Consider the following 110,862-nt stretch of genomic DNA (forward strand, 5'->3'; position numbering starts at 1 on the left):
GCGTCCGGGGCGGGCTCGGCGGGTGCCCGGTCGCGACCGGCCCAGGCGGCGCTGGCGGCGAGGCCGGCGGCGGCCAGCAGCAGCCCGTACGGGAGGACCGCCACGGCGGCGGCCACGGCGGCGGCCAGCAGCAGCGCCGGGCCTCGGCGGTCCCCCGGGGTGCGCTTCCACCAGGCCCGTACCCAGGTCGTGTGGTGGAGCAGCCCACGGCCGAGCACCACCAGCGGGCCGAGCATGTCGGCGGCGTGGTCCCCGGCGGTGCGGGCCAGGTCGCGGCCCCGGACGAGGGTGCGGTTGAGGGACATCGGCTCTCCCCGAGCGGTGGACGTGCGGTCGGAAGGGCGGTCGGAAGGGCGGTCGGGCGGTGGGACGGGGGCAGGCCCGGGGCGGTGGGTCCGCGCCCGGGCCTGAAGGGTGGAGCCGGGGCTCCGCTCAGAATTTGAGCCCGCCGAGCAGTCCGGCCAGGCTCTGGCTTCCGGCGTGGATGCTGGGAGCGATGGCGGTGCTTGCCAGATAGAAGCCGAAGAGGGCGCAGACCATCGCGTGAGCCAGCTTCAGTCCGCATTTGCGGGAGAGGAGGGTGACGATCACGCCGAGGAAGACGACGCCGGAGAAGGAGAGGATCATGGGGGGTGCTCCTCGAGAGGGGGACAGCATTCCGCGAGAGAGCTACGGAATGTTCCCCCATGGTGACAAAAAGTAATAGATGACGAAAGTTGGCAAATGGGTGGTTCTGTCACCGTCGGTGCACGGTGGCAAGCGCGCCCAGCGGCTCCCGGTGCGGGCCCGGCGCCGCCATTGCGATGCTGCCTGACGAACGGTCGAAGCCCTGACCTGCGGCGTCGGTGACCTCCGCGCCCGCCTCCCGGGCGAGCAGCGCTCCCGCGAGCCAGTTGTACTGGTCGGGCCCGTACTGCCAGAAGGCGTCCACCCGGCCCGCCGCCAAGTGGGCCAGTTGCAGTGACACCGGCCCGAGGTTCCGTACCGCCATGACGTGCGGCAGTACGGCCGACAGGGAGGCGCCGGTGCGGCGCACGGCCTTGGCGTCGTCTGGCAGCACCCCATGCGGGCCCGGGTGGAGGTCACCCTGGTCGGACGCACCGTCAAGCGCGCCGGAGGCCCGCCGCAGGATGGCCGTGAAGCTCTGACCGCCCGCTGCGGCACTGTCCGGGCCGCTATTTGCTTGGCCGGCCACCTAATGAGTGCTAGTTTTACGTGGCTAGCCACGCAACCTCCTGGAGGCTTCGATGACCGCAGCGCTGTGGAACCCCGTGACCCTGGGGGACATCCCCCTGGAGCACCGCCTGGCGATGGCCCCGATGACACGGGACCGGTCCACACCCGAGGGCGTGCCGACCGAGCTGAACGCCGAGTACTACGCCCAGCGCGCATCCATGGCGCTGATCATCACCGAGGGCACCCAGCCCTCCGCCGACGGGCAGGGCTATCTGCTGACCCCGGGCATCCACAGCGAGCAGCACATCGCCGGCTGGCGCAAGGTGGCGGACGCGGTCCACGAGGCCGGCGGCCGGATGGTGATCCAGCTGATGCATACGGGACGGATCTCCCACCCCGACAACACCCTGCACGGTCGCCGCCCGGTGGCGCCGTCCGAGGTCAGGCCGGCGGGCGCGATGTTCACCGCGTCGGGCCCGCAGGAGATGCCGGTGCCGAGGGAGCTGTCGACCCAGGAAGTCGCCGCCACGGTGGACGACTACCGCCGCGCCGCCGCCGCGGCGATCGAGGCCGGTGCCGACGGCGTGGAGATCCACGGGGCCAACGGCTACCTGGTGCACCAGTTCCTGTCCAGCAACGCCAACCTCCGCACCGACCGCTACGGCGGCTCCGTCGAGAACCGGATCCGCTTCGCGGTGGAGGTGGCCACAGCGGTGGCGGACGAGATCGGTGCGGGCCGCACCGGGTTCCGGATCTCGCCCGGCAACCCGTTCAACGACATCGTCGAGGCCGACACGGCCGAGCTCTACCCGGCGCTGGTAGGCGCGCTGGCACCGCTGGGCCTCGCCTATCTGCACATCGCCCACGGCGGCGACGAGCAGCTGCTGCGCAGCCTCCGCGACGCCTGGCCGACCGCAGTGGTCCTGAACCGCGGCGGCGCCGACCTCGACGCCCGGGTCGCGGACATCGAGGCCGGTTTGGCGGATGTCATCACCGTCGGCGCGATGGCGCTGGCCAACCCCGACCTGGTCGAGCGGGTGCGCTCCGGTGCGCCTCTCAACACCCCGGACCCGAGCACCTTCTACGGGGGCGGCGAGGCGGGCTACACCGACTACCCGAAGCTCCCCGCGACCATCGGCTGAGGAGGGCGGATGACCACCCCCCCTGTTCGGTATCCGAGCACGGCACGCGGCGGACGCCTCAGCTATGCGGTCTTCCTGCTCGCCCGGGCCCACCGCGCCTACGCGGCCGGGAAGCTGAGAGACCTGGGCCTGCACCCCGGGCAGGAGCTGCTGCTGATGCAGCTGCTCGACAGGGACGGGCAGACCCAGTCCGAGCTTCTGGAGAGCGTCGGCCTGGACCACTCGACCGTCTCCAAGTCCCTGCGCCGCATGCAGCAGGCCGGGCTGCTCACCCGGGAACCGGCCGAGCACGACCGGCGGGTCCTGAACGTCAGGCTCACCGACAGGGGCCGGGAGATGCGCGAGCCGCTGGAGGCCATGTGGTCCGCGCTGGAGCGGATCTCCGTCCAGGGCCTGGACGAGGGTGAGATCGAGTCCTTCATCGCCGTGGCCCGGAGGATCGAGGGGTCGATCGCCGACCGCGACCGCACAGGGGGCCGGCCGGAGTGACCCCCGGCCGAGGCGTCACCGACGGACAGGCCCGGCCCGGCAGTACGCGCCGGCCGGGCCTGCCCGAGACCGCCCATGGCGGGTTCGCGGTGTACCCCGGTGATGCGCCGGATACGGTGCACACCAAGACCCGCCTTCCGGAAGGATTGCCATGACCGAGCCGTCCACCCCGTCCGAGCCGACCCCCGACCCCGAGGTCGTCGAACTCGCCGGGCGGATCTTCACGGCGGCACGGACCGGCGACGCCGCGACGCTCGCCGCCTACCTGGACGCCGGCGTCCCCGCCAACCTCTCCAATGACCGGGGCGACACCCTGGTGATGCTCGCCGCCTACCACGGCCACCCCGACGCCGTCCGCGCCCTGCTGGAGCGCGGCGCCGACCCCGACCGGGCCAACGACCGGGGCCAGACCCCGCTCGCCGGCGCGGTCTTCAAGGGCGAGGACGACGTGGTGCGGGCCCTGGTGGAGGGCGGCGCCGACCCCCGCGCCGGGCAGCCCTCGGCACTGGACGCCGCCCGGATGTTCGGCAAGGACGAGCTGCTGAAGCTGCTCGACCGGCCCGGCGACCGACCCTGAGGGCCACCCGGGGAGCGCTCCTGACCAGCGGGTATCCTGGTCCGCCGTGGAGATACAGGTGGTGGGGTACGCGCACCCGGACGCGGTCCGGCTGATCGCCGAGGTCCAGCAGGAGTATGTGATCCGGTACGGCGGCATGGACGTCACCCCGGTCGACCCGCGCCAGTTCGAGCCACCTCGCGGCCTCTTCGCCGTGGGGTACCTCGGGGGCGAGCCGGTGGCCTGCGGCGGCTGGCGGGCCAGGGAGGCGGACGGACCGGGGCTGGCGGCCGGCGACGCCGAACTCAAGCGGATGTACGTCACCCCCGCCGCCCGTGGCCGGGGCCTCTCCCGCACCCTGCTGCGCCACCTCGAAGCGACAGCCGTCGAGGCCGGACGCTCCCGGATGGTGCTGGAGACCGGTACCGAGCAGCCGGAGGCGGTCGCCCTCTACACATCCGAGGGGTATGCGGCGGTGGTCAAGTTCGGCGTCTACCGCGACACACCGGAGAGCATCTGCCTCGGCAAGGCCCTGACCCCCGCCGTCCCGGTGCAGCGCTCGGCGGACCGCGCCCCCGGCGTGGTCTGACCGCCGCTGTCCGTCACCCCTGCGGGTGGGTCCGGCGGCCATGGTGCCGTCTCCCGGGTCATCCTGAAGGCCGAGGCGCCGACCGGCGGACGCCGTCGGCGAGGAGCCCGCAATGGACAGCAGCGCTCAGGTGCGCGAGGTCGTGGTCGGCGTCGACGCGCTGCCGGAGTGCGGCGCCGCCGTGGAGTGGGCGGCGGCCGAGGCGGAACGCCGGGGCTGCCCGCTGCGGCTGGTGCACGCGGTCTCCACCGGGACCGGCACCCTCTCCAAGCGGGCCTCGGCCGGTGCCACCGAGCTGATCCTCCAGGCCGGCCGCGACCTGCTGGCCGTGGCGGTGGCGCAGGCCGTGGCGGCCCATCCCGGTCTGGAGACGGCCGACACGGTGGTGGCGGCCGACCCTGCGGCGGCGCTGCTGGACGCGGCCGGGCCGCACACCCTGGTCGTGGTGGGCTCCCGTGGGCGGGGCGGGTTCGCCGCGCTGCTGCTGGGCTCGGTGAGCCTGCGGGTGGCCGCCCACGCCAGGTGCCCGGTGGTCGTGGTGCACGCCCCTCCGGCGCCCGCCCAGGGGCTGAGTGTGCTGGTCGGCGTGGGCGGTGAGGAGGACATCCCCGTGGTCAGGTTCGCCTTCGACCTGGCGGCCCATCGGGCGGCGCCGGTCCGGGCCCTGCACGCCTGGTCGGCGGTGTCCGACGCGGGCCAGCTGGTGCCGCTGGTCGACAGTCTGGACGAGGAGGAGCGCGAGCACGCCCGGCTGCTGTCCCGCACGATGGAGGCCGCCCGCTCGGGCTTTCCGCAGAGCCAGGTGGTGACCGACGTGGTGAGCGGCACCCCCGCCGCCGCCCTGGTGGAGGCCTCGGCCCATGCCGCCCTGCTGGTGGTCGGCGCCTCCCGGCGGGGCAGGGCCGGACACCTGGGGCTGCATCCGGGCCGCGTGGTCCATGCCGTACTGCACCATGCGCACTGCCCGGTCGCCGTGGTCCCGGTCCCATGAGCGACGGGCCCCTGAGCAATGGGCCTGTGAGCGACGGGCCCGCGAGCGCCCACGCCGTGGGCTCCGGCGTGGCGACGCCCGTGGTGGTCGGGGTGGACGGCTCCATGGCCGCTCTGCACGCCGTGGACTGGGCGGTGGACGAGGCGGCCGCCCGGGGGCGCCCGCTGCGGGTGGTGCACGCCTCGCCATGGGACCGCTATGAGACCGACGCCACCGACAATCCCGAGCTGGCGCAGGCCCGCACAGCCGCCGCCGAGCTGGTCGGCGAGGCCGTCCGCCGTGCCGTCGCGCGGCGTCCCGGTGTGGAGGTCGGCAGCGAGCCGGTGGCGGCCGACGCCGCGACCGCGCTGGTGGCGGAGGCCCACCGCGCCTGCCTGGTGGTGGTCGGCTCCCGGGGCCACGGCGGCTTCGCCGGGATGCTGCTGGGCTCGATCGGCCTCCAGGTGGCGGCCCGGGCGGTCTGCCCGGTGGTGGTGGTACGCGGCGGTGACGCGGCCGAGCGGCGGCATCGGCGGATCGTGCTGGGCATCGGCGGGCACGGCGAGGCGGACGGTCCCGCCGCCGCCTTCGCCTTTGCGGAGGCGGCCGACTGGCAGGCCAGGCTGGAAGTGGTCCACGCCCGGCACAGCGAACTGGACCGCCTGCTCGGCGCGGTGCACCGGGCGCACCGCGGCGATGCGGCGGCCGAGGCGCGGCGGGTGCTGGAGGAGGCGGTCGCCGACGCGGTGGCGGCCCATCCGGAGGTGCGGGTCGCGCTGCACCCGGTACCCGACCGGGCGGCGCATGCGGCGCTGCTGGCGGCTGCGGTCGACGCCGACCTGCTGGTGGTCGGCTCGCACCGGCGCCGCCGTCCGACGTCGCTGCACCTCGGCCCGGTCGACCATGCGGTGCTCCACCATGCGCACTGCCCGGTGGCCGTGGTCCCCGCGCGCTGAGCCCCAGCACCGCCGAGCCCCGAGCGGGTCGCCGACGGCCGAAGCCCCGGCCGGTGGGGGACCGGCCGGGGCTTCGGTGTCACCGAGGAGCCCGGATCAGGGGTAGCTCACCAGGTTGGCGACATTGCTGCCCGAGTTGGACGGGCCGCCGGTGCTGTTGATGACATGGCTGATGGTGCCGGTCCCGCCGAGCGAGACGGTGACCATGTCATGGAAGCGGACACCGGACCGGTTGGGCACCTCGAAGGCGTGCTCCGCGACCACGGCCGGGTTGCTGCTGAAGTAGCAGTAGCTGCCGAGCCCCCATGCCTCATGGCTGGTCACCGAGTCGGCCACCTTGTAGGCGGCGTATCCCTTGGTGGTGCCGTTCATCCAGGCGGCCTGGTTCGGCGGGTCGTACGGCATCTCGTTCTGGTAGAAGTACGTCCGCCCGCCGTTGCCGTTCCAGATCACCTGGTGCTTCTGGTAGTGCTCCACGAAGAGGCCGTACATGGTGACGTCATTGCCGTTGACGGTCAGTCCGGTGTCGGCGGTGTTGGTGGTCCAGCCGACGCCGCTGCCGTGGTCGGCACGCCAGATCCACATGTGGTCGCCGATCACATTGGAGCTGTTGACCACCAGGGACTGGGTGGCCTTGCCGACTCCGGCGCCGCCGATCCGGAAGAAGACGTCATGCAGCGAGGTGGGGTCGGCGGCGTGGCTCGCGGTGGAGCCCGCAGGCCCGACCTGCATCAGGACCGGCGAGTTGACCGTGCCCGCGTCGATCAGCAGTCCGGCGATCTTCACGCCGTCCACGTCGGCGACGGAGACCGCGGTGATGCCGTTGTCCGGGACCAGCGTGGCCAGGCCCAGGCCGAGCACCACCGTGTCGGCGCGGTTGATCCTCAGCGTGTCGTTGAGGTGGTACACGCCGGGGGTGAAGAGCAGGTTCTTGCCCTGGGCGAGCGCATTGTTGATGTCCGCCGCGACCGCGCCGGGCTTGACGATGAAGAACTGGTCGATCGGCAGCGACGCACCCTGCTGGTTGCCGCCGGTCCAGCCGGCGCCCTGGGTGTTGCTGCGCAGGGCGGGGACGAAGACCTTCCAGGCCCCGGCCGCGTCCACGTAGAGGAAGGGCTTCTCGCGGACCAAGGGGGTCTGCGCGACCGTGGTGTAGGGCGGGTTGGGGAAGGTGTTGGCGGGGGCGTTGACGTCGCCCACGAAGACCATGTTCCAGTTGGAGCCGGTCCAACTGCCCCACTGGGTGTTGCGCGACAGCCACTGCTGCTGCGACCCGGACCGCACCTGACCGTCGATCTTGGAGTCGGCGATGAACCCGCCGCTGGACCAGCCGCCGTCGTCCAGCTGGAGGTTGCCCCGGACGTGCATCCGGCGGTACGGCGCCGCCTGGGAGACCGCCCAGCGGTCGGTGCCGGAGGCGGGGGTGACCGACAGGTTCTCCGCCGACCGCCAGAAGTTCTGGGTGGCGTTGCCCTGGAACCAGTCGGCCTCGGCGTGCACCGCGCCGTTGATCGTCACATCGTCGGGGGAGAGGCCGAGGCCGGCCACCTGCGTGTAGAAGCCGACATTGGCGTCGACGCTGTAGCTGCCGGGCTTGAAGAGCAGTGCGTAGCGCTGGGCGCCGAACTGGTTGCTCTCCTGCTGGTTGAAGACCTGGTTGAGCCTGCTCTGCACGGTGGCGGCGGACATCGACGGGTCGAAGACCGACACATTGGGCCCGAAGTCGGGCGTTCCCGGCGGCACGGCCGGGCCGGAGCCCAGGGTGAAGGACTGGGCGGCGGTGCCGTTGCAGGTCCACTGCTGGAGCTGCACGCTGTCGGCGGTCGAGGCGCTCGCCACGTCCAGGCACTTGCCGCTGCCCCGGTTGACGAAGTGGTACGCGCCGTCGGCCTCCGCCACCGGCTGCCACTGCTGGTTGGTGCCTCCGGTGTAGGTCCAGAGCTGGATCTTGGCGCCGTCCGCCTTGGAGACATCGGTGACGTCCCACGCCTTGCTGGCGTCGCCCTGGTTGTTGATCCGGTAGTAGCCGCCGTCGGTCGCCTGGAGCTGCCACTGCTGGGCGGCGGAGCCATTGCAGCCGTACTGCTGCACGGCGGTGCCGTTGGCGGTGGCGGCGGCGCGGGCGTCCACGCAGCGCCCGCTGTTCTTGTTGACCACGCTGGTCCAGCCGGTGGGCAGCGCGGCGGCGGAGGCGGTGGGGGCCGCCGCGACCGTGAAGGCCGCGCAGGTCGCGGCCACCAGGGCGGGGGCGAGCAGCAGCGGCACCGCACGCCGACGTCGTCCCCGCAGGGGTTTGCGTACCAGGGTCACAGGGTTCCTCCTCAATCGGCGGTCACGCGACTCTGCGCCCACCGAAGGGGAAGCTATGGCCATGACAAATAAGTTGTCAATACACCTAAGACTAAGACGTAAACTATCCTGGGTGCTGCCGCCGCCGCCCGCCCCGCACCCGGTCGAGCAGCGCCCGTGAAGCCTGCCGCTCCCGGCGCTCCCGGTGATGGCGGTCAAGCGCCTCGGCCAGCATCTGGGACCGCCGCTCCACATCCAACTCGTCCAGCAGCCGGTCGATATTGGCCAGCAGCGCCCCCTGCAACTGCCATCGGTCCGGGCGCCGCTCCATCTCCGCCACCAGCAGCCGCGAGATCCGCTCCCGGGCGGCCCGGCCGTCCAGCAGCGCCTGCGCCAGCTCCTCCTCCGCCTGCTCGGCGCTGGCCGAGACCTGGGCCGTGATCAGCCGCCCGAAGCCGTCCACCGCCGTCGCCAGCTGTTCCAGCAGGTCGCAGAGGGGGGCGGCCACCTCGTCTGGGTAGACGCGGTCCTGCCGCCCCTCCCGATCGACCGCCAGATCGGCCAGCGACCGGCACAGCGTGCGCAGCACCACCGCGCAGATCTCCAGCGTGTCCAGCCCGCTGCGCAGCACCAGCCGCGCCAGCTCGCCCTGCCGGACCCGGGGATTGAGCCGCAGGCTCTCCTCGGCCCGGGAGAGCTCCACATCCACCCGCACGATGTCCTGGTCGAGCCGCCGGGCCTCGTGCAGCCAGCCGACCGTCTCCGGCCGCGTCATCCGGTGGGTCCGGCCGCCGATGTCCAGCAGCAGGTCCCGCATCCGCCCGGCCAGCGCCTCGATGGCCTCGCCGGCGGGCTGGACGAAGACGGGCGGTGCCAGGAACAGGTTGAGCAGCATGCCCACCACGGCGCCGATCACGGTCTCGCCGACCCGCCCCCGCGCGGTCTCGGTCACATGGGTGACGCCCAGCACCAGCATGCCGCTGATCGCCACCTCGGGGACGTACTCGTCCACCCGCAGCAGATGGCCCAGCACCAGCGACGCCAGGATCAGCAGCCCCAGGCTCCACCAGCTCAGGCCCACCAGTTCGCTGAAGCCGGCCGCGATCAGCACCCCGGCGATCACGGCGACCATCCGGCGCAGCCCGTTGGTGAGGGTCGCGTACAGGGTGACCTGGACGACCAGCAGGGCGGTCAGCGGCGCCAGCAGCGGCGCCCGGTCGGTGGTCAGGTGCAGCGCCGCCACATAGGCCAGGACGGCGGCGACCGTGGAACGGAGGGTCTGGACGACCACCGGTTCGTTGTGCCGCCGCGCGACATGGATCACGGACTCGGGGACTGCGGGCACCTCGCACCTGTCTCCGTGGGTTCCGGGTTGTCGGCGTCGGCGGTGCTTCTGCCCCTGCGGACCGCCGCTACACGCCCAGCCCGGCAGGCGGCTGCGGATTGACCCCTCCCCGGCGCCGCGCCACCGGCCGGATCACCGTCCACCCGGCGCCTCACCGGGGGTTCGACCAGGGGCCTGCCGCGACTCGGGTATTCGAGGCGGTGTCAGGCTTGGGCGGCGTAGGTCACGGTGACGGGGGCGTGGTCCGACCAGCGGGCGTCGTAGCTGGCTGCGCGTTCGACCCGGGCGCCGACCGCCTGCTCGGCGAGGCCCGGGGTGGCGATCTGGTAGTCGATCCGCCAGCCGGAGTCGTTGTCGAACGCCTTGCCCCGGTAGGACCACCAGGAGTACGGGCCGGGGGTGTCCGGGTGGAGGCGCCGGACGACATCCACATACCCGGCCTCGTCGAAGACCCGGGTGAGCCAGGCCCGCTCCTCGGGCAGGAAGCCGGACAACTTCTGGTTGGCCCGCCAGTTCTTCAGGTCGGCCTCGCGGTGCGCGATGTTCCAGTCGCCGCAGACCAGCACCTCGCGGCCGGTCACCGCTGCCTGCGTCCGCAGATCCAGCAGATGGACCAGGAACTCCTTCATAAAGCGTTCCTTCTCCTCCTGCCGCTCGGTGCCGACCTCGCCCGAGGGCAGGTAGAGGCTGACCACGGTGAGTCCGGGCAGGTCGATCTCGGCGTAGCGCCCCGAGGTGTCGAACTCGGCCGACCCGAAGCCGATCCGCTGCCGCTCCGGCCGCTGCCGGGACAGCAGCGCCACCCCCGCGCGGCCCTTGGCGGCGGCCGGGGCCCAGACGGCGTGCCACCCCTCCGGCTCGCGGATCTCGGCGGGCAGCTGCTCGGGCTCGGCGCGTACCTCCTGGAGGCAGACCACATCGGCCTCGGTGGCGGCCAGCCACGCGCTGAAGCCCTTCTTGGCGGCGGCCCGCAGACCATTGACATTGACCGTGGTGACGACTCTGAGCACCGCAGTATCAAACCACCCCCGACACGCGCCCCGAACACCGAGCCCCGCCGGGCGTCTCGGCCGTCCGGACCCAGGCGGGCGAAAGGGGTACCTGACAGTTCGGGACGCGGCGTCCCCGGTCACCGGGTGCGCTGCGGCGGCCGGCGGTGGCGGAGCCGGGCGGCGGGGTTCAGCTCCAGGGGCGGGCTCGGTGAGCCGGGCCGAGCGCGGTCGGCTGCCCGGCAGGACCCCCGGCGAGGGGGTGCGCCGCCTCAGGCTGCCATGGCGACCTCTGCGGTCGGGCCGGGCGCCAGCAGCGGCCGACCGGTGCGCCGCCGGTGGGCGAGCGCCCCGGCGCCGATCACGGCGGTGATGACCAGGCCGCCCAGGGCCAGTGCGCCGCGCGGACCGGCCGCCTGGAGCAGCAGGCCCAGCAGTGGAGGCCCGGCCAGCCCCCAGGCGGTGCTGATGCTGCGCCAGGTGCCCAGGACCCGGCCGCGCATGGCGGCCGGCGGATCGGTCTGGAGCACGGTGGTGGCGGCGGTGTCGCTGACCGTCTCCACCACGGCCATCGGCACGACCAGCACCGCCAGCAGCAGCAGCGTGGGCGAGAACGCCGCCACGGCCTGGAGTACGGCGCCTGCGGCGGCCAGGGCGGCGATCAGCCGCACCGAGGGCCGCTGGAGCCGACCGGCCAGCACCGCACCCGCGATGCCGCCCACGGCGAGCACGGTGGAGATGGCGCCATACGCCCCGGCGCCGCCGTGCAGCGGGCCGGTGACCAGGGCGGCGAGGGTCAGCGCGTAGTTGCGGCCGAGGACGGCGCTCACTGCGGAGATGACGGCGAGCGCGACCAGCCGGGGCCGTCCGGCGAAGAAGGCCAGACCCTCCCGGGTGGCGCCGCGCCGCGCCGCCCGGCCCTTCCCCGCCGCCATCGGAACCGGCGTCGGCGTCGGCTCGGCGACCCCGGTCGGCTCGGCGGGCAGCAGCCGCAGGAAGGGGATCACCGCCGCGACAAAGAGGAAGGAGAGCCCATTGGCGGCGTACGCGGCCGCCGCGCCCAGGGCGGCGGTGGCCACCCCGGCCAGCGCCACCCCGGCCAGCCTGCCCGCGCTGTGCACCACCGAGCCCAGCGCTATCGCCGACGGCAGGTCGCGGCGCGGCACCAGGTCATTGCCGAGCAGGGCGCAGGCCGGTCCGTCCACGGTGGCGATGAACCCGGTGAGCGCGGCCAGCACCAGCAGCACCGGGACGCCGAGCATCCCGAGGGCCAGCAGCGCCGCCGTGGCCAGCGCCACGGCGGCCAGCAGGGCCTGGCTGACGGCTGCCGTGCGGCGGCGCGGCCAGGCGTCGACCACGGCGCCGCCCGCCGGACCGAGCAGCAGGCCGGGGGCGGCCTGTACGGCCAGGCAGACACCGGTCAGCGCGGCGGAGCCGGTGAGCTGGAGGACCAGCAGGTTCTGCGCGGTGAGCTGCATCCAGGTACCGGCGTTGGAGACCAGGTTGGCCAGCGACCACCAGCGCATCGAGGGGTGGCGCAGACAGCGCCAGGGCGATCGGTCGGGACGGGGCGATCGGTCGGGGCGGGGGGAGCGGTCGGGACGGGGCGATCGGTCGGGACGGGGGGAGCGCTGGTCGGAGGAGACGGCGGGGGAGGGCACAGGCGCGGGTTCCCTCTGCGGTGCGGGGCGGCGCGGAGCGCCGGACGGGCAAACGAGATCCGCGGACGAATCCACGGCAACCCGGACATTCTGACAAGCGGCCCCGCCCGCTCGGGGCGTGATCCTCCGCACCCTCGCCGCCCCGGCCGCCGACCTCCCTGGTCACCGCGATGTCGATCACCCGTGGTGGGCTTGGTCACACCCCGCTGCCGCCGCGCTGCGGCAGCCGGTGCAGCACCACCTCGGCCAGCCGCCCGCCGCGTACCTCCGCCGTGAGGTAGGTGCAGAACGGCTGCCGCCGCCGGTCGGTGGGGGAGCCGGGGTTGAGCAGCCGCAGTCCGCCCTCGGCGGTGCTGTCCCACGGGATGTGGCTGTGCCCGAAGACCAGCAGGTCGGTGCCGGGGAAGCGGGCCGCGCACCGCTCCTCCCGCCCCTTGGCCGGTCCGCTGTCGTGCACCACCGCCGTACGCAGGCCGCCCAGGTCGGCCAGGGCCACCTCGGGCAGCCGGGCGCGCAGCTCAGGGCCGTCGTTGTTGCCGTACACCGCGACCAGCCGCCGGCTGCGCTCCAGCAGCCGGTCCAGCAGCTCCGCGCTCACCCAGTCGCCCGCGTGCACCACCACGTCCGCCTCGGCTGCCCGGCGCCACACCTCCTGCGGGAGGTCCCGGGCGCGGCGGGGCAGATGGGTGTCGGAGATGATCAGCACGCTCAGGGCCATGGCGCCATCGTGCCCCGGCCGCAACGCTGCGGCCGGGGCACGGCGGGGGTGTCAGACCCGGGTGCCGGGCTCTGCGGTGCGGTGCCGCATCGAGCCGAGGCGGCCGGACCGGGCGCCGGTCCGCCGCTCCCTACCCGCCATCGCGGCTGCGGCCAGACCGAGCAGCAGTGCCACCGCTCCGACGATCACATTGCTGATGATCGATCGGGTGGTGTTGACATGTCCGGCCATCACCCAGGGGGCGATGATCGTCCAGAGGCCGATCAGCGCGGCGGCCCACGCCATGCCGTGAGTGCGCTCATAGGCCGATCCGAAACCGGCCATCAGCAGCGCGAAGGCGATGCCGGTGACCAGGTTGCAGATCGCGAGCCCGGTGAGGCCGCTGAACCCGGCGATCCAGGCCGACAGCGCGAGGTACAGACCCGTGATCAGGCCCAGCGCCTGGATCGCCTGCGCTCGCGGCGTGGTCGTCGCCCGTTCGTACCGGGCGCGCATCTCCATGATGTCGGGGTGACGCTCCATGCTCGACGGTGTGGACACCACGACCACCTCCTGAAGGAAGACACAGGGTCGTGCGGGCGCCCCGGGAGGCGGCGCCCCCGTCTTTATCCAGCATATTCCCGCCCGCTTTGCCGGTGTATATGGCTTTGGTATCGGTTCGGCCGCTGATTGGCGACCATTGCCGACCCATGGCCCGCGCGATGCGGTGCCGCCTCGCCCGACGGCCGTGCGGCGGTCATCGGCGGGCCGGGCCGCAGGCGGCGGCGGCCCCGGCGCCACCGTCCGAGGTCGGGACGGCGGCCGGCACCGTGGGCGGGCAGAGGCGCACGGTGCCGCAGTTGCCGCACGCCCAGCCGCCGGCCGGACCCTGGCGCATCATCGAACCGCAGTTGGGACAGGTCATCGGGGTACACGGTGCCGCCCGGGCCCGGGCGGCACCTCCTCCTTCGGTGGGGCGGAGCAGGTGGCCCCACCGGCCCGCCGGGAGCGGCCGACGGGCTGGTGAGGCCGAACTACGATCTGCACCAGTAGACGGTTGGAACGCCGCCGCGGTTCGGGCGGGGGTGCCGATATCCCTGATGTCCTTGATGTCTTGTGGGCTGCCCGGCCTGCGGAGCGGCTGCTCCGGGGCCCGGCTGCGGGGCCGCTCAGCCCAGCCGCTCAGCCCAGCCGCTCAGCCCAGTACGTGGGTCGCGGTGGGGCGGCGCAGCGCCTGCTGGCCGCCGGACGCCAGCATCCGTACCTCGCCGCTGTCGCTGATCTCGGCGCGCACGATGCCCGTGTCGTCGCAGTAGACCGGGTGGCCGCCCGGTCCGGTGGCGCTGGTCCGGTGGACCACGACGATGTCGTCCCCGGACGGGTCCTCGCCCGGCCCCGCCTGCTGGAAGATCAACTCGTATCGCTCGGTGGTCACGGTGTCTCCTCCTTCTGGGGGCCCTCGGCGCAGGATGCGGACGAAGTTCTCATACCCCCATGATGCGACTGGAGCCGAGCTCTCCTCCGGGGGTGTCGCCCCGCCCGCGCGGGGTAGCCGAACCCCTGGTGACCAGGGAGGAAAGGACCGAGACCGTGAGCGAGTACAAGGCGTCCCGGGCCATGGCCGCACCACCCGGGCAGGTCTTCGACGAGGCGTCCGACCCGCGGACCATGGAGCGGTGGCTGCCGCGCGAACTGCATATCGAGGCGCAGCGGCCACCGGCGGTGACCGTGAGCCACGGGCCGGATGCGGAACGGGAACGGGCGCTGCTGCGGGTCGAGCGCGACCGGCTGCGGCTGGAGTGGGGCACCCGCGACAGCGGGCGCTACGCGGGGTGGTTGCAGGTCACCGGAGGTGCGTCCGGCACCAGCGAGGTGACCGTGCACCTGGCGTTCTCCGACCCCGCCACGGCCCCGCCCGCCTGGCAGGTCGAGACCGAGCTCCGGCAGAGCCTGGACCGGCTGGCGGATCAGGTCCGGCTGCGGACGCGGCACCCGGCGTAGCTCACTGCTTGCGCCCCACGCCCGCGTAGACCCAGAACTCGCGGGGGTTGTCGGGGAGTTCGTCCTCCGCGTCCGGGCGCCACAGCGGCACATGCACCAGACCCGGCTCCACCAGGTCGAAACCGTCGAAGAGGCGCGCTATCCCGTCGCGCGACCGGGCGGTGACCGGAGAGGTGGCCTTGGAGCGGTAGAGCTTGCCGACGGCGGCGGCGGTGTCCGGCCGGTCCTCGTCGGTGGCGTGGGTGAGCGCCAGCCAACTGCCCGCCGGGAGCGCGTCGCGGTACGCCGCCACCAGGTCGCCGGGCCGCTCCTCCTCGGTGATGAAGTGCAGGATGGTGATCATCAGCACCGCCACCGGCTGCTCGAAGTCGATCACCTCGCGCACCTTGGGGGAGGCCAGGATGTCGGCCGGCCGCCGGATGTCCCCGTTGACGATGGCCGCCCCGGGGTTGTCCGCCAGCAGGGAGGCGCTGTGCGCCACCGCCACCGGGTCGTTGTCCACGTACACCACCCGGGCGTCCGGCGCGGCGGCCTGGGCCACCTCATGCACATTGCCCTGGGTGGGTATGCCCGACCCGAGGTCCAGGAACTGGCGCACCCCGGCGTCCACCAGGAACCGCACCGCCCGCCCCAGGAACGCCCGGTTGGCCCGGGCCAGCGACCGCACCTGAGGGTCGATGGCGGTGAACGCGGCCAGCGCCTCCCGGTCGATGGCGAAGTTGTGCTCCCCGCCCAGCATCGCGTCATAGATCCGCGCCACGCTGGCCTTGCCGGGGTCCACACCCTCCGGCAGCAGCTCCTGCTTGGTCACCGTATCTCCCATCGTCACCAGTGGATTGACGGTCTATCATAGGATTCCAGACCGATCGGTGCGGGGGGACGGAGCCGGGAGTCCGCGACAGCGCGGGGGCTCCGTGCCGCCCATATACCCGCCGCAGTACGGCCTGTCGAAAGGCACCGCTCTGCTCGCCGAACCGCCCGGCCCCTCGGAGCAGCACCGCACCGCGACCCCGAGCGAACCGCCTCCTCTGGTCCCCCCTGCCCGCGTGCCCCACCACCGCCTGGCACCCACGGCGGCGGCCGTGCTCGGTTCCGTACTCGACCTCCACCTCACCGGCGGCCACCTGGTCGGCGCGGTGGCCCCCGAGTTCTGCGACGCGGCCTCGGTCTACCTGCTGGAACGCTGGCTCGCCGAGGACGCCGCCCCTCCGACCCCCGACGCCCCCGCCATCGAGGCCCGCCGCCTCGCCGTCCGGGTCGGCGCCGACGCCTCCGAGGACTGGGGTGGCATCTTCCCGATAGACGAAGTGGTGGTCTTCCCCCGGGACACCCCGTACGCCCGCGCGCTGGCCGACGGACGCCCCCAACTCCTCGGCGGCGTGGACCCGCACACCGCCGACCGGCTCACCCGGTCCGGCCGTGGCGACACCCGGATCGACGGGCTGCTGCGAACCGCCTCCTTCCTGGTCGTCCCGCTGCTGCTGCGCGGCACGGCGGTGGGGTTCCTGGTCTGCACCCGAGGCCCCGGCGCCCGCTCCTTCGACCGGGTGGACATCGCCGCCGCCGAGACCCTGGCCGCCCGCGCCGCCATATCGCTCGACAACGCCCGCCTGTACGAGCGCGAGCGGCGCACCGCCCTCGCCATCCGCAACAGCCTGCTCCCCGCAGCGGCCACCTCGGCGCCCGGCTGCCGGGTCGCCCACGCCTACCAGCCGGCCGGCTCGGCCGGCGTCGTCGGCGGCGACTGGTTCGACGTCATGATCCGCCCCTCCGGCCGGGTCGGACTGATCGTCGGCGACGCCATGGGCCACGGGCCCGAGGCCGCCGTCGCCATGATCCAGCTCCGCACCGCAGTCCGTACCCTGGCGGCCCTGGACACCGCCCCGCAGGAACTGCTGCGCCACCTGGACGCGCTGGCCGCCGACACCCCCGGCGCCTCCTTCGCCACCTGCCTGTACGCGGAGTGGGACCCCGCCGCCGGCCTCTGCACCCTCATCGGCGCCGGACACCCGCCGCCCTTGGTCCGGGTGGGCGGCGGTCGCACCTCCGTCGTCTCGCTCAGCGCCGGACTGCCGCTCGGGCTGGGCTCCTGGGCGGCCGAGCCCACCGTGCTCCCGATACGGGAACCGACGCTGCTGCTGCTCTACACCGACGGCCTGGTGGAGAGCCGCCACGAGGACATCGACATCGGCATCCTCCGCCTGGCCCACCACCTCAACGCGGCCCGTGGCACCCCGCAGGCGATCTGCGACACCCTGCTGCGCCTCACCGCCGACCGCGCCCCCGCCGACGACCGCACCCTCCTCCTGGCCGAACTCTCCCCGCCCACCTGACCACCGCGCCCCGGGCCGGACAAGCCGACGGACTTCAGAGGCGATGGGGCCGACCGAATGCGCCCGGCCGCGCCCGGCCGCTCGGGTCGGCGGCTTGGAGGGGTGGCCGGGCTGGTCGGGTTGCCAGACCGTGTGCGTGAACCGGTGGGCGGGACCGCCGAATTGGCCCTGCCCCCCGACTGCCCGACTGCCCGACTGCCCGCCCGGGCCGGGGTGGGTCGGCTCGGGTCTGGCGTGTCGGTGTATGGCGGAGCGCCGTCCCCTGCAAGGCCGTGTGCGTGAACCGGTGGGCGGGACCGCCGAGTTGGCCCTGCCTGCCCCGACCGGTGGTTCGGCCGGCCCGGGGCCGGTCGGGTCGGGGCGTGACGGACCGCCGCTCTGGCCGCGCTGGCCCTGGGCGGCGGTCCGGGTGGTGTGGGCGGGTCAGTCCAGGCCGAGTACCGAACGCAGCGCCTCGCCCAGCACCCGCTCCGGATCGGCCGCAGCCGAAGGCGAACGCCAGGCCACAAAGCCGTCGGGCCGCACCAGTACCGCCCCGTCCGCCGCCGTGCCGTGCAGTTCCGCCCAGTCCGCGCCCGGCTCCGGCGCCAGATCGTGGTCGGGGCCGCCGCCCACCAGGTAGCGGTCCAGCGGCACCCCCGCCGCCGAGGCCGCCCGAGCCCCCGCCTCGTGCCACGCCTGCCCGGTCGGCCCGCTCAGCAGCACCATGGACCGCTCGTACAGGTCGAGCGTGGAGAGCCGCGTCCCGTACCGGAAGCACCACTGGTGCGGCGCCCGGGTGCCCGGCTCACCGCTCTGCCGGAACCGCTCGGGCAGCACCGGCTCCGCCGGGTCGGCACCCACCAGCGCGCCCGAGGGGTACCGGTAGCCCAGCACCACCCCCAGCACATTGCCCCGCCGCCCGGTGCCCGGCGTCACGTCGTACCCGGGGTGCTGGTGCTCCGCCGACCGCGCCGACGCCCGCGCACTGGTGGCCACCGCCACCGGACGCCGCTCCGCCTCATAGCTGTCCAGCAGCCCCGGCCCCGCCCAGCCGCCCAGCACGGCGGCCAGCTTCCACGCCAGGTTGTGCGCGTCCTGGATCCCCGTGTTGGAGCCGAAGGCCCCGGTCGGCGACATCTCGTGCGCCGAGTCCCCGGCCAGGAAGACCCGCCCCCAGCCGTACCGCTCGGCGACCCGCTCGGCGGCGTGCCAGGGCGCCCGGCCGGTGATCTCCACCTCCATGTCCGGGATGCCCGCCGCCGCCCTGATGTGGCGGATGCAGCGCTCGTCGGTGAAGTCGTCCAGGGTCTCGCCACGGTCCGGATGCCACGGCATGTGGAAGACCCAGTCCGCCTCGTTGTCCACCGGCAGCAGCGCCCCCTCGCCCTCCGGGTCCGTCAGGTAGCAGACGATGAACCGCCGGTCGCCGACCGCGTCCGCCATCCGCTTGGCCCGGAAGGTGACCGAGACATTGTGGAAGAGGTCGCCCGGCCCCTCCTGCCCGATGCCCAGCCGCTCCCGTACCGGGCTGCGCGGCCCGTCGGCGGCCACCAGGTAGTCGGCGCGCACCGTACGCAGCTCCCCGCTGCGCCGGTCCTGGACCACCGCCGTCACCCCGTCGGCGTCCTGCTCGAAGGAGAGCAGCTCGGTACCGAACCGGACGTCGCCGCCCAGGTCGCGGGCGCATCGCAGCAGCACCGGCTCCAGGTCGTTCTGGCTGCACAGGCACCAGCCGCTGGGGGAGAACCGGGCCAGCGCGCCACCCGGGTCGATCTCCTTGAAGAGCCACTCCTGCGGGCCGCCGGTGAGCGTCCCGACCTGGAGGATGCCGTGGTTCTCGGCCAGCACCGACGCGGCCTCCCGGATCAGCGGCTCGGCGCCCGCCGTACGGAACAGCTCCATGGTGCGCACATTGTTGCCCCGCCCGCGCGGATGCACCGAGGTGCCCGAGTGCCGCTCCACCACCAGGTGCCGCACCCCGAGCCGGCCCAGGAAGAGGGAGGTGGACAGCCCCACCAGGGAACCGCCCACGATCAGGACCGGCACCCGGTCGTCGATCTTCGGATTCATCATCACTCCAGGGAGCGTGCGGGGGGCGTCCGGGACACCGCATCCGGACCCGGGACGCATCGCCGCCGTCGGCGACGCCTTGCTTCTCCATGCCCGTTTCCCGACGGTCGGTCACGGTGTTCGCCCATATGGCCGCCGGGCGTCGCCGCAACCAGGACACGGGGTGACCATCGAATCCGGGCCGGGCGACGACCCGGCCCCCTACCGGCTTCCTCGAAGGGAACGTGCATCATGACCGCCCTGTCCGAAACCCAGGAGTCCCCGCCGTCCGCCGACCGTGACACCACCCGCCTGCGGGTGGTCCTGCTCTGCGATGTCAACGATGGCCAGCAGCAGCGCTTCCTCGACGCCTACGAGCAGATCCGCCACCAGGTGGCCGACATCCCCGGCCACATCAGCGACCAGCTCTGCCAGTCCATCGAGGAGCCCACCAAGTGGCTCATCACCAGCGAGTGGGACAGCGCCTCCCGCTTCCTCTCCTGGGTGGACAGCGCCGAGCACCGCGAACTGGTCAAGCCGCTGCACGGCTGTGTCCGCGACACCCGCTCGCTGCGCTTCGCCATCGCCCGGGAGACCCCCGAGCAGCCCGCCGGCCGGTCCAGGGCCGCCGCCGCCCAGGGCCGTCCCGCCGCTGCGGGACCGCAGCCCGGCGGACTGGTGCGCCATGCCCTCACCTTCACCGTCAAGCCCGGCAGCGAGCAGGACGTCGCCGAGATCCTGGCCGGCTACCGCTCGCCGCGCGCCCGGGTCGACGAGAACACCCGGCTGCTCCGCACCTCGCTCTTCATGCACGGCAACCGCGTGGTGCGGGCGGTGGAGGTGGAGGGCGACCTCGCCGCCGCGCTCCGCCATGTCGCCCAGCAGCCCGAGGTACGCGCCGTCGAAGAGGCCGTCAACCCCTACCTGGAGGAGCCCCGCGACTTCGCCGACCCGGCCTCCGTCCGCTCCTTCTTCGCCCGCGCCGCGCTGCCCGCCGCCCACCACGCCGAGGCGCCCGCCGCCGCCCACGGCGAGCTGCGCCGCCGCGCGCTGCTCTACCCGGTGCGCCGGGGCTGCGCCCAGGTCGCCGCCAAGCTGCTGGCCGGGCATGACGACCAGGCCGTGCAGGACCCGGCGAACCCGCTGGTCCGCTCCACCGTCTTCCAGCGCGACGACGTGCTGGTGCGGATGGTCGACCTGCGCGCGGACCTCCCCGAGGATCCGGCCGTCGCCGCCGGTGTCGGCCGGGGCCCGGCCGCAGCGGAACTCACCCACCTGCTGGAGCCCGGCGAGGACCTGCTGCTCTCCACGGCGGACGGCCTGAAGCGCTTCCTCGCCGACTACGACCTGGCGCTGGTCACCGACCGCAGCTCGGCCCAGGAGTCCTGACCGCGCAGCCGACGCACCCCGTACGACCGCCACCTGACCGACCGCCACCTGGAGGCAACGCCCATGACCACCACACCACCACGCATCGTGGACCTGCACGAGATCGAGCCCAACCGCCGGCGCGGCGGTGACCTGCGCGCCATGCTGACCCCCACCACCGTCGGAGCGACCAGCGGGTTCATGGGCGTGGCGATCGTGCAGCCCGGCGAGCGCATCGGAGAGCACTACCACCCCTATTCCGAGGAGTTCGTCCATGTCGTCTGCGGCGCCCTCGAAGTGGACCTGGACGGCGTCGCCTACCCCCTCGCCCCCGACCAGGGGCTGATGATCCCCCGCAATATGCGGCACCGCTTCCGCAATGTCGGCCGGGTGGAGGCCCGGATGGTCTTCCACCTCGGCCCGCTGGCGCCGCGCCCCGAACTCGGGCATGTGGACACCGAGGAGACCGAAGCCGCCGGGGCCGGCGGCCCGGCCTCCGCCGTGGAGGCCCGAGCGTGACCCGGCGGGTTGCGGTCACCGGGCTGGGCGTCGTCGCTCCCGGGGGCGTGGGCGTGCCGGCGTTCTGGGACCTGCTCACCGCCGGGCGTACCGCGACCCGCGGTATCACGCTCTTCGACCCCGAGGGGTTCCGCTCCCGCATCGCCGCCGAGTGCGACTTCGACGCGGCGGCGTGCGGAGTGGACCGGCAGCGCGCCCGACGTGCCGACCGCTATGTGCAGTTCGCCCTGGCCGCCGCCGGTGAGGCGCTGCGCGACTCCGGGCTGGAGACCGCCCGCGAGGACCCGTGGCGGATCGGGGTCTCGCTGGGTACGGCGGTGGGCGGCACCACCCGGCTGGAGCACGACTATGTCGAGGTCTCCGGCTCCGGGCAGCGCTGGGGGGTGGACCACCTGCGGGCCGGACCCCATCTGCACCGGGCCTTCTCGCCCAGCGCACTCGCCTCCGAGGTGGCCGAGGACATGGGCGCCCACGGCCCGGTGCAGACCGTCTCCACCGGCTGCACCTCCGGCCTGGACGCCGTCGGCTACGCCTTCCACGCCATCGAGGAGGGAAAGGCCGATGTGATCCTGGCCGGTGCCTCCGACTCGCCGATCTCGCCGATCACGGTGGCCTGCTTCGACGCCATCAAGGCCACCTCCACCCGCAACGACGACCCGGCGCACGCCTCCCGGCCGTTCGACGCGGAGCGGGACGGCTTTGTGCTCGGCGAGGGAGCTGCGGTGCTGGTACTGGAGGAGCTGGAGCACGCCCGGCGGCGCGGCGCCCGCGTCCTCTGCGAGATCCGGGGCTTCGCCACCTTCGGCAACGCCTACCACATGACCGGGCTGACCCGGGAGGGCCTGGAGATGTCGCACGCCATCGACACCGCGCTGGCGGACGCCCGGATCGACCCGGGCGACATCGACTACGTCAACGCCCATGGCTCGGGCACCCAGCAGAACGACCGCCATGAGACCGCCGCGGTCAAGCGGTCGCTGGGGGCGCACGCCTACGAGACCCCCATGAGCTCCATCAAGTCCATGGTGGGCCACTCGCTGGGGGCGATCGGCGCGATCGAGCTGGCCGCCTGCACCCTGGCGCTGGCCCGGGGCGTCGTACCGCCCACCGCCAACTACGAGACCCCCGACCCCGAGTGCGACCTCGACTACGTGCCCCGTACGGCCCGCGAGGTGCCGCTGCGGACCGTGCTCTCGGTGGGCAGCGGGTTCGGCGGCTTCCAGTCGGCGGTGGTCCTGGACCGGGGCAATGGGAGGACAGCATGAGCAGCGAACGCCGCGCGGTGGTGACCGGCATCGGGGTGGTGGCCCCGAACGGCATCGGCGCCGACGCCTTCTGGAAGGCGACCCGGGAGGGCGTCGCGGTCCTGGACCGGGTCACCAGCGAGGGTTGCGAGGAACTGCCGCTGCGGGTGGCCGGCGAGGTACGCGGCTTCGACCCGCAGGAGGCGGTGGAGCCCCGGTTCGTCGTGCAGACCGACCGGTTCAGCCACTTCGCCATGGCCGCCGCCGACCTGGCGCTGGCCGACGCCGGACTGGACACCCACGGCGGAGCGCCCTTCGACATCGGGGTGGTCACCGCAGCCGGCTCCGGCGGCGGTGAGTTCGGCCAGCGCGAGCTCCAGCAGCTGTGGGGCAAGGGACCCCGGTTCGTCGGCCCGTACCAGTCGATCGCCTGGTTCTACGCGGCCAGCACCGGTCAGATCTCCATCCGAGGCGGTTTCAAGGGGCCCTGCGGGGTGCTGGCCAATGACGAGGCCGGCGGCCTGGACGCCCTCGCGCACGCCCGCCGGGGCATCCGGCGCGGTGCGCGGGCGGTGGTGGTCGGCGCCGCCGAGGCTCCGCTGGCCCCGTACTCGGCCGTCTGCCAGCTCGGCTACGAGGAGCTGAGCCGGTCCGAGGACCCGGCCCGCGCCTACCTGCCGTTCACCGCCGACGCCTGCGGGTTCGCCCCCGCCGAGGGCGGCGGGATGCTGGTGCTGGAGGAGGCGGCGGCGGCCCGCGAACGCGGCGCGACCGTCCGCGCCCTGGTCGCCGGGCACGCCGCCACCTTCACCGGGACCGACGGCTGGCAGCGGTCCCGCGACGGGCTGGCGCACGCCGTCCGGGCAGCCCTGGACGAGGCGGGCTGCGCGCCCGAGGAGGTCGACGTGGTCTTCGCCGACGCGCTCGGCGTCCCCGAGGCCGACCGCGCCGAGGCCCTGGCACTGGCCGATGTGCTCGGCCGGCGTGCCGCCCGCGTCCCGGTCACCGCGCCCAAGACCGGCATCGGCAGGGCGTACTGCGGCGGACCGGTGCTGGACGTGGCCGCCGCCGTACTGGCCATGGAGAGCGGGGTGGTGCCCCCCACGCCGAACGTCGTGGACATCTGCCACGACCTCGACCTGGTGACCCGCACCGCCCGTCCCGCCGAGCTGCGCACCGCCCTGGTGCTCAGCCGGGGACTGATGGGCTGCAACGCCGCACTCGTACTGCGTCGGGGCAGCGGCACCGACCGGCCGTGACCGGGGCGCCCGCGCCTCTGCCCAACGGCCGCCACCTGCGAAGGAGAACCCTCTGATGAACGAAGCTCTGACCTTCGACGAACTGGCCTCGCTGATGAAGTCCTGCGCGGGTGTCGCCGTCGACCCCGGAGAGCTGGAGAGCCGGCCCACCGCGACCTTCGAGGAGTTCGGGCTGGACTCGCTCGGCCTGCTCGGGGTCGTCGCCGCGCTGGAGAACCGCCACGGCACGCCGATCGGGCCGGGCGCCGAGTCCTGCAAGACCCCGCACGAGTTCGTGGCCCTCGCCAACGACCGCCTCACCTCAGGAGTCTGAACCATGACCGCACGCGTCGGACACACCGACAACGAGATCGTCATCGCCGCGCCCCTCGCCCTCACCTGGGAGATCACCAACGACCTGGAGGCGTGGCCGCAGCTGTTCAGCGAGTACGCCGAGGTGGAGGTGGTCCGGCGGGAGGGGCGGAAGACCACCTTCCGGCTCACCATGCACCCGGACGAGAACGGCCAGGTCTGGAGCTGGGTCAGCGAGCGCGAGCCCGACCCGGTCACCCACACCGTCACCGCCCGCCGGGTCGAGACCGGGCCGTTCCGCTTCATGGACATCCGCTGGGAGTACCAGGAGGTGCCCGGCGGCACCCGTATGCGGTGGATCCAGGACTTCGCCATGAAGCCCGAGGCGCCGGTCGACGACAAGGGCATGACCGAGCACATCAACCGCAACTCGGTCGTCCAGATGGAGCTCATCCGCGACAAGGTCGAGCAGCGCGCCCGTGAGCTGGGCGCGGACCCGGCCGCCGCCGTCACCGGCTGACGCACCGACCGCCCGGCCCCGGCCCCCGGGCCCGGCCGACGGCGGACCACTACGCCGTCGGCCGGGCCCGACCCGACACTCTCCGCTTCCGAGGAGGCACCCACCGTGTACCGATCTCTGATCGTCGCCCGTATGAAGCCCGACGCCGCCCCCGACATCGCCGAGGTCTTCGCCGCCTCCGACCGTGGCCAACTGCCGCACCTGATCGGGGTGCGCGGCCGCAGCCTGTTCCAGTTCGGCGAGGTCTACCTGCACCTCATCGAGGCCGACCGGCCGCCGGGCCCCGAGGTGGCCAAGTACGCCGGCCACCCGGAGTTCCGGGACGTCAGCGAGCGGCTCCAGCCGTTCGTCTCCGCCTACGACCCGCTGACCTGGCAGGAACCCAAGGACGCCATGGCCCGCGAGTTCTACCGCTGGGAGCGTGACCGGACCGCGTGATCGGCCCCGCCGGCGACCCCTACTCGGGTACCACGCCGTCGAAGGCGTGCAGGTAGGGGTTGACCGGGCGGACGTCGCCGACCTTCAGCCCGGCCTCCTCCATCAGCGCCACCAGGCTGTCCTGGGTGTGCTTGCGGCCTCCCACGTTCAGCAGGAGCAGCAGGTCCATGGCGGAGGTGAACGGCATCGAGGCGGTCTCGTCCACCAGGTTCTCGATCACCAGCACCCGCGCGCCCGGCCGGGCGGCGGCGACCGCGTTGTGCAGGGTCGCGCGGGTGGAACGGTCGTCCCACTCCAGGATGTTCTTGATGATGTAGAGGTCCGCCTGCACCGGGATCTCCCGGCGGCAGTCGCCCGGCACCAGGTCCACCCGCGAGGCCAGCGCGCCGCCGTCGCGCAGCCGGGGGTCGGCGTGGGCGATCACGTCGGGCAGGTCCAGCAGGGCGCCGCGCAGGTCCGGGTTGCGCTCCAGCAGGCCCGCCAGCACATGGCCCTGGCCACCGCCGATGTCGGCGACCACGGAGACGCCCCGCAGGTCCAGCAGCTCCGCGATGTCCTGGGCGGACTGCCGGCTGGAGTGGGTCATCGCCCGGTTGAAGACCTCCGCCGACTCGGGCGCGTCCTCGTGCAGGTAGCTGAAGAAGTCCTTGCCGTGCAGTTCGCCGAAGACATGGCCGCCGCTGCGCACCGCCTCGTCCAGCCGGGGCCATGCCTCCCAGGTCCACGGCTCGGTGGTCCAGAGCGACACATAGCGCATCGAGCGCGGGGTGTCCTCGCGCAGCATCCGCGACATCTCGGTGTGGACGAACCGCCCCTCGCCGTCCTCGGCGAAGACGCCCTGGCAGGTCAGCGCGCGCAGCAGGCGGCGCAGCGCCTGCGGGTCGGCGTCCACGGCGGCGGCCAGCTCGCCGGCCGTGGTGGGCGTGTCGCCGAGCGCGTCGGGGACGCCGAGGCGGACGGCGGCGCGGACGGCCGCCGCCGAGGCGGCGCTGAAGGCCAGTTCGCGCAGTCGCATGGCTGCGGACGGGGTGGCGGTCGCCGGGCTGTCCATGGGGGACCCCTTTTCTACGTGGGAGGAGGTGCCTGCTGGGAGGAGCTGCCTGTCGGGAGGAGGCGTCCGCTGGCAGGAGGCACCTGCTGGTGGAAGGTTTCTGCGCTGGTGGAGGCGGCGAGCGGATGCGCCGCCTTCCACGGTCGCCGACGCGGGCGGGCGCGGCCGAGTGGCGCGGCCGGGCCCCGGTGGGGACGACCCGAATGGCCGTCGCCCCGGCGGCGCACCCCCGGCAGGCCCGTCTCTCCACTGCCGCCTGACAGGGGAGAAGGCCCCATGGCGGATGGCCCCGCCGCCCGGTCTCCGGTGCGGCGGGGCCATCCGCGCGGGCGGCTACCGGGCGCGGTTGACGGCGGCCGGGACGGCCCGGACCGAGGCGGTCAGCAGGGAAGTGCCCCGGCGCGCGCCCCCGTGCTTGGCGAGCTGTGCGCCGCGTTCGTCCCCGCGCTGCGGCAGGGGTCGGCCGGCCTGGCCCGGGACGTCGGCCGCACCCTGCACACCGAACCGGAGCGGACCCCGGCCCGGTGCCGCGCGGTCAGGACGCCCGCCAGCCCAGCCAGCGGGTGACCTCGACCGCGATCACCGCACCCGCCGGGGGCCGCTCCCGGTACTGCGGGTACTTGGCGCAGAGCAGCGCCACGGCCCGTGCCCGCAGCACCGGATCGCCGTCCGCCGGGACCACCCGGGCCCGCCCCCGGGCCTGCGCCCACCAGAGCAGCGCCCAGTCCTCCTGGTAGCCGCCGTCGGCCAGCAGGCAGACGGCGGGGTTGGCGGCGATGTCGGCGAGCCTGCGCAGCCGGGTGGACCGCTTGGGCTTGTGGTCGACGGCCGTGACCACGGTGTCCCCGTCCACCGCGAAGACCACCGGCACCAGATGCGGGCGGCCCTCCGCGTCGGCGGTGGCCAGCCGGGCGATCCGGCAGGCCGCGAAGCAGACCCGCGCGCGGGGCGGCTCCAGGCTCGGCATCGGACGCCGCCCGGACCTCAGCGGAAGCGGGCGGCGGTCTCCGCCAGCCCGTCCAGGTCCTCCAGGGTCTCCTTCTCGGGCCGGGTCGGCAGATAGAGCAGCACCCGCTCGACCCCCAGCTCCCGATACCCCTCCAGGTCCTCCGGCCGCTCCTGCTGCGCCGCGTACACGGTGACCGGCACCGGGCGCCCGGCCGTCTCGCGCAGCCGCTCCAGCTGCGGGCCGAGCTCCTGCGGCGACCCGCTGTTGGCCAGCCAGGCGTCGCCGTACTCGGCGATCCGGGCGAAGGCGGCCGCTCCGCCGCCGACGTAGATCGGCGGATGCGGGCGCTGCACCGGCTTGGGCCAGCTGAAGACCGGGTCGAAGTCCACGAACTCCCCGTGGAACTCCGCCTCGTCCCGCGTCCACAGCTCGCGGATCGCCCGTACCCGCTCGTCGGCCAGCCGACCCCGGGTGCGCGGGTCCGTCCCGTGGTCCCGCATCTCCTCGCGGTTCCAGCCGATCCCGATGCCGAACACCGCCCGCCCGCCCGACACCACGTCCAGCGAGGCCACCTCCTTGGCCGTGGTGATCGGGTCGCGCTGGACCACCAGCGCGATCCCGGTGCCCAGCAGCAGCCGCTCGGTGACGGCGGCGGCTGCGGCGAGCGCCACAAAGGGGTCCAGCGTCCGGTAGTACATCCGAGGCAGCTCGCCGCCGCCCGGGTAGGGGGACTCCCGGCGCACCGGGATGTGGGTGTGCTCGGCGATGAAGAGCGAGTCGAACCCCCGCTCCTCCACCGCCCGGCCCAGCGCGGTCGGGGCGATGCCCTCGTCGGTGATGAAGGTCGAGATCCCGAACTTCACGGCGGCTCCTTCGATGGTCGGTCACCGGCTGCTCCCTGCACCCTGCCGCCTACCCCGCGCCGCGCCACCCGATCCCGGAGCGGGCGCCGGCCGGGCCCGCGGATACCGTGGACCGGTGCGTACCGTGGAGCTGACCTGCGACCCTGCCTTCGACGAGGCGGTGCGCGCGGTGTGGGACCGGCTGGCCGAGGCAGGGCTGCCCGGCCTGAGCCTCAACACCCATCCCACGCACCGCCCGCACCTCACCCTGGCGGCGGCCGGCAGCTTTCCGCCGGGCGCGCAGGAGCGGATCGACGCGCTGCTGGCCGCACCGGCGCTGCCGCTCCAGGTACGGCTCTCCGGGCTGCTCTCCTTCAGCGCCCGCAGCCGCCGCCGGGTGCTGTCCTGGGGCGTCGTCCCCACGGCCGAGCTGCTGGCGCTGCACGGCGCGGTCTGGCGGGAGCTGGCGGACGCCGAGGAGCCGCACCCCTTCTACCTGCCGGGACGCTGGATGCCCCACCTGGGCCTGACCCGGCGGATGGAGCCCGACCAGCTGATCACCGCCCTGGAGGTGCTGGGCAGGCTGCCCGACCTGCCCGGCGTACTGGACGCCGGGCGCAGCTACGACACCGAGACCCGGCAGACCGTCCCGCTCGGCGCGGGTTGAGCCCTCCCGCCGGGCGAGGGCTGAACCCTCCTCGGCCGACTCCGCATCCCCGGTGGCTGCGCGGGTACGCCGTGGGTATGCGGGCGGGCGCGGGAGAGGCCCGCCGCCGACTGCGGAGGCGGAGGCTGCCATGACGGTTCACCCGCACTCCTCCGGCTCGGCTCCCTCCGGACCGGTACCCTCCGGCGGTGTCCGCCTCGGGCGGGCGGACGGACGCTGGGTGCTCGGCGCTGCGGTCATCGGGTCGGGGATGACCCTGCTCGACTCCACCGTGGTCAATGTGGCGCTGCCCACGCTCGGCGCCGACCTGCACGCCTCCCTCGCGGGGCTCCAGTGGACCGTCAACGGCTACACCCTGACCCTGGCCGCGCTGATCCTGCTCGGCGGGTCGCTGGGGGACCGCTTCGGCCGCCGCCGGATCTTCGTCGTCGGCACCGTCTGGTTCGCGGTCGCCTCGCTGCTCTGCGGGCTGGCACCGGGCATCGGCCTGCTGATCGCCGCCCGGGCACTTCAGGGCGCCGGGGGAGCGCTGCTCACCCCCGGCTCGCTCGCCCTCATCCAGGCGTCCTTCGCCCAGCGCGACCGGGCCCGGGCGATCGGCGTCTGGTCCGGGCTGGGCGGTATCGCGGGCGCGCTGGGGCCGCTGCTCGGCGGCTGGCTGGTGGACGCGGTGAACTGGCGCTGGGTCTTCTTCATCAATGTCCCGCTGGCCGCCGTGGTGGTGGCGATCGGGGTGACGCATGTCCCGGAGAGCCGGGACGAGACCGCGACCGGCGGCTTCGACTGGCTGGGCGCGCTCTGCGCCGCGACCGGTCTCGCGGGGGTCACCTATGCGCTGATCGGGGCGGCCGAGCCCGGGGCCGACCCGGCGGTGATCGCGGTCACGGGTGCGGTCGGCGCCGCCGCGCTGGCCGCCTTTGTGCTGGTCGAGCTGCGCAGCCGGCACCCCATGCTGCCGGGGTCGGTCTTCGCCGAGCGGCAGTTCACCGCCGCCAATGCGGTCACCTTCGCGGTCTATGCGGCGCTCGGCGGGGTCTTCTTCTTCCTGGTGCTGGACCTTCAGATCCAGGCCGGTTTCTCCGCGCTCAAGGCCGGTTCCTCGCTGCTGCCGATCACGGTGATCATGCTGGCCCTCTCGGAGCGGGCCGGACGGCTCGCGGAGCGGATCGGGCCCAGGATTCCGATGACGGTCGGTCCGGCGGTCTGCGCGGCGGGACTGCTGCTGATGACCCGGATCGGCACCTCCGCCGGCTATCTGTCCGATGTGCTGCCTGCGGTCGCCCTCTTCGGCCTGGGGCTGGCCACGACCGTGGCGCCGCTCACCGCGACCGTGCTGGGTTCGGTGGCGCAGCGGCACGCCGGGATCGCCTCGGGGGTCAACAACGCGGTGGCGCGGGCCGCCGGGCTGATCGCGGTGGCGGCCCTGCCGCTGGTGGCGGGGCTCTCCGGCCGCCACTACCACGATCCGGTGGCCTTCGGCCGGGCGTTCCACTCCGCGCTGCTGGTCTGCGCCGGTCTGCTGGTCGCGGGCGCGGTGCTGGCCTGGTGCACCATCCGGTCGGATGTGCTGCGGGAGGGTCCCGAGGGGGCTGGCGGCGAGGGTCCGGTACCGCCGCCGCCGGGTCGGCGGCACTGCGCGGTCGGCGCTCCTCCGCTTGAGCCGCCCGCCGACCGGTCGCGCTGACCGGCAGCAGGCCGGTGGTGGTGACCGGTCGCGGCACGCTCGGCGGTTGGGCGTGCCGCGACCGGGGTCTGGGTCAGCCGGTCAGCTGGTCAGCTGGTCAGCCGGTGGGGACGGTCCACTTCTGGTTGGCGCCGCCGGTGCAGGTCCAGATCTGGAGCGGGGTGCTGTTGGCGGAGGTGTTGCCGGTGACGTCGAGGCACTTGTTGGCCTGCGGGTTCACCAGGTCACGGCCGAAGGAGTAGACCCAGCGCTGGGCTCCGCTGCCGTTGCAGTCGTACAGCTGCACCCTGGCGCCGTCGGCGGTGGAGCCGGAGGCCACGTCCAGGCACTTGCCGAGCGCCCGGACCGAGCCGTCGGCGGCCATGGTCCACTGCTGCGCCGTGGTGCCGTTGCAGTCGTAGAGCTGGACCTGGGTGCCATTGGCGTTGCTGGCGGCGGCGACGTCCACGCACTTGCCGGCCAGGCCCTTGATCGCACCGGTGGGCGTACCGCCGCCACCGTTGTTGCCGCTGTCCCAGGCGTAGGCGCGGACGTAGTCGACGGTCATCTGCTGGGGGAAGCTGGTGCTGCCGTCGGGCGAGCCGGGCCAGGAGCCGCCGACCGCCAGGTTGAGGATGAGGAAGAACTGGTGGTCGAAGACCCAGCGGTTGCCGCCGGCGTCGGCGGGGGTGCGGGTCTCGTAGACCTGGCCGTCGATGGCGAAGCTGATCGAGCCGGGCGCCCAGTCCACCGAGTAGGTGTGGAAGTCATCGGCCAGCGCGCGACCGCCGGGCAGGGTGTAGCCGCCGGTGAGCGGGTTGCCGCCGGAGTAGCCGGGGCCGTGGAGGGAGCCGTGCACGGTGCCGGGCTCGCTGCCGATGTTCTCCATGACGTCGATCTCGCCGTTGTTGGGCCAGCCGACGCTGCCGATGTCATTGCCCATCATCCAGAAGGCCGGCCAGATGCCCTTGCCCCGGGGGATCTTGATCCGGGCCTCGAAGCGCCCATACGCCTGGGTGAAGGTGCTCGCGGTGTTCAGCCGCGCGGAGGTGTACTGACAGGAGCCGTACCAGCAGTTGTAGCCGCCGGGGTTCTCCTTGCGGGCGGTGATCACCAGATGGCCCTGGCCGTCCAGGGCGGCATTGGCGGCGCCGGCCGTGTAGTACTGGAGCTCGTTGTTGCCGTTGCCGCTGCCGCCGGTCTCGTTCCGCCACTTGGCCTGGTTGGGGGCGCTGCCCGCAGGGCCGTCGAACTCGTCCGACCAGGTCAGCCCGCCGACGGCGGCTGCGGCGGGGGAGGCTCCCGGGCCGAGGGCGCCGGCGGCGATGCCGAAGGCCGCGATGACGGCCAGGAGCAGCAGCATCAGGGGGTGGCGCCGGGGTCGTCTCCGGACGGTCTGTTCCATGTCTCCTCCTGGCCGGTGAATGCGATTGTCGAGTACCTGACAGGCAAATAGTTCGCCTCTTAGTTCGCGCCGTGATTCAACTCCCGGTCTGTGGTGGCGTCAAGCCTCTGGTCTGTACCAGTGCGACGTTCTCCGGACATGGTCGATCGCATCACATAACGGATCGTGGGATTCCGGTCATTGTCGGCCATTCCGGCGCGTCGCGGGCGCTGCCCACCGACCTGATGCCTGACTGTCCCTCATGCCGGACGAGCGGAGAGACCGGCGTCCGATGTCCGGTAACCACGCCCCGAGGAGTGACCGCCATGCGCAACCGCCTGCGTACCACGCTCATCACCGCCGCCGGCCTGCTGGCCGCCACCACCGGACTGGCCTCCGCCGCCCCGGCCGGGCTCTACCCGCCGAGCGCCCTGGTGCTCACGCTCAGCCCCGGCGGCGGAACCGACCCTGACGCCTCCGTCGCCCGGGCGGTGACCCTCAGCTGCGCCCCGACCCCGTCCGGTACCCACCCCGCCCCGGAGCAGGCATGTGCCCTGCTCGCCCGGAGCGGCGGCTCCTTCGCCGCACTCCGCGGCAGGCAGCGCCGCTGCCCGGCCACCGCCGACCCGGTGACGGTCACGGCCGAGGGCGTGTGGCGCGGCAGGCAGGTCTCCTACCGGGGGTCGTTCGCCAACCGCTGCGTACTGCTCGCCGCCCGTGGCCCGGTCTTCGACTTCTGACCGCCCCCGCTGCGCCGCCTCCGCTGCGCCGCCCCCGCCGTGTCGCCTCCGTGCCGTCGTGGCAGGCGCCGGAGCGGCGGAGGCATGCTGGAAAGGTCCAGACGTTCCGCTCCCGATCCCCGAGGGAGGCCGCGATGTCCCAGCCGGAGCCACCCGTCGACGCGCCGGAGGCCGCCGCCGACGAGACGGGCGAACCGCTCGTCGAGGACACCACATCGGAGCAGACCGCCCACGCCCAGGACCACTCCCAGGCCGAGGGCGACGATTTCGAGGAGTGATCACTGCGGGCGTCCGGCCCCCGGGACGCGTATTCTGCCGTCATGGCGAATCCTCGAACATCCGTGCCTGACGAAGCGTTCGGGCTGCTGCTGGCCGGTAATCAGCGCTTCGTCTCGGGCGTGCCCGAGCACCCCAACCAGGACGCCGAGCGCCGCGCGGCACTCGCTCCCGTCCAACATCCCTTCGCCGTCCTCTTCGGCTGCTCCGACTCCCGGCTGGCCGCCGAGATCATCTTCGACCGAGGGCTCGGAGACCTCTTTGTGGTACGGACCGCCGGCCATGTGCTCGGCCCCGAGGTGCTCGGCAGCATCGAGTACGGGGTGAGCATGCTCGAGTGCCGTCTGGTCGTGGTGCTCGGCCATGACTCCTGCGGCGCCGTGGCGGCGGCTCGCTCCGCGCTGGTCGACGGGCTGCCCCGGTCGGCGGGCTATGTACGCGATGTGGTGGAACGGGTCACCCCGAGCGTGCTGGCCGCCCGCGCCGCCGGAATCGACCACCCCGACGAGATCGTGGACGAGCACATCCGCCAGACGGTGGACCTGCTGCTCGACCGCTCCCGGGTGCTGGCCGACGAGGTCGCCGAGGGCCGGGCGGCCGTGGTGGGCCTGTCCTATCGGCTGGCCGACGGCAGCGCCCGGCTGGTCTCCGCCCGGGGCCTGGAAGCCGCCGAAGCACTCCAGGCCACCGAAGGGCTCGCCGCCGCCCGGGCCCCCTTCGACGCCGGAGCGGTCTGACCCCACACCGCCGCCTCCTCGCCGTCCGTACCCCCTCTGCGCCGCACAGCGGACGCGTAGCATGGAGGGCGGACGACGAGGAGGCGACGTATGACTCGACGCAACTCCTGGGAGACCGGCACCTCCGGCGGCGCGGCCGTGCACCCGCACATCCGCGCCGAACTGCTCAGTGAGGTGTCCACCGACGGTGTGATCGGGCTGACCCGGGTGCTCCGCGCCGCAGGCCGAGGCGACCAGGATGCCGCGCAGATGCCGGTCGCCGCGCTGCTGCGGGCACTGCCCGGCATGGGTTCGCTCACCGCCCACGAACTGCTGCGGAGCGCCCACATCCGCGAGGACCAGCAGGTCCGCGACCTGGACGCCTACCAGTGGGGGCCGCTGTTGCAGATCATGAGCCGACTGTCCCGGGCCCCGTACGGCATCCGCTGAACCGCCCCTGCGTGGCTTCCGCCACCAGCTCGGCCGTATCGCCGGCGAAGAGCGACCGCCCCGCCGCGATGCTCCGCTCCCTTCCCTCCCCGGCCGTCGCCGCGTCCAGCGCCGCGACCAGCTCCCATGGGTCGCGGGCGTACGCGGCGACCCCGATCTCGCCCATCCGGCGGACCCCCGCCAGGCCATGCCCGGGAATCGGCCGGTAGCCGACCACCGGCAGCCCCGCCGCCAGCGCCTGCACCGCCGTCTGGCCGGCCGCGTTGTCCACCAGCGCCCCGCAGGCTCCCATCAGCCCGGGCAGATCAGCGACCCAGCCGCACGCCATCACCCCGGGCCGGCGGTCCAGCCGTGCCCGCAGCCGGTCGTTGCGACCGCAGAGCACCACCGGCAGATACCCCGCCCGGCTCAGCATCCCGGCCGTTCCCAGCAGCCCCGAGCCTGTCCCCCACGCCCCGGCGGAGAGCAGCACCGCCGGCCGCCCGCCGCCGACCCCGGCCAGCACCTGCCACCAGCGCGCAGCGCCCGGCGCGGGGGAGCGGAACTCCGGCGGCACCACCGGCCCGGGCGCCGCAGCCGGCCGCCCGGTGGCGCGCAGCACCTCCGCCGCCGCCTCCGGACAGACGCAGAGGTGGACGTCATTGCCCCGGTGCAGCCACTGCCGGTGGACGGCGAAGTCGGTGACCACCACCACGCCGGGGACCCGCAGCCTGCCCTCTGCGCGTAGCCGACCGGTCAGCTGGGCGGCGAGGTGGAAGACCGGCACCACCGCGTCCGGCCGCTCCTCCCGGACCAGCGCCAGCAGCCGCTCGGCCGCCAGCCCGGCCAGCGGCGCACTGCCGGGCCGAGGGCCCTGGCCGGGCCGGAAGAACGCCGCGTACACCGCCGCATAGGCGCACGGCAGCCGCCGGACGGCCGCCCGGTAGCCGGCCTGCACGGCGGCGCCCAGCCCCCCGGGCAGCAGGTCCAGGACATCCGCCCGGACCACCCGGTGGCCGCCCCCGGCCAGGCGGCGGCCCAGCTCCGCCGCGACCGCGTCATGGCCGGCGCCCATGCGGGCGCTGAGAATCAGGAACCGCTGCGCCACGGAATCGCACCCTCCTCTGCGGACTCCTCTGCGGACCTCGCCGCGCGGGCCCGACCGGGCAGCGGCGGCCCCGCACTCTGCTCACCCTAGGCGACTGATTCGACACCGAGGGTGAAGAATCCGCCCGCCTCCCGGGTTTATCCCGCCCCGCTGCGGATACCCGCAGGGTTCTCGGCACACAGCCCACCCAAGGAGCCCGCCGTGGGGGCCGTACACCCGCCCTGGACCCGTCCACCCGTCGACCCCGGCCCGCCCGGGCCCGGCGCCACCCTGCCGCGCACCGGCCCCGCCGACGCCGCCCGGCCCGCCGACCGAGGCCGCCCCGCCGAACCAGCCCGCCCCGCCGGTGCCCGGCCCGCCGACGCCGGGCCGAGCACCGCCCCGGTGGCCCTGATCACCGGGGCCTCCTCCGGCATCGGCGCCGCCGTCGCGGCCCGGCTGGCGGCGGCCGGCGGCTGGCGGCTGCTGCTCTCCGGACGCGACCCGCTGCGGCTCGGCCGGGTCGCCGCCGAGACCCACGGCGTGCCCCTCCCGGCCGACCTGGCCGCCCCCGGCGGCTGCGCCCGCCTGGCCGAGCAGGCGCAGCAGGCCGTCGGCCGGGTCGACCTGCTGGTGGCCGGGGCCGGTATCGGCTGGGCCGGGCCGTTCACCGGTATGCCGGTCGCCGCGATCCACCAGGTGGTCACCGTGGACCTGGCCGCCGTCCTCCACCTGGTGCGGCTGGTGCTGCCCCAGATGGTGCGGCGCGGCAGCGGACACGTGGTGCTGATCGGGTCCATCGCCGGGGCCGTGGCGGTGCGCGAGGAGGCGGTGTACTCCGCCGCCAAGGCCGCCGTGGGAGCCTTCGCCGACTCCCTGCGCTATGAACTCGCCGGAACCGGCGTCCGGGTGACCCTGGTGGTGCCCGGTGTGGTCGACACCCCCTTCTTCACCCGCAGGGGTGCCCCCTACCGGCGTTCCCGCCCCCGGCCGATCCCGCCCGCGCAGGTCGCCGACGCGGTCTGGGACGCGGTGCGGCACGGCCGCGACGAGGTGTTCGTCCCCGGCTGGCTGCGCCTGCCCGCGCGGCTGCGCGGCGCCGCCCCCGGCCTGTACCGCCGCCTGGCCGCCCGGTTCGGCTGACCCCGATGGCAGCGCGCGCACGGACACCGCTGCTGCTGGCCACCGCCCTGCCGGTGCTGGCGGCGGCCGGTCACCTCGGACCGGCCGGAAGCTGGCTGCCGCCCGTACGCCGCACGCTGCTCCCGGCCCTGGCCGGGCTCGGCCGCCCCGACCATGTGGCGCTCACCTTCGACGACGGCCCGGACCCCCGCTCCACCCCGCACATCCTGGCCGCCCTGGACCGGCTGGGGCTGCGGGCCACCTTCTTCGTCCTCGGCGAGGCCGTACGCGCCCACCCCGCGCTCTGCGCCTCGATCGCCCGGCAGGGCCACGAGCTCGCGCTGCACGGCTGGACGCACACCCGGCCCTGGCTGCCCGCCCCGCTGCGGGACCGCCGCGAGCTCGCCCGCGCCGCCGAGGCCGTCCGGGAGGCGGCCGGAGCGGAGTGCCGCTGGTACCGGCCGCCCTACGGGGTCCTCACCGGCGGCCGGTGGGCCGCCGCCCGGCACGCGGGGCTGCGGCCGGTCCTCTGGTCGGCGTGGGGCCGCGACTGGACCGCCGACGCCACCCCGGCGTCCGTACTGGCGACCGTCGCCCGCGACCTGCGCGGCGGCGGGACCGTACTGCTCCACGACTCCGACCGGACCTCGGCGCCGGGCTCCTGGCGGACCACCCTGGAGGCCCTGCCGCTGCTCGCCGCGTTCTGCCGGCGGCGCGGCTGGCAGCCGGGGCCGCTCGCCGAGCACGGGACCGGGGGCATCGGTACGGCGGAGGGCGCACCGGGCGTTTGACGCCGTGTGCGTCGGGAACCCATTGCCCGTTCCCCGCCCTCGGGCGGATGCGTACGCGGGGCGGCGGGCCCTGCCGGTCGGAGGGCAGGGCACCGATGGCGGTGGTGGAGACGACTCCCGGACGGCCACCGGACGACCGGCCCGGTCCGCATGTCCGCCAGGGCTCCACCGTCATGCGGTGGCTGACCACCACCGACCACAAGGTGATCGGCAACCTCTACCTGACCACTGCCTTCGGGTTCTTCCTGGTGGCCGGTGTGATGGCGATGGTGATGCGGGCCGAACTGGCCCGACCGGGCCTCCAGGTGGTCACCCATCAGCAGTACAACGAGCTGTTCACCATCCATGGCACGATCATGCTGCTGCTCTTCGCCACCCCCACCTTCACCGGCTTCGCCAACGCCGTGATGCCGCTCCAGATCGGCGCCCCGGATGTGGCCTTCCCCCGGCTGAACGCCTTCACCTACTGGGTCTTCCTCTTCGGCGGGCTGATGGTGCTGAGCGGCTTCTTCACCCCGCAGGGCGCGGCGGCCTTCGGCTGGTTCGCCTACGCCCCGCTCAACGGCCCGGTCCACTCCCCGGGGATCGGCGCCGACCTCTGGGTGATGGGCCTGGTGGTGGCGGGGCTCAGCACCATCCTGGGCTCGGTCAACTTCATCACCACCGTCACCTGCCTGCGCGCACCCGGCATGACCCTCTTCCGGATGCCGATCTTCACCTGGAATGTGCTCTTCACCTCGATCCTGGCGCTCTTCGCCTTCCCGGTGCTCACGGCGGCGCTGCTGGTGCTGGAGGCGGACCGCAAGTTCGGCGCCCATGTCTTCGACGCGGCCAACGGCGGGGCCATCCTCTGGCAGCACCTCTTCTGGTTCTTCGGCCATCCGGAGGTGTACATCATCGCGCTGCCGTTCTTCGGCATCATCACCGAGATCCTGCCGGTCTTCAGCCGCAAGCCCGTCTTCGGCTACTACGGGCTGATCGGCGCCACCATCGCCATCACCGGGCTGTCGGCGGTGGTCTGGGCGCACCATATGTTCGTCACCGGGCAGGTGCTGCTGCCGTTCTTCTCCTTCACCTCCTTCCTGATCGCCGTCCCTACGGGGGTGAAGTTCTTCAACTGGGTCGGCACCATGTGGCGGGGGTCGCTCTCCTTCGAGACGCCGATGCTCTGGGCGGTCGGCTTCCTGGTCACCTTCCTCTTCGGCGGGCTCACCGGGGTGCTGCTGGCCTCGCCGCCGATCGACTTCCATGTCTCGGACTCGTACTTCGTGGTCGCCCACTTCCACTACGTGGTCTTCGGCACGGTCGTCTTCGCCACCTTCGCCGGTTTCTACTTCTGGTGGCCCAAGTTCACCGGGCGGATGCTGGACGAGCGGCTGGGGAAGATCCACTTCTGGCTGCTCTTCGTCGGGTTCCAGACCACCTTCCTGGTACAGCACTGGCTGGGCGCCGACGGCATGCCCCGCCGGTACGCCGACTACCTGCCGAGCGACGGCTTCACCACCCTCAACACCATCTCCTCGGCCGGAGCGTTCCTGCTCGGGCTCTCCACCCTGCCGTTCCTCTACAACGTCTGGCGGACCGCCCGCTACGGCCGCAAGGTGACCAGCGACGACCCCTGGGGCTACGGCCGCTCCCTGGAGTGGGCCACCTCCTGCCCGCCGCCGCGCCACAACTTCCATGCGCTGCCCCGCATCCGCAGCGAGTCCCCGGCCTTCGACCTGCACCACCCGGAGATCCAGGTCGGCGCCGCCCACCCCGAGCAGGGCCACCGCACCACCCCCGCCACCGGGAGGCTGGAGCCATGAGAGGGGAGGCGCTGCTCTTCACCGGGGTCTCCGCGTTCTTCGCGGTCACCGCCGGGTCCTACGGCTGGTTCTCCCATGAGCCGGCCGGCACGGCGGCGCTGATCGTCTCCTTTCTGATGTCCGGCCTGGTCGCCTTCTTCCTCTGGGTGCAGTACCAGCGGCGCGGGCGGCGCCCCCAGGACCGGACCGACGCCGAGGTGGCCGAGACCGCCGGGCCACTGGACTTCTTCCCGCCGCGCAGCTCCTACCCGGTGCTCTGCGCGGTCGGCGCTACCCTGCTGGCCCTCGGCGTGGTCTTCGGCCTCTGGCTCTTCCTGATCGGCCTCGGGACGACCGCCGCCGGGGTGGCCGGCTTTGTCTTCCAGTTCAACGGCCGGACCGCCTGACGACCCGCCACCCTCGACCCGGACCTTCCTCGACCCCGCGCGGCCCCGCTCGACCGTGCCCCCGTCCGGCCCCGCCCCCCCTCGACGCCGACCCCACCTCGACCCCGCGCGGCCCGCTCCCGCATGATGAGACCCATCCGCAGCGGGGAGGCGCAGGCATGCAGGTGTACATCAGTGCCGACATGGAGGGCGTGACCGGGCTGGTCGACGCCGAGGACGTGCAGCTCGGCGGCCGGGACTACGCACACGGCCGGGCGATGATGACCGAGGACGTCAACGCCGCCGTACGCGGCGCACTGGGCGCCGGCGCCACCCGGGTCCTGGTCAATGACGCGCACAGCACCATGCGCAACCTGCTCGTCGACCAGATCCACCCCGAGGCCGTGCTGGTACGCGGCAAGCCCAAGCGGATGGGCATGCTGGAGGGCCTGGACGGCGGCTCCGAGGCGGTGCTCTGCGTCGGCTACCACTCCCGGGCCGGCGCCCTGGGCGTCCTCAGCCACAGCTATATGGGCCATGAGATCGAGGACATGTGGCTGGACGACCGCCCCGTCGGCGAGATCGGCTTCGCCCACGCCACCGCCGCCGCACTCGGCGTACCGGTGGTGATGCTCTCCGGCGACGACGCGGCCTGCGACGAGATGACCGCCTGGGACGGCACGGTCGCCACCGTCGCGGTCAAGTACGCCCGGGACCGCTTCGCCGCCCGGCTGCGCCCCGCCGCCGAGGCCCGCAGGGCGATCGAGGAGGCCGCCGCCGAGGGTGTCCGCCGCGCCGCCGCCCGGCCCCGGCCGACCGGCGCCGACGGGCCGGTGACGCTGGCCGTGCGCTGGCAGAACGCCTCGGTCGCCGCAGAGCTGGAGGGCATCCCCGGGGTCACCCTGCGCGACTCGCGTACCGTCCTGGTCACCGGGCCCGCCCCGCAGCTCTTCCGCCTCTTCGGCGTCTTCATGCGGGTCGCGGCGTCGCTGACCGGCCAGCACCCGTACTGCTGACCCTGTGGCCCCGGAGCGGAGCTCAGGCGGGCGGAGCGTCCGGCAGCGCCTCGTCGGCGAGCAGCTCCAGCACAGGGATCGCCGCGTACAGCACCTCGCACTGCTCCGGGCTGAGCCGGGCCGCCCGCCGGGAGAGCACGGCGGACCGCTCCCGGCGCAGCCTGGCGATCATCTCCCGGCCGACCGGGGTGACGGTCATCAGCCAGGACCGGCCGTCCAGCGGATCGGGCTCCTTGCCGACCAGCCCGCCCGCCGTCAGCGGAGCCAGGGTGCGCACCATGGACGGCGCGCTGACGCCCTCCCGCCCGGCCAGCTCACCGAGCCGCAGCGGGCCGTGCTGCTCGATCCTGGCCAGCGCGGAGAGCTGAGCGGACGTCAGGTCCCGGCCCCCGGCCGCCTGGGTCAGCTGCCGGTTGAGCCGGGAGATCGCCAGTCGCAACCGGGTGAGCTCCGCCGGGTCGAAGACGCCCTGTGGCGGCTGCGGCGGGTGCTCGACCGTCGTTGTCTGCACGGCTCTCGGCTCGGTCATGGGCGGCGGGCTCTCCTCGGTGTCAGCGGACGCCCGCCGAGGCGGAGTCCGGCTGGTCCACCGTATCGGCCAGCCCCCCGGTCCTGCGCCCGCCCCGCAGCAGCGAAGCGGCGGCGGCCACCAGGGACATGGCGATGGCCAGCCAGAAGACCACCACCAGCCCGTCGTGGAACGGCCCCGAGATGAGGTGCGGGAAGAACTCCCGCCCGGTCAGGGTGTGCGCGTTGGCCGCCGGCAGCTGCCCCAGCACCTCCGGGCCGAGCAGTTGGCGGATCGGGTTGTAGCCGAGGAACGCCGCGAAGAGCGTGCCCACCGGGGGGATGCCCGCGATGGTGTGCGCGGCGGACGCGGGCACGCCCTGGGCGGTCAGCCCGCTGCTCAGCGCGCCCGGCAGCGAACCGGACAGACCGGCCACCATCAGCGAGAAGAAGACACCGATGGAGAGCACCATGCCGGCGTTCTGGAAGGTGGCCCGCATGCCGGACGCGGCGCCCCGGGCCTCGGCGGGCACCGAGGACATGATCAGCGAGGTGTTGGGGGCGGCGAACAGCCCGCCGCCCAGCCCGTTGAGGAAGACCAGCAGGGCGAAGGCGGGGTAGCCGAAGTCGGTGGGCAGCATCAGCAGCCCGGCGAACGACGCGGCCATCACCACCAGCCCGCCGGCCGCGAAGAGCCGCGCCCCGAAGCGGTCCGACAGATGCCCGGCGAGCGGCCCGGCGGCCAGGAAGCCGACCGTCAGCGGGACCAGGTAGATGCCCGCCCAGAGCGGGGTGTCGGCGTAGTCGTAGCCGTGCAGCGGCAGCCAGATGCCCTGCAACCAGATGATCAGCATGAACTGGAGCCCGCCCCGGGCCACCGAGCCGATCAGCGTCGCGGCGTTGCCGCCGGCGAAGACCAGGTCGCGGAAGAGCGCGAGCGGGAACATCGGCTCCGCCACCCGGGTCTCGATTAGGCAGAACAGCAGCAGCATGGCGACCCCGCCGACCAGACCGGCCAGCACCCACGGGTTGGTCCAGCCCATGGTGTGCCCGCCGTACGGCTGGATGCCATAGGTGATCCCCGCCAGCAGCGCGGTGAGGCCCACCGCGAAGGTGACATTGCCCCACCAGTCGATCCGCGCGGGTCGGCGCAGACCGGTGTCACGCAGCGACCGGTACGCCCACACCGTGCCCACCACGCCGATGGGCACGTTCACCCAGAAGATGGAGCGCCAGTTCCACTCGGCGAGTACGCCGCCGAGCACCAGCCCGATGAACGACCCGGCGATGCCCGCCACGATGTTCACCCCGAGCGCCATACCGCGCCGGGACAGCGGGAACGCGTCGGTGATGATCGCCGCCGAGTTGGCCATCAGCATCGAACCGCCGACCGCCTGGGCGACCCGCCAGCCGATCAGCCAGAGCGCACCGGCCCCGCCCCGGAAGGGGTCGAGCGAGAGCGCCACCGAGGTCACGGTGAAGACCAGGAACCCCGCGTTGTAGATCCGCACCCGGCCATAGATGTCGCCCAGCCGGCCGAGCGTCACCACCAGCACCGCCGTGACCAGCATGTAGCCCATCAGCATCCAGAGCAGATAGCTGACATTGCCGGGCAGCAGCGGGTCGAGTCCGATCCCGTTGAAGATCGCCGGCAGCGAGATCAGCACGATCGAGCTGTTGATCGTGGCGATCAGCGTTCCCAGCGTGGTGTTGGACAGGGCCACCCATCCGTATCGCTCGCCCTCGGCCGTCATCGGCCCGCCCCCTCAGGTCGTTAGCTGATATCAACTAACGATAAGCCCTGCGGGATGCGGCCCGCATCCTGCACCTGAATCCCGCCGTACCGATATCCGCAGGCCCCGAGCGGGTACCGATCTCAGCCGACGGGCGGGCCGGACAGGGGTGTGACAGGCGTGGTCTATGTGTACAGCCTGATCGCGGCGTGCCTGCTGGGCCTCGGCTTCGTCCTCCAGCAGCACGCCGCCGAACGGGCGCCGCTGCGGGACCTGCTCAGCTTCCGGCTGCTGCTCGACCTGGTGAAGGTGCCGCTCTGGCTCTGGGGCATCGGCTGCATGGTGCTGGGCCAGGTCTTCAGCGTGCTCGCCCTCGCCAGGGGCGACCTCTCCCGGGTGGAGCCGCTGCTGGCCACCAATCTGATCTTCGCCATGGCGCTGGCCCGCTGGCGCGGCGGGCAGCGCCTGGGGTTCTCCGGCTGGGCGGGGGTGGCGCTGCTCAGCGGCGGTGTGGCGGCCTTCATCGTGGCGGGCGCCCCGGAGGGCGGTTCGGCCGAGGTGAGCGCCCTGCGGCACTGGCTGGTGGTCGGCCTGGTGGTGGGGGCGGCGCTGCTGCTGGTCGCGGTCGCCCGGCATCTGCGCCTGGTCGAGGAGCCGCCGCTGCTGGCTGCGGCGGCCGGCCTGCTGTACGGGTTGCAGGACGCGCTGACCCGCACCTCCAGCCGGATCGCGGGCGACTCAGGGCTCGCCGCACTGCTGGTCACCTGGCAGCCGTACACCATCGTGGCGCTCGCAGTGACCGGGCTGCTGCTGGTGCAGAGCGCGTTCGAGGCGGGTGAGCTGCGGATGTCGCTGCCCGCACTCACCGCCGCCGAGCCGCTGGCCGGGATCGCCTGCGGCATCGGCTTCCTCGGGGACCGGCTGCGGGTCACCCCTGCGGCCCTGGCCTGGCAGGTGGCCGGGCTTGCCGCCGTCGTCACCGGCGTCTTCGTACTGGGACGGCATCCGGCGCTGCCCACGTCCCGGGGTGGGGGGCGGCAGCCGGCGGCGGAGGGCTGACCGGGCCGGGGCGCCGATCGCCTGGTCCGGGCGAGCCGGGTGGACCGGCACATGGCAGGGGCCCGGAGGCGGATGCCTCCGGGCCCCTGGTCGGCAAATCGTCAGAAGACGACCACAACGTTGTTGCCGAACCCGCCGAAGCCGAAGCCGGAGAAGCCACCGAAGCGGTGGTTCTCGAAGTGGCGGTGCTCGAAACGACGCTTCTCGAAGCGGTGCTCCTCGAAGTGGCGGAACTCGCGGTGGCGGCCCTCGCGGCCGAACTCGTGGCCGAACTCGTGGTGGCGGCCGCCCTCGTGCCGGCCGCCGAAGTCCTCGCGGTCACCGCCACCACCACGGTAGGTGCTGGCGGACTGAGGGCTGGCGGACGCGGTGGTGGCGAGCGGGACCACGGACGACGCCGCAGCCAGGGTCACGATGGCGGCAGCCCGCGCGATGCGCTTGGACACTTTAGTCACCTCATGTGTTGATCGGATTACCCCCCGACAGCTATGACGCTAGGCCGGGCCCTCGCCGGCCCGCATCCGCAGACCGCCGTCCGGGTACCGTGCGGGGGAGTCCGACTGGACGATTCGGACGACGCCTCAGACTCCGTCCACCGCCGGGCTGAAAGGCCCCTGGGGCCCTGCTCGGACTGACGGCGCCCTCGTACGAGTGAATCCCCCATGGGGCCCATCCGGGTAGCCCGGGAAGGGTCCGGAGGCGGCAGACGGGGCCTGAGGGAGCGTGGGGTGGCCGCCGCGAGACCGGGCGAAGCGGGCTCGATGTCACCCGTGCGGCCCGGTGATTCGTACTCTTGTGCGGGCTGACAGTGCCGATCCGGCGGAGCGTCACCTGCCTGGCGCTGGAGGCGGGGGGTCCTCTTGGTGTCAGCCCACGCGCTCGATGCGTGCGTTGCGGATCAGGAACTTGCCGGGTTCGCGAACCTGTTCGAACGCGGCGTTGTTGAGGAGCACACAGCTGCCGGAGACCGAGGTGACCTCGACCGTGGTCGACGCACCGTTGTCCAGGTTGGTGACCTTCAGCCTGGTGCCCGCCGGGAACTGGTTGCTGGAGGCGGCCGGTGCACCGCCCTCGCCGGAGAGCGTCACCGTGGACCCCGGGCAGACCACCTCCCCGGCGGCCTGCCCCACACCCACACCCGTACCCGCACCCGTACCAGCCGCCGGCTGCGCCGCCTGACCGCCCTGCGCCGCCTGACCGTCCTGCGCCGCCTGACTGCCCTGCATCCCCGGCGCCGGCTGACCGCCCATCGGCGACCGGGCCGTCACCACGGCGGTGCAGCCGGCCACCTGGCGCCGCTGCTGGATCTGGTCGACCACCGCCTGCCGGTTGGCGATCCGGGCCTCCGAAAGGGCGTCCGGATCCGCCCGCTGCCCGGCGATGAAGTCCAGGTTGTTCCGCAGCACGGTGTCCAGCCCATCGCAGTTCTCCGCCGCCTGGCTGCTGCCGGTGGCCATCGCCACCCCGCCCGCGACCAGGCCCGCCGCGCCCACCAGCAGCGCGATCCTGCCCGTGCGCCCCACCTGGATCTTCCTCGTTCCCGCCATGCGATACTCCGGTTCGATCGGCCCCACCCGGATCGGTCCACGCCTCCAGGAACGCCGTGCGACCCGATCCGGTTCACCCCGTCCCGACAGCCGGCGCGGACGCGGGGGAACCGGATCCGCAGCCCCGCACGTGATGTGCGGCGAAGGGTTCCGCAGCCCGTACACCGTCGATCGGAGCAGCCATGAACGACCCCTGGGGGCTCAGCGGCCCGCAGTTCCTCGGTCTGTACGCGGCCGGCTTCGCGGTCGCCCTGCTGCTGGCCTTCGCGGTCCGCGCCATGGTCAAGGCAGGCGGCGTCGCGGACGCGGCCGGGTCGCCCCCCGATGTGTACACCCTGGCCTGGCTGGCCGGCGGCGTCCGGCAGGTCGTGGACACCGCGATCTTCGCCCTCGTCCAGGGCGGCCATCTGCGCACCGGCCGCAGCGGGGAACTGACGGTCTGCGGCTCCATCCCCGCCGAGCCGGTGCAGTGGGCCGTACTGCGGGCCGCCGGGACGCGGCAGAGCATCCGCCGGGTCCCGCTGCACAGGGCGGCCCGGGTCACCCCGGAGGTCCAAGGGGTGCGGGAAGCCGCCGAGCGGCACGGACTGCTGCTCCGCCGGGGGCGCCGCGCCGTCGGGCGGCTGGGCGCACTGCCGATGGCCCTGCTGGTCGGCGTCGGCATCGCCCGGCTGGTCAACGGGGTCCGGCTGGGCCGCCCGGTCGGCCTGCTGGCGCTCTTTCTGCTGCTGTCGGTGGTCGTGACGGTGCTGCTCGCGCTGCTGCCGCCACGGCGCACCACTGCGGGTAAGCGGATGCTGGGGAGTGCGGTGAAGTCCCGCGGTCAGGCGGTCCAGTCGGTCGGCTGGGGTTCCGGCGGCGGTTCCGCAGTACCGGCGTCCGTGCTCGGGGTCGCGGTGCTGGGCGCCGCCGGGGTCACCGACCCGACGCTGCGCACCGCTCTCTTCGGGGCCACCTCGTCCTCGGGTTCGTCCTCTTCTTCCTCCTCCTGTTCTTCGAGCAGTTGCGGATCCTCCTCCAGCTGCGGCGGTGGCGGGGGGTGCGGCGGTTGATTCCCCGGCTGGGATTCGGCATCGGCTGGCGGCCGGAGATCGACCTCACCGTGGAGGGGCTGCCGGGGGTGGACTTCGTCGAGGCCATCGCCGAGGGGATCGATCCGGGTCGGCTCCCCGAGTCGCTCCGGGTGCTGCGCGCCCGGGGTACGTCGGTGGTCCCGCACGGCGTCTCGCTCGGCCTGGGCGGCGCGGAGCGGCCCGACCCGGCGCAGCTGTCCCATCTCGCGGCCTGCGCCGAGGCGTTGGACGCGCCACTGGTGAGCGAGCATGTGGCCTTCACCCGGGCGGGCGGTCTGGAGAGCGGCCATCTGCTGCCGGTGCCGCGTACCCGGGAGGCCCTGGAGGTGCTGGTCGAGAACGTCAGAGTCGCCCAGGACCGGCTTCCGGTGCCGCTGGCGCTGGAGAACATCGCGCCGCTCTTCGGCTGGCCGCAGGATGAGTTGACGGAGGGGCAGTTCCTCTCCGAACTGGCAGCGCGGACCGGGGCGCTGCTGCTGGTCGATGTGGCGAACCTGCACACCGCCCGGGTCAACCTGGGGGTCGATCCGGTGGCGGTGCTGGACGAGCTGCCGCTGGAGCGGCTGGCGTATGTGCATGTCGCGGGCGGAGTGGAGCGCGGCGGCGTCTGGCACGACACCCATACCCACCCGGTGGCCGCGCCCGTCCTGGAGGTGCTGGCGGAGCTGGCCCGCCGCACCGACCCGCCCGGCGTACTGCTGGAGCGGGACGGCGACTATCCGCGCGACGACGAGCTGGCGGCCGAACTCGCCGTCATCCGGCGGACCGTGGAGGAGACCCGCCGTGCCCGCTGACCGGTCCCGGCCCGCTGACCAGCCCGAGCCCGCCGACCGCCCCGAGCCCGCCGACCGCCCCGAGCCCGGCGGCGGGCGGGAGGCGCTGGCCCGGCAGCAGGCCGGGCTGCTGGCCGCCCTGGTGGCCGGGGGTGAACCGCCGCCCGGCTTCGACCCCGAGCGCCTGCGGGTGCAGACCCGCACGCTGCTGGAGAAGCGGCGCCGGGCGGTGGCGGCCCACCTCCCCGACCTGGCCGAGGCGCTGGGGAGGACCTGCCCCGGCTGTTCGCCGGGTACGCGGCCGACCGGCCCCGTCCGCCCGGCGGTGCCCATGCCGACGCGGCGGCCTTCGCCGCCCACCTCCGCGACCGGCGCCTGCTGCCGCCGGGCGTGCTGCCGGGCCGGTTCGGCGGACTGCTGCGGCGGCTGCGCGGGGGCCGAGTACGGCAGCACCCTTGACACCTGGAGCATGCTCACGACAACTTGTGGGGATGTCGAAACCCCATGGCACCCTCATGAAGAGATCCTTCGTCGGTGCGTCCGCAGCCGTGCTGCTCACCGGGGCCACCGCCCTGGCCGGCGCGTCACCCGCCCAGGCCCAGAGCCGACCCGCCCCCGCCGCCGCCACGGTCAGCTACGCCGGGACCGTGGCCCTCAGCAACTGCTCCGGATCCCTGGTGCGGATGCCCAACTCCACCGCCCAGGACCACGCCCTCATCCTCTCCAACGGCCACTGCCTGACGACCGGGATGCCCGCCCCCGGCAAGGTCGTCGTCAACCAGTCCTCCACCCGCACCTTCACCCTGCTGGACTCCTCCGCCAGAAACCTCGGCACGCTCCGCGCCACCAAGGTCGCCTACGCGACCATGACGGACACCGATGTGTCGCTGTACGAGCTGAACACCAGCTACGCCGCCATCCGCAGCCAGTACGGCATCGACCCGCTGACGGTCTCCCCGGACCACCCGGTCCAGGGCACCGCCATCAAGGTCGTCTCCGGCTACTGGAAGCGGACCTACTCCTGCTCCATCGACGGTTTCGTCCATGAGCTGCACGAGGGCGGCTGGACCTGGAAGGACTCGGTCCGCTACACCTCCGCCTGCGACACCATCGGCGGCACCTCCGGCTCCCCGGTGATCGACACCGCCACCGGACTGCTGGTCGCGGTGAACAACACCGGCAATGAGGACGGAGCGCGCTGCACCGTCGACAACCCGTGCGAGGTCGACGAGAACGGCCAGGTGACGGTCCGCCAGGGCATCAACTACGCCGAGCAGACCTACCTCCTCACCTCGTGCTTCGCCCCCGGCAACAAGCTCGACCTCACCCTCCCCGGCTGCCGTCTGCCCCGACCGTAGGACCGCCGCACCCGCACCACCACCGCGCCCGCCGGCCGCCCACCCCGTGGCCGGCGGGCGCTCCCTCAACCGGAGGCCGACAGACTGAAGCGGTACTCGGTACGGCTGCGCAGCACACCCCCCGGCCGCAGCACCGTGCTGGGGTACTCCGGGCGGTTGGGCGAGTCCGGCAGATGCTGCGTCTCCAGGCAGACGGCGCCGTACCGCTCATGGCGGCGGCCCGCAGCATCCCTCAGCGAGCCGTCCAGCAGGTTGCCCGTGTACACCTGGAGGCCCGGCTCGGTGGTCCAGACCTCCATCGCCCGTCCGCTCACCGGATCCTCCAACCGGGCGGCGCGGCGCGGCCCCGCACCGCCCTCCGGCGGACGGAGCACCCAGCAGTGGTCATAGCCGCCCGCCGCCCGCAGCTGCGGATCGGGCGCGTGCAGGCGCTCGCCGATGGCATGCGGGGTGGTGAAGTCGAAGGGCGTACCGGCCGTCGCCGCGAGCGGGCCGTACGGGATGCCCGCCCCGGTCACCGGGAGGTACCGGTCGGCGTCCAGCAGCAGCACCTGGTCGGCCACGGTCGGACCACCCGAAAGGTTGAAGTAGGCATGGCTGGTCAGATTGACCACGGTGGGCCGGTCGGCGGTGGCCCGGTAGTCCAGCGCCAGCGTCCCTCGGGCGTCCAGGCGGTAGGTGACCGAAACCTCCAGCGCCCCCGGGAAGCCCATGTCGCCGTCCGGGCTGCGCAGCGTCAGCCGCACCGCCGCCGCGCCGTCGTCCGGCACCGGCGCCGCCGTCCAGACCCGCCGGTCGAAGCCCTCGGGGCCGCCGTGCAGGGCATGCCCCCGGTCGTTCACCGGCACCCGGTGCTCCCGGCCGTCCAGGGTGAAGCGGCCCTCGGCGATCCGGTTGGCATAGCGGCCCACCAGCGCCCCCAGATAGGGGCTCGGGCCGGCGTAGTCGTCGACACCGGGCAGCGAGAGGACCACCGACCGGGTCCCGCCCCACCGGTCCGGCACCTCCAGGGCGTGCAGGACGCCGCCATAGGTGAGCACCTCGGCGCGCACTCCGGAGCCGGAGTCCAGATGCCAGCGCTCCACCGGAGTGCCGTCCGGAGCGGTGCCGAAGGGGGAGCTGCGCAGCACGGGTCGGGGCATGGAGGTCCTCGGGGAAGGGGGTGGCGGGCGGCCGGATCAGCGACGGCGGCCCAGGGTGGATTCGCGTACCACCAGGTCGTGCCCGGGCCGGACCCGGCGCGGCTCGGCGGTGGGCGCACCCGCCAGCCGCTGGACCACGCAGTCGACCGCCTGGCGGGCGATGGCCTGCTTGTCGGGCGAGACCGTGGTCAGGGTGGTCGCGCCGTAGCGGCTCTCCTCGATGTCGTCGAACCCGACCACCGCGATGTCCTCCGGCACCCGCAGTCCGCGCTCGGTCAGCACCCGCATCGCACCGATGGCCTGGAGGTCGTTGTACGCGAAGACGGCGTCCGGCCGGGAGTCGCGGTCCAGCAGGTCGGCCATGGCCTGGGCGCCGTCCGCGCGGCCGTACCCGGCGGCGGTGGCCACCAGCGAACCGTCATGCGGCAGCCCGGCCGCCGACAGCTCCTCCCGCCACCCCTGGAGGCGCAGATGGGCGGGCTGCCGGGCGCTCTCCCGCCGCGCCCCGAGGAAGGCGATCCGCTGCCGCCCCATCCCGGCCAGGTGCCGCACCGCACTGCGGGCCGCCGCCACGTTGTCGATCGCGATGTGGTCGTACGGCGCGTCGTACTCGCGCTCGCCCAGCAGCACCAGCGGTGCGGTGTCGGTGCGGCCGAGCAGGTCCTCGGTCTCCAGCTCGATGGGGGAGAGGATCAGCCCGTCGATGACCTGGGCGCGGAACCCCTGGCAGACCAGCATCTCCTTCTCCCGCACCCCGGCGGTGTGGTCCAGCAGCACGGTGTAGTCATGGCGCGCCGCGGCGTCGATGACCGCGCCGGCCAGCTCGGCGAAGTACGGGTTGCCCAGCTCGGGGACGGCCAGCGCGATGATGCCGGTGCGGCCCTTGCGCAGATGGCGCGCGGTCAGGTTGGGGCGGTAGCCGAGCTCGTCGATCGCCTGCTGCACCCGGGCGCGCATCGCCGGGGTGACATGCGGGTAGTCGTTCACGACATTGGAGACGGTCTTGATGGACACTCCCGCTCGCAGCGCGACGTCCTTGAGGCTGACGCCCACGGCGTTCCTCTCCTCCGGGTCGGGCCGGCGCCGCGCACTCCCGGGGAGCCCGCGGCACCGGCGTCTGTCATGTGGTGCGGCGTGCCCGCGCCAGGTACCGCTGGGCCACGACCACCACGATAAGGAAGCCGCCGCTGACCACGGACTGGTAGGAGGAGTTGAGCGAGCCGATCTGGTTGATCAGGTTCTGGATCACCGCCAGCAGCAGTACCCCCCACAGGGTGCCGCTCACCGAACCGGCGCCGCCCACCAGCAGCGTCCCGCCGATGACCACCGCGGCGATGGCGTCCAGCTCCATGCCCACCCCGACGATGGTCACCCCGGACGACAGCCGGGCGGCGTTCAGCGCCCCGGCGAACCCCGCCAGCAGCCCGCTCAGCACATACACCAGCACCCGGGTCCGGGCCACCGGCAGGCCCATCAGGGTCGCCGCGTCCGCGCTGCCGCCCACCGCGAAGAGCGATTGGCCGAACGAGGTGCGCTGGAGCACCAGCCCGCCCGCGCCGAAGAGCACCAGCGCGATCGGCACCGGATGGCCGAAGCCGCCCACCGTCCCCTGGCCCAGCTCGGCGAAGGCCGAACCGCGCGGCACCAGATAGGTGGTGGCGCCCTCATGGGTGAGGCTCAGCAGCAGGCCCCGGGCGCAGAGCAGGGTGGCCAGGGTGACGATGAACGGCGCCATCCCGGCCCGGGCGATCAGCAGCCCGTTCACCGCGCCGATCGCCCCGCAGACCACCAGCGGCAGCAGCAGCGCGGGCACCACCCCGTACTGCGACGCCCAGGCCGCCAGCACTCCGCCGAGGGCGAAGACCGACCCCACCGAGAGGTCGATGCCGCCGGTGATGATCACCAGCGTCATGCCCAGGGCGACGACGGCGAGGAAGGACGCCTGCACGGTGATGTTGTGGGCGTTGTCCAGCGAGGCGAAGGACGGGAAGACAAAGGAGGAGACCAGGACGACCGCCAGCAGCACCGCGAAGACGCCCTGCCGCTGGACCAGCGAGGCGATCCGCTGCCGGTCCGGCGTACGGGCCGGACCGGGCGGCGCGGGGACGGGAGGCACCGCAGGATCGGCGGGGGCCGGGGCCGGCCCGAGTGCGGAGAGGGGCTTCATCGGGATCGACGCTCCCGGGCGACATAGACGGCGACGAGGATGATGACCGCCTGGGCCATCTGGGCGGTGGAGTCCGGCAGGTCGTGCTTGACCAGGGTGGCGCGCAGCAGCTGCATCAGCAGGGCGCCGAAGACGGTGCCCAGCACCCGGACCGAGCCGCCGGTCAGCGGCGTACCGCCGACCACCACGGCGGTGATGGCGGAGAGCTCCATCAGATTGCCCAGCGCCGAGGGGTCACTGGCCGTCAGCCGGGCGGTGGCCAGCACCCCCGACAGCGCCGCCAGCACCCCGCAGAGCACATAGACACCGATCAGCACCCGCCGGACCGGCAGCCCGGCCAGCCCGGCCGCCGCCCGGTTGCCGCCCACCGCGACCAGCTGCCGGCCGAAGGTGGTGCGGTGCACGATCCCGGCCACCAGCAGCGCCAGCACCCCGGCGACCAGCACCACCACCGGGACGGACAGCACATCGCCGCTGCCCAGCGCCAGCAGGTCGGGGTTGGCGATCTGCTTGAGCTGCCCGTCCGCGACCACCAGCGCCAGCCCCCGGCCGCCGACGAAGAGCGCCAGCGTGGCCACGATCGGCTGGAGGCCCACCACCGCCACCAGGACGCCGTTGACCAGGCCCACCGCGACCCCGGCCAGCAGCGCCACCAGCAGCGCCGGCACCAGCCCGTACCCCAGGTAGAGCGGCAGCAGCGCCGCCGCCAGCGCCATGGTGGAACCCACCGACAGGTCCACGCCCTCGGTGCCGATCACCAGCGCCATGCCGAGCGCCACGATCACAACCGGGGCCACCTGCACCAGCTGGGTGCGCAGATTGGCGGTGGTGAGGAAGTGGTCGGTGAAGACGGCGTTGAAGACCAGCAGCACCGCCACCGCCGCATAGACCCCGTACCTCTGGAACCAGGCCGGGGCGGCGAGCCGGACCGGGCCCCGCCCCAGACCCAGCGACAACTGGCTCATCCCTGTGCCTCCTCGGCCGTGTCCGGACCAGGCGCCGGGGCGGTCGGGGCATCAGGTGCGGCCGGGGCGTCCGGGGCGGCCGGGGCGGTCGGCGCGTCGGAGGCCAGTACCTCCAGCAGCTCCGCCTCGGCCACCCGGTCACCGGTCAGCTCCCCGGCCACGGCGCCGCCGCGCAGCACCACCAGCCGGTCCGCCCCCTCCACCAGCTCCTCGATGTCGGAGGAGATCAGCAGCACCGCCAACCCCTCCTGGGCAAGCTCGTCCACCAGCGCCTGCACCTCCGCCTTGGCACCCACATCGATCCCCCGGGTGGGCTCGTCCAGCAGCAGCACCTTGGGCTCCAGACAGAGCCAGCGCGCCAGCAGCACCTTCTGCTGGTTGCCGCCGGAGAGCTCGCCGACCTTCTGCTCGGGGCTGGACGCCTTGATCCGCAGCCGCTTCATAAAGACCTCGACGATGCGGTCCTGCCGACTGCGGGAGACCACCCCCGCCCGGGACAGCCTCGGCATCGCCGCCAGCACGATGTTCTCCCGCACCGACAGCCCGGGGATCACCCCCTCCGCCTTGCGGTCCTCCGGCAGCAGGCTGACCCCGGCCCGGATCGCGGCGGCCGGGGAGAGACGGCGCAGCCGGCGCCCCGCCACCGTCACCGTGCCCGCGTCCAGCGGCAGCGCACCGGCCAGCGCCTTGGCGGTCTCGCTGCGCCCGGAACCGAGCAGCCCGCCCAGGCCCAGCACCTCACCGGGGCGGAGTTCCAGGCCCACGTCGTCCAGCACATGGCGTCGGCTCAGACCGGTGGCGGTGAGCACCGGTTCGCGGGTCGCCCGGTGGCCGTCGCCGAAGCCGGTGACGCCATGCCGGCGCACCTCGGAGACCTCCCGCCCGAGCATCATCGAGACCAGCCGCATCCGGTCCAGGCCGGCGAGGTCGCCGGTGTGCACCAGCCGCCCGTCGCGCAGCACCGTGACCCGGTCGCAGATCCGGTACAGCTCGTCCATCCGGTGACTGACGTACAGCACCGCGATATGGCGGCTGTGCAGGTCCTCGATGACCCGGAAGAGCGTCTCCACCTCGCGCGGCTCCAGTGCGGAGGTGGGTTCGTCCATCACCACCACCCGGGCCTGTACGGAGACCGCGCGGGCGAGCGCCACCATCTGCTGGGTGCCGACGCCCAGGCTGTTCAGCGGGCGGCGGACGTCCACGGTGACGCCGAACCCGGCGAGCAGCTCGGCCGCCTCCCGGTACATCCGGGGGAAGTCGATCAGGCGGAGGCGGTTCCTGGGCTCGCGGCCCAGGAAGATGTTCCGCGCCACGCTCATCAGCGGGACGAGGTTGACCTCCTGGTAGATGGTCGACACACCCGCCTGCTGGGCCTCGTACGGCCGGGCGAAGGAGACCGGACGGCCGCCCAGCCGCAGTTCGCCGCTGTCCGGGCGGTGCACTCCGGTGAGCACCTTGATCAGGGTGGACTTGCCGGCGCCGTTCTCGCCGACCAGGGCGTGGATCTCGCCGCGGCGGAGCGTCAGGGAGACGTCGTCGAGCGCCACCACGCCGGGGAAGCGCTTGCCGACGCCGATCGCCTCCAGCACCGCCGGGGCCGCGGAGCCGTCCGCGTCCGGGGGCGGTGCGGCGGCTGCCGCTTCTGGGGGTGCCATGGGGTACGGCCTTCCGTGGTTCGGTGAGGTGATCCGGTGTGAGGGTCACGGGACGGCGCCCCGGGCCGCCCGGCGCGGAGCGCGGTGCGGTGGACGGCCCGGGGCGGCACCGGTCAGTACGCGCCGGAGAGCGAGTCCTTGGCGTTGGACGCGTCATAGGCGCGGTCGGAGATGATCACGTTCTCCGGGATGGCCTCGCCGGCGAAGAACTTCTGCGCGGTGGCGAAGGCCAGCGGGCCGAACCGGGGGTTGGACTCGATGACGCCGTTGTACTGGCCGTCGGCCAGCGCCTGCACCGCGTTGCGGGTGCCGTCGATGGAGATGACCTTGACGTCCTTGCCGGGCTTCTTCCCGGCCCCCTTGAGGGCGGTCACCGCGCCCAGGCCCATCTCGTCGTTCTCCGCGTACACGGCGGTGATGTCCGGCTTGGACTGGATCAGCTGCTCCATCACCTGCTGGCCCTTGTCGCGGGCGAACTCGCCGGTCTGCTGGGCCACGATCTCCAGCTCCGGCGCCTTCGCCTTGATCTGGTCCACAAAGCCCTTGGTGCGGTCGGTGGTGACATTGTTGCCGGAGGAGCCGAGCAGGATCGCGACCTTGCCCTTGCCGCCGGTCACCTCGATCATCGCGTCCGCCGCGCGCTTGCCCTGCTCCACGAAGTCCGAGCCGAGGAAGGCCACATAGTCCTTGCAGGCGGTGGCGTTGAGCTTGCGGTCGACGGTGATCACCGGAACGTGCTTGGCGGCGGCGGCCTGAAGAGCGGGCTCCAGTCCGTCCGAGTTCAGCGGCGCCACGATCAGCAGCTGGGCGCCCTGGGCCAGCATGTCCTGGATGTCGCTGATCTGCTTGGAGAGCTGCGACTGGGCGTTGGTGGTGAGCAGCTTCTTCACGCCGAGCTTCGCCGCCTCGTCCTTGATGGACTGGGTCTCGGCGATCCGGAACGGGTTGGCCTCCTTCTCGGACTGCGAGAAGCCGACGACCGCGTCCTTCAGGTCGAGCTCGGCGGCGCCATAGGACTGGAGGGTGCAGCCGTCGGCGGCGGACTCGGCGGCGGTCGGCGACTGCACCACCTGCGCGCCCTGGGTGGAGTCGGCGTCGGCGGTGCCGCTGCTCTCCTGCTTGGCGCAGCCGGCGGCGGTCAGGGCCGCGGCGGCGGTGAGGCAGAGGGCGGCCAGGATGCGTGGTCTGCGGGAGGTGGTCATGTGCGGCGCTCCTCGGGAGGGTGGGTGAGGGTGCTCTGCCATACGAGGGGTTTACAACGTTATACAGAGGGCTCAACTAGCCTGGCAATAGCGGGAATGCAACGTTGTGAAGCGCATGCGGGGCCCGCCGGAGCGGGAGGCCCCCGGGGCGTACCGGGAGCCTCCCGCCACCGTCACCGCCCGGAGGGCGCCGCCGGTTCACGGGCCGCCAGCGAGGCCACCTCGGCCGCGCTCAGCGCCCGGTCGTAGGCGTGCACATCGGAGACCGCCCCGGTCCAGTAGTCGACCGCGCTGCCGTGGTACCTGCCCCGGCCGATCAGCAGGTGCCCGGAGGACACCTCCGCGTTGCACGCCCGGGTGGTACCCGCCTCGGCGCCGTCCACATAGACCCGCAGCGCGCCGTCCCGGTGGCTGTAGCTGCCGGCCAGGTGGTACCAGCGGCCGGTCTGGGGCTCGCCGATGGACCCGGCCAGCGCGCGGGCGCCGGCGAAGCTGAAGGCGAACCGCTTGTCGGCCTGGGAGTACTGGAGGTAGAAGGCGCTGTCGGCGTCGCCGTCCACCGAGACCGCGGTGCTGAAGTGCCCCTTGTCGTCCAGCCGCACCCAGGCGGCCACCGAGTAGTCGCCCTGCTCGGTGTCCAGCACGGGCGCTCCGGTGTCCACATAGCCGGTCTTCCCGTCCAGCAGCAGCGCTCCGCCGTTGGGGCCGGAGGTCCAGCCCGCTCCGCCGTGCAGGGTCCCGTCGTGGCGGCCCGCCAGATCGGGGGCCACGGTGCCGGACTGCTGGTGCAGCGGCCACCAGCCCACCCCGGCCGCACCTGGGGTGCCCGGCCGCACGGTGGTCCCGCCCGCCGCCGCGCCCGCCGCGATGACCTGCCGGTTGACCTCCCGTACCGGGCCCGGCGCCACCTTGACCACCTTGCGGTCGTAGGTCAGCAGGCCGTTGATCTCGCCCTCGACATCGGCGATCTGGGTGTAGACCGAGCCGGAGAGGCCGCAGGAGGCGCCCTGGATCAGCTTCCTGGTGTTGGCGACATACGCCTGGGTCAGCTCCTCCGAGTTGGGCACGTCGCCGTAGTTCTGGCCGCCCGGGACATTGGCGATATGCCCGGGGACGGTCAGCGAGTAGCCGCCGTGCTCACCGTCCACCGCCGCCCGGGTGGCGTCCGGCGCGGGTCCGGCCGGCCCGTGGTAGTCGTGGTGGTCGATCAGGTCGCCACGGCCGGAGTCGCCCTTGGAGAGGCAGCAGTTGACCCCGGAGTGGGCGTCCACCAGACGGGAGGGGTCCTGCTTCTTGACCGCGTCCACCAGGTCACCGGTGGCGGCCTTGCTCCACTCGCCCCAGCCCTCGTTCATCATCGTCCAGATGACGATCGACGGGCTGCTGAGGTGCTGGTCGACGATGGTGTGCACCTGGTCGATGAAGACCCGGTCGGTCTCCGGCGTGGACGGCGCCCCCGGGGCCCGGCTCGGCATGTCCTGCCAGACCATCAGGCCGAGCCGGTCCGCCCAGTAGTACCAGCGCGCGGGCTCCACCTTGATGTGCTTGCGGACCGCGTTGAACCCGAGGTTCTTGTGCTGCACCAGGTCGGACTTGAGGGCCGCGTCGGTCGGCGCGGTGTAGAGGCCGTCCGGCCAGAACCCCTGGTCCAGGGTGGCGAGCACAAAGGTGGGCTTGCCGTTGAGCCGGACCTTGTTGACCCCGCCCACCTGGGCCACCGCGATCGACCGCATCCCGGCGTACGAGCCGACCGTGTCCTTGGCGCGGCCGTCGGCCAGGGTGACCTGGAGGTCGTACAGATACGGGTCGTCCGGGCTCCACAGGCGGGGCTTGCCGATCGGCACCCGCAGCGCCGCCCCGGCGGTCCCGCTGACCGAGCCGACGGCCTTGCGGCCCGCGTAGACGGTGGCGGTGACCTTGGCCTTGGGGCTGGTCCCGGCGGCGGGGCGCACGGTGACCGAGAGCGAGCTGTCCGCCAGGTTCGGCGTGAGCACCAGCGAGTCGATGCTCGCCTCCGGCACCGGCTCCATCCAGACGGTCTGCCAGATCCCCGAGGTGGGGGTGTACCAGATGCCGCTGGGGTCGGAGGACTGCTTGCCCACCGCGTAGCTGTTGCCGTCCGTGGTGTCCTTCACTCTGACCAGCAGCGTCTGCGACCCGCGCTTGGTGACCGCCGCCGTGATGTCGGCGGTGAACGCCTCATAGCCGCCGGTGTGGTGGGCGACCTGCCTGCCGTTGACGTAGACCCATGCCTCGTAGTCCACCGCGCCGAAGTTGAGGTGCAGCCGGTTGCCCGAGCCCACCTGCCAGCCGCTCGGCACGGTGAAGGTGCGCTGGTAGAGCGACCAGTCGTGGTGCTCGGCGACCCCCGACAGGGCCGACTCCATCGGGTACGGCACCAGGATCTTTCCGCTCAGCCTGCCGGAGGGCAGTGCGGCGCCCTGCTCGGTGGCCTGGAACTGCCAGGTCCCGTTGAGGTTCTGCCACTGCTGGCGGGTGAGCTGCGGCCGGGGGTACTCGGGCAGGGCGTTGGAGGGTGACACCTCCTTGGCCCACTTGGTGGCGAAGTACCAGGTGGAGTCGTTCTGCGCGACGATCGAGAACGGGCCGAGCGCGCCGCGCGCGGTGGTGATGCCGCCCCGGCCGTCATAGCTGATCCGCACCTCGGCGTTGAGCGGGATCGGGGTGTCGGAGTCGCCGGGGGTGATCACCAGCCGGGAGGTGTTCCGGGGGTCCTTGGCCACCCGAGCCGACCAGAGGGTGCCGCCTGCGAGCACGGCCAGATGGCTCGCCGCGCCGGCCGGGAGGGATGACACGGCGGAGGGCAGCGTCACCGTGGCGGTCCGGCCGGTGCGGTCGACGGCGCCCTTGGCGTCGGCGGGCGCGAAGCCGGCCGGCAGGTGCAGCGCCGAGTCGGGCACCGGACGGCGGTCGAAGCCGGGCCCGGACCACTCGGTGTGCAGGTAGGCCCCGCCGTTGCCCTGGTTGTAGTCGACCGCCAGGTCATGCAGGCCGGCCGTCAGGGTGATCGGCTGGGAGGTGGTCTGCACATCCCAGTCCGTCGTCCAGTGGTCGATCACGCTCGACCCGTCGAGGGACATCCGGAAGCCGTTGTCGCCCTTGATGTAGAAGGTGTAGACGCCGTTCGCGGGCACCTCCAGCCGCCCGGTCCAGCGCACCGCGACATTCTCCGTGGTGCCGGTGTAGGCGCGCAGCGCGGGCAGCAGGTCGTCGACATGGAGCGAGGAGTCGATCCGGGTGCCGGTGTAGGTGGCGAAGTCCAGTGCTGTGCCGTTGGAGCTCCGGTAGTAGTCGCCGCGCAGACCCGGATCGGCGGAGGCGGAACTGGTAGCAGAACCGGCGGCGGCGGCCGGAGCGGCACTCACCGAGGCCGGCGCGAGCAGCGCCGCCCCCAGCAGCAGCGGTAGCAGTACGGCCAGCCGATGGAGGAGGGGTATGCGGAATCTGCCAGGGCTCATCACGTGCACCTTCCGTGGAGGGGAGGGGATCGCCGGCACCTCGGGCATCGGTACTCTCGCGTATAACGTTGGAAATGCCGATGCGAAGAGCATGAAAGCAGGGTGCGGACGCCGCGTCCAGACCCCTGCGGGGACTCGTTCCCGTCGGGTGACGCCGCACCCCCAGTGCTGATGGACAGTCAAAATGCCTGCTGGCCTGGGGTGAGATCTCGTTTGCCGAGCGGCCGGGAGGTGAGCCTCGCTGCATCGGGCGGCCTTTCGATCGGCCGTGCAGGTACCAGGTCTGGACACCGAGGTGGGTCCGTGCTGTCATTTGGTGGGACAGCATTTCTAACGTTGAAGACAGTTGGTGCCGACCGGCCGCATCGCCCGTGCGCAGCGGCGGGGCGGAAGGGTCGCGCGCGATTGCGCCGCCGCGTGCGCCGGTGACGCCGGGTCAGCTGTTGCGTACCGTGGCAGGCGTTCACCCGCCGTCCGGTCGCAGGCAACAGTTGGAGGGGCACCATGGCACGGGAGGCACGCCACCGCCGTCCGCACACCACCAGCACCACAAACCGCCTCGTCCTCGCCGCCGGGGTGACCGGCGCGGGGCTGGGCGTACCGGTCGCCGTGGCCGGGGCGGGCGGGGCAGCCGCCGCCACGCCCCACCTCGCGGACCGGAGTCTCGACCTGTCCGCCGACACCCTGGACGCCTCCGTCCAGACCGTCGCCCTCACCGGGGCGGTGGAGTTGGCGGCCGCTTCCGCGAAGTCCGCCGCACCGACCGTGCATGTGGTGGCCCCCGGGGAGACCCTCTCCGGCATAGCCGCCGGCCGCCGCACCCCGGGTGGCTGGCGCAGCGTCTATCTGGAGAACCAAGAGCTGATCGGCAGTGACCCCGACCGCATCATCCCCGGCCAGCGCCTGCATCTCGATCCGCCGGCACCGGCACCGGCAGCCCGTCCGGCCGCCCGCAGCACCGGCCATGTCGTACGCAGCGGCGAGACCCTGACGTCGATAGCCCAGGACGAGGGCGTGGACGGCGGCTGGCACAGCGTCTATGTGGAGAACCGGCAGCTGATCGGCGACGACCCGGACCGGATCCTCCCCGGCCAGCACCTCACCCTCCCCGCGCCCGCCACCGCCCACCCGCCGAAGGCCACCCCGCCCGCGGCGCCCAAGCCCCCGGCCCACAGGCCCGCGGCCCACAAGCCCGCCGCGCCCAAGCCGCCGGCCCACAAGCCCGCCGCACACCCCGCCGCCCGGGCCATCCTCCCCGTGCACGGCTACACCCTCACCGCCGGATACCACGCCGCAGGCAGCCACTGGACCCACCGGCACACCGGCCAGGACTTCGCCGTCCCCACCGGAACGCCCGTCGTCGCCGTACTGACCGGCACCGTCGTCTCCGCCGGCTGGGGCGGCGCCTACGGCAACGAGGTGGTCCTCCGGCACCGCGACGGCACCTACACCGTCTACGCGCACCTCTCCTCGATCGCCGTCCACTCCGGGCAGAGCGTCACCGCCGGCGCGCGGCTCGGCCGATCCGGCGCCACCGGCAATGTCACCGGCCCCCATCTGCACTTCGAGGTGCGCAACGCCCCCGGTTACGGCTCCGACATCGACCCGGTCGCCTGGCTGAGCCGCTATGGCCTGCACCTGTGAGCCCGTCGGCACCGCCGCCCGGGTAACCCGTTCGGCCGTCCACCCGGGGCCTGCCCCGCTCGTTGGTCCGCGTATGAACCACCCCAGCAGCGGAGCCTCCCGACCCGACACCGGCACGGTCCACCTGCGCGCCGACGACACCCTGATGATCCCGGTGGCGGCCGACCGGTGGGGGGAGCTGCTGCTGGCACTGGCCGACGCGGCGGTGCCGACCGTACCCGGCGACACCGGGGCGATGCGGGCGGTGGCCAAGCTGGACGAGCAGGCGTACACGGCGGTGCTGCGCTGGATCCGCAGCGCCAACCACGCGCATCACACCCGGCACGCCCAGCACGCCCAGCACGCCCGCCAGGCCGACCCGGCCGAGCGCCCCGACCGCTGACCGCCCCCCTCGATCCGACCCGGCCCGGCCCACGGAACACCGTGCGGCCGGGCTCTGCTGTGCCCGCTCGTACGGGAGCGCTCCCACGCGTTGGGGCCGCCACACCCCTTTCGTTCGAGAAGTTAACGCACCGGGGTCTCTTGACGCCTCGTTAGCCCACTGGCTTCATATGGAACGACATCGAACGGGTCGTCGATCTCCAGAAAACAGAGACCTCTTCGGCGCAGGCCCGACCTTCGATATGGAAGCGCTCCCACAGCCTCCCGTCCACCCACCCCGAGGAGAGACCGCTCGTGCGCAGCACCCGCATCGCCAGAGGACTCACGGCCGCCGCCGCAGCGGCCGCCCTGTGCGCCTCCGCGACGGCCACCGCCACCGCCGCCACCTCCCGACCGGCCACCGACCGGTCGCTGCCGTCCGGCAGCCACTTCTACGTCGACCTCGACAGCAAGGCGGCGCACCAGGCCGTCACCGACCTGAAGGCCCATGACCTGGTCGGCGCGGCGGCGATGAGCAAGCTCGCGTCCTGGCCGATCGCGCAGTGGTTCAACGGCACCGCCAAGCCCGCCGACACCACCGCGGCCATGAAGCGGCTTCAGCAGAAGGCCGCCCTTCAGCACCAGACCCCGGTGACGGTCGCCTACAACGTCCCCGGACGCGACTGCTCCCAGTACTCCGCCGGCGGCGCGGCCACCTCCCAGGAGTACGCCGCCTGGGTGGACGCCCTCGCCAAGGGCATCGGCAGCAACCGGACCGTGGTGGTGCTGGAGCCCGACGGCCTGGCCCTCAGCCCCACGTACTGCGGCGGCACCGCCCAGCAGCAGTCCGACCGGCTGGCCGAGATCCGCGCGGCCGCGCAGCGGCTGGAGAAGGAGTCCGGCCCGGTCGTGTACCTGGACGCCGGGCACAGCGGCTGGCAGAGCACCGGCACCCAGGCGCAGCTGCTGATCGACGGCGGCATCGCGCACGCCCGGGGCTTCTTCGTCAATGTCTCCAACTACCAGACCGACGCCGACTCGATCCGCTACGGCACCCAGATCGCCAAGTGCGTCTGGTACCTCGGGCACACCGCCGGCGCCACGGCGGACGACTGCGCCAACCAGTACTGGCCGGCCGCCGACGCAGACGCCTGGTACGCCTCCCACGTCCCCGCCAAGGCGGAGCTGCCGCACTTCGTGGTCGACAGCAGCCGCAACGGCAAGGGCGCCTGGGACGCGCCGGCCGGCACGTACTCCGACGCCGAGACCTGGTGCAACCCGCCCGGCCGCGGCCTGGGCACCCGGCCGACCGCCGACACCCGCAACGCGCTGCTGGACGCCTACCTGTGGATCAAGGTCCCCGGTGAGTCCGACGGCAGCTGCACCCGTGGCACCGCCGGTCCGGTCGACCCCGAGTACGGCATCGTCGACCCGGTCGCGGGCGGCTGGTGGCCCGCCCAGGTGCACGGGCTGGCAGCCAACGCCTCCCCGGCGCTGACCTTCAACCCTCACCTGATCGGCTGATACCCGCGCGCGCCCCGGCCTGCGAAGGCCGGGGCACGCGTGTAACCGTGAACGGGCAAGGGAGCCTCGTCCTGGGTGCCACCCGGAGAGCCCCTACCAGGAGGTGCGTGCGAGATGTCCTTCCCCCTCCCCACCCGTTTCGCCGCCGTGTCGGCGGCAGCCCTGCTCGGACTCACCGGCGTGGTCGCGGGCGCGGCCCCCGCCCAGGCCCGGACCCAGCCCGACCCCGCGCGGTCCCGGACCGCGTCGGCCGTGCCGGCGGCCTGTACGGTGGCCGGCCTCCGCCTCTCCATGGGCAGCCAGGACGTCGGAGCGGGCCAGCTGTACTGGCCGATCCGCTTCACCAACACCGGCTCCCACAGCTGCTCGCTGCGCGGCTACCCCGGCGTCACCGTGCTGAACGCCAAGCACGGCCGGATCGGGACGCCCGCCACCCACAGCGGCCGGTCGTACGACACGGTCACGGTGCGGCCCGGCCGCACGGTCACGGCGATCGTCCACACCACCAACGGCCCGCTCGGCGGCCCCTGCCGCGCCACCGGCTCCTACCTGCGTGTCTACCCGCCGGGGTCCCTCCGCGCGCTGACCGTCCCGGCCAAGTTCAGGGTGTGCTCCAACACCTTCGACATCTCCCCGGTGATGGTGCCCCGGTCCTAGGCCGCGGCTGACCATTCGCGCCTTGCGCTGCACCGCACCGGAGGCCGTGCGCTTTACCGGCGCGAATGGTCGGACACCGCCTAGGCTGGACGTCGTCGGCACCGCGTGCGCGGTGCCGACGACATGTCCGCCGGGGCGGAGAGGCAGGGGGGCCATGGGCGACGGGATCGACTCCGGCTATGCGGCGCTGCGGCGCGACCGCGCGGGCCAGGCAGCGGCATTCGACGCGCTGGGCGCCCGCTATGACGAGGCGTTTCCGCACAAGGAGGGCCAGCTCGCGGCGGGGGAGTGGCTGGCCGCTTCGCTGCCGCCCGGGTCCAGGGTGCTGGACCTGGGCTGCGGCACCGGAGTGCCGACCGCCCGCAGGCTCGTCGACGCCGGGCTGCGGGTGGTCGGCATCGACCTCTCCCCGGGCATGGTCGAGCGGGCGCGGGCCAATGTCCCCGAGGCGGACTTCCACCAGGCGGACATCGCGGACCTGCGCCCGGGCGGCCCGGTCGACCTGGGCCGCTTCGACGCCGCCACGGCCTTCTTCTCCCTGCTGATGCTGCCCCGCGCGGAGATCCCGTTCGCCCTGGCCGCGATCCGCGGACTGCTGCGCGAGCGGGGGCTGTTCGCCCTCGCGATGGTCGAGGCGGACGCCGACGACATGCCCGTCCCGTTCCTCGGGCAGACCATCCGGGTGTCGGGCCACCCCAGGGCCGAGCTGCGCCGGATCGTGGCGGAGGCCGGCTTTGAGATCGTGCGGGAGACCGCCACCGGCTACGCCCCGGAGGCCGCCGACGTGCCTCCGGAGGTGCAGCTCCTGCTGCACTGCCGACGCGTCGGCTGACCCCGCGCGGGCTCCGCCGCCTCCACCCGGCTGCCGAGCCGACCGCCGAGCCGACCGCCGACCCGACCGCCGCCCCGACCGTCAGTCGGACCGTCAGCCGGACTGCCCCACGGTCGCCCCGCCGCCGGCCTGCACGGCGCGCACCGCCTGCTGGTGGATGGCGCGTCCGGTGGCCTCGTCTGCGGCCGGGACCGGGCTGCCCTGCAAGGTGTACCAGTCGCTGGCGCCGGTGTACTGCACGGTGACCCGGGCCTCGTTGTCGGCCCACATGGTGTGCACGGTCAGGTCGCCGGTGATGGGGCCGACCTCGGCGGTCATCGCCCCGCCGGCTCCGGCGATGATGCCCTGAGTGGTCCAGGTGGCCCAGGTGTCCACGGTGCCTCCGGTTGGGGTGCGGCGGGTCGGGGGTGTTCTCCAGTCTCCTCGCGGAAGGCGCCTCCGCGCACCTGGGCGTCCCCCCGTACGGCCCCGCCGTCTCCGTCGTCCCGATGGCAGCCGACAGCTCGGTTCTCCTTGACAAAAAAAGTTGTCGGTGGGACCTTGGTCGCATGCTCGATGTGACCGTGATCGACGATCCGGCCGCCGCAGAGGCGTCGCTGGACCCGGTGCGGGCCCGCCTGCTGGCGGCCCTCGCCGAACCGGCCTCGGCCAGCACCCTGGCCGCCCGGTCCGGCCTGTCCCGGCAGAAGGCCAACTACCACCTCAGGGCCCTGGAGCGGCACGGGCTGGTGGAACTGGTCGAGGAGCGCCGCAAGGGGAACTGCACCGAGCGGATACTCCGGGCGACCGCCGCCTCCTATGTGATCTCCCCGACCGCGCTTCCCGCCGTGGCCCCCGACCCCGACCGCGCGCCCGACAAGCTGTCCGCCCGGTGGCTGCTCGCGCTCGCCGCCCGGCTGGTGCAGGAGGTCGGCACCCTGATCGCCGGGGCGACCGCCGCCCGGCAGCCGCTGGCGACGTTCGCGGCGGACAGCGAGATCCGGTTCGGCTCGGCCGCCGACCGGGCCGCCTTCGCCGAGGAGCTCAATGGAGCGGTCACCGCCCTGATCGCCAAGTACCACGACGAGAGGGCGGAGGGCGGCCGGCCGCACCGCCTCGTCCTCGCCCTGCACCCGAGCGTCACCCGCCACTCGGAGCAGCACCACTCGGAGCAGTACCACCCTGAGCAGCACCACCCGGAGCAGACCTCCGGGCAGACCAAGGAGACCTAGAGATGTCCGAAGAGTTCGAGATCGTTCGCGAGGCCGAGCTGCGGGCCACCCCCGAGGAGGTCTGGGACGCCTTCACCTCCGGCACCGGGGGATGGCTCTGGCCGATGGAGTACGAGCCCCGCGAGGGCGGCGCCGCCCCCGGCGGCGGCACCGTCACCGTCTGGGAGCCGCCGCACCGCTTCACGGCCCGTATGGAGGGCGAGGACGGCTGGTTCAACCAGCTGGAGTACGTCATCGAGGGCCGCGACGGCGGCCTGACCTCCTACCGCTATGTCCACAGCGGCGTCTTCACTGACGACTGGGACAACCAGTACGACGGAGCCTCCCGGCACACCGACTTCTACCTCCACACCCTCGCCCAGTACCTGCGCTACTTCAGCCGCCGCCCGGTCGCCTACGCCGCCGCCCAGGGGCCCGCCGCCTCCTCCGCGAGCGACGCCTTCACCGTGCTGCGGCACGCGCTGGGGCTGGACGAGGCGTCCCAGGGTGACTCCGTCCAACTCGCGCTGCCCGGCATCGAGCCGCTGGACGCGGTGGTGGACTACCTCGACCCGTACTTCATCGGCCTGCGCACCGACGACGCGCTGTACCGCTTCTTCGGCCGCAACGCCTTCGGCGCCCCGGTCGGCATCGCCCTCCACCTCTTCGGCGAGAAGGCCGACCGGGACGAGGCCGAGCACGCCTGGCAGTCCTGGCTGGACGGGGTCTTCGCACAGCACCCGTGACCATGGCCCCGATGCGACGGTGTGCACGCCGACCCGGCCGCTCCGTCCCTGCCCGGCGCGTCGTGGCATGCTCGACCCCGTGACCCCCGAGGACCTCGCCCACCTGCGCCGGGCACGCGACCTCATGGACCGCGAGTACGCGCGCCCGCTGGATGTGCCCGCACTCGCGCGTACCGCACTGATGTCGCCCGCCCACTTCTCCCGCCAGTTCCGCACCGCCTATGGAGAGACCCCGTACAACTACCTGATGACGCGTCGGATCGAGCGGGCCAAGGCCCTGCTGCGCCGGGGAGACCTCAGTGTCACCGAGGTCTGCATGGCGGTCGGCTGTACCTCGCTCGGCTCCTTCAGCTCACGCTTCACCGAACTCGTCGGCGAGACCCCCAGCGCCTACCGGGCACGCGACCACCGGGCCGGAGCCGCCGTGCCCGCCTGCTACGCCAAGGTCGTCACCCGACCGAGCAGATTTCGAGAAGCACCGGTCGCACCGCCCACGTAGCGTTCAGGACATGGACCTCAAGCTCTCCCACACGTTCATCCAAGTTCACGACCAGGACGAGGCGCTGGCCTTCTACCGCGACATCCTCGGGCTCCAACTGCGCACCGATGTGGAGTTCGACGGCTACCGGTGGCTGTCCGTCGGCCCGCCGTCCCAGCCCGGGGTGGAGATCGTCCTGGAGTCGGTCGGCATGGGCCGACCCGCCGACGAGAAGACCTTCCGTGAGCTGCTGGCCAAGGGCTCGCTCAGCGGCGTGATCTTCGTCACCGGCGACTGCGACGCCACCTTCGAGAAGTTGCGCGCCTCCGGCGCCGAGGTGCTCCAGGAGCCGATCGACCAGCCTTACGGGGTGCGCGACTGCGCCTTCCGCGACCCCTCCGGCAACCAGCTGCGCTTCTCCGAGGTCCGTACCTCCTGACCCTGCCGCTGTGCCGGGCTGCTGCCGGGCGGTGCGGGCCGTCGGTTTCCCGCGCCGCCCGGTGCTCCACCCTGCCGTCCACGCCTCGGTGATCCACTTCCGCGGCCCGGCTCTAGGGTACGGGTATGAGTGCTCAGGCATACCTCTCCGAACTCTTCTCGCTCGATGGCCGGGTCGCCGTGGTCACCGGCGGCAGCTCCGGCATCGGCCGGGCCATCGCAGGGGCCCTCGCGCAGGCGGGGGCGAGCGTGGTGGTCGTGGCCCGCAGGGAGGCGGAGTTGGCCGCCACGGTCGACGAGCTGACCGCCGCCGGCTGCCGGGCGGCCTGGGTCAGCGCCGACCTGGGCACCCGCGACGGTGTGCGCGCGGCGGCCGAGGCGGCGACCGAGGCGTTCGGGGAGCCCGACATCCTGGTGAACTCCGCCGGGATCAACCTGCGGCCGCCGATGGGCGAGTTGGGCGACGAGGTGTGGGACACCACGATGGCGGTGAACCTGGAGGCGCCCTTCCTGCTGGGGCAGCGGTTCGGTCCCGGCATGGCCGAGCGGGGCTTCGGGCGGATCATCCACATCACCTCCCAGCAGGCGCATCGGGCGTTCGTCCAGAGCGGCGCCTACGGGGTGTCCAAGGGGGCACTGGAGTCCCTGGCCCGTTCACAGGCCGAGGCATGGTCGCCGTACGGCGTCACCTGCAACACGCTGGTGCCGGGCTTTGTGATGACGCCGCTCAATGTGCGGCTCTCCTCCGACCCGGAGAAGGTGGCGGCGCTGGCCGCACGCACGCTGATCGGGCGCAATGGGCTGGCCGAGGACTTCGCGGGCGCGGCGGTGTTCCTGGCCAGCCGCGCCTCCGGCTACGTCACCGGACAGGCCGTCTTTGTCGACGGCGGGCTCTCCGTGCACTGAGCCTGCCGTTGTCCAGTGCCGCAGGAGTCGTGCAGCTCCACCGTGCGTTTTCCGAGGGTGGGCACGCCTGGTTCTCTCCACGAGTCCGGACAGCAGATGTACGGCACTCCGGGAGGCATCCCGTCCCTGGCAGGCGTGGCTGTAGGGCCCGGCCCCGTGGGTGAGGGCGGGGCCCGGGCCGGTGGCTTGATCGGTCGGCGGGTCTTGATCGCTGCCGAGCCTGCTGATTGGGTGGCCGGCATGACTGAGCTCGGACCCGTCGCCTGGCCACCTGCCCCGATCAGGACCGAGAGGCTCGTGCTCCGTGAGCCCGAGGCCCGGGACCGTGCGGCGTTCATCGAGCTGCTGGCGTCGCCAGAGGTGCACACCTACCTCGGCGGCCCCCGCGCGCGTGACGAGCTTGAGCGCGAGATGCCCGAGGCGCCCGGGCGGTGGCCCGGGAGTTTCGTCGTTGATCTCGACGGGGCGATGATCGGCCAGATCCTGCTCAGGAGGGCAACGGAGCACCGTCGCCCGGCTGCCGCGGGGAAGGCCGATCTCGGCTACCTCTTCCTGCCGCGAGCGTGGGGACTCGGGTACGCCGCCGAGGCGTGCACGGCGGCACTCGACTGGTTCGACGGCGTCCTTCCCGGCGAGCCGGTGGTGCTCACCACCCAGACCGCCAACGTCGGCTCGATGCGCCTCGCGGCAAAGCTGGGGTTCACCGAGGTGGAGCGGTTCCATGCCTGGGACGCCGAGCAGTGGCTCGGCCTGCGGTCCCCGGTCACGCCCTCCGACCGCCAGAGCAGCCAGAACGGCTGAGACGAGATCCCCGCCCGCCCACCGTGGACGACCACCACAGGCCGAGCGCGTCCCAGGGTGCGTTTCGCTGTTATCTTCGGGGGCCGGAGGTGGTGCCCGTGTCCGAGTGGTTCGACGCGGTCGATGCGCTGCTGGCCCGCGTGGAGGCCGGAGGAGACCTGCCGCCGCCGGAGGAGCGGGAACGGCTGCGCAAGGCCGCACGGCTGACCCAGGGGGACGTGGCCCAGGCCCTCCAGGTGCGGCGGGAGACCGTGGTGGCCTGGGAGTCGGGCCGTACCGAGCCCCGGCAGCCCAAGCGGGGAGCCTACGCCCGCCTGCTGGAGGGCCTGGCCGCCCGCTTCCCCGCCCCGGTACGGCCCTCCGGGCCTTCCGCAGCTGCCCCTGCGACGTCCGCCCCTGTGGACCCGCCCGTTGCCGGTCCTGCCGCCGACGGCCCCGACCTGGACGCCTCCGGGGTACCGGTGACCGCGCCGCCGGAGCCGTGCGTGCGATGCGGCAGGCCGAGCCCGTACCGTTCCGGTGGCCGTCCCCGGCACCTGGGCGACTTCTGCGCCCCCGCCGCGCCCGCGGCCACCCCTGCGTCCAACCCTGAGCCCCCGTCAGCACCAGCGGCAGCACCCACCCCCGTGCCTGCGCCCACTCCCGCGCCAGCGCCAGCGCCCACCCCCACCGTCGCCCCCGCGCCCACTCCGCCCCCCGCCCCCGGCCGGACCCGGGCGGTCGCCGCCCCCACCCCCGCAGGGGACACCCCGACCCGGGCCGGGGAGCGCTTCCCCAACGGTCCGCTGGCCGTACTGGACGGCGACGGCACCGCCCACCTCGCCGACGGCCGCACCCTGCCCTGCCCGGCCGGCACCGTCCCCGCCCTCGCCGACTGGGCCCTCACCACGGCGGGGATCGGCGCCGCCCGGCTGCACCGCTCCGGCAAGGACGGCGACCCGCTCGTCGTCCTCACCGCCGCCGCCGCCCAACGGCTCGGCCTACCCCCCGAACTCCAGGACCGCCGCACCCTGCGCCTCCCCGAGAACCACCGGGTGGTCAAGCAGTTGGCGACGGCGGAGTGGAAGCTGACCCGGCGCGGATTCGGCCCCTGGGCCCGCATCTACCGCCCGGCCAGCGACGGACGGCGCCACTGCGTACAGTTCGCCGTGCTGCCCTGGGACGCCCTCGACCCCCGCGCCTGGGGCGACGCAGGCAGCTTCCCCGCAGCCGAACTGGCCCGGGTCCTCGGCGCCTACGCCGCCCGTGTCCTGACCCCGCGCGGCTCCACCGCCGTCACCGGCCTGGAACTCATGACCGCGCTGCGCCCACCCACCCGCGCGGTCCGGGACGAGGCCACCGGTGCCTGGACGTCCGGGCCGGTACCCGGCTCCCTGACCGCCCCGGTGGACCCGGCGCCGCCGGAGGCCCCCGCCGAGCACCCCGCCGCAGTCGGCCGCGCGGTCGGCGATGTGCTCGACGAGGAGGCCTACGAGTGGCACCGCGACCCGGCGCTGCTCACCGAGGAGGAGCGGTCCCGCCCCTTCGCGGTCGGCCTGGACGTCAACACCGCCTTCCTCGCCGCCGCCAACCGGCTGACCGTCGGCCTCGGCGCACCCCGCCGGGTCACCGCGCCCGCCTTCGACCGCAAGACGCCCGGCTGCTGGCTGGTCGACCTCTCCGGCGTCCCCACCGACCCCCGCCTCCCGTCCCCGTTCACCCCCACCGGCGAACCCCCCACCGGCCCGGGCTGGTACGCCACCCCCACCGTCGCCTACGCCGTGGAACTCGGCGCCCGGGTGCAGCCCGTCGAGGCATGGATCCGGCAGGAGTCCGCCCCCTACCTGGACCCCTGGCACGCCCGGCTGCGCGACGCCTACCTTGCCACCATGGCCGACCTCGGCGTCACCAAGGACCTCGGGGAGGCCGCCTACCTGGACGCCATGGACCGCCACAAGCAGGCCGACCCGGCGATGGCCGCCGTCCTGTCCGCGATCAAAGCGACCGTCAAGGGCGGTATCGGCAAGCTGCGCGAACGCCCCCAGGGCGCGGGCTACCGGCCCGGGGAGCGCTGGCCGGCCCTGGAACGCCCCACCTGGCGCCCCGACATCCGCGCCGCCGTCATCGCCACCGCCCGGGTGAACATGCACCGCAAGATGGCCAGGACCGCAGCCGCCGCCGACCTCTACCCGCTCGCGGTACTCTCCGACTGCGCCGTCTACCCCAGCTCCGGCCCCACCCTCCACCACCTCCTCCCGCACACCCCCGACGGCAGCCCCGCCCCCGGCACCTTCCGCCTCGGCGTCAGCCCCGGAATGGTCAAGCACGAGGGCACCCAGACCATGGCCTGGGCACTCGACCTGCTGGAGCAGGGTTACAACCCCGCCCGCCACATCAAGGGCGGCGACGCCGTCCTGGACGAAGGAGAGTGACCCGTGGGGGAGATCGACCAGGGCATGGAACGCGCCCTGTACACCAAGCCGATCCCGCGCTCCGACGCCGCCCGCCTCCGCTTCCTGCTCCGCCAGGAGAAGGGCTCCACCCGCGCCCTGGCCGTCCGCCTCGGCGTCTCCCAACGCGCCGTCCAGCACTGGCTCAAGGGCGACCGGCACCCCCGACCGGACGCCGGAGCCCGGATCGAGGCGGAGGTGCGCCGCAGCTGGCAGCCCCGCGTCCGCCGACGGCTGCGCAGGCAGGCCGAGGCCGCCGGCATGGTGATCCACGCCCGCGCCCAGTTCGGCTTCACCGCCGCCCCCGGCTCCACCGACGACCCCCGGCTGCGCCTGATCACCCAGCACATCCCGGCCGACACCGCCGCCGCCCTGTTCGCCGCCCGGGACGCCGGCGCCCCCGAGGCCCGGCAGGCCGGCATCATCGCCGAGGGCCTCCAGGAGGCGTACTTCAAGGACGGCGGCCGCCGCGCCCCCGGGCTGCTGGTCGAATTCACCGGCATCGACTTCATCGACTTCGGCATCTGACCAGTCCCCGGCCGGCGGCAGCACTCGCGGTCTTGTGACCGAGCGCTTCATTTGGCCAGTGAGCGCCGCTGGACACCGGAAGGTCGTTCTCTGTCGCCGCCTGTGCCTGTTGTCGCGTGGCGGGCGGAGCCATGTGCGGGCCGCCTCGGCGTAGGGCTCAAGGTAGGTGAGACGGAATGGGGAGGGGTCGGGAAGAGTGTCCCCCTCGATGCGCCCGCGGAGGGTGCCCTGGTCGGCAGGAGTCCGCTGGGGCGGACGCCCCCTTGCCGCTGCGGCCTGAAGAACCCGGCGAACGCAATCCGGTCACAGCACTAGCCGGCGTAGGGGTTGCCACCGAGCCAGGTGGTGCCGTCGATCAGTTCGCGCACCGCGTCCAAGTGACCGCTGTGGCAGGCGACTTCGGTGAGCACGTGGATCAGGATGTGCCGCACGTCAGGCAGCCGCCAGGTCGGCCAGATCTCCACGGGCCAGGCAGCGGGCTCCTGTTCGGGCGCGGCGGCGGCGAGCACGGCGTCCGCGCGCGCGATGGCCGCCCGGTAGTCGGCGAAGACCTCCTCGGCGCTTATCCCCTCGGGTACGTACCAGTGCGCCTCCGCGCCCGCCGTGAGCTGTCCGGCCACATCCGGCTCGCCCGCGATCACCCCGGGGAACCAGAAGCGTTCGACATCCAGGGTGAGGTGGCGCAGCAAGGCCAGGCAGCTCCAGCCGCTGGGCAGCACCGGCCGCCGCAGATCCTCCTCCGAGAGTCCTTCGAGGATGCCGACGATGTGCTCGCGCTGGCGGTCAAGGGCGCCCTTGAGGGCGTCGAGTTCGGCGTTCACCGGGCGGCACACAGTTCGGCGAGGCGTTCCAGGGTCCTGTCCATCTGCGTCTGCCACCAGGCACGCCCGCTGTCCACTTCCGTGCGCCTGTTCTCCGGCATGCGCGAACCGTCGAAGATCTCGGTCACCACCGTCGCCCCGGCCCCGTCCGGGAGCAGGTCGAAGATCCACCGGTGGCCCCACGCGGCCCCGGGCACGGTGGCGTCCGGATGCCCACGACCGGGCCTCGGCTCCCAGCCGATGCGGCGGTCCGGCTCGTACTCGACGATGTGGTTGTCCATCTCGTAGTCGCCGTAGCGCTCGTAGTACATCCGCATCACAAAGACGTCCCCGACGCCCGAGACCACGGCATCGGAGACGCCGGCGCGCAGCATCCCCGAGCCGTCGAGGTCCGGGTGCCGTCCGGGGTCGGCCAGGATCCGGAAGATGTCCCCCGCCGGTGCCCCGATGCGCCGGGACACCATCACCAACGGCTCGCCTGTCGTACTCGTCATACCCGCCCCTCCGTCAACCGCAGAGCATGAACCTGACTTCCGCCTGGACGCTACAACAGGGGTACGACAACGCCTGGCCGAGCAGCCGGGCCGAGCATGTACGAGCCTTGCCGCCGGCACCACATGCCGTCGGGTGGCGCGGCGATCCTCCCGCAGGACTCGCGCCGGCGTGCGGCCCACCTCCGCCGCCGGTCGACAGCGGCTTTCGGCCGCGTATGGGAAGGGGGTGGCGCTGGTGGTGTGCGCGGCCAGAGTTTTGACGGGGACTTGACAGGAAAGAGGGGGGCTCCCATCCTCGTGGGAGCGCTCCCAGATGCTTGCCTCGATGCTCGCGGTCGTGGAGGCGCGGAGCGTCCGAACGGCGGGTCCCGCGCTGATGGCGCTCCCGAGCCCTCGACTTCCGCGCCGTACCCGCTCGAAGGAGAGCATGCCCATGCAGCGCAGACCCGCCCTCCTGGTCGCCCTCCTGGCCTCGGCCCTGGTCAGCGGCGGCCTGGCCGTCGGCCCACCGGCCGCCGCCGCAGGCCGGGCCGCCGCGGCCGGCGGAGGTCCGACGCTCAGCGTCGATCCGGCCGCCGCCCGGCACCCCATCAGCCGCGACATCTACGGTATGAACTTCGCCGACGCCGCCCTGGAGAAGGAGCTCAAGCTCCCGGTGGACCGCTGGGGAGGCAACGCCACCACCCGGTACAACTACCTCACCGACACCAGCAACCGCGCCAGCGACTGGTACTTCGAGAACATCCCCGAGAACGTCGCGGACCCCGGCGCCCTGCCGGACGGCTCCACCGCCGACCAGTTCGTCGAGAAGGACCGCGCCGCGGGCACCAGCACGATCATGACCGTGCCGCTGATCGGCTGGGTCCCCAAGCCGGCCCGTGAGAAGCTCTGCGGCTTCAGCATCGCCAAGTACGGCCCGCAGCAGTCCATCGACCCGTGGGACGAGGACTGCGGCAACGGCATCGCGCCCGACGGCAGCTTCATCACCGGCAACGACCCGACCGACACCAGCATCCCGGCGGGCGCCGACTTCGTCGCCGGCTGGGTCAAGTACCTCGGTGACAGATACGGGGACGCGGCGCACGGCGGCGTGAAGTTCTACAACCTCGACAACGAGCCGGACATCTGGCACGAGACCCACCGCGACGTCCACCCCAAGGGCGCGACCTACGACGAGATGAAGGCGACCACCTATGCGGTGGCCTCCGCGATCAAGGCCACCGACCCGGCCGCCAAGACCCTCGGCCCGGCCGGCTGGGGCTGGAACTCGGTCACCCTCTCCGGCGCCGACCAGCAGACCTGCAACACCCAGGGCGGCAGCTGCTGGGCCAACCCGCCGGACCGGGCGGCGCACGGCGGCGTCGACTTCGGCGCCTGGTACCTCCAGCAGATGGCCGCGTACGAGAAGGCCCACGGCACCCGCATCCTCGACTACTACGACAACCACTGGTACCCGCAGGGCAACGGCATCTTCGGCGAGAACGACGACGAGGCCACCCAGGCCCTGCGGCTGCGCTCGACCCGGGGGCTCTGGGACCCGACGTACACCGACGAGAGCTGGATCGGCCAGACGGTCAAGGCGATCCCCCGGATGAAGGCGCTGACCGAGGCGAACTACCCGGGCACCAAGACCGCGATCACCGAGTACAACTGGGGCGCGCTGGACAAGGTCGACGGCGGTATCGCGCAGGCCGACATCCTCGGCATCTTCGGCCGCGAGGGGCTGGACCTGGCCACCCTGTGGGGGCCGCCGGCCAACGACGACCCGGGCGCCTACGCCTTCCGGATGTACCTCAACTACGACGGCGCCGGCTCCGCCTTCGGCGACACCTCCGTCCGGGCCGCCAGCACCGACCAGGACCAGGTCGCCGTCTACGCCGCCGAGCGCAGCAGCGACCGGAACCTGACCGTGATGGTGATCAACAAGAGCCCCGGTGCGGTCACCGCTCCGCTCTCCGTCGCCGGTCTGGTCGGCAGCAGCAGGGCGCAGGTCTACCAGTACGGGCAGGCCGACACCAAGGCCGTCAAGCACCTGGCGGACCAGACGCTCACCGACGGCGCCGCCACCCTGAGCCTCCCGGGCTACTCGATCACCGAGCTGGTCCTGCCGCCGGCGGGCCGCAGCTGCACGGTCACGTACACCCGGCAGAGCGTGTGGCTGGGCGGGTTCACCGCGGCCGTGGACATCCGCAACACCGGTGACACCGCGCTGGACCACTGGACGGTGAAGTGGAACTACCCGGGGGACCAGCAGGTGACCAACGCCTGGAACGCCAAGGTCACCCAGAACGGCAAGTCCGTGACCGCGAGCGACATGGACTACAACGCCAGGATCGGCGTGGGCGGCAGTACCTCCTTCGGCTTCCAGGGCACCTGGACGTCCAATGACAGCCCACCGACCGCCTTCACCCTCAACGGAACCCCCTGCGCCGTCGGCTGACGCCGACACCACCGCCGCCGGGCCGGTCCTCGCCGTAGCGCGAGGGCCGGCCCGGCGCCGTTCGGCCCGGCGCCGTTCGGCCCGGCGCCGTTCGGCCCGGCGCCGTTCGGCCCGGCGCCGTTCGGCCCGTCACCGTTCGGCGCGTCACCGGAGGCGCAGGGTCGCGGCGGCCTTGTAGGTGCGCAGCACCGGCGCGGTCTCGATCCGGGCGATTGCGTCCAAGGCCACCTCGTGGATCAGGTAGCGGTGCAGTTCCTCCGCGTCCCGGCAGAGCGCGTGCGCGACCAGGTTCGTCGGGCCGGTCGTGGCCGCGACCAGGGCCAGCTCCCGGTGCCCGGCCAGTTCGGTGGCGACCGCGTCCAGGTGTGCGGGCGCGACCTGCATCCACAGCAGCGCCGACACGGTCACGCCCAGCGCCGACGGTTCGATGTCCACGTCGAGGAAGATCGCGCCGCACGCCCGCAGTCCGGCGAGCCTGCGGGCCACCGTGGAGGCGGTCGAACCGGTCGCGGCGGCAAGCTCCGCATAGCTGAGCCGGGCGTTGTCGCGCAGTGCGTCCAGCAGCAGGCGGTCGGCGCCGGTGAGCAGGTACGGCGGACCGTCCGGCTGGGATTTCGTCGCCCCGCTGTTCGGGCCCGGCTCCGGGCCGGTGGCGCTCTGGGCACGCAGCCGGGCCCGCTGGGCGGCGTCGAGGGTCTCGACGCGTCCGCGCCAGGCGGTGGGCCCGCCGAGGTAGGTGTGCAGGAGGTAATGCGCCGACACCGCCGTGATCCCGGCGGTGCGCTGGATGTCGCGCAGCAGCAGCGCATGCGCGTCGGGGCCGGTGGGCGCGGTGTGGATGATCGCGACGATCTCCGTGCCGCCGGAGGTCAGCCGCACCCATGAGGTGTCGGGGCGGCGTGCGAGTGCGACCGCGATGTCATGCGCGGCGCGCGTCGCGGCGGTCAGCCGTACGAACCACTGGTGGGTCCCGGAGCTGCGCGGCGTCGGCAGCGCGACCACGCGAAGGCCCGCCTCCGCGTAGAGGCGGCGATAGCGGCGCACCACGGTCTGGGTGGAGCAGCCGAGGATGTCGGCGACGAGCGTGAACGGCGCCCGCCCGTCGACTTGCAGGGCATGGATCAGGCCGCGGTCCAGGTCGTCCAGTACGAGCACATCCACCAAAGTAACCGACCTGGATGGAAGTAATCGCCGAATCCCGTCTCGGTGATGGCACCGGATGCCCGATGGCCGGGACGGTGGTGAGCGGCACCGCCACCGGTCGCGGGCCGCCCGCCCGGCGGGCCGCATTCCGAGCACCGCACACACCACGAGCACGGCACACCCAGGGGGAGACGCATGTCCCAGAGCACCGGCCACGGCACGCCGATCGATACCGACCCGCATCCGGACCAGGGCGGGGCCGCGCCGGCGTCCGCGTACCGGTGGCGGTGGCCCGCGTTGGCGGCGGTGCTGATCGCCGAGGCGATGAACCTGCTGGACGCCACGATCGTCCAGGTCGCGGGCCCGGTCATCCACACCGACCTGGGCGGCGCGGACACCGCCATCCCGTGGTTCAGCGCCGCCTACACCCTCGCGTTCGCGCTAGGGCTGCTGACCGGCGCCAGGCTCGGCGACATCGCGGGCCGCCGCCGCGTCTTCCGTATCGGCGTCGTCGCATTCGCCGTCACCTCGCTGGCGTGCGCGCTCGCGCCGACCGCCGGGGTGCTGATCGGGCTGCGCGCGGTGCAGGGTGCCGCGGCGGCGCTGATCATCCCGCAGACGTTCGGCCTGATCCGGGCGATGTTCGACGGCGATGAGCTGCCCAAGGCGCTGGGGACGATCGGCCCGGTCATGGGCCTGTCGGCGGTGCTGGGTCCGGCGCTCGGCGGGGTGCTGACCCATGCCGACCTGTTCGGTTCGTCGTGGCGCGTCTGCTTCCTGGTCAATCTCCCGCTCGCCGCCGCCGTCCTGGTCGTCGCGCGGCGGCTGCGCGAGGACCGCGCACCGGTACGGCCGGGCCTGGACCCGGTGGGCACGGCCCTGGCGATGGCAGGCACCGCGCTGGTGGTCTGCCCGCTGGCCACCGGCACGCCTGGACCGGCCGGTCGGGTGGTGGCGTGCGCGGGTGCGGCCCTCCTGGCGCTGTTCGTCGCCCACCAGCGCCGTACCGCGCGCCATGGCCGGGCCCCGCTGGTCGAACCGGCGCTGCTGCGGGGCCGCGCGTTCCCCGCCGCGCTGGCCGTCTCCACACTGTTCTTCGCCGTCATGAACGGCGTCATGATCACCGTGGTGCTGCACCTGGAACTGGGCCTGCACCGCGGCCCGCTCAGCGCGGGCCTGACCCTGCTGCCCTGGTCCGCCGGACTGGCCGCCGGGTCGTGGGCCGCAGGCGCGTACCTGGTGCCGAGGTACGGGACCCGCGTGATGCACGCCGGGATCGCCGCCCTCGCGGTCGGGCTCGCCGCCGCGATCCTCGCCTACCGGTCCGCCGCGCCCGGCGCGTACCCGGCGGCGCTCCCGTTCGCGCTCGCCGTCGCGGGGCTGGGCACCGGCCTGTTCACGCCGCCCTTCTTCACCACCGCGCTCAGCGGCGTCGGCCCGCAGGAGACCGGCTCGGCGGCCGGGCTCCTCAACGCCGTCCAGCAACTCGGCGGCACACTCGGCGTCGCGGTGATCGGCGGCGTCTACCTCGCCCACGGCGGCACCCCGCGCGGCGCCGTACAGGCCGCGCTCGGCACGGCCGGGGCCGTTCTGGCGGCCACCGCGCTCGCCGCCGTCGTGATGACCGGGCGGCGCCGCCAAGGGCCCGGCCCCGAGACCTCGCACCGCTGAACGGACCACTGCCTCCCGCCATCCGGACGGGTTCCCAGTGGCACCCGTAAGCTGCGCCGCCCAGACGCATCCGCCGGGCCGGGACCACCGGCCAGGTCCCGGACTCCCACCGTGGCCGGCAATGGGTGCCCGCCGGCCCCGCGCCCAGGCGGCCGGACATACGCGGCCCCGGCCCGGGTCGGATGAGCCCGTGCACGATCACGGCCAGCCGGTAGGCCGCGTTGACCAGGGCGATCAGCGAGACCAGCGAGACCAGCGCGGCGGTCCGGTCGTCGTCGTGGTGCTCGCGCACCTGGGCCCAGGTCTCGTCGAACACGCTCTGGTGGGCGTCGGCAAGCACTGGCGCAGCCTGCTCGGCCGCCCTCCTGGCCGACCACCCATGCACGTCACCGTCAGTCGCCTTCGGACGCACGCCGGGCGAGCCTCTCACGCAGGCCGGCCAGCCGGGCGATCTCGGCGTCGAGGGCGGCGAGCCTGCGGCCGACGATCCCCGAGGTGGGGGCGCCGGGTTCCACGGAGCCGCATCGCGGCGGAGGCTCCTGGGCGAGCAGATGGAGACGGTCGGCGCAGCTGCGCAGGTCCTCGATGGTGAGCCCGAGGGCCAGCAGGTCGCGGATGATGCGCACTCGTGTGATCTCGCCGGGCCCGTATTCGCGCTGACCGGAGGCCGTGCGGACGGGCGGGGGCAGTAACCCGCGCTGCTCGTAGAACCGCAGTGCCCTGGGCGTAGTGCCCGCCGCCGCTGCCGCGTCGCCGATCCGCATCCTGCCCCCGTTCCCCGCTGCCCACCCGCCCGCGTCCGCCGAACGGGCACCAGGCTCGAAGTGCCTGCCCTCGATCATGTGCTGCAGCGCCTGCGGTACGCGATCGATGCCCGCGATCGGGCCGGAGCGCAGCCAGTCACCGAAGCGACCGGTCCACTCCTTCGCGCGCGTCAGCTCACCGCCTGCTTGACGAGCGCAGCGATCCGCGCCTCCACCTCGGCCGTCACCTCGGTCAGGGCGAAACCGGCCGCCCACATCGTGCCCTCGTCCAACTTCGCCTGGTCGCTGAACCCGAGCGTCGCGTAGCGGGTCTTGAACTTCCCCGCGCTCTGGAAGAAGCAGACGACCTTGCCGTCCAGCGCATAGGCGGGCATCCCATACCAGAGCTTGGGCGCGAGGACCGGGGCGTTGGCGGTGATGACGGCATGGACGCGCTCGGCCATGATCCGGTCCGAGTCCTGCATCTCGGCGATCTTGGCGAGCACGTCCCGCGCTGCCTCCGCCGCCTTGTCCGCGCGCGAGCTGCGGCGCGCCGCTGCCTTCAGCTCTCGGGCGTGGTCCTTCATCGCGGCCTGCTCCTCGGCCGTGAAACCCTCGTATGCGCTGCTTCCGGTGTTGCTCATGGCCGGCTTCCCCCTTGAGAAACGTGATGTGCGGGGCCTTGCGAGGGGACCTTATCCCGGTGCACTGACACCGGGCCCGGCTGCCAGGCCCCGCCGGATGAGCCCATGCTGCTGCGCGCACATTCCGTTCCCCGGCGTCGCGGATCAGCGGCCGCCGCGCAGCCGCTCCAGGTCGCGCCGCTCCCGCTTGGTGGGGCGCCCGGCGCCACGGTCGCGGTGGGCGACCTCGGCGGTCTCCTCGCGGGGCGGCGGGGGAGGGCTGTTGTCGACAAAGCACTCTGCGGCGACGGCCGCCCCGATCCGCTTGCGCACCAGGCGGGAGACCACGACGATCCGCTCCCGCCCGTCCTGGCGGAGCCGTACCACGTCGCCGCAGCGCACGGTGTGGGCGGGCTTGACGCGGTCGCCGTTGACCTGCACGTGGCCGGCCCGGCAGGCGGCGGCGGCGAGTGAACGGGTCTTGGTGAGCCGTACCGACCAGATCCAGCTGTCGATCCGTACGGGCGCCTCGTCTGGAGCCATGCCACGACCCTAGTGCCTCGCCCGCCGACGTTTGCCGTGCCGAGGCCCCGCGCGGGCGCTTGCCCAGGCACTCCGGGCTTCGCAAGCGCCTCCCGGACACCGGCTATAGGGTGCTGACGGGCTTGATCATCGAGAGAGCCCACCGAGCACCGTCCGAACGGAGGGATACGCCATGTATGACGCGCTGCTGGCGGAGACAGCCACCATCACCGGCCACGGTGGAGACCGGATCGAGGCATACACCGCCCGCCCGATGACCCCCGGGCCCATCGGCGGCGTCGTGGTCATCCACCACATGCCGGGGTATGACGCGCCGACCAAGGAGATCACCCGCCGGTTCGCGGCCGAGGGCTACGCCGCGGTCTGCCCCAACCTGTACAGCCGCGAGGCTCCGGGGGCGGCGCCGGACGACGCGGCGGCGGCGGCACGCGCCCAGGGCGGGGTGCCGGACGAGCGGCTGATCGGGGACGTCGCCGGCGCCGCCGCTTATCTGCGCGGCCTGCCGTCCGCCAACGGCCGGGTCGGCGTGATCGGCTACTGCTCCGGCGGCCGGCAGGCATTCCTCTCCGCGTGCAGCCTGGACCTCCAGGCGGCCGTCGACTGCTACGGAGCGTTCGTCGGCGGCCGTCCGCCGGAGAACTTCCCGATCCAGGTGGAGCCGATCGCCCACCTCTCCAAGAACCTCCACTGCCCGCTGCTGGGCCTCTTCGGCGCCGAGGACCAGTACCCCTCGCCCGCCGAGACCGCCGAACTGGAGGCGGAGCTGAAGTCCCACGGCAAGGAGTACGAGTTCCACACCTACGAGGGCGCCGGCCACTCCTTCTTCTCGGTGGACCGGCCCAGCTACCGCCCGCAGGCCGCAGCCGACGGCTGGGGGCGCATCCTCGACTTCTTCGGCCGCCACCTCGCCTCCTGATCCCGAGCCCCACCCGCCCCCTCCAGATCGGAGTCAGCGCATGTGCACCTACCTCACGGCAAAGGTCGAGATCGCCGGCAGCGGCAAGGGAGCCCACGGGTACTTCCCGCTCACCCACGCCACGGTCTATGTCGACCACCCCCAGCACGCCCCCTATGAGCACACCGTCAACATCGACTTCCTCAACCCCGCCCAGGGGCCGTCGGCTCGGGTGGCGGTCGAGCTGACCGAGGAGGCCGCGCTCGCCCTCATCGAGGCGGTGCGCACCGCCCTCGCGTCGGCCCCGCCCGGGCTGGCCTCGCAGCGGACCGCCCAGCAGACCGCCTAGCGGCTCGGGGCCCCGTCTCCGGCGGATCGCGGGGGGACCTCGACCGGTGTTAGAAATGGCGTATGATCGAATTTTTCGGTCGATATCGGGCGTGGCTCGCCCGCCTGCTCGCCGGATCGCGTCCGCGACACCGGAGCAGTCGGCGCACACGCCCGCGCCCCCCGCTGCCGGGGCTCCTGCCGAAGCTGGGGGTCCGCAGCGTCGCCGGCCAGGTCTTTGTGCTGCAAGTGGTGGTGGTGGCGCTGCTGGTCCTGGTCTCGACCGTGGCGCTGCTGCTGCAATCCCGGTACGACATCACGCAGGACGCCCGCGACCGGTCGCTCGCCGTCGCCGAGACCCTGGCCGAGGCCCCCGGCACCGCGCAGGCGCTGACCAGCGCGAACCCCACCGCGACCCTGCAACCGGAGGCCCGGAAGCTCCTCCTGGAGTCCGATGTCGACCTGGTCGTCGTCTACGGGCCGAACGGGATCCGCTACACCGACCCCGACCCCGCCCTGATCGGGAAGCACGTCTTCGGCGCCGGAGCGCCGCCGGTCCGCCCGTCCACCCGCGTCATCAGGACGGCTGCGGGGCCCTCGGTGACCTCGCTGGTCCCCGTGGTCGACTCGGCCGGAGCGACCGTGGGCACGGTCGCCGTCGGCGTCACCGTCCAGAACCTCAACGGCGAGCTGACCCGCCAGCTGCCCGTCGTGCTGGGTGCCGCCGGGGGCGCGCTCGCACTGGCCACCTGTAGTTCGCTGCTGGTCAGCAGGCGGCTGCGGCGCCAGACCCACGGCCTGGGCGCCGGTGAGATGACCCGGATGTACGAACACCATGACGCGGTGCTGCACGCCGTACGGGAGGGGGTCCTGATCACCGGGAGCGACGGCCGGCTGGTGCTCGCCAACGACGAGGCGCGACGCCTGCTCGACCTCCCCTCGGACGCGGAGGGCCGCCCCGTCGCCGAGCTGGGACTGGACCCGGAGACCGCCGGGCTGCTGCTCTCCGGCCGCGCGGTCACCGATGAGGTGCACCTGGCCGGCGACCGGCTGCTGGCCGTCAACACCCGCGACACCGCGCTGTACGGAGGGGGGTCCGGCATCGTCGCGACGCTCCGGGACACCACCGAGCTGCGCGCGCTCTCCGGCCGCAGCGAGGTGGCGCGGGAACGCCTGCGGCTGCTCTATGACGCCGGTGTGCGGATCGGCACCTCGCTGGATGTGGTGCGCACCGCCGAGGAGCTGGCGAACGTGGTGGTGCCGCGCTTCGCCGACTTCGTCACCGTCGACCTGCTGGACACGGTCCTGCGCGGCGAGGAGTCGCCGGAGTCGGCCGACCCCCTGCGCCGGGCAGCCGCCAGCGGCATCCGCCCCGGTCCGCCGTTCCTACAGGTGGGCGAGGTGGTCCGCAGCCGCCTGCTGCCCGCCCGTACGGCAGGCGCCGCGCGCGGCCGTGCGGTGCTCGACTCCCACCTCGCCTCGGCACACGACTGGCATGCGCACGACCCCGGTGCGGCCCGGACGGCGCTGGACCACGGCATCCACTCCCTGATCACCGTGCCGCTGCGGGCCCGGGACGCCGTGCTCGGCGTGGTCGCCTTCTACCGCGCGGACGCCTCCGAGCCGTTCGAGGAGGAGGACCTGTCCTTCACCGAGGAACTCGCCGCCCGCGCCGCCGTCTGCATCGACAACGCCCGCCGGTACACCCGCGAACGGGCCACCGCCGTCACCCTCCAGCGCAGCCTGCTGCCCCGCGCCCTGCCCGACCAGGGGGCCCTCGAAGTCGCCTACCGCTATCTGCCCGCGCAGGCCGGGGTGGGCGGCGACTGGTTCGACGTGGTCCCGCTGCCCGGCGCCCGGGTCGCGCTGGTGGTCGGGGACGTCGTCGGCCATGGACTGCACGCCGCCGCCACCATGGGGCGGCTGCGCACCGCCGTGCACAACTTCTCGGCCCTGGACCTGTCGCCCGACGAACTGCTCGGGCACCTGGACGAACTGGTCGCCCGGATGGACCAGGACGCGGTGTTCGGCGGCGAGTCCGCGACCGGCGTCACCGGCGCCACCTGCCTGTACGCGATCTACGACCCGGCCTCCGGCCGCTGTGTCGCGGCGCGGGCCGGACACCCGGGCCCGGCCCTGGTCCGGCCGTGCGGCGCCGTGGAGTTCCCGGAGATCCCCGCCTCCCCGCCGCTGGGCCTGGGCAGCCTGCCGTTCGAGACGGCCGAGTGGGAGCTGCCGGCCGGGACCCAGCTGGTCCTCTACACCGACGGGCTGGTCGAGGACCGCCTCCAGGACGTCGACGTGGGCCTGGAGAGGCTGCGCCGCGTACTGGCCTCGGACGACCAGGTGAACCGCACACCGGAGGAGACCTGCCAGGCGGTCTCCGACGCCATGCTGCCCCCGCACCCCAGCGACGACATCGCGCTGCTGGTCGCCCGCACCCGGCGGCTGGACCCGACCCAGGTCGCCGAGTGGGGCGTCCCGTCCGACCCCGCCGCCGTCTCCCGGGTCCGCGCCGAGTGCAGCCGCCGCCTGGCGGAGTGGGGGCTGGAGGAGACGGGGTTCGCCACCGAGCTGGTGCTCAGCGAGCTGATCACCAACGCCATCCGCTACGGCGCCCAGCCCATCAGGGTCCGGATGCTCTGCGACCACAGCCTGATCTGCGAGGTCTCCGACGGCAGCAGCACCTCCCCGCACCTGCGCCGGGCGGCCAGCACCGACGAGGGCGGCCGTGGCCTCTTCCTGGTCGCCCAGTTCGCCGAACGCTGGGGGACCAGGTACACGCCCGAGGGCAAGGTCATCTGGACCGAGCAGCCGCTGCACCACGGACCGGCGGCAGACGTCGGCGGCGACTCGGACTCCGACATCCTGGAGCAGTGGGACGTACCTGCCCTGTGAGCCCGCGTCCGCCCGGCGCTGCCGCCAGGGCCTTGGCTGACCTACCGTCAGAAAGCTGGAGCGGCCGGTCGGCAGGGGCTCAGTCGGGCTGGGAGCGCGGCCGGGCGGTGCTGTGGCGGACGATCAGCTGCACCGGCAGCGACAGGCGCACCGGCGGCGCGGGGGCGCGGCCGACGGGCCCGGGCGGCAGCACATCGGGGTGGACCAGCAGGGCGCGGGCCGCATGCCGGCCCTTGTCGACCGAGGGCTGGCGGACGGTGGTCAGCGGCGGGTCCGCCGCTGCCGCCGCCGGGATGTCGTCGTAGCCGACCACCGAGAGGTCCCCCGGGATCGTCAGACCGGCCTCCTCGGCTGCCTGGCAGGCGCCCAGGGCCAGCAGGTCGCCGATGGCCAGGACGGCGGTCGGCGGCGAACCGGCCGCCAGCAGGGGCCGGGTGGCCTCGCGCCCGGCGGCGACGGTGTTGTCGCCGCACTCCACGACGGTGAGGTGCCCGGGGGGCAGCCCGGCGTCGGTCCAGGCGGTCAGGTAGCCGGAGAGCCGTTCATGGAGGATCGCGCTGCTGGTGGCCAGCGCCTCGGCCCAGGTGGCCGTGCCATGCCGGGGCTGTACGGCCAGCCGGTCGACCAGCACCACCGCCCGGCGGTGGCCGAGGTCGATCAGGTGGCGGGCGGCGGCGTGCCCGCCGTCGCGGTCGTCCACGGTGACGAACCCGCTCCAGGCGGCGCCGAAGATCCGCAGGCCGGTGCCATGGCCGGGTGAGTCGGCGGCGGCCACCGGCAGGCCGCGCTTGGCCAGCACGGCGAGCCCCGGGTGGTCCACCTCCACGCTGTAGAGCAGAGCGGCGTCGATGACCGCGCGTTCCAGGGCGGCCAGCGGCGCCGGGGAGACGGGGTGCGGCGGCGCGGCGGCGGTGCGCGGCAGCGGGCCGACGGCGGGGGGAAGCGCAAGCAGGGTCATGCCCAGTTCGCGCCGCTGGAACTCCTCGGCCGCGCCCCGCAGGAACGCGGTCGCGGCCGGATCGGCGAACGCGGCGGCCAGCGGCATCGGCAGCACCACCCCGAGCGTCCCGGTGCGGCGTCGGCGCAGCGAGGCGGCCGTGGGGTCGGGCCCGGCATAGCCGAGGGCCTCGGCGGTCTCCAGCACCCGGGTCCGTACGGCGGCGGAGACCCGACCGGTGCCGTTGAAGACATTGGAGACGGTCATATGGGACACGCCGGCGGCCCGCGCCACGTCCTTGAGCGTTGTCACGCCCCTACTGTGGCACGGCCGCACTTGTGTGGAGGGGTCTGCTGTGCGACGGTGGTTCACCGATAGAGGTTTATCGGTAAATCACGACCGCCCTGGAGAGACAGACCGCCGATGTCCCGGACCGACCGCCCCGCACCACCGACGGCCGCGCTGCGCCGGGCCCGGCTGGCCACCTTCGCCTTCTTCGGCCTCAATGGCTTCGTCCTCGGCATGTGGATCGTGCACATCCCGGTGATCGAGGAGCGGACCGGGGTCTCCCACAGCACCCTGGGCGCCCTGCTGCTGGTGCTCGGCGGCGCCGCGCTCGCCTCCATGCAGGTCGCCGGGCCGCTCTCGGACCGTCTGGGCCACCGCACCGTGGTCACCGGAGCCGGCATCCTGATCAGCGCCGCCGTCATCGCGCCCGGCCTGGCCACCGGCCCCTGGGCGCTGGCTGCCGCACTGGTCGCCCTCGGGCTGGGCAACGGCGGCCTGGACGTGGCCATGAACGCGCACGCGGTCGAGGTCGAGCGCGGGTACGGGCGTCCGGTGATGTCCGCCTTCCATGCGGTCTTCTCGGTCGGCAGCGTCGCCGCCGCAGCCGTCGGCGCACCCCTGCTGGCCCACCAGGTCGCCCCCGGCGCAACCCTGACCGTGGTGGCCGTGGTCGGCGTCCTGGCGGCGTGCCTGGCCGGCCGGGGCCTGCTGGCCGAGCTGCCCCCGCAGCAGGACGCCGCCGGCGCCCCCGCCGATGCGGCGGACACGGGGGCGGGCACCGGCCGCAGGCCGCTCGGCCGCGCGCTGTGGCTGCTGGGCGCCCTCACCTTTGCGCTGATGCTCTGCGAGGGGGTCGCCTACGACTGGTCCACCCTGCATCTGCGGGATGTCCTGGACGCATCGGTGGGCACCGCCGCACTCGCCTATGGGGCCTTCTCGGTGGCCATGACCGGGGGCCGGTTCGCGGCCGACCGGGTCAGCGCGCTGCTCGGCCCGGTACGCGTGGTGCGCTACGGCGCCGCCGTGGCCGCCGTCGGCCTGGCCACTGCGGCGGCCTCGCCCTGGATCGCGGGCGCGCTGGCCGGCTGGACCCTCTTCGGCATCGGCCTCTCCGGCTGCGTCCCGCAGTTCTTCACCGCCGCAGGCAACCTCGACCCGAACGCCTCCGGCGCCGCCATCGCCAAGGTGGGCGGCCTCGGCTACCTGGGCCTGCTGGCCGGGCCCGCCGTGATCGGCGCCCTCACCCACTGGATGCCGCTCAACGCGGCGTTTGTGCTGCCCGTCGTCCTGTGCGTGGTCGGTGCTGCCAGTGCCCGGGTGTTGCGTCCGGCCGCTGCCCGGTCCCAGGCTGCTGTGGCGGTGGAGTCTTCGGCTGAGGCATGAGGGGCGGCGGGTCGATTTCTCCTGCGGCGTTGTGCGGCCTGGCGTTCTGGGCGTGATCGGTGCTGCCAGTGCCCGGGTCCGGGTTGCCGTGGCGGTGGAGTCTGCGGCTGAGGTCTGAGCGGCGGTCGGTCGACCGCCACCTCCGGCGGGTGCGTCAGGCCGGGGGCGGTCCCGGTGTGTCGAATTCGCCCTGCTCCTCGGCGGCGACGGCGGCGTCGACGTCCGCACTGCCCATCGCCATCCGGACGGCGGTGTAGTAGATGAGCAGGCTGTAGCCGATCACGGCCAGCAGGTCCCACCGGTCGGGCAGGGCGCCCACGCCGCCGTAGCGGCCCAGTCGGCCGATCAGGATGAGCCCGCCGAGCCACGGCCACACCCAGCCGGCGGACCGCAGATGGAGTGCGCGGCGCTCGGCCCGGGGCGTGGCGGCGCGGGTGGCCGCGAAGATGGCGAGGCCGACCAGCAGGGAGGCGCCGAGCTTCCAGTCCGCCTGGTAGCCGGACCAGTAGATGATGAGGTTGGCCGAGACAAAGGCCACCGGGCAGAGCAGCCGCCACGCGGGCAGCCGGTAGGGGCGCGGGCGGTCGGCGTCCCGCAGCCGCAGGGCGTGCAGCGCGACCGGAGCGAAGCCGTACATGATCGACGTCGCCGAGGTGACCAGGCCCACCAGGGACTGCCAGCTCGGGAACGGCAGGAAGGCGATCTCGCCGACCACGAAGGCCAGCAGGATCGACACCAGCGGGACCCCGCGCCGGTCGATCCACGCCAGCCGCCCGGGCAGCGCCCGCTCGTGGCCCATCGCATAGGAGAGCCGCGAGGACGCGGCGACATAGACCAGGCCGGTACCGGCCGGGGAGACCACCGCGTCGATGTAGAGGATGACCGCCAGCCAGCCGGCGCCCGCCGCAGTCGCCAGCGTGGCGTACGGGCCGAAGTCGCCCTTGCCGACCGGATGGGCCCAGCCGTGCACCAGACCGGCCGGGTCGAGCGTCGCGATGAAGGCGACCTCCAGCAGCAGGTACACCAGGGTGCCCACGACCATGGCGGCGATCACCGCGCGGGAGACGTCCCGCTGCGGGTCGCGGGCCTCCCCGGCCAGCTGGATGGCCTGCTCGAAGCCCTGCAACGCGAAGACCACACCGGCCGGCAGGGCCGCGAAGACCCCGTGCGCGCCATAGGGGGCGAAGCCGCCGCCGGCGGTGAAGTTCGACCCGTGGAAGGTCAGCGCCATCAGGACGACCACGGTCAGCAGCGGGACGAGGGTCTTCCAGATCACCGTCACCGCGTTGCTGTCCGACAGCAGCTTCACCCCGAGGATGTTGACGGCGGTGAAGAGCAGCATGAAGCAGCTGGCCACCAGCAGCCCGGTGCCGGTGAGCGTCCCGTCCGGGTGCAGCAGGCCGACGTGCTGCCGCACCCAGCCGATGTGGTCCGTGTACGACAGCGTGGCCTCGACCTCGATCGGGGCGATGGTGACCGCCTGCACCCAGCCCATCCAGCCGGCCGTGAAGCCCGCCAGCGGACCGAAGGCGAAGAACGGGAACCTTGCCGTCCCCCCGGCGACCGGGTAGGCGGCGCCCAGTTCGGCGTGCACCAGCGCCAGCACGGCCAGCATCGCGGCGGCCAGTACCCAGGAGAGCAGCGAGGCCGGCCCGGCGATGGTGGCGGCGGTCAGCGCGCCCAGCAGCCATCCCGAGCCGATGATCGACCCCAGCGAGACAAAGAGGAGGCCCCAGAAGCCGACGTCCCGGCGGAGCCGGCCGGGGCCGGTCCCCTCGGTCAGGGCTGTGCCCATGGCACGCCTCCCGTGCTGGCCGTTGCCGGGACGGTTGTCCGCCCGGCGGCGGTCGGCGGCCTGCGGGGCAGGCCCGCCGCGCCCGTGCGCACCCGTGCGCTACCAGGGGATCGGGCCGCGCTCGCCGAAGCAGCCGCCGGTCGGGCCGCCGGCGTCGAGGGTGGCCAGCCGTACGGCGATGGCGGCGCCCTGGGCGGCGGTGCGGGTGAAGCCGGGAGTGGCCGCGTCGAAGTCGGTCGCGCAGGGGCCCGGGTCCGCCGCGTTGACCAGGACGCCGTGCGGGCGCAGCTCCTTGGCGTACTGCACGGTCAGCGCATTGAGCGCGGTCTTGGAGGGGACGTAGGCCACCGAGGCCGGCCGGCCCGCGAAGGGACCCGCCTGGTCGGCCATCAGCGTCAGCGAGCCCATGCCGCTGGTGACATTGACGATCCGTCCGGCTGCCGAGCGCAGCAGCAGCGGCAGCATCGCGGTCGTCACCCCGATCACGCCGACCACATTGGTCTCGAAGACCGCCCGGACGGTGTCCAGGTCGGCTTCGCGGGGGAGCTGCCCGCCGGGATCGCCGGCGATCCCGGCGTTGTTGACCAGCACATCGAGCCGCCCGTACTCTCCGTCGATCTGCTTGGCGGCCGCCGTGACCGTCGCCTGGTCGGTGACGTCGAGTGGCAGCGCCTGCACATCGGCGCCGCCGGACCGCAGCGCGGCTGCGGCCTCCTCGCCATGTGCCGGGTCCCGGGCGGCCAGCAGCACCGTCATGCCCAGGCCGGCGAGTTGCGCGGCGATCTCGCGTCCGATTCCCCTGTTCGCTCCGGTGACCAGCGCAATGGTCCGCCGTGCGGTGGTGTTCTGGGTCATGGCGGGATACAACCACGCCGCAGGACCGACTTCCAGCATCGCCTTCCCGGGTATTTCGGAAGGCCGGTATGCCCCGCCGCCCGGAAATTCACCCGTTCTGCCCAACGGCGGAACAGAAAAGCCGGTCCGGCCCTGCGTTGCGGCGGATGCGAAAGTCTGTTCAGATCGTGCCTGCTGGACTCCGGAGCCACTTGAACGGCCCGGGTGCGGGCCCTCTCGGATCCGCGGCCGCTCCTACCGGGCCCCAGTCCTGCGACTCGGGGAATCCCCATGCCGCACAAACGGTGGAGGAGACGTGACCACAGTGCAGTACGGCCGACCCCGCACGCACGAAAAGTTGCGCGTGCTTTTCCTGATTCGCCTCGCGGAAGGTGGCCGAGAGGGTTTCCTCAGCGCCTACGAGAGCATCCGGCATTCCGTCGCCGACGTCCCCGGGCACATCCTCGACCAACTCGGCGCCCCCGTCGACGACTCCCGGCAGTGGGTGATCACCAGCGAATGGGAGACCCCGGAGCACTTCTTCGCCTGGCAGCAGAGCGAGGAGCACCGCGCCCTGGTCGCGCCGATGGGCGCCTGGATCGAGAAGGCCGAATCCCTGCGCTTCCGGGTGGTCGAGGAGACCCCGGACCCGGCGGCGGGAGGGCGGCGATGACCGAGGCGAAACGCTTCGAAGGACCCGTCGCCGTGCTCGGCCTCGGCGCGATGGGCAGCAGCCTGGCGGCCCGCCTGCTCGACCAGGGCGTCCCGGTCCGGGTGTGGAACCGCACCGCCGAGCGCACCGCCCCCCTCACCGACGCGGGCGCCGTCGCCGCCGCCCACCCGGCCGAGGCCACCGCCGGCACCAGCGCCGCCATCTGCACCGTCGCGGACGGCGACGCCCTGGCCGCCGTGCTGCACGGGCCCGGTGGCGTCCTCGCCGAGGGGCCGTACCCCGGATGCCTGGTCTGCGCCAGCACGGTCGCCCCCGGCGACGTGGTCCGCATCGCGGAGTCCACCACCGGGTCCGTCCTCGACGTCGGCATGCTCGGCAACCGGGAGCACGCCCGCACCGGCGAGCTGCGCCTCTATGTGGGCGGCGGGCAGCAGGCGTTCAACGCCGGGCGACCGCTGCTGGACCTGCTGGGCAGGGAGGTGGTGCACCTCGGCGGCCCCGGCTCCGGCATGCGGATGAAGCTGCTGCTCAACCTGCTCATGGGCATCGAGGTGCAGGCGCTGGCCGAGGCCGCCGAACTGGGCGCCGCCCTGGGGCTGGACCGCCAACTGGTCCTCAGCACCATCGCCGGCAGCGGCTTCGCCTCCCCGGTCATGGCCTTCAAGTCCCGCCGCCTGGCGGCCGGGCGGTTCGGCCAGCCCGACTTCCGACTCCGGCTGATGGCCAAGGACCTCGCCCTCGCCGCAGCGGAGGGCTCGGCGGCCGGGGTGCGGCTGCCGCTTGTCGACGCCGCCGCCGACACCCATGGCCGCGCCGTCGAACAGGGCCGGGGCGGCGACGACTGCACCGCCGTCGTCCATGCGCTGGGCGCCACGCCGGACCTGGCGGCCGTCCGATCGTGAGGCCGACCCACCGAAACCCCGCCCCGAACCCAGGGACCGACACATGATCATCGACATCCACGGGCATCTCTCCCCGCCCGAGGCAGCCCGCCGATTCCCGATGCCGCCGAGCCTCACCGACGTCGACGGCATGCTCGCCGCCCGCGCCCAGGCCGGGATCGACCTCACCATCATCGGCAGCCCGGTCGGCGCGGGCGCGATGGCCCGCGTCCCCGGCGTCGACAACTACGCCCAGCCCCGGGACCGGCTGCGCGCCTTCCACGCCTGGATGTCCGGGTTGATCGGTACCTTCCCGGACCAACTGCGCGGCTATGTGTACGCCAATCCGTTCGGCGACGACGACCACCTCGAAGGGGTCCGGCAGACCCTCGCCGACCCCGCGTTCGTCGGGCTGATCACCACCTCCAGCGTCCACGGCGAACTGCTCGGCTCCCCCCGGGCCGACTCCTTCTTCGCGCTGGCCGCCGAGGCCGCCGTACCGGTCCTGGTCCACGCCCCGGCGGAACCGGCCGGGACGGAGCGGGTCACCGACTTCGGCTTCGTCGAGCAGATCGGCCGGTTCGGCGACCTCACCAGCGGCCTGGCCATGATCGCGTTCGCGGGGTGGCTGGACAAGTACCCCGGCCTCCGGCTGATCGGGGCGACCGGCGGCGGCGCGCTGGCCCTGCTGCCCGAGCGGTTGCAGACGGCCGCCCGCCCCCGGCACTGGGCCCCCGCCGCCGCCGGCCCCGGCGAGCGCCCGCCGACCCGCGAGCACCCGCCCACCGGCGAGCGCCCGCCCTCCGTGACGGCCGACCCGGGCGCGGCCCTGCGGCGCCTGTACGTCGACACCAGCACCACCAGCGCCGCCCATCTGCGCCTCAACGCCGAGGTGCTGGGCCCGGACCGGATGCTGCTCGGCACCGACTCCCCGCCGCTCGCCTCCCCCCTGGAGGACCACCTGCGGATGATCGAGAAGCTTCCGATCGACCAGGAGGCCCAGCAGCGCATCCTTGGCGGGAACGCCGAAGCGCTCTTCGACCTGAGGAGGCGGCCGTGACCACCGCCGACACCCGGACCGCCGAGGCCACCGACCTGGACCCGGCGTCCGAAGCCTCGCGCTGCACCCCGGAGTTCCGCCGCAACCCGCACCCCGTCTACGCCCGGCTGCGCGACGAGGCCCCCGTCTGCCCGCTGCGCCCGCCGCACGGCATCCCCACGTACCTGGTCACCCGGTACGAGGACGCCCGCACCGCCCTGACGGACCCCCGCCTGAGCAAGGACATGTACGGGGCGATGGACTCCTACCGGAGGATCTTCGGCGACTCCTCGGTGGCGATCGACGACAATATGCTCAACGCCGACCCGCCCAAGCACAGCCGACTGCGCAGAGTCGTCAACTCCGCCTTCACCCCGCACCGGGTGGAGGGGCTACGCCCGCACATCCGGCAGATCGCCGCCGACCTGCTGGACGAGTGCCCCACCCGCGAACCGGTCGACCTGCTGCCCGCCTACGCCTTCCCGCTGCCCGTCATCGTCATCTGCGAGCTGCTCGGCGTGCCCCCGGCCGACCGGGACGACGTGCGGAGCTGGTCCACCACCGTGGCGCACACCGGGTTCGACGCCGAGTCCAAGCGGGCCCAGCAGCAGGCCGAGGAGAATCTGCACGCGTACTTCACGGACCTCGTCGCACGCAAGGGGCGCGACCCCGGCGACGACCTGCTCAGCGCCCTCACCGCGACGCAGGACCAGGACGGCGGCCTCACCGGGCGGGAACTGGTCTCCACGGCGTTTCTGCTGCTCTTCGCCGGCCACAAGACCACGGCCTATCTGATCGGCAACGCCCTCCACCACCTGCTCGCCCACCCGGCGCAGCTCCGCGCCGTCCGGGAGCGGCCCGAGCTGGTCGAGCGGGCGGTGGAGGAGGTGCTGCGGTTCGACGGATCGGTGGAGAGCGCGACCTTCCGGTACGCCACCGAGGACATCCCGCTCGGCGGGACGGTCATCCCGGCCGGTGCCCTGGTCCAGATCGCGCTCAGCTCGGCCAACCGCGACGCTCTGCGGTTCAGCGAGCCCGACCGGTTCGATGTGACGCGCGAGGAGAACCTCCAGAGCGCCCACCTCGGATTGGGTCACGGCCCGCACTACTGCCTGGGCGCGGCGCTGGCCAGGCTGGAGACGCAGATCGCGCTGAGCGCCCTGCTGGACCGCTTCCCGAGGGTGGCCCCGGCAGTCCCCGGGGCCGAGGCGTCCTGGCTCACCGTGCCGTTCCCGGCCTTTCGCGGCCTGGCGGAACTCCCGGTGGTCCTGGACCCGCCGGGCGCCACCGCCGACTGACGCCCGCTGACGCCGACTGACGCCCGCCGCCCGGGTCCGGGCCGTCCCTCGGGACGGTCCCGGACCCGGGTCGCGCCTGTCCGGGCGGGTTCAGGGCCGCCGCGCCGCCGGGGGGCGGGAGCGCAGTGCGCCGACCACCGACCAGGCGACCGAGACCATGGGCACCGCCACCACCGCGCCGATCACCCCGCCGACGATGCTGCCCGCGATCACCGACACGGCGACCACCACCGGGTGGAGCCGCACCGCCCAGCTCATCACCAGCGGTTGCAGCACATGCCCCTCGATCTCGCCGACGACCACGATCAGCACCACCACGATCGCGGCGGTGATCGGCCCCCGTCCCGCCAGTGCCACCACCGTGGCCACCGACAGCGCGATGGGCGACCCGATCAGCGGGATGAACGCGGCGAAGAACTCCAGCAGCGTCAGCGGCAGCGCCAGGGGCACCCGCAGCACCGTCAGCGCGATGCCGACCAGTACGGCGTTGGTGGCGGCCACGATGATGATGCCCCGGGTGTACCCGGCGAAGGTGTTCCAGGCAGCCCGGCCCGCCAGGTCCCACGGCGAGCGGGCGGACTCGGGGATCTGCGTCAGGAACCAGCTCCAGAACCGGCCGCCCGAGTAGACGAAGAAGAGGGAGCAGAACAGCGCCAGCGCCGCCCCGGTCACCACCTCGACAGCCCGGCTGGCGCCGCTGAGGGCACTGCTGATCAGTGTGGCGCGGTGGGAGGTGAGAAATGAGGTGATCTTCCCCTGCAACCCGGTCAGCGTGTTGTGCGCGATCCGCAGCGGCGGCCCCTCCAGCCAGCGCCGGATCTGCTCCACCCCGCCGCTGAACTCGGTGGCGAGCCGATGGGACTCCCCTGCCACCGAGCCGCCCACCAGCGCCAGCAGGGCCAGGAGCAGCAGCAGGCTGCCCACCACCGCCACCGCCACCGCCAGCGCCCGGGGCAGCCACCGCACCAGCAGTTCGGTCACCGGGCGCAGCACCGACGTCACCACCAGGGCGAGGAACACCGCGATGGCGATCAGCTGGAAGCGCCCCAGGACCATGAAGGCCACATAGACGACAGCGCCCACCGCCAGCAGCCGCCAGGCGTATGACGCGGCACTGCGCAACCCCGAATGCACCGGGTCGCCGTCCCACCGGGGACCGCCCCGGCCGGCTGCGGCCGACCGGGCCCGGCGCACCGCCCCCGTGGTGCGGGTCGGCCGCCCGACCCGCACCGCGCGGCGGTCCGCCCGTCCCCTGCCCGGCCGTGCCCCGCCTGGCCGTCCCCTGCCCGGCCGTCCTGCGCCCGGCTGTCCCCGGTCCGGCTGCCCCCGGTCCGGCTGCCGCCGAGGGTCGGGGGCCCTGCTGCTCACCTGGGCGCCATCGCTCTCTGCCTCCCGCTCCGGTGCGGCGGGTCAGTCCTCGTCGCCGGACCTGCCGTCGTGCCGGTCGGACGCGGCGAGGTGCAGCCGGAACGCGGGACCGAGCACCTTGCGCCCGCCGGCCGGATGGGGGGTCTCCACCAGCCGGTGCGCCTGCTTCTCCAGGTGGAACATCAGCCGCTCCGCGCGCCTGAGCTCGTGCGGATGTCCGTCGAAGACGCGCTGGAGGGCGAGCAGCACCTCGGTGTACGCCTGGTCGCACGCCTCCGACAGCGCCCGCTCCCGGGAGCCCTGCGGCAGGCGCGTGGTGTCCGGGTCGTCGACCACCGGATGGACGCCGTCCGGGTCGAAGGCGATCCGGGGCCCCTCGAACCGCCACCGGTCGCCGCGCTGCACCATGCGGCGGCCCCTGACGATCTCCTCGAAGCGGTAGTAGTGGGCCAGCTCCTCGGACCCGGTGGCCGCCGCCTCGGACGCCTCCGACGCCTTGGACGCCTCGGCGGCGCCGGCACCGGCGCCGCCGCCACCCGCCCCGTGGGTCGGGTGGTCGCAGTCGTCGGCGTGGGCGGTCCCGGCCGTGGCGGCCACCACCGGCACGGCGAGTGCGGCGGCGGCTTCCAGGGCGGTGCGGCGGCTGATCTCTGTGCTCATGAGGTGCTTCCCGAAGCGAGGTTGGCCGGACGGGTGTCGGAGGCGGCCCGCACCGGGGCCAGCGGTCCGGTGGTCGGGTCGGTGGGCGTGCCCTCGCCCTGGCGGACGATCTCCAGGATGGCCCAGAGGGCGGTCGACGCATTGGTCACCCGGTACAGCCGGCCCGGGGCGCCGCGCCAGCTGACCTGGCGGGCGGGATCGCCGGTGAAGAGGTGCTCGCGGCTGTCCAAGTGGATGATGGCGGCTGCGATCTTCTGGTAGAACCAGCCGATGGTGTGCTCGTCGTAGACGGCCTTCTGGAAGAAGTCCCGAGGGGCGTCCAGGACGTCGGCGGTGGCGTTCTGGATCTCTCCGTGGTCCGACAGGCGGATGTCGTGGGCCTCCAGGGCGGCGAGGGCACGCCGTCCGGCCAGGTCGACGGGGACGTGGGGGTGCTCGATGGTCATGAACACGTCCCGTACATGCTCGATGGAGCAGCGCCGCAGCGAGACCGTCAGCTGGGGCAGCACATCTCCCGGCAGCCGGCCGGGGTAGTGCGGGACGAAGCGCGGTGAGGCGATCCGGGGGGTGGCCCCGACGGCGTTGAGGATGTTGCCCACCAGCGCCATGTGGAGCATCTCCTGGATCACCACGCTGCGGATGATCCGGGCCACCTCCCTGTTCCGGCCGCGCTTGAGGGAGAAGAGCGCATACAGATAGGCCGGGACCGTGGCGTGTTCCAGGGCCAGTGCCGCCTGCAAGGCCTCGTGCAGATCCCGGCGGTCACGGATGTCCAGTTTCCTGCCGCGTGCGGAGTCGTCCTGTGCTGCCGCGTTCGCCTCCGGCACCACGCCTGGAGAGCTCGACTGGGGCATGTCCGTCCCTCTGTCCGTGTCGGCCGGCCCGGAGGGGATCCGGGCCCTTCCGTCGCACGGTCGCACGGCGGGGGAGGGGGATCGGGGATTGGAATAGTCGACTCATAGTTCGTTCCGTCGATCGGGCCAATATCGGGGGACAGGCAGGGCCTGACCGCACCGGCCTCCGGAGTACCTTGGGAGAGGCGAGGGCGCCCCGTGGGCAGGCCACCGGCGCCCTCCGACGTTCCCATGGTGCTGCACCGCTGCGGAACCGGGCAGGAAGACTGTATGGGCGCAGCAGACGACGCGGAGCAGAGTCCGATCGGGGCCATCGGCCGGGTGACCGTCCCGATCCCGCCGGACGGTCCGGGCGAGGTGCTTCTGGCGGTGCGCGGCGGGACCGAGGCGTTCGCCGCCTGGTCCGAGACCCCCATTGCCAAGCATGTACGCGTCATCGTGGTCGACTGCACCTCGGCACGCTCCGTGGTCGTCCAGCCCTTTCCCACCCCTTAGACGCGCGAAAGGAGCCCCCCATGTTGTTCTGGCATGTTCCCGCCCCCAACGAGGCGATGCTGATCTCCGGCTCCAAGCGGCAGGCACAGGACACCCAGTTCCGTATCGTCACCGGGCACGGCAGCTTCGTCCTCCCGATCAAGCAGAAGGCCCGGATGCTCTCGCTGGCCCTGCGGGAGGCGGAGATCACCGAGGACTGCGTGACCCAGCAGGGCATCCGCCTCAACGTCCGCGCCGTCGCCGTGTTCAAGGTCGGCGACGACGTGGTCTCCATCGCCAACGCGGCCCGCCGCTTCCTGTCCGAGCAGAACCGCATGGAGGAGCTGGTGGGCCGCATCTTCGCCGGGCATCTGCGCTCCATCATCGGCGGCCTGACCGTGGAGCAGATCATCCGGGAACGCGACCGGGTGGCGCAGGAGGTGAAGGAGGGCAGCCACAGCGAGATGGAGAAGCTGGGCATCGTGGTGGACGCCATGCAGATCCAGGAGATCGAGGACGCCACCGGCTACATCGACAACCTGGCGGCCCCGCACGCCGCCGCCGTCGCCAGCCAGGCCCGGATCGCCCAGGCCAGGGCCGACCAGGAAGCCGCCGAACGCGAACAGCAGGCCGCCGCGCTCAAGGCCGCGTACGAGCGGGACACCGCGGTCAAGCGGGCGGGCTTCCAGGCCGAGACCGAGCAGTCCAACGCGCGCGCCGCGCAGGCGGGCCCGCTGGCCCAGGCCAGGGCCTCGCAAGAGGTCATCGAGGAGCAGACGGCGCTCGCCCAGCGCCAGGCGTCGCTGGCCGCGCAGCGGCTGGAGGCGGAGGTCCGGCGCCCCGCCGACGCCGAGGCGTACCGGCAGCGCACGCTGGCCGAGGCCCACCGCGACCAGGCCAAGTACGAGGCGGACGGCAGCGCCTATGCGCAGCGGACGCTCGCCCAGGCCGAGGCCGACGCCAACAACGCCCGCGCCGCCTCGCTGCGGGACGGCAACCAGGAGCTCATCGCGGCCAACCGGATCGTGGAGAACCTGCCGCTCCTGGCCGACGCCGCCGCGCGCGGGATCGCCGGGTCCACCCTGACCGTCCTCAACGGCACCGACGGTGTCAACGATGTCGCGGCGGGCATCGTCGGGCAGGGCATGGCCATCCTGGACACCCTGAAGAAGAGCCCGTCGGTCGGATACCGGCAGGCGTACCGGCGCGGCCAGGAGCCGGGACCCCAGGCCGCCTGAACCGGATCCCGCCTGAACCGAGCCGGGGCACCGCGTCCCCGGGCAGGCCCCCGGCACCGCCGGGGGCCTGCCCCTGCCTCGGCGGCGGCCCCGGTCAGGGAACTCAGGGGACTCAGGGGACTCAGGGGGCTCAGGGGGCGAGGTCGAGCTGGGCCATCAGCTGCCGGACCGCCGGGGCGCAGCGGTGGCTGTCGGAGGCGGTGAGCCAGGCCAGTTCGGCGATCTCGGCGGCGGGGCGCGGGGTCCCCTGGACGGGGCCGGTGTAGCAGTGCATCCGCAGCCGCGTCCCGGGGCGGCCGTGGGCCACGTCGTGCACGGTCCGCAGGGCGGTCAGGTCCTCGGGCGCGCAGCGCAGCCCGAGCTCTTCGGCGAGTTCGCGGACGAGGGCCCGGGGGGCGGTCTCGCCGGGCTCGGGTTTGCCGCCGGGCAGGTAGAAGGCGTCCTTGCCCCGGGTGCGTACGGCCAGCAGCCGGCCGTCGCGTACGCAGACCCAGGCCACCGAGTCCAGCACCGCCTCCGCAGCCGGGGTGTCCCACTTGGGGGCGGGCGGCTGCCAGGCGGCCAGCGCCCGCAGCAGGGTCTCCGGGTCGTCCGTGCTGATCAGGTCGCGGTGGGCGGGGCGCAGGAAGCCGCTGGTGACCAGGTGGTCGGCCAGGGTGAGCAGGGGGTCCCAGAAGCCGGGCGGGCCGAGCAGGGCGACCGGTTTGGTGTGCAGGCCGAGCTGCTGCCAGGTCCATGCCTCGAACAGCTCCTCAAGGGTGCCGGCGCCGCCGGGGAGGGCGACAAAGGCGTCTGCGGCCGCGGCCATGGCGGCCTTGCGGCGGTGCATGTCCTCGACCACCTCCAGGCGGGTCAGGCCCCGGTGGGCGATCTCCTTCTCCACCAGCGCGCGGGGCATCACCCCGTGCACCTGCCCGCCGGCGGCGAGCGCGGCGTCGGCCAGGGTTCCCATGAGCCCCACCCGGCCGCCGCCGTAGACCAGGCCGATCCCGTGCCGGGCCAGGGTGGTGCCCAGGGCGGCGGCCAGCGCGGCATGGCCGGGGTGGTGCCCGGGGGCGGAACCGGCGAAGACAGCGATCTGCATAGACCCTCCAGTGCGACGCGACGTCGCGTCGCATTGTGGCAAACTTACAGGCGTGACCGCGCCTCCGCCCTCCGCCGCACCCCACGAGCCCCGCACCGGCCCGGCCCCCGCCTCCTCCCGTGCCGACCGGCCCGCGGCCGGACCGCGCGGCCGGGAACGGGTGCTGGACGCCACACTCGCGCTGCTCGCCGAGGCCGGCTACGGCAGGGTGACGGTGGAAGGCGTGGCCGCCGCGTCGCGTGTGCACAAGAGCACCCTGTACCGGTGGTGGCCGGACAAGGCCGCCCTGGTCGCCGATGCGCTGGCCTCCCGGCTGGACGCCGGCCCGGTACCCGACACCGGCACCACCAGGGGCGACCTGGCGGCCTGGCTGGAGGGCACCATCGCCAACTACACGGCCACCCCGGCGGGCGCCGCGATGCCCGCCCTGATCGCCGACCTGGCCGGCCGCCCCGGCGCGCTGGACGCCTTCCGCGCAGCCTTCCTCACCGAGCGCCGGGCCAACTGCGCCACGCTCCTGCACCGTGGCATCGCCCGAGGCGACCTGCCCGCCGACACCGATGTCGACCTCTTCATGGACGCCCTGGCGGGAGCCGTCTTCTACCGGCAGCTCGTCACGGGGCTGCCCATCGACCGCGACCTGCCGCATCGGCTGCTGCGGCTGCTCGGCCTCTGATCGGCCTCTGATCGGCTGTACCTGATCCAGCGTCAGGTGACCTGCGGGTGAACCGTTCTGCCGCATGGCGCGTGCATAGGGGCGGAGTTCCGTCCATTCCCGCAGGGCTTGACGTGGACATGGTCTAGACCTACCGTCGTCGCCTAACCGGACGTCACATAGGTATCCCGAGTTCATATCCCTGAACGAGGGTGATGGTCCGTGCCCGGAAAGGCATGCCCTCCATGTCTCAGACACCCCTGTCCGCCGCGCCGGGGCGCACCCCTCGTCGGCGCAGGCGAGGCGCCGCCCTGCTCGCCGGCGCGCTGACCACCGCCCTCACCGTGGCGGTGGTCAACGGGTCCGCCTCGGCAGCGAAGCCCGCCCCGACCCCCGCCGCCCCGACCCCCGCCGCCGCGCAGCCCGTGGCCGCCGCAGCCCCGGCCGCCTTTGTCCACCCCGGCGTCCTGGTCGGCCAGTCGCAGCTCGACTTCCTGCGCGGCAAGGTCCAGGCCGGAGCCCAGCCCTGGAAGCGCGCCTACGACCAGATGCTCGCCAGCAGCTATGCCTCGCTGTCGCGCACGCCCAAGCCCCGCGCGGTGGTCGAGTGCGGCTCGTACTCCAACCCCAACAACGGGTGCAGCGACGAGCGGGAGGACGCCATCGCCGCGTACACCGACGCGCTCGCCTGGTACGTCACCCGCGACAGCCGGTACGCGGAGAAGGCCGTCCAGATCATGGACGCCTGGTCCGCCACCATCACCTCGCACACCAACAGCAACGCCCCGCTCCAGACCGGCTGGGCCGGCTCGGTCTGGCCCCGGGCGGCGGAGATCATCCGCTACACCTACAGCGGCTGGTCGGGCGCCGACCGCTTTGGGACGATGCTGCGGAACGTCTACCTTCCGCAGGTCATCAACGGCTCCAACAGCAACGGCAACTGGGAGCTGTCCATGATGGAGGCCGCCGTCTCCATCTCCGTCTACCTCAACGACCGCACCAGCTACGACAAGTCCGTCACCCGCTACCTCAACCGGGTCCAGGCCTATGTCTACCTGGAGACCGACGGCGCCCTCCCCAGGACCGTGCCCGGCAGCGGCCTGGACACCAGCGCCAAGATCATCAGCAACTGGCAGGGCCAGTCCACCTTTGTCACCGGCCTCACCCAGGAGACCTGCCGGGACTTCACCCACACCGGCTACGGCATCTCCGCCATCTCGCATGTGGCCGAGACCTCCCGCATCCAGGGCCAGGACCTCTACCCCCAGGTCGGTGAGCGGCTGCGGCAGGCGCTGGGCTTCCAGTCCAAGTACCAGCTCGGTGCCGCCGTGCCCTCCTGGCTCTGCGGCGGGCACCTCGAACTCGGCCTCGGGCCGATCACCGAGGTCGGCTTCAACGCCCTGCACAACCGCCTCGGCTACGCCATGGACAACACCCAGCAGCTCACCGAGCAGCAGCGGCCGGCCGGCAGCAACAACCTGTTTGTCGCCTGGGAGACCCTCACCCACGCCGGTGACCCCGGCGGCGGCGGTACCGCCCAGCCGCAGGGCCGGATCACCGGCTATGGCTCCAAGTGCGTCGATGTGGCCGCCGGCGGGACCGCCAACGGCACCGCCGTCCAGCTCTACGACTGCAACGGCACCACCGCCCAGCAGTGGACGGTCGCCGCCGACGGCTCCCTCCAGGCGCTCGGCAAGTGCATGGACGTCACCAGCGCCGGAACCGCCAACGGCTCCAAGGTGCAGCTCTACGACTGCAATGGCACCGGCTCCCAGAAGTGGCAGCCGGGCTCCGGCGGCAGCCTGCTGAACCCGCAGTCCGGCCGCTGCCTGGACGCCACCGGCCCCAGCTCCGACAACGGCACCCGCCTCCAGCTCTGGGACTGCGCCGGCAGCGCCAACCAGAAGTGGACGCTGCCGACCTCCTGAACACGCCCCCGGGGCCCGCAGCCCATCGGGCGGCGGGCCCCGGCGGCGCAGGCGGCTAAGCGGATTGACGTGCCACCAGCTCCGCTCGGAAGATCACCGAGGGGACCGTCCTGCCGGGCTCGCCGATCTGCCGCAGCAGCAGCCGGGCCATCTCGGCGGCCATCTCCTCCACCGGCTGCCGCACCGTGGTCAGCGGCGGATCGCAGGCCAGCGCGGCGCTGCTGTCGTCGAAGCCGACCACGGCGACATCCTCGGGCAGCCGCTTGCCCGCCCGGTAGAGCACGGGCAGCGCCCCCAGCGCCATCAGGTCCGAGGCGACGAAGAGGCCGTCGAGGTCGGGCCGTTCGGCCAGCAGCCGCCGCATCGCCGCAGCCCCGCCCGCCTGGGTGAAGTCCCCCTCCACGGCCGCCACCTCATGGATGCCGTGCGCCGCCAGGGCGTCCCGGAAACCCTCCAGCCGGTCGCGCCCGGCGGGCATGTCCAGCGGGCCGGAGACGGTGCCGATCCGGGTCCGTCCCAGGGCCGCGAGGCGGTCGGCGGCCAGACCGGCGCCGGCGTGCTGGTCGATGTCGACATGGGCGATCGGCGGCCCCGGGTCCGCCGGGCGAGCGGCCAGCACCGCCGGCAGCCGCGCCCGGGTCAGCATCTCCGGCAGCGGATCGGCGGAGTGCGACGAGATCAGCACCACACCGTCGGCATGGCCCTGCCGCAGATAGCCGACCAGCTGGTCCCGGGAGGCGGCGTCGTCGGCCAGCATCAGCATCAGCTGCACCCCGGACGGCCGCAGCACCTCCAGCAGCCCGCTGACCACCCGGCCGAAGTACGGATCGGTGAACATCCGCCCGATGAACGGGTCGTGGACCGCCCGCCGCTCCCGCTCCGAGACCACCAGTGCGACCGAGTCGGCCCGCCGGGTCACCAGCGAGCGGGCCGCCCGGTTGGGCACGTACCCGGTCTGGGAGACCGCCTGCTCGACGGCGCTCCGCAGCCGGGGGTCCACCGTGTGCGCGCCGTTGACCACCCGGGACACGGTGGCCCGGGAGACCCCCGCGACGCGGGCGACGTCCTCCAGGGTCGCAGGTCGGGCCATGCCCGAGGGATCCGCCGTCATCCCGCCTTTATACCGGGTGGGCACGGCAGTCCGGACCCCGCCGGGTACCGACGGGTCCGGACCCCTCCGTACCGCGAGTGCGCGGCGGCACGGCATGGCGTGCTGCGGCTCACGGAAGGCGGCCGGGCATGGGTGTCGCGGTGGGCGGTCGAGTAAAGTTAGGCTCGCCTTACCAGCGTCCGGCCGCCCGGCCATGAGCGAGGAGATTCCCGTGTCCGACAGGCCCAACCGCAGAAAGTCCCATGTCCACCGCGCACAGGTGGTGCAGAAGCAGCGCCTGACCCCGCACATGGTGCGCATCGTCCTGGGGGGTGAGGGTCTGGCGGAGTTCCGGGCGGGGGAGTGGAGCGACCACTACATCAAGATCCTCTTCCCCGTCCCGGACGTGCGCTACCCCGAGCCCTTCGACCTGGAGGTGATCCGCCGCGACCTGCCGCGCGACCAGTGGCCCACCTCCCGTACCTACACCGTGCGCGGCTGGGACGAGGAGGCCCGCGAGCTGACGGTCGACTTCGTCGTCCACGGCGACGAGGGCCTGGCCGGACCCTGGGCGGCCGGAGCCCAGCCGGGGGACACGGTGCTCTTCCTCGGCCCCGGTGGCGCCTATCTGCCCGAGGAGTGGGCTGACTGGCACCTGTTCGCCGGTGACGAGAGCGCCCTGCCCGCCATCGCCGCCTCCCTGGAGCGGGTCCCGGCCGGCGCCCCCGTATGGGCCTTCATCGAGGTCCAGGACGCGGCGGAGCAGCAGGAGCTGACCGCCCCCGAGGGCGCCCGGGTGGTGTGGCTGCACCGTGGCGCCGCCCCGGTCGGCGCCGCCCTGGTGGAGGCCGTCCGCGCGCTGGAGTTCCCCCCGGGCCGGGTGCAGGCGTTTGTGCACGGGGAGGCGGGGTTGGTGAAGGAGCTCCGTCGCCATCTGCGGATCGAGCGGGACATCCCGCGCCAGCAGCTCTCGATCTCCGGCTACTGGCGGCTGGGGCACGACGAGGACGGCTGGCAGGCGTCCAAGCGCGTGTGGAACGCCCAGGTCGAGGCCGAGCAGGAGGCCGCGCCCGTCGCCTGACCGCCACCGTCGCCTGACCGCCCCCGCCGCCGTGGGCCGGGCGCCCGCTCCGGGCGCCCGGCTCAGCGGCCGAGGCGTTCGCGGGCGTGGCGGCCGGTGACCCTGGCCAGCTCGTGCCAGAACGGGACGGCGGTGAGGTAGAGCCCGAGGACGGACATGACGCCGAACGACACATCGACGCTGATCCGGCCCTGCTTGGCCCAGTAGACGTCCTGGAGGTCCAGCAGCAGCGCGAACTCGTCGGCGATCAGCGCTGCCCCCGCGCCATAGGCGGCGGCCACGGCGGGATGGCCGATGTACTGGGCGTCGCCCCGGACGGCCACCATGCCGACCCCGGCCAGGGTGCCGATGCCCAGGTTGTAGTGGTGCAGATGGGTCCCGCCCATCGAGACATTGCCCCAGGGCAGCCAGCCACCACGGATACCGTGTGTGATCAGCCGCACCGTGCCGAAGGTCGTTCCGAACGCGACCCAGGTGACCAGTAGCGACCGCTGGGTGGGCGTGGTGTGCTCACGCAGTGTCGCCGCCCAGCGCTCGGTCAGGCGCGGCGGACGCCGCCCGCCGTCCCCGGTCTGCTGCTGCGCCTCCACGTCCGGCATGGCGCCCTCCGTTCCGCTGCGTCCGTGGCCGCACCCCGGTCAGGGGCACCGCTCCGTCCACGCTACGTCGAGGAGGGCGGCGGCGCCGGTCGGCGCCTGCCGTGGGGGCAGGCACCGCCCGGCGCCCGGGGCGCGGCTCAGCTGCCGTAACGCAGCGTGATCGTGTCGCCGAGGTGCACGGTGGTGCCACGGGCGGCCGCTGCCGACGCGGCCCCGTCGATGCTGACCTGCCAGGTCGAACTGCCGCTGTTGGCCAGGCCGTTGACGGCGGTGACCTGGCCGCTGCCGGAGGACGGGGCGCTGCCGGTGACGCAGCCGCTCGGGGTGGCCGCGGTGGTCGCCGCGTCGAGTACGGCCCCCAGGGTGCTGGTGGCGCCCGTCGGGGTGATGGCCACCGAGCAGACCTTGGGGGTGCCGCTGCCGCTGTCCACGATCAGGGCCAGGCTGCTGGTGGTGCCGCTGGTGAACGCCGTGTCGCCGACCCAGCGGGGGGCGCCCACCGTGGTCGGGATCGGCGGGGGCGCGGTGAAGCCGCCGCCGGCGACGGCGCGCAGGGCGTCGATGGAGGAATAGGCGGAGGGCGAGCTGTCGGACGGCAGATAGCGGAAGCCACCGCCGGGGTTGAACTGCTGGGCGATCAGGAAGTCGACCGGGGTCTTGCCGGCGGGGGTCGTGAAGTCGGCGCCCTGGCTGTTGATGCCGCAGGCGTTGAGGCCCGAGACGCCCCAGCCGTTGGAGTCGCTGTTGGCGCCGAACATCGAGGTAAAGGCGCCGGAGGTGTTGACCAGCTTGCCCTTGAGGAAGTTCTTGGCGGCCACCACGGACGCGTCGGTCGCCGGGACGCCGCTGCTGCACAGGGCGGCCATGGTGGCGCCGGTCATGTCGATGTCACTGGTCGAGGCGAGGGCGGACGGGTTGCCCGCGGCCTGGCTGTAGTTCCAGCCGCCGTCGTTGTGCTGGTTGGCCCGTACGACCGTGACCGAGGCGTCCAGCAGCCGCTGCGGGACGCGCTGGACGCCGGACTGCGTCTTGGCGCCGCCCAGGGCGAGCAGCGCGAAGACGGTGCCGTTGAAGTTGGCGGGCGGCCCATAGGAGCCGGGGGAGGAGGTCTGCCAGTAGGAGGCGACCCGGGCGATCAGGTTCTGCCCGGGGGAGACCCGCGCCGGGTCGATCCCCGCCGCATAGGCGTTGAGGATGCCGCGTTCGTAGTCGGTCACCACCGGCGAGGCGCCGGGCCAGGTCGGGGCGGCAAGCTGGTTGCGGTAGACGGTGCGGGCGTTCTTGGTGGCGTCGCCGCCGGGGACCACGTCGACGGCGGCCTTTCCGGCGGCGGCCATCGCGCTGAACGCCCACTCATTGGAGAGGCCGCCGCCGGCGTACCCGCCGTCAGGGCCTTGCAGAGAGGTGAGATAGGCCACGCCGTTGGTCGTGGAGGTGGCGATCTGGGCCGCGCTTGAGGTGGCCTGGGCGGGTACGGCGGTGAGGGTGAGTGCGCCGATCCCGAGGGAGAGCGCGACGGCGAGTATGCGGCCTGACAGTGTGCCGGACATGGGGTCTCCTCGGCTGGGCGACGTGTCCACCGCGCCCGGGCCGAAGCGTCCGCGACTCACCGCGGCACCCTCGCCGACGAGGCGGCCGCCGCCCTCTCGCGTGGACAGGCATCCGCTGATGGTGCGTCACCGTGCGGGCATTCGGGCTCGAAGCGGCGGTCGCCGCTCACACCGTTGCGCGTCAGCCCTGGACTTCCACCAGGTTCCCCCGCGCGGTGACACGGAGACGGTAGCGCCTTTCGAGCGGGACGTCCCGCCCGCTGACGATCCGTTGACCGTCCCGAACCGGGTGTGTTCTCATGAACGCGTTTCGTCCTTCAGTTCGCAGGGGAAGCCGGTCAGAACCCGGCACTGACCCGCAACCGTAGGTCCGCCACCGTGCGGACGAGTCGGATTACCTGCACTGAAGAGGTATGTCAGGAGCGCTGCCGAGGACTGCGGCGCGGACTGGACGGCACGCCCGGCCCCGCCGGGTGTGGTGCACAGCCGTGCCCGGACTCCCTCGTCGGCAGACCGGGGGGACCACCCATGGGTATCGGCACCACCAGGCACGGCAGCGGACGGAGAGGCGTCACGGCGCGGCTGTGCGCCGTCCTCGCGACGGTGACGGCGCTCTTCCTCGCGCTGGTGCCGTTCAGCACACCGGCCGGTGCCGACCCGATCGAGAAGTGCACCGCCACCACCGGCGCGATCGTCGCGGTCGACTTCGGCCACTGGGGCGGCCCGGTGGTCCGAGGCTGCGACGCGCACCCCACCACCGGGATGAACCTGCTGCACAACGCCGGGTTCACCACCGTCGGCACCGTGCACGACGGGCCCGGCTTCATCTGCCGGATCGGCAGCGGCGACTTCAACGGAGGCGCGCAGTACCCCACTGCGGCGGAGGAGAGCTGCGTACAGACCCCGAAGGCCACGGCGTACTGGTCGTACTGGCTCGCCCCGGCCGGCCGGAACACCTGGACCTACAGCCCCCTCGGCGCCCTCAGCGACGTGCCGAAGCCGGGCGAGGTCGAGGCATGGGTCTTCGGCGGGACCGATGTCGCGGGCACCAGCGGACAGCCGGCCTTCAGCCCGGACTCCGTCCGCGCGGGCGGCCCCGGCGCCACGCCGTCCGTCCCGCCCTCCGCCTCGCCCTCCTCCGGCCCGGGCGGCTCCCCCTCGGCGCCCGGCTCGCCCCAGCCGTCCCCCGCCGTGGCCGCCGCGGCACGCTGGCTGGTGGGCCGGCTGGTGGACGGCGACCACCTGTACAACGAGGCATTCGGCGCCCCCGACTACGCACGCACCGCCCTCCTGGGGACGGCGCTGGCCGCAGCGGGCGGCCAGGACGCGACCCTGACCCGGATCACCGCCTATCTGGCCGCCCACGCCGACGACTACCTCCAGCCGGACGGCACCTCCGTACCCCCGGACCCCACGGCGGTCGCCAACCTCGCCCTGCTGGCCGAGGCCACCGGCGCCGACCCCCGGGACTTCGGCGGCCATGACCTGCCCGTCGACCTCGCGGACCATGTCTGCTCCGCCGCAGGCAGCCTCGGCAACTGCACGGCCGCCGGGGACTTCCACGGCGCGTTCTCACCGAGCACCCAGGCGCTGGGCGTGCTGGCACTCGCCCGCAGCAGCGTCGCACCCCCGGCGGCGGCCGTCGCCCGGCTGGAGCAGTTGCAGTGCGCCGACGGCGGCTTCTCCGGCTCGATGATCGCCCCGGGCGAGTTCTGCGACCCCGAGCCCGGCACCACCGCGCTGGCGGCGATGGCCCTCACCCTCGTCCCCGAGGCCGCCCCGGCGCTCGCCAAGGCCACCGCCTACCTGGCGGACCAGCAGCAGGCCGACGGCAGCTACCTCCCGTACACCGGCGCCCCCGGCGGCGACACCTGGAGCACCGCACTGGGCACCCAGGCACTGCTGGCGCTCGGACGGACCGCCGGAGCGGCCACCGCGCAGCGCTGGATCGCGGACCGGCAGAACGGCGACGGCGGGTTCGCCTCCGACGCCACGGGCGGTGACTCCGACCTGACAGCCAGCGCGCAGGCGCTGATCGCCCTGGCCGGGGCGAACCTGGCGACCCTGCACCCCGCCGATCCCGACCCGTCGTCGTCCCCGTCTCCGTCGCTGTCTCCGTCGGACACCGCGACGCCGACCGGTCCGCCGTCACCGTCCGCCACCTCCTCGCCCTCCACGCCGACGCCCCCGGCCGGCCGGGTGCCCGACCTGGCCAAGGGCGTCGCCTACCTGGTCGCCCCGAAGCGCCTGCTCGGCGGCGAGTACTACGAAGCGTTCGACGGAACCGGGTTCGCGGACTTCGGGCTGACCATCGACGGCGCCTTCGCGCTGGCCGCGACCGGCGGGAACGACACCGCTCTCGCCGGGATCGTCGACTTCATCGACCAGCAGCGCAAGGACGGCACCGACCGTACGGTCAACGACTGGACCCTGATCGGAACGTCCTACGCCGGCGGCGGATCGATCGCCAAGGAGGCGCTGCTCGCCCAGGTGACCGGCCGCAACCCCAGGAACTTCGGCGGCCATGACCTGATCGCTGCCCTGGACCAGGCGGTCTGCACCCGGGCCGCCGCCGACACCGGCTGCGCGGCCGAGGGCAACTACACCCACGCCATGTCGGTCTTCTCCCAGTCCCTCGGCGTCATCGCCCAACTGCGGGCCGGTGACGCATCCCACGCGGAAGCGCCGATCGGCTATCTGCGGAGTCTCCAGGCGGAGGACGGCTCCTGGCCCAGCCTGATCCCCTCCACCGGCGACCGGGATGTGGACAGCACCGCGATGGCCGTGATGGCGCTCGCCCTGGTGCCCGGCGACGCCGCAGCGCAGGCCGTCGACCGGGGGGTGGCCTGGATCGCCGCCCGGCAGCAGGCCGATGGCGGATTCCCCGGCGCGGCCGGCGACTCCACCAACTCGGCGGCGCTGGCGATCCAGGGGATGAGCCTGCACCCGGAGAAGTACGCCGGCCGGATCGCCAGGGCGCGTGCCTTCCTCGCGGGTCAGCAGAACGGCGACGGCGGCTTCAGGGTCGCCTCCGACGGGCCGCAGAAGGAGTCCGACCTGCGGGCCTCGACCCAGTCGGTGGGCGGCGCGGTGGGCACCTCGTTCGGCGTGCTGCTGCGCGACCTGACCGGCGTCCACAGCACCATCGGCCCCGGCGGCGGCTCCACCGACCCCGGTACGGGCGGCACTTCCGGTACGGGCGGCATCGGCGGCTCCGGTACGGGCGGCTCCGCCTCCGGTGGCTCCGGCCCGCTGGCCGCCACGGGTGTCGAGGCCCAGCGGCTGACGCTGTGGGCCCTGGTGCTGCTGCTGGCCGGAGGCGGCACCGTCGCCGTGGTCCGGCGGCGGGCAGCGACCGGCGGGAGGCGTCACTGATGCGGTGGCGACGAGGGGCCGGGCCGCTGCGGGCCTGCGCCGTCCTGCTCCTGGCCGCCCTGGCCACGGTGGCCGGCCCCACCGCCGGACCGGCGGCGGCGAGCCCGCTGCCGATCGGGCAGTGCACCACCTCCTCCGGGGTGGTGCTGGCCGTCGACTTCAGCCACTGGGGCGGGCCGCTGCTGCGCTCCTGCGGGACCACGCCCACCACCGGCTACACCCTGCTCAACCAGGGCGGCTGGCAGACCACCGGCACCGGCCACGACGGGCCCGCCTTCATCTGCCGGATCGGCTACAGCGGCTACCAGGGGGGACGCCAGTACCCCACCCCCGCACAGGACCCCTGCGTACTCACCCCGCCGGCCTCGGCCTACTGGTCCTACTGGCACGCCGACCCCGGGCAGAACACCTGGACGTACAGCCAGCTCGGCGCCATGAGCTACCACCCGGTGCCGGGCAGCGTGGACCTGTGGATCTTCGGCGGTACCAATATCGCCGGTACCGAGGGACGCCCGACCTTCTCCCCGGACACGGTGCGCGCCCGCAATGCCTCGCCCGTCGGCGCCACCCGGACGGCGGCGCCGCCGCCCGCGCCGCGCACCACCGCGCCGCCCACCGTGCCCGCCACCTCCGACCGGGCGACCCGGCCGCAGCCCGGCAGCGGATCGGCCGCAGCGGGCGGCCCGTCCACGTCCCCGTCCCCCTCCCCCTCTCCGGCCAAGACCCCGCCCGACACCTCCCCGTCGGCGCCGCCGCCCTCGTCGAGCAGCGCGCCGCCACCCGCGCCGACCGGAGCGGCGGCGCCGTCCGACGCGGCCCCGACCGTGGTGGACGGGCCGCCGGTGGCCGCCGTCCGGCCCTCGTCCGGCTCATTTGTCCCGGGGCTGGTCGCGGCCGTACTGGTGGCCGGGATCGGCGGCACCGCCGGGGTCGTCGCCTGGCGACGGCGGCGGGCGGACTGAGCAGGTGCCCGCGACCACCGAGACCCCGGCGACCCCGGACCACCCGGCGACCCCGGAACGCGCCCGGGCGCAGGCCGGCGGCCGCCGCCTGCCCCGCACGCTCCACCCCGTGGCGTGGTGGCTCTGGGCGATCGGCCTGGCCACCGCCGTCAGCCGCACCACCAACCCGCTGCTGCTGGCGCTGGTCCTCGCCGTCCTCGGCTGGGTGGTCACCGCCCGCCGCGGCGACTCCCCCTGGGCACGCGGCTTCAGGTACTACCTCTGGCTGGCGCTGACCGTGGTGGCGATCCGGGTGGTCTTCCGCTCCGTCTTCGCGAGCGGCATCACCCCCACCGACCACATCCTCTTCACCCTGCCGCAGCTGCCGACCCCGCACTGGTACGCCGGGATCGCGATCGGCGGGCCGGTCTCGCTGGAGGCCACCCTGTCCGCCGCGACCGACGGCCTCCGCCTGGCCTGCCTGCTCTGCTGCATCGGTGCGGCCAACACGCTCGCCAACCCGAAGCGGGCGCTGCGCGTCCTGCCCGGCGCCCTGTACGAGCTGGGGGTCGCCGTGACCGTCTCCATCAGCGTCGCCCCGCAGCTCATCGAGAGCGTGCAGCGGGTCGGCCGGGCCAGGCGGCTGCGGGCCGGTGACGCCCGCGGCCTGCGGGCGCTGCGCGGCATCGCCGTCCCGGTCATCGAGGACGCGCTGGAGCGGTCGCTGCACCTGGCCGCCGCCATGGACTCACGCGGGTACGGACGCGCGGGCACCGCCACCCGCCGCTCGCGCCGGATCACCGGGGCGCTGCTGCTGCTCGGCCTGCTGGGACTCTGCGCCGGCGTCTACGGGCTGCTCGACGGGACGGCGCCCAAGGCCCTGGGACTGCCCGCGCTGCTGGCGGGTTCGCTGCTCTGCTGCGCGGGCCTGGCGCTGGGCAGCCGGCGGGTCCGGCGCACCAGCTACCGGCCCGATCCCTGGCGGCTCCCGGAGTGGCTGGTGGCCGGCTGCGGCGTGGTCGCGGCGGTGCTGCTCTTCGTCACCGCCGGGTACAGCGCCACCGAGCTCAACCCCTCGCTCTACCCGCTGAGTTGGCCGACGCTGCCGCTGGTCCCGGTCGCCGCGATCCTGATCGCCGGCACCGCCGGATTCACGGCGCCGCCGCCCGCCGCCCGGCCGTCCAGGGCAGGCCGGGACCGCACCCTACGGACCGAGGGGGCGCGGTGATCCGCTTCGACCGGGTCAGCGTGACCTACGACGGCGCACCGGAACCGGT

General features: G+C 73.5%; 108 protein-coding genes, 4 pseudogenes and 1 riboswitch (2 of these 113 cut by a window edge). Of the genes and pseudogenes, 63 read left to right on the top strand and 49 right to left on the bottom strand.

The annotated features are described in order from the left end of the window. The 3 genes from C7M71_RS28740 to C7M71_RS32340 form a co-directional block, all read right to left on the bottom strand. Window positions 1–305 carry the 5' portion of a hypothetical protein gene (locus tag C7M71_RS28740; RefSeq protein ID WP_111492196.1) on the bottom strand. It extends 1,237 nt beyond the left edge of the window, so the window shows 305 of its 1,542 coding nt (coding positions 1–305); it begins with the start codon at window positions 303–305; the stop codon falls past the left edge of the window. 127 nt (window positions 306–432) lie between these two features. Further along, window positions 433–627 (bottom strand): hypothetical protein, encoded by a 195-nt coding sequence (locus tag C7M71_RS28745; protein ID WP_111492197.1) that lies wholly within the window; start codon window positions 625–627, stop codon window positions 433–435. A 109-nt stretch (window positions 628–736) separates the two neighbouring features. Continuing rightward, the gene (locus C7M71_RS32340) at window positions 737–1,195 is read right to left on the bottom strand and encodes an inositol monophosphatase family protein (protein WP_229758984.1); all 459 of its coding nucleotides are present in this window, start codon (window positions 1,193–1,195) and stop codon (window positions 737–739) included. A 52-nt stretch (window positions 1,196–1,247) separates the two neighbouring features. On the opposite strand from C7M71_RS32340, the gene C7M71_RS28755 reads away from it, so the two are divergent. The 6 genes from C7M71_RS28755 to C7M71_RS28780 all read left to right on the top strand — a co-directional run bounded on the left by C7M71_RS28755 (window position 1,248) and on the right by C7M71_RS28780 (window position 5,878). Then, the gene (locus C7M71_RS28755; protein ID WP_111492198.1) at window positions 1,248–2,318 is read left to right on the top strand and encodes an alkene reductase; all 1,071 of its coding nucleotides are present in this window, start codon (window positions 1,248–1,250) and stop codon (window positions 2,316–2,318) included. Window positions 2,319–2,327: 9 nt separating this feature from the next. Next, window positions 2,328–2,807, top strand: coding sequence for a MarR family winged helix-turn-helix transcriptional regulator (locus C7M71_RS28760; protein WP_111492199.1), 480 nt, complete (start codon window positions 2,328–2,330; stop codon window positions 2,805–2,807). A 151-nt stretch (window positions 2,808–2,958) separates the two neighbouring features. Next, window positions 2,959–3,384: an ankyrin repeat domain-containing protein gene (locus C7M71_RS28765; protein ID WP_111492200.1), complete on the top strand. Its 426-nt coding sequence runs from the start codon at window positions 2,959–2,961 to the stop codon at window positions 3,382–3,384. A 46-nt stretch (window positions 3,385–3,430) separates the two neighbouring features. Next, entirely contained in the window at window positions 3,431–3,952 is a 522-nt protein-coding gene (locus tag C7M71_RS28770; protein ID WP_175607759.1) for a GNAT family N-acetyltransferase, read from the top strand. Window positions 3,953–4,064: 112 nt separating this feature from the next. Beyond that, complete coding sequence (locus tag C7M71_RS28775; protein ID WP_111492201.1) at window positions 4,065–4,943, top strand: universal stress protein; 879 nt, start codon at window positions 4,065–4,067, stop codon at window positions 4,941–4,943. 26 nt (window positions 4,944–4,969) lie between these two features. After that, window positions 4,970–5,878: a universal stress protein gene (locus C7M71_RS28780; RefSeq protein ID WP_229758985.1), complete on the top strand. Its 909-nt coding sequence runs from the start codon at window positions 4,970–4,972 to the stop codon at window positions 5,876–5,878. A 96-nt stretch (window positions 5,879–5,974) separates the two neighbouring features. Here C7M71_RS28780 and C7M71_RS28785 read toward each other — a convergent pair whose 3' ends face one another. The 8 genes from C7M71_RS28785 to C7M71_RS28815 all read right to left on the bottom strand — a co-directional run bounded on the left by C7M71_RS28785 (window position 5,975) and on the right by C7M71_RS28815 (window position 14,294). Next, on the bottom strand, window positions 5,975–8,251 hold the full coding sequence (locus C7M71_RS28785; protein WP_111492202.1) for an RICIN domain-containing protein: 2,277 nt from the start codon (window positions 8,249–8,251) through the stop codon (window positions 5,975–5,977). A gap of 40 nt (window positions 8,252–8,291) precedes the next feature. Continuing rightward, complete coding sequence (locus C7M71_RS28790) at window positions 8,292–9,512, bottom strand: aromatic acid exporter family protein (protein ID WP_111492203.1); 1,221 nt, start codon at window positions 9,510–9,512, stop codon at window positions 8,292–8,294. A gap of 203 nt (window positions 9,513–9,715) precedes the next feature. Then, a complete protein-coding gene (locus C7M71_RS28795; protein WP_111492204.1) occupies window positions 9,716–10,522 on the bottom strand; it encodes an exodeoxyribonuclease III in 807 nt (268 codons plus the stop codon). A 251-nt stretch (window positions 10,523–10,773) separates the two neighbouring features. Continuing rightward, window positions 10,774–12,027: an MFS transporter gene (locus C7M71_RS28800; protein WP_114914627.1), complete on the bottom strand. Its 1,254-nt coding sequence runs from the start codon at window positions 12,025–12,027 to the stop codon at window positions 10,774–10,776. 331 nt (window positions 12,028–12,358) lie between these two features. Then, window positions 12,359–12,880 carry a metallophosphoesterase family protein gene (locus C7M71_RS28805; RefSeq protein WP_407675954.1) on the bottom strand — a complete coding sequence of 174 codons (522 nt, stop codon included), beginning with the start codon at window positions 12,878–12,880 and terminating at the stop codon, window positions 12,359–12,361. Window positions 12,881–12,931: 51 nt separating this feature from the next. Then, a complete protein-coding gene (locus C7M71_RS28810) occupies window positions 12,932–13,402 on the bottom strand; it encodes an SPW repeat protein (protein WP_111490865.1) in 471 nt (156 codons plus the stop codon). Between the two features lie 214 nt (window positions 13,403–13,616). Then, window positions 13,617–13,784, bottom strand: a complete 168-nt coding sequence (locus C7M71_RS30875; protein WP_162824440.1) for a transcription initiation factor IIB family protein — start codon at window positions 13,782–13,784, stop codon at window positions 13,617–13,619. Between the two features lie 270 nt (window positions 13,785–14,054). Further along, on the bottom strand, window positions 14,055–14,294 hold the full coding sequence (locus tag C7M71_RS28815; protein WP_111490864.1) for a DUF6296 family protein: 240 nt from the start codon (window positions 14,292–14,294) through the stop codon (window positions 14,055–14,057). Window positions 14,295–14,449: 155 nt separating this feature from the next. On the opposite strand from C7M71_RS28815, the gene C7M71_RS28820 reads away from it, so the two are divergent. After that, the gene (locus tag C7M71_RS28820) at window positions 14,450–14,860 is read left to right on the top strand and encodes an SRPBCC family protein (protein WP_111490863.1); all 411 of its coding nucleotides are present in this window, start codon (window positions 14,450–14,452) and stop codon (window positions 14,858–14,860) included. A 1-nt stretch (window position 14,861) separates the two neighbouring features. Here the strand turns inward: C7M71_RS28820 and C7M71_RS28825 are convergent, their stop codons facing one another. Then, window positions 14,862–15,671, bottom strand: coding sequence for an SAM-dependent methyltransferase (locus C7M71_RS28825; RefSeq protein WP_407675955.1), 810 nt, complete (start codon window positions 15,669–15,671; stop codon window positions 14,862–14,864). Between the two features lie 235 nt (window positions 15,672–15,906). Between C7M71_RS28825 and C7M71_RS28830 the strand changes: the two genes are divergently transcribed. Next, a complete protein-coding gene (locus C7M71_RS28830) occupies window positions 15,907–17,193 on the top strand; it encodes a PP2C family protein-serine/threonine phosphatase (RefSeq protein WP_229758987.1) in 1,287 nt (428 codons plus the stop codon). Between the two features lie 423 nt (window positions 17,194–17,616). On the opposite strand, the gene C7M71_RS28835 is transcribed toward C7M71_RS28830, so the two are convergent. Further along, window positions 17,617–19,245 carry an FAD-dependent oxidoreductase gene (locus tag C7M71_RS28835; RefSeq protein WP_111490861.1) on the bottom strand — a complete coding sequence of 543 codons (1,629 nt, stop codon included), beginning with the start codon at window positions 19,243–19,245 and terminating at the stop codon, window positions 17,617–17,619. Window positions 19,246–19,476: 231 nt separating this feature from the next. Here C7M71_RS28835 and C7M71_RS28840 point away from each other — a divergent pair, with 231 nt between their 5' ends. The 7 genes from C7M71_RS28840 (at window position 19,477) to C7M71_RS28870 (ending at window position 24,863) form a co-directional block, all read left to right on the top strand. Beyond that, on the top strand, window positions 19,477–20,613 hold the full coding sequence (locus C7M71_RS28840) for a SchA/CurD-like domain-containing protein (RefSeq protein WP_111490860.1): 1,137 nt from the start codon (window positions 19,477–19,479) through the stop codon (window positions 20,611–20,613). 63 nt (window positions 20,614–20,676) lie between these two features. Then, window positions 20,677–21,111, top strand: a complete 435-nt coding sequence (locus C7M71_RS28845) for a cupin domain-containing protein (protein WP_111490859.1) — start codon at window positions 20,677–20,679, stop codon at window positions 21,109–21,111. Continuing rightward, window positions 21,108–22,376: a beta-ketoacyl-[acyl-carrier-protein] synthase family protein gene (locus tag C7M71_RS28850; protein ID WP_111490858.1), complete on the top strand. Its 1,269-nt coding sequence runs from the start codon at window positions 21,108–21,110 to the stop codon at window positions 22,374–22,376. Before C7M71_RS28845 ends, C7M71_RS28850 begins: the two co-directional genes overlap by 4 nt. Beyond that, entirely contained in the window at window positions 22,373–23,614 is a 1,242-nt protein-coding gene (locus tag C7M71_RS28855) for a beta-ketoacyl synthase N-terminal-like domain-containing protein (RefSeq protein WP_111490857.1), read from the top strand. Before C7M71_RS28850 ends, C7M71_RS28855 begins: the two co-directional genes overlap by 4 nt. A 55-nt stretch (window positions 23,615–23,669) precedes the next feature. Continuing rightward, window positions 23,670–23,927 (top strand): acyl carrier protein, encoded by a 258-nt coding sequence (locus C7M71_RS28860; RefSeq protein WP_111490856.1) that lies wholly within the window; start codon window positions 23,670–23,672, stop codon window positions 23,925–23,927. 3 nt (window positions 23,928–23,930) lie between these two features. After that, the gene (locus C7M71_RS28865) at window positions 23,931–24,425 is read left to right on the top strand and encodes an SRPBCC family protein (protein WP_111490855.1); all 495 of its coding nucleotides are present in this window, start codon (window positions 23,931–23,933) and stop codon (window positions 24,423–24,425) included. 105 nt (window positions 24,426–24,530) lie between these two features. Then, window positions 24,531–24,863, top strand: coding sequence for a TcmI family type II polyketide cyclase (locus C7M71_RS28870; protein WP_111490854.1), 333 nt, complete (start codon window positions 24,531–24,533; stop codon window positions 24,861–24,863). Window positions 24,864–24,882: 19 nt separating this feature from the next. Here the strand turns inward: C7M71_RS28870 and C7M71_RS28875 are convergent, their stop codons facing one another. The 4 genes from C7M71_RS28875 to C7M71_RS28885 all read right to left on the bottom strand — a co-directional run bounded on the left by C7M71_RS28875 (window position 24,883) and on the right by C7M71_RS28885 (window position 27,726). Next, window positions 24,883–25,914, bottom strand: a complete 1,032-nt coding sequence (locus tag C7M71_RS28875; protein ID WP_229758988.1) for an acetylserotonin O-methyltransferase — start codon at window positions 25,912–25,914, stop codon at window positions 24,883–24,885. A 333-nt stretch (window positions 25,915–26,247) separates the two neighbouring features. Beyond that, entirely contained in the window at window positions 26,248–26,412 is a 165-nt protein-coding gene (locus C7M71_RS30880) for a hypothetical protein (protein ID WP_162824443.1), read from the bottom strand. Between the two features lie 37 nt (window positions 26,413–26,449). Next, complete coding sequence (locus C7M71_RS28880; protein WP_111490853.1) at window positions 26,450–26,881, bottom strand: TIGR03668 family PPOX class F420-dependent oxidoreductase; 432 nt, start codon at window positions 26,879–26,881, stop codon at window positions 26,450–26,452. 17 nt (window positions 26,882–26,898) lie between these two features. After that, window positions 26,899–27,726, bottom strand: coding sequence for an LLM class F420-dependent oxidoreductase (locus C7M71_RS28885; RefSeq protein ID WP_111490852.1), 828 nt, complete (start codon window positions 27,724–27,726; stop codon window positions 26,899–26,901). Window positions 27,727–27,841: 115 nt separating this feature from the next. Between C7M71_RS28885 and C7M71_RS28890 the strand changes: the two genes are divergently transcribed. Together C7M71_RS28890 and C7M71_RS28895 are read left to right on the top strand one after the other, a co-directional pair. Then, on the top strand, window positions 27,842–28,372 hold the full coding sequence (locus C7M71_RS28890; protein WP_162824446.1) for a 2'-5' RNA ligase family protein: 531 nt from the start codon (window positions 27,842–27,844) through the stop codon (window positions 28,370–28,372). 130 nt (window positions 28,373–28,502) lie between these two features. After that, window positions 28,503–30,056, top strand: coding sequence for an MFS transporter (locus C7M71_RS28895; RefSeq protein ID WP_111490850.1), 1,554 nt, complete (start codon window positions 28,503–28,505; stop codon window positions 30,054–30,056). 97 nt (window positions 30,057–30,153) lie between these two features. On the opposite strand, the gene C7M71_RS28900 is transcribed toward C7M71_RS28895, so the two are convergent. Beyond that, a complete protein-coding gene (locus tag C7M71_RS28900) occupies window positions 30,154–31,440 on the bottom strand; it encodes a glycoside hydrolase family 16 protein (RefSeq protein WP_111490849.1) in 1,287 nt (428 codons plus the stop codon). A gap of 305 nt (window positions 31,441–31,745) precedes the next feature. Here C7M71_RS28900 and C7M71_RS28905 point away from each other — a divergent pair, with 305 nt between their 5' ends. The 4 genes from C7M71_RS28905 to C7M71_RS28915 all read left to right on the top strand — a co-directional run bounded on the left by C7M71_RS28905 (window position 31,746) and on the right by C7M71_RS28915 (window position 33,601). Then, on the top strand, window positions 31,746–32,159 hold the full coding sequence (locus C7M71_RS28905; protein ID WP_111490848.1) for a subtilase-type protease inhibitor: 414 nt from the start codon (window positions 31,746–31,748) through the stop codon (window positions 32,157–32,159). A 134-nt stretch (window positions 32,160–32,293) separates the two neighbouring features. Beyond that, a complete protein-coding gene (locus C7M71_RS30885; RefSeq protein ID WP_162824448.1) occupies window positions 32,294–32,437 on the top strand; it encodes a hypothetical protein in 144 nt (47 codons plus the stop codon). Between the two features lie 42 nt (window positions 32,438–32,479). After that, the gene (locus C7M71_RS28910; RefSeq protein WP_111490847.1) at window positions 32,480–33,172 is read left to right on the top strand and encodes a carbonic anhydrase; all 693 of its coding nucleotides are present in this window, start codon (window positions 32,480–32,482) and stop codon (window positions 33,170–33,172) included. A 90-nt stretch (window positions 33,173–33,262) separates the two neighbouring features. After that, window positions 33,263–33,601 (top strand): hypothetical protein, encoded by a 339-nt coding sequence (locus tag C7M71_RS28915; RefSeq protein ID WP_111490846.1) that lies wholly within the window; start codon window positions 33,263–33,265, stop codon window positions 33,599–33,601. Here C7M71_RS28915 and C7M71_RS28920 read toward each other — a convergent pair. Continuing rightward, window positions 33,561–34,688 (bottom strand): MGDG synthase family glycosyltransferase, encoded by a 1,128-nt coding sequence (locus tag C7M71_RS28920; protein WP_407675956.1) that lies wholly within the window; start codon window positions 34,686–34,688, stop codon window positions 33,561–33,563. The two genes, C7M71_RS28915 and C7M71_RS28920, sit on opposite strands and share 41 nt — an antisense overlap. A 270-nt stretch (window positions 34,689–34,958) precedes the next feature. Between C7M71_RS28920 and C7M71_RS28925 the strand changes: the two genes are divergently transcribed. From C7M71_RS28925 to C7M71_RS28945, 5 genes are all read left to right on the top strand, one after another. Beyond that, a complete protein-coding gene (locus C7M71_RS28925; protein ID WP_407676004.1) occupies window positions 34,959–35,810 on the top strand; it encodes an SDR family NAD(P)-dependent oxidoreductase in 852 nt (283 codons plus the stop codon). A gap of 5 nt (window positions 35,811–35,815) precedes the next feature. Continuing rightward, window positions 35,816–36,580, top strand: a complete 765-nt coding sequence (locus C7M71_RS28930; RefSeq protein ID WP_111492717.1) for a polysaccharide deacetylase family protein — start codon at window positions 35,816–35,818, stop codon at window positions 36,578–36,580. A 95-nt stretch (window positions 36,581–36,675) separates the two neighbouring features. Continuing rightward, window positions 36,676–38,388 (top strand): aa3-type cytochrome oxidase subunit I, encoded by a 1,713-nt coding sequence (ctaD, locus tag C7M71_RS28935; protein WP_111492716.1) that lies wholly within the window; start codon window positions 36,676–36,678, stop codon window positions 38,386–38,388. Continuing rightward, complete coding sequence (ctaF, locus tag C7M71_RS28940; RefSeq protein ID WP_111492715.1) at window positions 38,385–38,774, top strand: aa3-type cytochrome oxidase subunit IV; 390 nt, start codon at window positions 38,385–38,387, stop codon at window positions 38,772–38,774. The genes ctaD and ctaF overlap by 4 nt, the downstream gene beginning before the upstream one ends. Window positions 38,775–38,932: 158 nt before the next feature. Then, window positions 38,933–39,769 (top strand): M55 family metallopeptidase, encoded by an 837-nt coding sequence (locus C7M71_RS28945; RefSeq protein WP_111492714.1) that lies wholly within the window; start codon window positions 38,933–38,935, stop codon window positions 39,767–39,769. A gap of 22 nt (window positions 39,770–39,791) precedes the next feature. Here the strand turns inward: C7M71_RS28945 and C7M71_RS28950 are convergent, their stop codons facing one another. Together C7M71_RS28950 and C7M71_RS28955 are read right to left on the bottom strand one after the other, a co-directional pair. Beyond that, on the bottom strand, window positions 39,792–40,298 hold the full coding sequence (locus tag C7M71_RS28950; RefSeq protein WP_111492713.1) for a MarR family winged helix-turn-helix transcriptional regulator: 507 nt from the start codon (window positions 40,296–40,298) through the stop codon (window positions 39,792–39,794). 22 nt (window positions 40,299–40,320) lie between these two features. Beyond that, complete coding sequence (locus C7M71_RS28955) at window positions 40,321–42,030, bottom strand: MFS transporter (RefSeq protein ID WP_111492712.1); 1,710 nt, start codon at window positions 42,028–42,030, stop codon at window positions 40,321–40,323. A 159-nt stretch (window positions 42,031–42,189) separates the two neighbouring features. On the opposite strand from C7M71_RS28955, the gene C7M71_RS28960 reads away from it, so the two are divergent. Next, complete coding sequence (locus tag C7M71_RS28960) at window positions 42,190–43,068, top strand: DMT family transporter (protein WP_111492711.1); 879 nt, start codon at window positions 42,190–42,192, stop codon at window positions 43,066–43,068. A 101-nt stretch (window positions 43,069–43,169) separates the two neighbouring features. Here the strand turns inward: C7M71_RS28960 and C7M71_RS28965 are convergent, their stop codons facing one another. Both C7M71_RS28965 and C7M71_RS28970 read right to left on the bottom strand, forming a co-directional pair. After that, complete coding sequence (locus C7M71_RS28965) at window positions 43,170–43,514, bottom strand: hypothetical protein (protein ID WP_111492710.1); 345 nt, start codon at window positions 43,512–43,514, stop codon at window positions 43,170–43,172. Window positions 43,515–43,934: 420 nt separating this feature from the next. Then, window positions 43,935–44,615: an RlpA-like double-psi beta-barrel domain-containing protein gene (locus tag C7M71_RS28970; protein WP_111492709.1), complete on the bottom strand. Its 681-nt coding sequence runs from the start codon at window positions 44,613–44,615 to the stop codon at window positions 43,935–43,937. A gap of 182 nt (window positions 44,616–44,797) precedes the next feature. Here C7M71_RS28970 and C7M71_RS28975 point away from each other — a divergent pair, with 182 nt between their 5' ends. The 3 genes and pseudogenes from C7M71_RS28975 to C7M71_RS28990 all read left to right on the top strand — a co-directional run bounded on the left by C7M71_RS28975 (window position 44,798) and on the right by C7M71_RS28990 (window position 47,819). Then, entirely contained in the window at window positions 44,798–45,667 is an 870-nt protein-coding gene (locus tag C7M71_RS28975; protein ID WP_111492708.1) for a TIGR04222 domain-containing membrane protein, read from the top strand. Beyond that, window positions 45,667–46,824 (top strand): annotated as a pseudogene (locus tag C7M71_RS28980) (DUF692 domain-containing protein); the annotation flags it as partial. The gene C7M71_RS28975 and the pseudogene C7M71_RS28980, both read left to right, overlap by 1 nt. Before the next feature lie 152 nt (window positions 46,825–46,976). Next, window positions 46,977–47,819, top strand: coding sequence for a S1 family peptidase (locus C7M71_RS28990; RefSeq protein WP_111491086.1), 843 nt, complete (start codon window positions 46,977–46,979; stop codon window positions 47,817–47,819). Between the two features lie 65 nt (window positions 47,820–47,884). Here C7M71_RS28990 and C7M71_RS28995 read toward each other — a convergent pair whose 3' ends face one another. The 7 genes from C7M71_RS28995 to C7M71_RS29025 all read right to left on the bottom strand — a co-directional run bounded on the left by C7M71_RS28995 (window position 47,885) and on the right by C7M71_RS29025 (window position 58,429). After that, the gene (locus C7M71_RS28995; RefSeq protein WP_111491087.1) at window positions 47,885–48,961 is read right to left on the bottom strand and encodes an aldose epimerase family protein; all 1,077 of its coding nucleotides are present in this window, start codon (window positions 48,959–48,961) and stop codon (window positions 47,885–47,887) included. A 36-nt stretch (window positions 48,962–48,997) separates the two neighbouring features. Then, window positions 48,998–50,014: a LacI family DNA-binding transcriptional regulator gene (locus tag C7M71_RS29000; protein WP_111491088.1), complete on the bottom strand. Its 1,017-nt coding sequence runs from the start codon at window positions 50,012–50,014 to the stop codon at window positions 48,998–49,000. Between the two features lie 67 nt (window positions 50,015–50,081). Beyond that, window positions 50,082–51,128, bottom strand: a complete 1,047-nt coding sequence (locus C7M71_RS29005) for an ABC transporter permease (protein ID WP_111491089.1) — start codon at window positions 51,126–51,128, stop codon at window positions 50,082–50,084. Next, the gene (locus C7M71_RS29010) at window positions 51,125–52,093 is read right to left on the bottom strand and encodes an ABC transporter permease (RefSeq protein ID WP_111491090.1); all 969 of its coding nucleotides are present in this window, start codon (window positions 52,091–52,093) and stop codon (window positions 51,125–51,127) included. Before C7M71_RS29010 ends, C7M71_RS29005 begins: the two co-directional genes overlap by 4 nt. Further along, on the bottom strand, window positions 52,090–53,748 hold the full coding sequence (locus C7M71_RS29015) for a sugar ABC transporter ATP-binding protein (protein ID WP_111491091.1): 1,659 nt from the start codon (window positions 53,746–53,748) through the stop codon (window positions 52,090–52,092). The genes C7M71_RS29010 and C7M71_RS29015 overlap by 4 nt, the downstream gene beginning before the upstream one ends. Window positions 53,749–53,861: 113 nt before the next feature. After that, on the bottom strand, window positions 53,862–54,950 hold the full coding sequence (locus tag C7M71_RS29020; RefSeq protein WP_111491092.1) for an ABC transporter substrate-binding protein: 1,089 nt from the start codon (window positions 54,948–54,950) through the stop codon (window positions 53,862–53,864). 173 nt (window positions 54,951–55,123) lie between these two features. Beyond that, window positions 55,124–58,429: a LamG-like jellyroll fold domain-containing protein gene (locus C7M71_RS29025; RefSeq protein ID WP_111491093.1), complete on the bottom strand. Its 3,306-nt coding sequence runs from the start codon at window positions 58,427–58,429 to the stop codon at window positions 55,124–55,126. A 504-nt stretch (window positions 58,430–58,933) separates the two neighbouring features. On the opposite strand from C7M71_RS29025, the gene C7M71_RS32805 reads away from it, so the two are divergent. The 5 genes from C7M71_RS32805 to C7M71_RS29050 all read left to right on the top strand — a co-directional run bounded on the left by C7M71_RS32805 (window position 58,934) and on the right by C7M71_RS29050 (window position 63,446). After that, window positions 58,934–60,073 (top strand): LysM peptidoglycan-binding domain-containing M23 family metallopeptidase, encoded by a 1,140-nt coding sequence (locus C7M71_RS32805; RefSeq protein ID WP_111491094.1) that lies wholly within the window; start codon window positions 58,934–58,936, stop codon window positions 60,071–60,073. A gap of 73 nt (window positions 60,074–60,146) precedes the next feature. After that, window positions 60,147–60,455, top strand: a complete 309-nt coding sequence (locus C7M71_RS29035; protein WP_111491095.1) for a hypothetical protein — start codon at window positions 60,147–60,149, stop codon at window positions 60,453–60,455. Window positions 60,456–60,748: 293 nt separating this feature from the next. Beyond that, window positions 60,749–61,957, top strand: coding sequence for a glycoside hydrolase family 6 protein (locus C7M71_RS29040; RefSeq protein WP_229758991.1), 1,209 nt, complete (start codon window positions 60,749–60,751; stop codon window positions 61,955–61,957). A gap of 114 nt (window positions 61,958–62,071) precedes the next feature. Next, window positions 62,072–62,614 carry a DUF4232 domain-containing protein gene (locus C7M71_RS29045; protein WP_111491096.1) on the top strand — a complete coding sequence of 181 codons (543 nt, stop codon included), beginning with the start codon at window positions 62,072–62,074 and terminating at the stop codon, window positions 62,612–62,614. 154 nt (window positions 62,615–62,768) lie between these two features. Beyond that, a complete protein-coding gene (locus tag C7M71_RS29050; RefSeq protein ID WP_111491097.1) occupies window positions 62,769–63,446 on the top strand; it encodes a class I SAM-dependent DNA methyltransferase in 678 nt (225 codons plus the stop codon). Between the two features lie 93 nt (window positions 63,447–63,539). On the opposite strand, the gene C7M71_RS29055 is transcribed toward C7M71_RS29050, so the two are convergent. Next, window positions 63,540–63,821, bottom strand: a complete 282-nt coding sequence (locus tag C7M71_RS29055) for a hypothetical protein (protein ID WP_111491098.1) — start codon at window positions 63,819–63,821, stop codon at window positions 63,540–63,542. 173 nt (window positions 63,822–63,994) lie between these two features. Here C7M71_RS29055 and C7M71_RS29060 point away from each other — a divergent pair, with 173 nt between their 5' ends. The 8 genes from C7M71_RS29060 (at window position 63,995) to tpg (ending at window position 70,962) form a co-directional block, all read left to right on the top strand. Then, window positions 63,995–64,657 (top strand): ArsR/SmtB family transcription factor, encoded by a 663-nt coding sequence (locus C7M71_RS29060; RefSeq protein WP_111491099.1) that lies wholly within the window; start codon window positions 63,995–63,997, stop codon window positions 64,655–64,657. A 2-nt stretch (window positions 64,658–64,659) separates the two neighbouring features. Continuing rightward, on the top strand, window positions 64,660–65,382 hold the full coding sequence (locus C7M71_RS29065) for an SRPBCC family protein (protein ID WP_111491100.1): 723 nt from the start codon (window positions 64,660–64,662) through the stop codon (window positions 65,380–65,382). A gap of 79 nt (window positions 65,383–65,461) precedes the next feature. Next, a complete protein-coding gene (locus C7M71_RS29070; RefSeq protein ID WP_111491104.1) occupies window positions 65,462–65,881 on the top strand; it encodes a helix-turn-helix transcriptional regulator in 420 nt (139 codons plus the stop codon). 10 nt (window positions 65,882–65,891) lie between these two features. Further along, window positions 65,892–66,299: a VOC family protein gene (locus tag C7M71_RS29075; protein ID WP_111491101.1), complete on the top strand. Its 408-nt coding sequence runs from the start codon at window positions 65,892–65,894 to the stop codon at window positions 66,297–66,299. A 125-nt stretch (window positions 66,300–66,424) separates the two neighbouring features. Beyond that, window positions 66,425–67,204, top strand: coding sequence for an SDR family NAD(P)-dependent oxidoreductase (locus tag C7M71_RS29080; protein ID WP_111491102.1), 780 nt, complete (start codon window positions 66,425–66,427; stop codon window positions 67,202–67,204). 240 nt (window positions 67,205–67,444) lie between these two features. After that, complete coding sequence (locus tag C7M71_RS29085; protein WP_111491105.1) at window positions 67,445–68,005, top strand: GNAT family N-acetyltransferase; 561 nt, start codon at window positions 67,445–67,447, stop codon at window positions 68,003–68,005. A 98-nt stretch (window positions 68,006–68,103) separates the two neighbouring features. After that, window positions 68,104–70,416, top strand: a complete 2,313-nt coding sequence (gene tap, locus C7M71_RS29090) for a telomere-associated protein Tap (RefSeq protein WP_407675957.1) — start codon at window positions 68,104–68,106, stop codon at window positions 70,414–70,416. A 3-nt stretch (window positions 70,417–70,419) separates the two neighbouring features. Then, window positions 70,420–70,962, top strand: a complete 543-nt coding sequence (gene tpg / locus C7M71_RS29095) for a telomere-protecting terminal protein Tpg (protein WP_322975209.1) — start codon at window positions 70,420–70,422, stop codon at window positions 70,960–70,962. A 126-nt stretch (window positions 70,963–71,088) separates the two neighbouring features. Here tpg and C7M71_RS32350 read toward each other — a convergent pair. The 3 genes and pseudogenes from C7M71_RS32350 to C7M71_RS29105 form a co-directional block, all read right to left on the bottom strand. Beyond that, a pseudogene (locus C7M71_RS32350) lies at window positions 71,089–71,199 on the bottom strand (ATP-binding protein); the annotation flags it as partial. Window positions 71,200–71,273: 74 nt separating this feature from the next. Further along, window positions 71,274–71,783: a DinB family protein gene (locus C7M71_RS29100; protein WP_162824451.1), complete on the bottom strand. Its 510-nt coding sequence runs from the start codon at window positions 71,781–71,783 to the stop codon at window positions 71,274–71,276. Further along, the gene (locus tag C7M71_RS29105) at window positions 71,780–72,277 is read right to left on the bottom strand and encodes an SRPBCC family protein (protein WP_162824453.1); all 498 of its coding nucleotides are present in this window, start codon (window positions 72,275–72,277) and stop codon (window positions 71,780–71,782) included. Before C7M71_RS29105 ends, C7M71_RS29100 begins: the two co-directional genes overlap by 4 nt. A 433-nt stretch (window positions 72,278–72,710) precedes the next feature. Between C7M71_RS29105 and C7M71_RS29110 the strand changes: the two genes are divergently transcribed. Next, a complete protein-coding gene (locus C7M71_RS29110) occupies window positions 72,711–74,717 on the top strand; it encodes a glycoside hydrolase family 44 protein (RefSeq protein WP_111490779.1) in 2,007 nt (668 codons plus the stop codon). A 144-nt stretch (window positions 74,718–74,861) separates the two neighbouring features. Here the strand turns inward: C7M71_RS29110 and C7M71_RS29115 are convergent, their stop codons facing one another. Then, entirely contained in the window at window positions 74,862–75,878 is a 1,017-nt protein-coding gene (locus C7M71_RS29115; RefSeq protein WP_229758992.1) for an Lrp/AsnC family transcriptional regulator, read from the bottom strand. A 177-nt stretch (window positions 75,879–76,055) separates the two neighbouring features. Between C7M71_RS29115 and C7M71_RS29120 the strand changes: the two genes are divergently transcribed. Then, complete coding sequence (locus C7M71_RS29120) at window positions 76,056–77,531, top strand: MFS transporter (protein ID WP_111490778.1); 1,476 nt, start codon at window positions 76,056–76,058, stop codon at window positions 77,529–77,531. 190 nt (window positions 77,532–77,721) lie between these two features. On the opposite strand, the pseudogene C7M71_RS32355 reads toward C7M71_RS29120, so the two are convergent. The 4 genes and pseudogenes from C7M71_RS32355 to C7M71_RS29140 form a co-directional block, all read right to left on the bottom strand. Next, window positions 77,722–77,868: pseudogene (locus tag C7M71_RS32355) on the bottom strand (carboxymuconolactone decarboxylase family protein); the annotation flags it as partial. 55 nt (window positions 77,869–77,923) lie between these two features. Beyond that, window positions 77,924–78,295, bottom strand: coding sequence for a MerR family transcriptional regulator (locus C7M71_RS29130; RefSeq protein WP_111490785.1), 372 nt, complete (start codon window positions 78,293–78,295; stop codon window positions 77,924–77,926). Between the two features lie 170 nt (window positions 78,296–78,465). Continuing rightward, the gene (locus tag C7M71_RS29135; RefSeq protein ID WP_111490777.1) at window positions 78,466–78,918 is read right to left on the bottom strand and encodes an iron chaperone; all 453 of its coding nucleotides are present in this window, start codon (window positions 78,916–78,918) and stop codon (window positions 78,466–78,468) included. Between the two features lie 144 nt (window positions 78,919–79,062). Then, window positions 79,063–79,440, bottom strand: coding sequence for an RNA-binding S4 domain-containing protein (locus C7M71_RS29140; protein WP_111490776.1), 378 nt, complete (start codon window positions 79,438–79,440; stop codon window positions 79,063–79,065). 172 nt (window positions 79,441–79,612) lie between these two features. On the opposite strand from C7M71_RS29140, the gene C7M71_RS29145 reads away from it, so the two are divergent. The 3 genes from C7M71_RS29145 to C7M71_RS29155 all read left to right on the top strand — a co-directional run bounded on the left by C7M71_RS29145 (window position 79,613) and on the right by C7M71_RS29155 (window position 83,560). Continuing rightward, entirely contained in the window at window positions 79,613–80,356 is a 744-nt protein-coding gene (locus C7M71_RS29145) for a dienelactone hydrolase family protein (protein WP_111490775.1), read from the top strand. Window positions 80,357–80,396: 40 nt separating this feature from the next. Next, a complete protein-coding gene (locus tag C7M71_RS29150) occupies window positions 80,397–80,684 on the top strand; it encodes a DUF6295 family protein (protein WP_111490774.1) in 288 nt (95 codons plus the stop codon). Window positions 80,685–80,746: 62 nt separating this feature from the next. Beyond that, window positions 80,747–83,560 (top strand): SpoIIE family protein phosphatase/ATP-binding protein, encoded by a 2,814-nt coding sequence (locus C7M71_RS29155; protein WP_111490773.1) that lies wholly within the window; start codon window positions 80,747–80,749, stop codon window positions 83,558–83,560. A 79-nt stretch (window positions 83,561–83,639) separates the two neighbouring features. On the opposite strand, the gene C7M71_RS29160 is transcribed toward C7M71_RS29155, so the two are convergent. Beyond that, the gene (locus C7M71_RS29160) at window positions 83,640–84,809 is read right to left on the bottom strand and encodes a LacI family DNA-binding transcriptional regulator (RefSeq protein WP_162824455.1); all 1,170 of its coding nucleotides are present in this window, start codon (window positions 84,807–84,809) and stop codon (window positions 83,640–83,642) included. A gap of 111 nt (window positions 84,810–84,920) precedes the next feature. Between C7M71_RS29160 and C7M71_RS29165 the strand changes: the two genes are divergently transcribed. Then, entirely contained in the window at window positions 84,921–86,168 is a 1,248-nt protein-coding gene (locus C7M71_RS29165; RefSeq protein ID WP_111490772.1) for an MFS transporter, read from the top strand. 154 nt (window positions 86,169–86,322) lie between these two features. Here C7M71_RS29165 and C7M71_RS29170 read toward each other — a convergent pair whose 3' ends face one another. Both C7M71_RS29170 and C7M71_RS29175 read right to left on the bottom strand, forming a co-directional pair. Then, entirely contained in the window at window positions 86,323–87,963 is a 1,641-nt protein-coding gene (locus C7M71_RS29170) for an APC family permease (protein WP_111490771.1), read from the bottom strand. Window positions 87,964–88,062: 99 nt separating this feature from the next. Continuing rightward, a complete protein-coding gene (locus C7M71_RS29175) occupies window positions 88,063–88,818 on the bottom strand; it encodes an SDR family oxidoreductase (protein WP_111490770.1) in 756 nt (251 codons plus the stop codon). A 295-nt stretch (window positions 88,819–89,113) separates the two neighbouring features. Here C7M71_RS29175 and C7M71_RS32360 point away from each other — a divergent pair, with 295 nt between their 5' ends. Genes C7M71_RS32360 through C7M71_RS29195 form a run of 4 tightly spaced genes read left to right on the top strand, consistent with a single transcriptional unit; the run spans window position 89,114 to window position 92,688 of the window. Next, window positions 89,114–89,470 (top strand): antibiotic biosynthesis monooxygenase family protein, encoded by a 357-nt coding sequence (locus C7M71_RS32360; RefSeq protein WP_111490769.1) that lies wholly within the window; start codon window positions 89,114–89,116, stop codon window positions 89,468–89,470. Then, window positions 89,467–90,372: an NAD(P)-dependent oxidoreductase gene (locus C7M71_RS29185; protein WP_111490768.1), complete on the top strand. Its 906-nt coding sequence runs from the start codon at window positions 89,467–89,469 to the stop codon at window positions 90,370–90,372. Before C7M71_RS32360 ends, C7M71_RS29185 begins: the two co-directional genes overlap by 4 nt. A gap of 43 nt (window positions 90,373–90,415) precedes the next feature. After that, window positions 90,416–91,411 carry an amidohydrolase family protein gene (locus C7M71_RS29190; protein ID WP_114914631.1) on the top strand — a complete coding sequence of 332 codons (996 nt, stop codon included), beginning with the start codon at window positions 90,416–90,418 and terminating at the stop codon, window positions 91,409–91,411. Beyond that, window positions 91,408–92,688 carry a cytochrome P450 family protein gene (locus C7M71_RS29195; protein WP_229758995.1) on the top strand — a complete coding sequence of 427 codons (1,281 nt, stop codon included), beginning with the start codon at window positions 91,408–91,410 and terminating at the stop codon, window positions 92,686–92,688. Before C7M71_RS29190 ends, C7M71_RS29195 begins: the two co-directional genes overlap by 4 nt. A 90-nt stretch (window positions 92,689–92,778) precedes the next feature. Here C7M71_RS29195 and C7M71_RS29200 read toward each other — a convergent pair whose 3' ends face one another. The 3 genes from C7M71_RS29200 to C7M71_RS29210 form a co-directional block, all read right to left on the bottom strand. Beyond that, entirely contained in the window at window positions 92,779–93,810 is a 1,032-nt protein-coding gene (locus tag C7M71_RS29200; RefSeq protein WP_407675958.1) for an AI-2E family transporter, read from the bottom strand. A 288-nt stretch (window positions 93,811–94,098) separates the two neighbouring features. Beyond that, window positions 94,099–94,716, bottom strand: coding sequence for a hypothetical protein (locus tag C7M71_RS29205; protein WP_111492080.1), 618 nt, complete (start codon window positions 94,714–94,716; stop codon window positions 94,099–94,101). After that, on the bottom strand, window positions 94,713–95,570 hold the full coding sequence (locus C7M71_RS29210; RefSeq protein WP_111492081.1) for a ferritin-like domain-containing protein: 858 nt from the start codon (window positions 95,568–95,570) through the stop codon (window positions 94,713–94,715). Before C7M71_RS29210 ends, C7M71_RS29205 begins: the two co-directional genes overlap by 4 nt. Before the next feature lie 270 nt (window positions 95,571–95,840). On the opposite strand from C7M71_RS29210, the gene C7M71_RS29215 reads away from it, so the two are divergent. Beyond that, window positions 95,841–96,065 (top strand): hypothetical protein, encoded by a 225-nt coding sequence (locus C7M71_RS29215; protein ID WP_111492082.1) that lies wholly within the window; start codon window positions 95,841–95,843, stop codon window positions 96,063–96,065. A 20-nt stretch (window positions 96,066–96,085) separates the two neighbouring features. Beyond that, entirely contained in the window at window positions 96,086–97,282 is a 1,197-nt protein-coding gene (locus C7M71_RS29220) for an SPFH domain-containing protein (protein ID WP_111492083.1), read from the top strand. A 130-nt stretch (window positions 97,283–97,412) separates the two neighbouring features. Here the strand turns inward: C7M71_RS29220 and C7M71_RS29225 are convergent, their stop codons facing one another. Beyond that, window positions 97,413–98,366 (bottom strand): TIGR00730 family Rossman fold protein, encoded by a 954-nt coding sequence (locus C7M71_RS29225; protein WP_111492084.1) that lies wholly within the window; start codon window positions 98,364–98,366, stop codon window positions 97,413–97,415. A gap of 52 nt (window positions 98,367–98,418) precedes the next feature. Here C7M71_RS29225 and C7M71_RS29230 point away from each other — a divergent pair, with 52 nt between their 5' ends. The 3 genes and pseudogenes from C7M71_RS29230 (at window position 98,419) to C7M71_RS32365 (ending at window position 100,949) form a co-directional block, all read left to right on the top strand. Further along, window positions 98,419–99,042: a TetR/AcrR family transcriptional regulator gene (locus C7M71_RS29230; RefSeq protein WP_111492085.1), complete on the top strand. Its 624-nt coding sequence runs from the start codon at window positions 98,419–98,421 to the stop codon at window positions 99,040–99,042. Between the two features lie 224 nt (window positions 99,043–99,266). Then, a pseudogene (locus C7M71_RS29235) lies at window positions 99,267–100,541 on the top strand (alginate lyase family protein); the annotation flags it as partial. A gap of 33 nt (window positions 100,542–100,574) precedes the next feature. Then, window positions 100,575–100,949: a ricin-type beta-trefoil lectin domain protein gene (locus C7M71_RS32365; RefSeq protein ID WP_265737708.1), complete on the top strand. Its 375-nt coding sequence runs from the start codon at window positions 100,575–100,577 to the stop codon at window positions 100,947–100,949. 55 nt (window positions 100,950–101,004) lie between these two features. Here C7M71_RS32365 and C7M71_RS29240 read toward each other — a convergent pair whose 3' ends face one another. Next, window positions 101,005–102,060: a LacI family DNA-binding transcriptional regulator gene (locus C7M71_RS29240; protein WP_111492086.1), complete on the bottom strand. Its 1,056-nt coding sequence runs from the start codon at window positions 102,058–102,060 to the stop codon at window positions 101,005–101,007. 211 nt (window positions 102,061–102,271) lie between these two features. Here C7M71_RS29240 and C7M71_RS29245 point away from each other — a divergent pair, with 211 nt between their 5' ends. Further along, window positions 102,272–103,120 carry a siderophore-interacting protein gene (locus C7M71_RS29245; RefSeq protein ID WP_111492087.1) on the top strand — a complete coding sequence of 283 codons (849 nt, stop codon included), beginning with the start codon at window positions 102,272–102,274 and terminating at the stop codon, window positions 103,118–103,120. Between the two features lie 62 nt (window positions 103,121–103,182). On the opposite strand, the gene C7M71_RS29250 is transcribed toward C7M71_RS29245, so the two are convergent. Continuing rightward, window positions 103,183–103,719, bottom strand: a complete 537-nt coding sequence (locus tag C7M71_RS29250; RefSeq protein ID WP_229758996.1) for a hypothetical protein — start codon at window positions 103,717–103,719, stop codon at window positions 103,183–103,185. A 137-nt stretch (window positions 103,720–103,856) separates the two neighbouring features. Further along, window positions 103,857–105,269 carry a prenyltransferase/squalene oxidase repeat-containing protein gene (locus C7M71_RS29255; protein WP_111492088.1) on the bottom strand — a complete coding sequence of 471 codons (1,413 nt, stop codon included), beginning with the start codon at window positions 105,267–105,269 and terminating at the stop codon, window positions 103,857–103,859. Between the two features lie 115 nt (window positions 105,270–105,384). Next, window positions 105,385–105,508: riboswitch (cobalamin riboswitch) on the bottom strand. 289 nt (window positions 105,509–105,797) lie between these two features. Between C7M71_RS29255 and C7M71_RS29260 the strand changes: the two genes are divergently transcribed. The 4 genes in view from C7M71_RS29260 to C7M71_RS29275 are tightly spaced (at most 4 nt apart) and all read left to right on the top strand, a layout consistent with a single transcriptional unit that may run on beyond the window. Beyond that, on the top strand, window positions 105,798–108,644 hold the full coding sequence (locus C7M71_RS29260) for a prenyltransferase/squalene oxidase repeat-containing protein (RefSeq protein WP_111492089.1): 2,847 nt from the start codon (window positions 105,798–105,800) through the stop codon (window positions 108,642–108,644). Next, window positions 108,644–109,606 carry a hypothetical protein gene (locus tag C7M71_RS29265; protein ID WP_114914632.1) on the top strand — a complete coding sequence of 321 codons (963 nt, stop codon included), beginning with the start codon at window positions 108,644–108,646 and terminating at the stop codon, window positions 109,604–109,606. The genes C7M71_RS29260 and C7M71_RS29265 overlap by 1 nt, the downstream gene beginning before the upstream one ends. A 4-nt stretch (window positions 109,607–109,610) precedes the next feature. Then, entirely contained in the window at window positions 109,611–110,813 is a 1,203-nt protein-coding gene (locus C7M71_RS29270) for an energy-coupling factor transporter transmembrane component T (RefSeq protein ID WP_111490728.1), read from the top strand. Beyond that, window positions 110,810–110,862, top strand: partial view of an ABC transporter ATP-binding protein gene (locus C7M71_RS29275; protein WP_111490729.1) — the 5' portion only. 1,621 nt of this gene lie beyond the right edge of the window; only the first 53 of its 1,674 coding nucleotides appear in the window; its start codon is at window positions 110,810–110,812; its stop codon lies off the right edge, out of view. Before C7M71_RS29270 ends, C7M71_RS29275 begins: the two co-directional genes overlap by 4 nt.

Origin of the sequence: Peterkaempfera bronchialis (genome assembly GCF_003258605.2) — a bacterium.
GTDB lineage: Bacteria > Actinomycetota > Actinomycetes > Streptomycetales > Streptomycetaceae > Peterkaempfera > Peterkaempfera bronchialis.

What these genes read in the sequence shown, in the direction of transcription:
- C7M71_RS28845 (WP_111490859.1), top strand. Translation starts at nt 20,677, where the DNA reads ATGACCACCACACCACCACGCATCGTGGACCTGCACGAGATCGAGCCC.
- C7M71_RS28855 (WP_111490857.1), top strand. Translation starts at nt 22,373, where the DNA reads ATGAGCAGCGAACGCCGCGCGGTGGTGACCGGCATCGGGGTGGTGGCC.
- C7M71_RS29105 (WP_162824453.1), bottom strand. Translation starts at nt 72,277, where the DNA reads ATGACGAGTACGACAGGCGAGCCGTTGGTGATGGTGTCCCGGCGCATC.
- C7M71_RS28975 (WP_111492708.1), top strand. Translation starts at nt 44,798, where the DNA reads ATGAACGACCCCTGGGGGCTCAGCGGCCCGCAGTTCCTCGGTCTGTAC.
- C7M71_RS28800 (WP_114914627.1), bottom strand. Translation starts at nt 12,027, where the DNA reads ATGCGCTGGTGGTCGCTGGCCAACCTGGTCTCCAACGCCGGTACCTGG.
- C7M71_RS29205 (WP_111492080.1), bottom strand. Translation starts at nt 94,716, where the DNA reads ATGAGCACAGAGATCAGCCGCCGCACCGCCCTGGAAGCCGCCGCCGCA.
- C7M71_RS28880 (WP_111490853.1), bottom strand. Translation starts at nt 26,881, where the DNA reads ATGCCGAGCCTGGAGCCGCCCCGCGCGCGGGTCTGCTTCGCGGCCTGC.
- C7M71_RS29065 (WP_111491100.1), top strand. Translation starts at nt 64,660, where the DNA reads ATGTCCGAAGAGTTCGAGATCGTTCGCGAGGCCGAGCTGCGGGCCACC.
- C7M71_RS28865 (WP_111490855.1), top strand. Translation starts at nt 23,931, where the DNA reads ATGACCGCACGCGTCGGACACACCGACAACGAGATCGTCATCGCCGCG.
- C7M71_RS28905 (WP_111490848.1), top strand. Translation starts at nt 31,746, where the DNA reads ATGCGCAACCGCCTGCGTACCACGCTCATCACCGCCGCCGGCCTGCTG.
- C7M71_RS28930 (WP_111492717.1), top strand. Translation starts at nt 35,816, where the DNA reads ATGGCAGCGCGCGCACGGACACCGCTGCTGCTGGCCACCGCCCTGCCG.
- C7M71_RS28810 (WP_111490865.1), bottom strand. Translation starts at nt 13,402, where the DNA reads ATGGAGCGTCACCCCGACATCATGGAGATGCGCGCCCGGTACGAACGG.
- C7M71_RS29120 (WP_111490778.1), top strand. Translation starts at nt 76,056, where the DNA reads ATGTCCCAGAGCACCGGCCACGGCACGCCGATCGATACCGACCCGCAT.
- C7M71_RS28875 (WP_229758988.1), bottom strand. Translation starts at nt 25,914, where the DNA reads ATGGACAGCCCGGCGACCGCCACCCCGTCCGCAGCCATGCGACTGCGC.
- C7M71_RS28995 (WP_111491087.1), bottom strand. Translation starts at nt 48,961, where the DNA reads ATGCCCCGACCCGTGCTGCGCAGCTCCCCCTTCGGCACCGCTCCGGAC.
- C7M71_RS29135 (WP_111490777.1), bottom strand. Translation starts at nt 78,918, where the DNA reads ATGAGCAACACCGGAAGCAGCGCATACGAGGGTTTCACGGCCGAGGAG.
- C7M71_RS28755 (WP_111492198.1), top strand. Translation starts at nt 1,248, where the DNA reads ATGACCGCAGCGCTGTGGAACCCCGTGACCCTGGGGGACATCCCCCTG.
- C7M71_RS28765 (WP_111492200.1), top strand. Translation starts at nt 2,959, where the DNA reads ATGACCGAGCCGTCCACCCCGTCCGAGCCGACCCCCGACCCCGAGGTC.
- C7M71_RS29150 (WP_111490774.1), top strand. Translation starts at nt 80,397, where the DNA reads ATGTGCACCTACCTCACGGCAAAGGTCGAGATCGCCGGCAGCGGCAAG.
- C7M71_RS32805 (WP_111491094.1), top strand. Translation starts at nt 58,934, where the DNA reads ATGGCACGGGAGGCACGCCACCGCCGTCCGCACACCACCAGCACCACA.
- C7M71_RS28760 (WP_111492199.1), top strand. Translation starts at nt 2,328, where the DNA reads ATGACCACCCCCCCTGTTCGGTATCCGAGCACGGCACGCGGCGGACGC.
- C7M71_RS29025 (WP_111491093.1), bottom strand. Translation starts at nt 58,429, where the DNA reads ATGAGCCCTGGCAGATTCCGCATACCCCTCCTCCATCGGCTGGCCGTA.
- C7M71_RS29020 (WP_111491092.1), bottom strand. Translation starts at nt 54,950, where the DNA reads ATGACCACCTCCCGCAGACCACGCATCCTGGCCGCCCTCTGCCTCACC.
- C7M71_RS28860 (WP_111490856.1), top strand. Translation starts at nt 23,670, where the DNA reads ATGAACGAAGCTCTGACCTTCGACGAACTGGCCTCGCTGATGAAGTCC.
- C7M71_RS29225 (WP_111492084.1), bottom strand. Translation starts at nt 98,366, where the DNA reads ATGCAGATCGCTGTCTTCGCCGGTTCCGCCCCCGGGCACCACCCCGGC.
- C7M71_RS29215 (WP_111492082.1), top strand. Translation starts at nt 95,841, where the DNA reads ATGGGCGCAGCAGACGACGCGGAGCAGAGTCCGATCGGGGCCATCGGC.
- C7M71_RS28915 (WP_111490846.1), top strand. Translation starts at nt 33,263, where the DNA reads ATGACTCGACGCAACTCCTGGGAGACCGGCACCTCCGGCGGCGCGGCC.
- C7M71_RS29185 (WP_111490768.1), top strand. Translation starts at nt 89,467, where the DNA reads ATGACCGAGGCGAAACGCTTCGAAGGACCCGTCGCCGTGCTCGGCCTC.
- C7M71_RS29260 (WP_111492089.1), top strand. Translation starts at nt 105,798, where the DNA reads ATGGGTATCGGCACCACCAGGCACGGCAGCGGACGGAGAGGCGTCACG.
- C7M71_RS29145 (WP_111490775.1), top strand. Translation starts at nt 79,613, where the DNA reads ATGTATGACGCGCTGCTGGCGGAGACAGCCACCATCACCGGCCACGGT.
- C7M71_RS28805 (WP_407675954.1), bottom strand. Translation starts at nt 12,880, where the DNA reads ATGGCCCTGAGCGTGCTGATCATCTCCGACACCCATCTGCCCCGCCGC.
- C7M71_RS29265 (WP_114914632.1), top strand. Translation starts at nt 108,644, where the DNA reads ATGCGGTGGCGACGAGGGGCCGGGCCGCTGCGGGCCTGCGCCGTCCTG.
- C7M71_RS29035 (WP_111491095.1), top strand. Translation starts at nt 60,147, where the DNA reads ATGAACCACCCCAGCAGCGGAGCCTCCCGACCCGACACCGGCACGGTC.
- C7M71_RS28835 (WP_111490861.1), bottom strand. Translation starts at nt 19,245, where the DNA reads ATGAATCCGAAGATCGACGACCGGGTGCCGGTCCTGATCGTGGGCGGT.
- C7M71_RS28955 (WP_111492712.1), bottom strand. Translation starts at nt 42,030, where the DNA reads ATGACGGCCGAGGGCGAGCGATACGGATGGGTGGCCCTGTCCAACACC.
- C7M71_RS29050 (WP_111491097.1), top strand. Translation starts at nt 62,769, where the DNA reads ATGGGCGACGGGATCGACTCCGGCTATGCGGCGCTGCGGCGCGACCGC.
- C7M71_RS29255 (WP_111492088.1), bottom strand. Translation starts at nt 105,269, where the DNA reads ATGTCCGGCACACTGTCAGGCCGCATACTCGCCGTCGCGCTCTCCCTC.
- ctaD (WP_111492716.1), top strand. Translation starts at nt 36,676, where the DNA reads ATGGCGGTGGTGGAGACGACTCCCGGACGGCCACCGGACGACCGGCCC.
- C7M71_RS28840 (WP_111490860.1), top strand. Translation starts at nt 19,477, where the DNA reads ATGACCGCCCTGTCCGAAACCCAGGAGTCCCCGCCGTCCGCCGACCGT.
- C7M71_RS29045 (WP_111491096.1), top strand. Translation starts at nt 62,072, where the DNA reads ATGTCCTTCCCCCTCCCCACCCGTTTCGCCGCCGTGTCGGCGGCAGCC.
- C7M71_RS29005 (WP_111491089.1), bottom strand. Translation starts at nt 51,128, where the DNA reads ATGAAGCCCCTCTCCGCACTCGGGCCGGCCCCGGCCCCCGCCGATCCT.
- C7M71_RS28910 (WP_111490847.1), top strand. Translation starts at nt 32,480, where the DNA reads ATGGCGAATCCTCGAACATCCGTGCCTGACGAAGCGTTCGGGCTGCTG.
- C7M71_RS29080 (WP_111491102.1), top strand. Translation starts at nt 66,425, where the DNA reads ATGAGTGCTCAGGCATACCTCTCCGAACTCTTCTCGCTCGATGGCCGG.
- C7M71_RS29130 (WP_111490785.1), bottom strand. Translation starts at nt 78,295, where the DNA reads ATGCGGATCGGCGACGCGGCAGCGGCGGCGGGCACTACGCCCAGGGCA.
- C7M71_RS29240 (WP_111492086.1), bottom strand. Translation starts at nt 102,060, where the DNA reads ATGACGGCGGATCCCTCGGGCATGGCCCGACCTGCGACCCTGGAGGAC.
- C7M71_RS28785 (WP_111492202.1), bottom strand. Translation starts at nt 8,251, where the DNA reads ATGGCCATAGCTTCCCCTTCGGTGGGCGCAGAGTCGCGTGACCGCCGA.
- C7M71_RS28945 (WP_111492714.1), top strand. Translation starts at nt 38,933, where the DNA reads ATGCAGGTGTACATCAGTGCCGACATGGAGGGCGTGACCGGGCTGGTC.
- C7M71_RS29075 (WP_111491101.1), top strand. Translation starts at nt 65,892, where the DNA reads ATGGACCTCAAGCTCTCCCACACGTTCATCCAAGTTCACGACCAGGAC.
- C7M71_RS28895 (WP_111490850.1), top strand. Translation starts at nt 28,503, where the DNA reads ATGACGGTTCACCCGCACTCCTCCGGCTCGGCTCCCTCCGGACCGGTA.
- C7M71_RS29010 (WP_111491090.1), bottom strand. Translation starts at nt 52,093, where the DNA reads ATGAGCCAGTTGTCGCTGGGTCTGGGGCGGGGCCCGGTCCGGCTCGCC.
- C7M71_RS28900 (WP_111490849.1), bottom strand. Translation starts at nt 31,440, where the DNA reads ATGGAACAGACCGTCCGGAGACGACCCCGGCGCCACCCCCTGATGCTG.
- C7M71_RS30875 (WP_162824440.1), bottom strand. Translation starts at nt 13,784, where the DNA reads ATGACCTGTCCCAACTGCGGTTCGATGATGCGCCAGGGTCCGGCCGGC.
- C7M71_RS29220 (WP_111492083.1), top strand. Translation starts at nt 96,086, where the DNA reads ATGTTGTTCTGGCATGTTCCCGCCCCCAACGAGGCGATGCTGATCTCC.
- ctaF (WP_111492715.1), top strand. Translation starts at nt 38,385, where the DNA reads ATGAGAGGGGAGGCGCTGCTCTTCACCGGGGTCTCCGCGTTCTTCGCG.
- C7M71_RS29140 (WP_111490776.1), bottom strand. Translation starts at nt 79,440, where the DNA reads ATGGCTCCAGACGAGGCGCCCGTACGGATCGACAGCTGGATCTGGTCG.
- C7M71_RS30885 (WP_162824448.1), top strand. Translation starts at nt 32,294, where the DNA reads ATGTCCCAGCCGGAGCCACCCGTCGACGCGCCGGAGGCCGCCGCCGAC.
- C7M71_RS29165 (WP_111490772.1), top strand. Translation starts at nt 84,921, where the DNA reads ATGTCCCGGACCGACCGCCCCGCACCACCGACGGCCGCGCTGCGCCGG.
- C7M71_RS28990 (WP_111491086.1), top strand. Translation starts at nt 46,977, where the DNA reads ATGAAGAGATCCTTCGTCGGTGCGTCCGCAGCCGTGCTGCTCACCGGG.
- C7M71_RS29110 (WP_111490779.1), top strand. Translation starts at nt 72,711, where the DNA reads ATGCAGCGCAGACCCGCCCTCCTGGTCGCCCTCCTGGCCTCGGCCCTG.
- C7M71_RS28970 (WP_111492709.1), bottom strand. Translation starts at nt 44,615, where the DNA reads ATGGCGGGAACGAGGAAGATCCAGGTGGGGCGCACGGGCAGGATCGCG.
- C7M71_RS29060 (WP_111491099.1), top strand. Translation starts at nt 63,995, where the DNA reads ATGCTCGATGTGACCGTGATCGACGATCCGGCCGCCGCAGAGGCGTCG.
- C7M71_RS29085 (WP_111491105.1), top strand. Translation starts at nt 67,445, where the DNA reads ATGACTGAGCTCGGACCCGTCGCCTGGCCACCTGCCCCGATCAGGACC.
- C7M71_RS28950 (WP_111492713.1), bottom strand. Translation starts at nt 40,298, where the DNA reads ATGACCGAGCCGAGAGCCGTGCAGACAACGACGGTCGAGCACCCGCCG.
- C7M71_RS28745 (WP_111492197.1), bottom strand. Translation starts at nt 627, where the DNA reads ATGATCCTCTCCTTCTCCGGCGTCGTCTTCCTCGGCGTGATCGTCACC.
- C7M71_RS29190 (WP_114914631.1), top strand. Translation starts at nt 90,416, where the DNA reads ATGATCATCGACATCCACGGGCATCTCTCCCCGCCCGAGGCAGCCCGC.
- C7M71_RS29210 (WP_111492081.1), bottom strand. Translation starts at nt 95,570, where the DNA reads ATGCCCCAGTCGAGCTCTCCAGGCGTGGTGCCGGAGGCGAACGCGGCA.
- C7M71_RS28775 (WP_111492201.1), top strand. Translation starts at nt 4,065, where the DNA reads ATGGACAGCAGCGCTCAGGTGCGCGAGGTCGTGGTCGGCGTCGACGCG.
- C7M71_RS29155 (WP_111490773.1), top strand. Translation starts at nt 80,747, where the DNA reads ATGATCGAATTTTTCGGTCGATATCGGGCGTGGCTCGCCCGCCTGCTC.
- C7M71_RS29015 (WP_111491091.1), bottom strand. Translation starts at nt 53,748, where the DNA reads ATGGCACCCCCAGAAGCGGCAGCCGCCGCACCGCCCCCGGACGCGGAC.
- C7M71_RS29170 (WP_111490771.1), bottom strand. Translation starts at nt 87,963, where the DNA reads ATGGGCACAGCCCTGACCGAGGGGACCGGCCCCGGCCGGCTCCGCCGG.
- C7M71_RS29175 (WP_111490770.1), bottom strand. Translation starts at nt 88,818, where the DNA reads ATGACCCAGAACACCACCGCACGGCGGACCATTGCGCTGGTCACCGGA.
- C7M71_RS29250 (WP_229758996.1), bottom strand. Translation starts at nt 103,719, where the DNA reads ATGCCGGACGTGGAGGCGCAGCAGCAGACCGGGGACGGCGGGCGGCGT.